This window comes from Streptomyces sp. NPDC031418 (assembly GCF_055581605.1).
On sequence record NZ_JBVIJC010000006.1, the window covers coordinates 297,462 to 386,883 of the forward strand.

General features: G+C 72.0%; 83 protein-coding genes (1 of these 83 running past the window's edge). 45 read left to right on the forward strand and 38 right to left on the reverse strand.

The features are described 5' to 3' along the window. Both ACZ5CZ_RS10530 and ACZ5CZ_RS10535 read left to right on the forward strand, forming a co-directional pair. Positions 1–426, forward strand: the end of a protein-coding gene (locus ACZ5CZ_RS10530) for a diacylglycerol kinase family protein (protein WP_468941217.1). The gene continues 489 nt to the left of window position 1, outside the view; only the last 426 of its 915 coding nucleotides appear in the window; its start codon lies beyond the left edge, outside the window; the stop codon is at positions 424–426. Positions 427–455: 29 nt separating this feature from the next. Continuing rightward, positions 456–833: an NUDIX domain-containing protein gene (locus tag ACZ5CZ_RS10535; protein ID WP_468941220.1), complete on the forward strand. Its 378-nt coding sequence runs from the start codon at positions 456–458 to the stop codon at positions 831–833. A 146-nt stretch (positions 834–979) separates the two neighbouring features. Here ACZ5CZ_RS10535 and ACZ5CZ_RS10540 read toward each other — a convergent pair whose 3' ends face one another. Next, the gene (locus tag ACZ5CZ_RS10540; RefSeq protein WP_450783495.1) at positions 980–1,339 is read right to left on the reverse strand and encodes a thioesterase family protein; all 360 of its coding nucleotides are present in this window, start codon (positions 1,337–1,339) and stop codon (positions 980–982) included. Positions 1,340–1,461: 122 nt separating this feature from the next. On the opposite strand from ACZ5CZ_RS10540, the gene ACZ5CZ_RS10545 reads away from it, so the two are divergent. Continuing rightward, the gene (locus ACZ5CZ_RS10545) at positions 1,462–3,948 is read left to right on the forward strand and encodes an ATP-dependent Clp protease ATP-binding subunit (RefSeq protein ID WP_468941223.1); all 2,487 of its coding nucleotides are present in this window, start codon (positions 1,462–1,464) and stop codon (positions 3,946–3,948) included. Positions 3,949–3,956: 8 nt separating this feature from the next. Here ACZ5CZ_RS10545 and ACZ5CZ_RS10550 read toward each other — a convergent pair whose 3' ends face one another. Further along, positions 3,957–4,697 carry a flavodoxin family protein gene (locus tag ACZ5CZ_RS10550; protein WP_385842680.1) on the reverse strand — a complete coding sequence of 247 codons (741 nt, stop codon included), beginning with the start codon at positions 4,695–4,697 and terminating at the stop codon, positions 3,957–3,959. A gap of 223 nt (positions 4,698–4,920) precedes the next feature. Between ACZ5CZ_RS10550 and ACZ5CZ_RS10555 the strand changes: the two genes are divergently transcribed. Then, positions 4,921–5,874, forward strand: a complete 954-nt coding sequence (locus ACZ5CZ_RS10555) for a tetratricopeptide repeat protein (RefSeq protein WP_385842681.1) — start codon at positions 4,921–4,923, stop codon at positions 5,872–5,874. Positions 5,875–5,880: 6 nt separating this feature from the next. On the opposite strand, the gene ACZ5CZ_RS10560 is transcribed toward ACZ5CZ_RS10555, so the two are convergent. From ACZ5CZ_RS10560 to ACZ5CZ_RS10570, 3 genes are all read right to left on the reverse strand, one after another. After that, positions 5,881–6,597, reverse strand: coding sequence for a hypothetical protein (locus tag ACZ5CZ_RS10560; protein ID WP_385842682.1), 717 nt, complete (start codon positions 6,595–6,597; stop codon positions 5,881–5,883). 169 nt (positions 6,598–6,766) lie between these two features. Continuing rightward, positions 6,767–7,567 (reverse strand): thioesterase family protein, encoded by an 801-nt coding sequence (locus ACZ5CZ_RS10565; RefSeq protein ID WP_468941228.1) that lies wholly within the window; start codon positions 7,565–7,567, stop codon positions 6,767–6,769. 301 nt (positions 7,568–7,868) lie between these two features. Continuing rightward, positions 7,869–10,715 (reverse strand): lectin, encoded by a 2,847-nt coding sequence (locus tag ACZ5CZ_RS10570; protein WP_468941231.1) that lies wholly within the window; start codon positions 10,713–10,715, stop codon positions 7,869–7,871. 586 nt (positions 10,716–11,301) lie between these two features. Here ACZ5CZ_RS10570 and ACZ5CZ_RS10575 point away from each other — a divergent pair. Together ACZ5CZ_RS10575 and ACZ5CZ_RS10580 are read left to right on the forward strand one after the other, a co-directional pair. Beyond that, positions 11,302–12,003, forward strand: coding sequence for a TNT domain-containing protein (locus ACZ5CZ_RS10575; protein WP_468941234.1), 702 nt, complete (start codon positions 11,302–11,304; stop codon positions 12,001–12,003). 30 nt (positions 12,004–12,033) lie between these two features. Further along, positions 12,034–12,213 carry a hypothetical protein gene (locus ACZ5CZ_RS10580; RefSeq protein ID WP_468941236.1) on the forward strand — a complete coding sequence of 60 codons (180 nt, stop codon included), beginning with the start codon at positions 12,034–12,036 and terminating at the stop codon, positions 12,211–12,213. Positions 12,214–12,693: 480 nt separating this feature from the next. Here ACZ5CZ_RS10580 and ACZ5CZ_RS10585 read toward each other — a convergent pair whose 3' ends face one another. After that, positions 12,694–14,340 carry an APC family permease gene (locus ACZ5CZ_RS10585; RefSeq protein WP_468941239.1) on the reverse strand — a complete coding sequence of 549 codons (1,647 nt, stop codon included), beginning with the start codon at positions 14,338–14,340 and terminating at the stop codon, positions 12,694–12,696. A gap of 91 nt (positions 14,341–14,431) precedes the next feature. Further along, positions 14,432–15,523, reverse strand: coding sequence for a hypothetical protein (locus ACZ5CZ_RS10590; protein WP_468941242.1), 1,092 nt, complete (start codon positions 15,521–15,523; stop codon positions 14,432–14,434). A 394-nt stretch (positions 15,524–15,917) separates the two neighbouring features. On the opposite strand from ACZ5CZ_RS10590, the gene ACZ5CZ_RS10595 reads away from it, so the two are divergent. Further along, positions 15,918–17,411 carry a long-chain-fatty-acid--CoA ligase gene (locus ACZ5CZ_RS10595; RefSeq protein ID WP_468941245.1) on the forward strand — a complete coding sequence of 498 codons (1,494 nt, stop codon included), beginning with the start codon at positions 15,918–15,920 and terminating at the stop codon, positions 17,409–17,411. 60 nt (positions 17,412–17,471) lie between these two features. On the opposite strand, the gene ACZ5CZ_RS10600 is transcribed toward ACZ5CZ_RS10595, so the two are convergent. Beyond that, on the reverse strand, positions 17,472–17,669 hold the full coding sequence (locus ACZ5CZ_RS10600; protein ID WP_468941247.1) for a hypothetical protein: 198 nt from the start codon (positions 17,667–17,669) through the stop codon (positions 17,472–17,474). A 335-nt stretch (positions 17,670–18,004) separates the two neighbouring features. Between ACZ5CZ_RS10600 and ACZ5CZ_RS10605 the strand changes: the two genes are divergently transcribed. The 3 genes from ACZ5CZ_RS10605 (at position 18,005) to ACZ5CZ_RS10615 (ending at position 21,215) form a co-directional block, all read left to right on the forward strand. Further along, positions 18,005–19,231 carry a PP2C family protein-serine/threonine phosphatase gene (locus tag ACZ5CZ_RS10605; protein WP_385842797.1) on the forward strand — a complete coding sequence of 409 codons (1,227 nt, stop codon included), beginning with the start codon at positions 18,005–18,007 and terminating at the stop codon, positions 19,229–19,231. 76 nt (positions 19,232–19,307) lie between these two features. Next, entirely contained in the window at positions 19,308–19,769 is a 462-nt protein-coding gene (locus ACZ5CZ_RS10610) for a CBS domain-containing protein (RefSeq protein WP_467541787.1), read from the forward strand. A gap of 147 nt (positions 19,770–19,916) precedes the next feature. Then, positions 19,917–21,215, forward strand: a complete 1,299-nt coding sequence (locus ACZ5CZ_RS10615; RefSeq protein ID WP_468941250.1) for an ArsB/NhaD family transporter — start codon at positions 19,917–19,919, stop codon at positions 21,213–21,215. On the opposite strand, the gene ACZ5CZ_RS10620 is transcribed toward ACZ5CZ_RS10615, so the two are convergent. The 4 genes from ACZ5CZ_RS10620 to ACZ5CZ_RS10635 form a co-directional block, all read right to left on the reverse strand. Next, positions 21,212–22,954 carry a TIGR03767 family metallophosphoesterase gene (locus ACZ5CZ_RS10620; RefSeq protein WP_468941254.1) on the reverse strand — a complete coding sequence of 581 codons (1,743 nt, stop codon included), beginning with the start codon at positions 22,952–22,954 and terminating at the stop codon, positions 21,212–21,214. The genes ACZ5CZ_RS10615 and ACZ5CZ_RS10620 overlap by 4 nt on opposite strands. A 153-nt stretch (positions 22,955–23,107) precedes the next feature. Then, the gene (locus ACZ5CZ_RS10625) at positions 23,108–24,694 is read right to left on the reverse strand and encodes an MFS transporter (RefSeq protein ID WP_468941258.1); all 1,587 of its coding nucleotides are present in this window, start codon (positions 24,692–24,694) and stop codon (positions 23,108–23,110) included. Between the two features lie 211 nt (positions 24,695–24,905). Then, positions 24,906–25,379: a MarR family winged helix-turn-helix transcriptional regulator gene (locus ACZ5CZ_RS10630; RefSeq protein ID WP_468941261.1), complete on the reverse strand. Its 474-nt coding sequence runs from the start codon at positions 25,377–25,379 to the stop codon at positions 24,906–24,908. Positions 25,380–25,446: 67 nt separating this feature from the next. Then, a complete protein-coding gene (locus ACZ5CZ_RS10635; RefSeq protein ID WP_468941264.1) occupies positions 25,447–26,790 on the reverse strand; it encodes a hypothetical protein in 1,344 nt (447 codons plus the stop codon). Between the two features lie 113 nt (positions 26,791–26,903). On the opposite strand from ACZ5CZ_RS10635, the gene ACZ5CZ_RS10640 reads away from it, so the two are divergent. Then, positions 26,904–28,232, forward strand: a complete 1,329-nt coding sequence (locus ACZ5CZ_RS10640; RefSeq protein WP_468941267.1) for a molybdopterin-dependent oxidoreductase — start codon at positions 26,904–26,906, stop codon at positions 28,230–28,232. A gap of 313 nt (positions 28,233–28,545) precedes the next feature. On the opposite strand, the gene ACZ5CZ_RS10645 is transcribed toward ACZ5CZ_RS10640, so the two are convergent. Genes ACZ5CZ_RS10645 through ACZ5CZ_RS10655 form a run of 3 tightly spaced genes read right to left on the reverse strand, consistent with a single transcriptional unit; the run spans position 28,546 to position 30,601 of the window. Next, positions 28,546–29,298 (reverse strand): class I SAM-dependent methyltransferase, encoded by a 753-nt coding sequence (locus tag ACZ5CZ_RS10645; protein WP_468941270.1) that lies wholly within the window; start codon positions 29,296–29,298, stop codon positions 28,546–28,548. Further along, complete coding sequence (locus tag ACZ5CZ_RS10650; RefSeq protein ID WP_468941273.1) at positions 29,295–29,912, reverse strand: TIGR04282 family arsenosugar biosynthesis glycosyltransferase; 618 nt, start codon at positions 29,910–29,912, stop codon at positions 29,295–29,297. Before ACZ5CZ_RS10650 ends, ACZ5CZ_RS10645 begins: the two co-directional genes overlap by 4 nt. Then, positions 29,909–30,601, reverse strand: coding sequence for a glycosyltransferase family 2 protein (locus ACZ5CZ_RS10655; protein WP_468941276.1), 693 nt, complete (start codon positions 30,599–30,601; stop codon positions 29,909–29,911). Before ACZ5CZ_RS10655 ends, ACZ5CZ_RS10650 begins: the two co-directional genes overlap by 4 nt. A gap of 112 nt (positions 30,602–30,713) precedes the next feature. Between ACZ5CZ_RS10655 and ACZ5CZ_RS10660 the strand changes: the two genes are divergently transcribed. Next, positions 30,714–31,448, forward strand: coding sequence for a response regulator transcription factor (locus tag ACZ5CZ_RS10660; RefSeq protein ID WP_385842706.1), 735 nt, complete (start codon positions 30,714–30,716; stop codon positions 31,446–31,448). Between the two features lie 2 nt (positions 31,449–31,450). Then, positions 31,451–32,560, forward strand: a complete 1,110-nt coding sequence (locus tag ACZ5CZ_RS10665; protein ID WP_385842707.1) for a sensor histidine kinase — start codon at positions 31,451–31,453, stop codon at positions 32,558–32,560. A 56-nt stretch (positions 32,561–32,616) separates the two neighbouring features. Here the strand turns inward: ACZ5CZ_RS10665 and ACZ5CZ_RS10670 are convergent, their stop codons facing one another. Next, positions 32,617–33,618 (reverse strand): NAD-dependent epimerase/dehydratase family protein, encoded by a 1,002-nt coding sequence (locus ACZ5CZ_RS10670; protein WP_468941281.1) that lies wholly within the window; start codon positions 33,616–33,618, stop codon positions 32,617–32,619. A gap of 218 nt (positions 33,619–33,836) precedes the next feature. Between ACZ5CZ_RS10670 and ACZ5CZ_RS10675 the strand changes: the two genes are divergently transcribed. The 5 genes from ACZ5CZ_RS10675 (at position 33,837) to ACZ5CZ_RS10695 (ending at position 40,011) form a co-directional block, all read left to right on the forward strand. After that, the gene (locus tag ACZ5CZ_RS10675) at positions 33,837–34,802 is read left to right on the forward strand and encodes a thiopeptide-type bacteriocin biosynthesis protein (protein ID WP_385842710.1); all 966 of its coding nucleotides are present in this window, start codon (positions 33,837–33,839) and stop codon (positions 34,800–34,802) included. Position 34,803: 1 nt separating this feature from the next. Continuing rightward, the gene (locus ACZ5CZ_RS10680) at positions 34,804–37,584 is read left to right on the forward strand and encodes a lantibiotic dehydratase (protein ID WP_468941285.1); all 2,781 of its coding nucleotides are present in this window, start codon (positions 34,804–34,806) and stop codon (positions 37,582–37,584) included. Positions 37,585–37,596: 12 nt separating this feature from the next. Beyond that, positions 37,597–37,767 carry a hypothetical protein gene (locus tag ACZ5CZ_RS10685; RefSeq protein WP_385842712.1) on the forward strand — a complete coding sequence of 57 codons (171 nt, stop codon included), beginning with the start codon at positions 37,597–37,599 and terminating at the stop codon, positions 37,765–37,767. A gap of 145 nt (positions 37,768–37,912) precedes the next feature. Continuing rightward, entirely contained in the window at positions 37,913–39,136 is a 1,224-nt protein-coding gene (locus tag ACZ5CZ_RS10690) for a lanthionine synthetase LanC family protein (RefSeq protein WP_468941288.1), read from the forward strand. Between the two features lie 167 nt (positions 39,137–39,303). After that, positions 39,304–40,011, forward strand: a complete 708-nt coding sequence (locus ACZ5CZ_RS10695; protein WP_468941291.1) for an LmeA family phospholipid-binding protein — start codon at positions 39,304–39,306, stop codon at positions 40,009–40,011. A gap of 39 nt (positions 40,012–40,050) precedes the next feature. On the opposite strand, the gene ACZ5CZ_RS10700 is transcribed toward ACZ5CZ_RS10695, so the two are convergent. Beyond that, a complete protein-coding gene (locus tag ACZ5CZ_RS10700) occupies positions 40,051–40,965 on the reverse strand; it encodes an SDR family oxidoreductase (RefSeq protein WP_468941294.1) in 915 nt (304 codons plus the stop codon). A gap of 87 nt (positions 40,966–41,052) precedes the next feature. Here ACZ5CZ_RS10700 and ACZ5CZ_RS10705 point away from each other — a divergent pair, with 87 nt between their 5' ends. Further along, on the forward strand, positions 41,053–41,625 hold the full coding sequence (locus ACZ5CZ_RS10705) for a TetR/AcrR family transcriptional regulator (RefSeq protein ID WP_468941297.1): 573 nt from the start codon (positions 41,053–41,055) through the stop codon (positions 41,623–41,625). A 21-nt stretch (positions 41,626–41,646) separates the two neighbouring features. Here ACZ5CZ_RS10705 and ACZ5CZ_RS10710 read toward each other — a convergent pair whose 3' ends face one another. Beyond that, positions 41,647–42,696 (reverse strand): YncE family protein, encoded by a 1,050-nt coding sequence (locus ACZ5CZ_RS10710; protein ID WP_468941300.1) that lies wholly within the window; start codon positions 42,694–42,696, stop codon positions 41,647–41,649. Positions 42,697–42,846: 150 nt separating this feature from the next. On the opposite strand from ACZ5CZ_RS10710, the gene ACZ5CZ_RS10715 reads away from it, so the two are divergent. Next, the gene (locus ACZ5CZ_RS10715; RefSeq protein WP_468941434.1) at positions 42,847–43,779 is read left to right on the forward strand and encodes a LysR family transcriptional regulator; all 933 of its coding nucleotides are present in this window, start codon (positions 42,847–42,849) and stop codon (positions 43,777–43,779) included. A 48-nt stretch (positions 43,780–43,827) separates the two neighbouring features. Here the strand turns inward: ACZ5CZ_RS10715 and ACZ5CZ_RS10720 are convergent, their stop codons facing one another. Further along, positions 43,828–44,781, reverse strand: a complete 954-nt coding sequence (locus ACZ5CZ_RS10720) for an SDR family NAD(P)-dependent oxidoreductase (RefSeq protein ID WP_468941303.1) — start codon at positions 44,779–44,781, stop codon at positions 43,828–43,830. A gap of 270 nt (positions 44,782–45,051) precedes the next feature. On the opposite strand from ACZ5CZ_RS10720, the gene ACZ5CZ_RS10725 reads away from it, so the two are divergent. Together ACZ5CZ_RS10725 and ACZ5CZ_RS10730 are read left to right on the forward strand one after the other, a co-directional pair. Next, positions 45,052–46,050, forward strand: coding sequence for an asparaginase (locus ACZ5CZ_RS10725; RefSeq protein WP_385842722.1), 999 nt, complete (start codon positions 45,052–45,054; stop codon positions 46,048–46,050). A gap of 276 nt (positions 46,051–46,326) precedes the next feature. Beyond that, entirely contained in the window at positions 46,327–46,701 is a 375-nt protein-coding gene (locus ACZ5CZ_RS10730; protein WP_385842799.1) for a VOC family protein, read from the forward strand. A gap of 66 nt (positions 46,702–46,767) precedes the next feature. On the opposite strand, the gene ACZ5CZ_RS10735 is transcribed toward ACZ5CZ_RS10730, so the two are convergent. Then, entirely contained in the window at positions 46,768–47,445 is a 678-nt protein-coding gene (locus tag ACZ5CZ_RS10735; RefSeq protein WP_468941307.1) for a TetR family transcriptional regulator, read from the reverse strand. A gap of 204 nt (positions 47,446–47,649) precedes the next feature. Here ACZ5CZ_RS10735 and ACZ5CZ_RS10740 point away from each other — a divergent pair, with 204 nt between their 5' ends. Further along, entirely contained in the window at positions 47,650–49,884 is a 2,235-nt protein-coding gene (locus ACZ5CZ_RS10740) for an MMPL family transporter (RefSeq protein ID WP_468941310.1), read from the forward strand. A gap of 141 nt (positions 49,885–50,025) precedes the next feature. Here ACZ5CZ_RS10740 and ACZ5CZ_RS10745 read toward each other — a convergent pair whose 3' ends face one another. Together ACZ5CZ_RS10745 and ctaD are read right to left on the reverse strand one after the other, a co-directional pair. Further along, entirely contained in the window at positions 50,026–50,403 is a 378-nt protein-coding gene (locus ACZ5CZ_RS10745; protein ID WP_385842727.1) for a hypothetical protein, read from the reverse strand. Further along, positions 50,400–52,136, reverse strand: a complete 1,737-nt coding sequence (gene ctaD, locus ACZ5CZ_RS10750; RefSeq protein WP_468941313.1) for an aa3-type cytochrome oxidase subunit I — start codon at positions 52,134–52,136, stop codon at positions 50,400–50,402. Before ctaD ends, ACZ5CZ_RS10745 begins: the two co-directional genes overlap by 4 nt. 295 nt (positions 52,137–52,431) lie before the next feature. Between ctaD and ACZ5CZ_RS10755 the strand changes: the two genes are divergently transcribed. Beyond that, positions 52,432–52,740, forward strand: a complete 309-nt coding sequence (locus tag ACZ5CZ_RS10755) for a hypothetical protein (RefSeq protein WP_468941316.1) — start codon at positions 52,432–52,434, stop codon at positions 52,738–52,740. 26 nt (positions 52,741–52,766) lie between these two features. Here ACZ5CZ_RS10755 and ACZ5CZ_RS10760 read toward each other — a convergent pair whose 3' ends face one another. After that, positions 52,767–54,110, reverse strand: a complete 1,344-nt coding sequence (locus ACZ5CZ_RS10760) for an alpha/beta hydrolase family protein (RefSeq protein WP_468941318.1) — start codon at positions 54,108–54,110, stop codon at positions 52,767–52,769. Between the two features lie 356 nt (positions 54,111–54,466). Next, a complete protein-coding gene (locus ACZ5CZ_RS10765; RefSeq protein WP_468941321.1) occupies positions 54,467–54,916 on the reverse strand; it encodes an HIT family protein in 450 nt (149 codons plus the stop codon). Between the two features lie 96 nt (positions 54,917–55,012). Between ACZ5CZ_RS10765 and ACZ5CZ_RS10770 the strand changes: the two genes are divergently transcribed. Together ACZ5CZ_RS10770 and ACZ5CZ_RS10775 are read left to right on the forward strand one after the other, a co-directional pair. Beyond that, positions 55,013–56,020 carry an alpha/beta hydrolase gene (locus ACZ5CZ_RS10770; protein ID WP_468941324.1) on the forward strand — a complete coding sequence of 336 codons (1,008 nt, stop codon included), beginning with the start codon at positions 55,013–55,015 and terminating at the stop codon, positions 56,018–56,020. Positions 56,021–56,474: 454 nt separating this feature from the next. Continuing rightward, positions 56,475–57,140 (forward strand): acetate uptake transporter, encoded by a 666-nt coding sequence (locus ACZ5CZ_RS10775; protein WP_385842735.1) that lies wholly within the window; start codon positions 56,475–56,477, stop codon positions 57,138–57,140. A gap of 95 nt (positions 57,141–57,235) precedes the next feature. On the opposite strand, the gene ACZ5CZ_RS10780 is transcribed toward ACZ5CZ_RS10775, so the two are convergent. Further along, a complete protein-coding gene (locus ACZ5CZ_RS10780) occupies positions 57,236–57,796 on the reverse strand; it encodes a hypothetical protein (RefSeq protein ID WP_385842736.1) in 561 nt (186 codons plus the stop codon). A 318-nt stretch (positions 57,797–58,114) separates the two neighbouring features. Here ACZ5CZ_RS10780 and ACZ5CZ_RS10785 point away from each other — a divergent pair, with 318 nt between their 5' ends. The 3 genes from ACZ5CZ_RS10785 (at position 58,115) to ACZ5CZ_RS10795 (ending at position 63,410) form a co-directional block, all read left to right on the forward strand. Then, entirely contained in the window at positions 58,115–59,164 is a 1,050-nt protein-coding gene (locus tag ACZ5CZ_RS10785; RefSeq protein ID WP_468941329.1) for an ABC transporter ATP-binding protein, read from the forward strand. 72 nt (positions 59,165–59,236) lie between these two features. Beyond that, entirely contained in the window at positions 59,237–60,604 is a 1,368-nt protein-coding gene (locus ACZ5CZ_RS10790) for an ABC transporter permease (protein WP_468941332.1), read from the forward strand. 49 nt (positions 60,605–60,653) lie between these two features. Next, complete coding sequence (locus tag ACZ5CZ_RS10795) at positions 60,654–63,410, forward strand: alkaline phosphatase family protein (RefSeq protein WP_468941335.1); 2,757 nt, start codon at positions 60,654–60,656, stop codon at positions 63,408–63,410. Positions 63,411–63,484: 74 nt separating this feature from the next. Here ACZ5CZ_RS10795 and ACZ5CZ_RS10800 read toward each other — a convergent pair whose 3' ends face one another. Further along, positions 63,485–63,874 carry a cupin domain-containing protein gene (locus ACZ5CZ_RS10800; protein WP_385842740.1) on the reverse strand — a complete coding sequence of 130 codons (390 nt, stop codon included), beginning with the start codon at positions 63,872–63,874 and terminating at the stop codon, positions 63,485–63,487. Between the two features lie 209 nt (positions 63,875–64,083). Between ACZ5CZ_RS10800 and ACZ5CZ_RS10805 the strand changes: the two genes are divergently transcribed. The 5 genes from ACZ5CZ_RS10805 (at position 64,084) to ACZ5CZ_RS10825 (ending at position 67,357) form a co-directional block, all read left to right on the forward strand. Further along, on the forward strand, positions 64,084–64,782 hold the full coding sequence (locus ACZ5CZ_RS10805) for a restriction endonuclease (RefSeq protein WP_468941337.1): 699 nt from the start codon (positions 64,084–64,086) through the stop codon (positions 64,780–64,782). Positions 64,783–65,064: 282 nt separating this feature from the next. Beyond that, on the forward strand, positions 65,065–66,348 hold the full coding sequence (locus ACZ5CZ_RS10810) for a phosphatase PAP2 family protein (RefSeq protein WP_468941437.1): 1,284 nt from the start codon (positions 65,065–65,067) through the stop codon (positions 66,346–66,348). 103 nt (positions 66,349–66,451) lie between these two features. Continuing rightward, entirely contained in the window at positions 66,452–66,619 is a 168-nt protein-coding gene (locus ACZ5CZ_RS10815) for a hypothetical protein (RefSeq protein ID WP_385842742.1), read from the forward strand. A gap of 6 nt (positions 66,620–66,625) precedes the next feature. Further along, positions 66,626–66,883, forward strand: a complete 258-nt coding sequence (locus tag ACZ5CZ_RS10820) for an aromatic prenyltransferase (protein ID WP_468941440.1) — start codon at positions 66,626–66,628, stop codon at positions 66,881–66,883. A 12-nt stretch (positions 66,884–66,895) separates the two neighbouring features. Further along, positions 66,896–67,357, forward strand: a complete 462-nt coding sequence (locus ACZ5CZ_RS10825) for a hypothetical protein (RefSeq protein ID WP_468941340.1) — start codon at positions 66,896–66,898, stop codon at positions 67,355–67,357. Here the strand turns inward: ACZ5CZ_RS10825 and ACZ5CZ_RS10830 are convergent. Beyond that, on the reverse strand, positions 67,348–68,508 hold the full coding sequence (locus tag ACZ5CZ_RS10830) for an ARPP-2 domain-containing protein (RefSeq protein ID WP_468941343.1): 1,161 nt from the start codon (positions 68,506–68,508) through the stop codon (positions 67,348–67,350). The two genes, ACZ5CZ_RS10825 and ACZ5CZ_RS10830, sit on opposite strands and share 10 nt — an antisense overlap. Then, a complete protein-coding gene (locus tag ACZ5CZ_RS10835; protein ID WP_468941346.1) occupies positions 68,505–69,944 on the reverse strand; it encodes a hypothetical protein in 1,440 nt (479 codons plus the stop codon). Before ACZ5CZ_RS10835 ends, ACZ5CZ_RS10830 begins: the two co-directional genes overlap by 4 nt. A gap of 295 nt (positions 69,945–70,239) precedes the next feature. Here ACZ5CZ_RS10835 and ACZ5CZ_RS10840 point away from each other — a divergent pair, with 295 nt between their 5' ends. Beyond that, the gene (locus tag ACZ5CZ_RS10840; RefSeq protein ID WP_468941349.1) at positions 70,240–70,809 is read left to right on the forward strand and encodes a GNAT family N-acetyltransferase; all 570 of its coding nucleotides are present in this window, start codon (positions 70,240–70,242) and stop codon (positions 70,807–70,809) included. Positions 70,810–71,098: 289 nt separating this feature from the next. Beyond that, positions 71,099–71,221: a hypothetical protein gene (locus ACZ5CZ_RS10845; RefSeq protein ID WP_385842748.1), complete on the forward strand. Its 123-nt coding sequence runs from the start codon at positions 71,099–71,101 to the stop codon at positions 71,219–71,221. Between the two features lie 593 nt (positions 71,222–71,814). On the opposite strand, the gene ACZ5CZ_RS10850 is transcribed toward ACZ5CZ_RS10845, so the two are convergent. Both ACZ5CZ_RS10850 and ACZ5CZ_RS10855 read right to left on the reverse strand, forming a co-directional pair. Continuing rightward, complete coding sequence (locus ACZ5CZ_RS10850; RefSeq protein ID WP_468941353.1) at positions 71,815–72,636, reverse strand: MerR family transcriptional regulator; 822 nt, start codon at positions 72,634–72,636, stop codon at positions 71,815–71,817. A gap of 127 nt (positions 72,637–72,763) precedes the next feature. Further along, positions 72,764–73,315, reverse strand: coding sequence for a TetR/AcrR family transcriptional regulator (locus tag ACZ5CZ_RS10855; protein WP_385842754.1), 552 nt, complete (start codon positions 73,313–73,315; stop codon positions 72,764–72,766). 155 nt (positions 73,316–73,470) lie between these two features. Between ACZ5CZ_RS10855 and ACZ5CZ_RS10860 the strand changes: the two genes are divergently transcribed. Both ACZ5CZ_RS10860 and ACZ5CZ_RS10865 read left to right on the forward strand, forming a co-directional pair. Then, a complete protein-coding gene (locus ACZ5CZ_RS10860; RefSeq protein ID WP_468941356.1) occupies positions 73,471–74,397 on the forward strand; it encodes an NmrA/HSCARG family protein in 927 nt (308 codons plus the stop codon). Then, the gene (locus ACZ5CZ_RS10865) at positions 74,394–75,275 is read left to right on the forward strand and encodes a TIGR03620 family F420-dependent LLM class oxidoreductase (RefSeq protein ID WP_468941359.1); all 882 of its coding nucleotides are present in this window, start codon (positions 74,394–74,396) and stop codon (positions 75,273–75,275) included. Before ACZ5CZ_RS10860 ends, ACZ5CZ_RS10865 begins: the two co-directional genes overlap by 4 nt. A gap of 37 nt (positions 75,276–75,312) precedes the next feature. Here ACZ5CZ_RS10865 and ACZ5CZ_RS10870 read toward each other — a convergent pair whose 3' ends face one another. From ACZ5CZ_RS10870 to ACZ5CZ_RS10880, 3 genes are all read right to left on the reverse strand, one after another. Beyond that, positions 75,313–76,122: a YncE family protein gene (locus tag ACZ5CZ_RS10870; RefSeq protein ID WP_468941362.1), complete on the reverse strand. Its 810-nt coding sequence runs from the start codon at positions 76,120–76,122 to the stop codon at positions 75,313–75,315. A gap of 225 nt (positions 76,123–76,347) precedes the next feature. Beyond that, a complete protein-coding gene (locus tag ACZ5CZ_RS10875) occupies positions 76,348–76,788 on the reverse strand; it encodes a GNAT family N-acetyltransferase (protein WP_385842758.1) in 441 nt (146 codons plus the stop codon). A 224-nt stretch (positions 76,789–77,012) separates the two neighbouring features. Continuing rightward, complete coding sequence (locus ACZ5CZ_RS10880) at positions 77,013–77,483, reverse strand: hypothetical protein (RefSeq protein WP_468941366.1); 471 nt, start codon at positions 77,481–77,483, stop codon at positions 77,013–77,015. A gap of 156 nt (positions 77,484–77,639) precedes the next feature. Between ACZ5CZ_RS10880 and ACZ5CZ_RS10885 the strand changes: the two genes are divergently transcribed. Together ACZ5CZ_RS10885 and ACZ5CZ_RS10890 are read left to right on the forward strand one after the other, a co-directional pair. Beyond that, a complete protein-coding gene (locus ACZ5CZ_RS10885) occupies positions 77,640–77,849 on the forward strand; it encodes a helix-turn-helix domain-containing protein (protein ID WP_385842761.1) in 210 nt (69 codons plus the stop codon). Beyond that, on the forward strand, positions 77,849–78,433 hold the full coding sequence (locus tag ACZ5CZ_RS10890; protein WP_468941370.1) for a Clp protease N-terminal domain-containing protein: 585 nt from the start codon (positions 77,849–77,851) through the stop codon (positions 78,431–78,433). Before ACZ5CZ_RS10885 ends, ACZ5CZ_RS10890 begins: the two co-directional genes overlap by 1 nt. Positions 78,434–79,184: 751 nt before the next feature. Here the strand turns inward: ACZ5CZ_RS10890 and ACZ5CZ_RS10895 are convergent. Further along, the gene (locus tag ACZ5CZ_RS10895) at positions 79,185–79,367 is read right to left on the reverse strand and encodes an Lrp/AsnC ligand binding domain-containing protein (protein WP_468941377.1); all 183 of its coding nucleotides are present in this window, start codon (positions 79,365–79,367) and stop codon (positions 79,185–79,187) included. A 26-nt stretch (positions 79,368–79,393) separates the two neighbouring features. On the opposite strand from ACZ5CZ_RS10895, the gene ACZ5CZ_RS10900 reads away from it, so the two are divergent. The 4 genes from ACZ5CZ_RS10900 to ACZ5CZ_RS10915 all read left to right on the forward strand — a co-directional run bounded on the left by ACZ5CZ_RS10900 (position 79,394) and on the right by ACZ5CZ_RS10915 (position 82,185). Next, on the forward strand, positions 79,394–79,801 hold the full coding sequence (locus ACZ5CZ_RS10900; protein ID WP_468941381.1) for a hypothetical protein: 408 nt from the start codon (positions 79,394–79,396) through the stop codon (positions 79,799–79,801). Positions 79,802–80,026: 225 nt separating this feature from the next. Then, positions 80,027–80,575, forward strand: coding sequence for a hypothetical protein (locus tag ACZ5CZ_RS10905; protein ID WP_468941384.1), 549 nt, complete (start codon positions 80,027–80,029; stop codon positions 80,573–80,575). A 339-nt stretch (positions 80,576–80,914) separates the two neighbouring features. Then, complete coding sequence (locus ACZ5CZ_RS10910; protein ID WP_468941387.1) at positions 80,915–81,349, forward strand: ASCH domain-containing protein; 435 nt, start codon at positions 80,915–80,917, stop codon at positions 81,347–81,349. 92 nt (positions 81,350–81,441) lie between these two features. Then, complete coding sequence (locus ACZ5CZ_RS10915) at positions 81,442–82,185, forward strand: class I SAM-dependent methyltransferase (RefSeq protein WP_468941390.1); 744 nt, start codon at positions 81,442–81,444, stop codon at positions 82,183–82,185. Positions 82,186–82,553: 368 nt separating this feature from the next. Here the strand turns inward: ACZ5CZ_RS10915 and ACZ5CZ_RS10920 are convergent, their stop codons facing one another. Continuing rightward, positions 82,554–83,675 carry a tryptophan 7-halogenase gene (locus ACZ5CZ_RS10920; protein ID WP_468941393.1) on the reverse strand — a complete coding sequence of 374 codons (1,122 nt, stop codon included), beginning with the start codon at positions 83,673–83,675 and terminating at the stop codon, positions 82,554–82,556. Then, on the reverse strand, positions 83,672–85,615 hold the full coding sequence (locus ACZ5CZ_RS10925; RefSeq protein WP_468941396.1) for a LodA/GoxA family CTQ-dependent oxidase: 1,944 nt from the start codon (positions 85,613–85,615) through the stop codon (positions 83,672–83,674). The genes ACZ5CZ_RS10920 and ACZ5CZ_RS10925 overlap by 4 nt, the downstream gene beginning before the upstream one ends. Positions 85,616–86,008: 393 nt before the next feature. On the opposite strand from ACZ5CZ_RS10925, the gene ACZ5CZ_RS10930 reads away from it, so the two are divergent. Continuing rightward, on the forward strand, positions 86,009–86,986 hold the full coding sequence (locus ACZ5CZ_RS10930) for an L-threonylcarbamoyladenylate synthase (protein WP_468941399.1): 978 nt from the start codon (positions 86,009–86,011) through the stop codon (positions 86,984–86,986). Positions 86,987–87,364: 378 nt separating this feature from the next. On the opposite strand, the gene ACZ5CZ_RS10935 is transcribed toward ACZ5CZ_RS10930, so the two are convergent. Then, positions 87,365–88,660, reverse strand: coding sequence for an MFS transporter (locus ACZ5CZ_RS10935; RefSeq protein ID WP_468941401.1), 1,296 nt, complete (start codon positions 88,658–88,660; stop codon positions 87,365–87,367). Then, the gene (locus ACZ5CZ_RS10940; RefSeq protein WP_468941404.1) at positions 88,657–89,196 is read right to left on the reverse strand and encodes an ArsR/SmtB family transcription factor; all 540 of its coding nucleotides are present in this window, start codon (positions 89,194–89,196) and stop codon (positions 88,657–88,659) included. The genes ACZ5CZ_RS10935 and ACZ5CZ_RS10940 overlap by 4 nt, the downstream gene beginning before the upstream one ends. Positions 89,197–89,422: the final 226 nt, after the last annotated feature.

Below are 89,422 nucleotides of genomic sequence, written 5' to 3' on the forward strand. Positions count from 1 at the left end.
GCGGGCGGCCTGCGCGCCGTCACTGGCTGGCGGCCCGCCGACTACCGTGTCACCGTCGACGGCGAGGAACACCCCCACCGCGGCTACACGGTCGTCGCCGCCAACTCCCCCTACTACGGCTCCGGCCGGCTGATCGCCCCCGACGCACGCCTCGACGACGGACTGCTGGACGTCGTCATGATCCGCGAGGCACCGCGCCGGCTGTTCTTCGCCCTGATGAACGAGCTGAAGACCGGCGCCCACATCGACCGTCCCGAAGTCCGCGTGCTGCGCGGCCGGGAACTGCGCATCGAGGCCACGCGTCCCGTGCCCTACGGCGCCGACGGCGAGGTGGAGGCCACCCTGCCGGTGACCGTGCGGGTACGGCCCCGGGACCTTCCGGTGCTCTACCGGCCGACGGGTGCGGCATTGCCCGTTGGTGGGTAGGTCTCCCGGCAGGAAGGGGGCGCGGTGACATGACGCTGGAGCAGGTCGAGGGTGTGGTACAGGCGGTCGTCGTCCACAACGGGCGGGTGCTGCTGGTGGAGCGCGCGGGCGGCTGGGAACTCCCCTCGGGGACACCGGAGCCGGCCGAGACGGCGACGGCGACCGCGGCCCGTGTCGTCTACGAACTCACCGGCTACCTCGTCGACGGCTCCACCACCCTGGAGCCGGCCGGGCCGGTCCCGCCGGACGGGACGACACCGGTGGTCTGCCAACTGCTGAGCGGCTCCCCGTCGGACGGCGCCCGGCTCCCCGCCGAGCGGCTGCGCTGGGTGGCCACCGAGACGGCGGCCCGCTCCGCACTGCCGCCGGCCGTGCGGGCCTACCTCCGGGGCCACTCGGCGACCTGAGCTCCGGTCAGGGCTGCGGCACCCCGATCCGAGAAGCCGTTCCCGCCCCCTGGGACACTCGGCGACCTGAGCCCCGGTCAGGGCTGCGGCACCCCGATCCGAGAAGCCGTTCCCGCCCCTGGGGACACTCGCGACCTGAGCCCCGGTCAGGGCTGCGGCGCCGACCCGAGAAACCGTTCCCGGTCGACGACCACCCGGTCGATCTCGCCCGTCGCGACCAGCTCGCCGGATCCGTCGACGGCCCGCACCGCGAAGGTGAGCCGTCGTCCCGTCACCGCGGCCGGTGGTTCGGCGGTCACCTCCACCCGGCCGCCCACCCGGGTGGCCCGGAGATGCTCGACCCGGACGGCGGTACCCACCGTCGTACGGCCCGGCCCGGTGAACGGAGCGGCGGCGTGTACGGTCGCCGCCTCCAGCCAGGCGATCAGCCGCGGGGTGGCCAGCACGGGAACATCACCGCTGCCCACCGCCGCCGCGGTGTCGGCGTCGGTCACCTCATGGCGCATACGGCCACGCTAACGCAACCCGGCGCCCCGGGAACGGCGATCCGCGACCCGCAGACTCCGCTTGCGGGGCGTCAGCCGCCGGGTTTCAGTGAGTACCGGCCCCCGCGCATCCTGGAGCACGTATGTCGATGTCGTTCGGTGCACCGCTCGGTTCGTCGGATCCGTTCAGCGAACTGCTGAATCATTTCTTCGGAATGTCACCGGCGTCCTCGCCGCCGGCGGTGCAACGCGTCCCCATCGGCCGGCTGCTCACCGAGTCCGCGCAGGAACTGCTCAACAAGGCCGCACGCAGAGCCGCCGACGACGGCACCTCCGACCTCGACACCGAGCACCTGCTCTGGGCGGCGACCCAGGTCGAACCCTCCCGCAGGCTGCTCACCCAGGTGGGCCTGGACCCCGACAACCTCGCCCGCCAGCTCGACAAGGCGCTGCCGCCCGAGTCCGGCGAGCCGTCCGCACGGCCGGGGCTCACCCCGGCGGCCAAGCGGACCCTCGGCGCCGCCTACGCCCGGTCCCAGGCGTCCGGAGTGTCGTACATCGGCCCGGAGCACATCCTCGGCGCGCTGCTGGGCGACAGCGACACCGGTGCCGCCCGGCTGCTGCGGGCCGAGGGACTGGACACCGGCAGGCTCACCGGCCTGACCGAGCAGGCAGCCCGCGCCGAGGCCGCCCCCGCCGAACGCCGGACCCCGGCCACCACCCTGGACGAGTACGGCCGCGACCTCACCGAGGAGGCCAGGGCCGGCCGGCTGGACCCGGTGGTCGGCCGCGCCGAGGAGATCGAGCAGACCGTCGAGATCCTCTCCCGGCGCTCCAAGAACAACCCGGTGCTCATCGGCGACCCCGGAGTCGGCAAGACCGCCATCGTGGAGGGACTCGCCCAGCGCATCGTCGCCGGAGAGGTCCCCGACACCCTCAAGGACAAGCGCGTCGTCGCACTGGACCTGTCGGGCATGGTGGCCGGCGCGCAGTACCGGGGCCAGTTCGAGGAACGGCTGAAGAAGGTCATCGAGGACGTGCAGGCGGCCGGTGGCCGGATCATCCTGTTCATCGACGAGCTGCACACGGTCGTCGGCGCGGGCGCCACCGGCGAGGGCGCCATGGACGCGGGCAACATGCTCAAGCCCGCGCTCGCCCGCGGAGACCTGCATGTGGTGGGCGCCACGACCATCGACGAGTACCGCAGATACGTGGAGAAGGACGCCGCGCTCGAACGCCGCTTCCAGCCCGTGATGGTGCCCGAGCCCACCGTCGAGGAGACCGTGCAGATCCTGGAGGGGCTGCGCGACGCCTACGAGGCACACCACCAGGTCCGGTTCGACGACGGGGCGCTGGCGGCCGCCGCCGAACTGTCCGACCGCTATGTCACCGACCGGTTCCTGCCAGACAAGGCCATCGACGTGATGGACCAGGCCGGCGCACGGGTACGGCTGCGCAGCGTCGGCCGCTCCACCGAGGTGGTCAGCCGCGAGGACCGCATCGCCCGGCTCCGCCGCGAACTCGAACAGGCCGTCGCCGCCGAGGACTTCGAGAACGCCTCGGAACTCAAGCGGCAGATCGCGGAGACGGAGGGCGAACTCGCCGGCATCGAGGAGCGCAGGGAAGGCGTCGTCTCCGTGACCGCCGCCGACATCGCGGACGTCGTCGCCCGGCGCACCGGCATCCCGGTCTCCCGGCTCACCGCCGGCGAGAAGGAGCAGCTGCTCCGGCTGGAAGAGGAGATGCACGCCCGGATCGTCGGCCAGGACGAGGCGGTCACCGCGGTCGCCCAGGCCGTACGCCGCAACCGCGCCGGCATGGGCGACCCGGACCGCCCGGTCGGCTCCTTCCTCTTCCTGGGCCCCACCGGCGTCGGCAAGACCGAACTCGCCAAGACCCTTGCCGCGCTGCTCTTCGGCGAGGAGGACCGCATGGTCCGCTTCGACATGAGCGAGTTCCAGGAGAAGCACACCGTCGCCCGGCTCGTCGGCGCGCCTCCCGGCTACGTCGGCTACGAGGAGGCCGGCCAGCTCACCGAGAAGGTCCGCCGGCAGCCGTACAGCGTGGTGCTGTTCGACGAGGTGGAGAAGGCACACCCCGATGTCTTCAACACCCTGCTCCAGATCCTGGACGACGGCCGGCTCACCGACGCCCAGGGCCGCACCGTCGACTTCCGGCACTGCGTCGTCATCATGACGTCCAACATCGGCGCGCACCGCATCCTCGACCACCGGGGCGATGTGTCCGGGCTCAAGGACCAGCTGATGGACGACCTGCGGGACCGGTTCCTGCCCGAGTTCCTCAACCGCATCGACGACATCATCGTCTTCCACGCCCTCACCGAGGACGACCTGAGCCGGATCCTGGACCGGCTCCTCGACCGCAGCGCCCACCGGGTGCACGCCCAGGGCCTGCGGCTGGAGGTCACCGAGGCCGCGAAGAAGCTGCTCATCGCCCACGGGCACCAGCCCGAGTTCGGCGCCCGCCCGCTGCGCCGCACGGTCCAGACGGAACTCGACAACCGCATCGCCGGCCTGCTGCTCGGCGGCGAGGCCGACCCCGGTGACACCATCGTCGCCGACGTCCAGCACGACTCCCTGCACTGCACGGTCCGCAAGACCGGGGGCTGACCCCTCGGCTAGCGGTGCTCGGGGTTCTCGTAGTCGCGGCGGCAGCCGGCGTCCCAGGCGGTGCGCTGGTTGCCGTAGGCGGGCACGCCCCCGGCGTCCTTCAGCAGGCGGGCCAGGTGGAGGAGGTTCCAGGTCATGAAGGTGGTGTTGCGGTTGGTGAAGTCGTTCTCCGGGCCGCCGGAGCCGGGGTCGAGGTAGGAGGGCCCGGGCCCCGCCTCGCCGATCCAGCCGGCGTCGGCCTGCGGCGGGACGGTGTAGCCGAGGTGCTGGAGGCTGTAGAGGACGTTCATGGCACAGTGCTTGACGCCGTCCTCGTTCCCGGTGATCAGACAGCCGCCGACCCGCCCGTAATAGGCGTACTGCCCGGCGTCGTTGAGCAGGCTGGAGCACGCGTAGAGGCGCTCGATCACCTGCTTCATCACCGAACTGTTGTCACCCAGCCAGATCGGCCCGGCCAGGACGAGCACATCCGCCGCCATGACCTTCTCGTACAGCGCCGGCCAGGCGTCCGTCTGCCAGCCGTGCTCGGTCATGTCCGGCCAGACGCCGGTGGCGATGTCGTGGTCGACCGCGCGGACGACCTCGACCAGCATGCCCTGGGCCTCCATGATGCGCACGCTGCGGTCGATGAGCCCCTGGGTGTTGCTGCGCTCCGGGGACCGCTTGAGGGTGCAGTTGAACACCAGGGCGCGCAGGTCGTCGTAGCGGGCGGGCGGTGCGTCGGGGGACGGCGACGGCGTGCTGGTCACGGACTCTCCGCAGGTCGTGCCACCGTGCCGGTCAGGGTGGCGCAGTACGACCCATCCTGCTGGCCGGCCGCGCGGCGGCACCGGAACCGGCACCACCGGACCGGCGCAATCACTCCGTCGGCCGCACGGGCGCCGCCGGGCCGGGATGGCAAAAGATGATCGATATCCATAACGATCTAGGCTCAGCCCTTGTGCGTGGTCTGATCCGTTTTAGCCTCCGCACATGGGATTTCTTTCAAGCCGCCGCAGACGGGCACGCCTCGCCCCCGAACTCGACGACCAGGAGCTGGGCAGGCTGCTGAAGTCCCTGGTGGCGACCACCAGGACCGGAACCATCGCCACCACCGATCTGTGTGTGGCACAGATATCCCGGCTGCTGGACCAGGACCCCGGCGACTGGGACCGCCGCACGCACCGCATCAGCGTCCTGGCGGAGTTCCTCACCGGGTCGAACCTGCCGAGATCCTGGGTCACCCGCGAGCCCCGCAACGCCACCGCACTCACGCTGTACGGCTGGACCCGGGTCGCGCAGATCCACACCCAGGACCAGCCGGGCGACTCCGCCGACGCCGTCGACAGCTGTCTGCGCGCCGCCGAACTCGCCCCGCAGGACCCCACCCCCTGGGTGGCCCTGCTCGGGCTGGCCCGCTGGGAACGGTGGAAGCAGCCCCAGGCCTTCGGCGTGTGGAACGAGGTGCTCGCACGGGACCGCTGGAACCGCGAGGCCTATCTGAACATGCTGGCCTACCTCAGCCCGGAAGGGGCCGGCTCCCGGCTCCAGGTGCTGGAGTTCGTGGACACCCTGGGCGCCCGCATGCCCGCCAACGCGCCCTGTGTGGCGACGGAACTCACCGCCCAGGTCCGGCAGTACCACTCCATCCTCGACCGCGGCGGGTTCGAGGCGCTGGTGGCACGCAACCACTGGTCCCAGGGCACGGCGGTGCACGCCCTCGACCGCGTGGCCCACACCTGGGGGCAGCCGGGATTCCTGCGCCACGCCCAGGCCCTCGCCGACCTGAACCTCCTCGCCTACGCGCTGACGGCCGCCGAGCGCCGCGCCGAGGCCCGGCCGGTCTTCGAGGCGATCGGCGGGGTCGTCACCGCCTGGCCCTGGCAGGCCGGCGGCGACCCCCTGGCCGAGTTCGAACAGGCGCAGCGCCGGGTCACCGGCGTCTGACCACGGTCACCCGGTGGTGTCCTTGGCGGGCGGTGCCTCCGTCGTGGGGGACGCCGTCGCCGGTGCGGCCTTGATCGTGTAGAAGACGGAGCTGCCCTGCTTGGCGCGGTGCGCCTGGTTCCTGGCCACCAGGTTCTCCAGGGCGGTGCGGATGACCTTGGTCTGGACGTGCCGCTCGGGGTGTGCCCGGTCGAGCGCCTCGGTGACCTCCGCGGCGGACCGGGGCTCGCTCTGCTCCGCCAGATGACCGCGGACGAGTTCCACCAGGGTGACCTGAGGCGCCTTGGCGGCGGCCTTGCGGGCCGGTGTCTTCCTGGCCGGTGTCCTGCGTGCCGGTGTCTTCCGGGGCGCGGCCTGCTCCGCCGCCGGCTTCCCGGCGGTCCGGGCGCCGGTCTCCGTGCCGGTCTCCGCCTGCTCCGCGCCGTCCTTCCGCGCCGAGCGCCCCGAGGCCGGCGCGGACGCGGTCGCGGACGTGGTGCGCGGAGCGGGCACGACCGGCCCCTCGGCGGTGCCGGCGCCGCCCGCCGCACCCGTGACGCCGAGCGCCTGACGCATGCTCACCAGCACGGCGTGGTCGTGCCGCAGCGCCGTCAACTGTTCCTGGAGGGCCGAGATTTCGGCCGTGACGCGGTCCTGTTCCTTGAGGTTGCGCTCAAGGTCGCTGGTGACCTGGCTGACGTACTGGGAGGTCAACTCGGTGACCGGGGTAGGGTTTTCGGGCATCTTTCCCTCCGGATGTGTCCGCGGCACGCCCCGCGCGGCCCATGACGCCGGGCAGGGAAACGGAGTTGCGGTGCGGGGCGCCCGACACCTCGATGATAGGGGCGGGCAGGCCCCGGGCCGCCGGAGGACGACACCCCGGTGCGTCACGGCCGTACGGCACACCCCGGGGTCACCCGGTGGAACCGGGCTGCGGGCGGACGGTCAGGATCTGCTGGGCCGTGCCGACCGGACCCTCGACGTCGTGCAGCACCGTGCTGGTCAGACCCTGGCCGGCCGGGCCGAAGACGACGGTGGTGTCCAGGCCGGTCCAGTCGCCCACCGGCTGCCGGTGCAGATGAACCGTCAGGTCGACGTTCGGGTACAGCCAGGCCGTCGGCGGCTGCCGTACGGCGATGCCGTTCGCGGTGTCCACCAGCGCGAGGTAGGAGGCGAGGGGACCTGCGGACTCGCCCGCCACCAGATCCAGCGGCGTGGACACCCAGGCGGTCGCACGGCCGGGCCGGGGCGGTGTCACCGGCCGGACGTCCAGCGAGGCGATGTACCCGCCGGGCCACACGTCGGCCATCCGCCACCGCGCGAGCGACTCGGGCGGCGCGAGCGGGTCGTCGCCGCCGCCCGCCACCGCGCCGGTGTCCTGCGCCGCGAGCAGCCAGGCACGGGCCCGGACCGCCGTACGGCCGGCGATGTCCACGGTGGCTTCCAGGAGTTCGATGGTGCGGCCGGGGCGGACGGTCTCCACCCGGACCTCGCACTCGTCCAGCGCGAGCCGGCCGAGGATGTCGTAACCGATCCGGGAGACGGCCAGGCCCTCGCCGCCCGGGCGGGCGGCGAGGTGACCCTCGATCGCGTGGGCCACGAGACCGCCGAGCGGGCTGAAGTGCTGCTCGCTGGTGTCCCAGGCCCCGCTCGCGTGCTCGGTGGGCTTGAAGCGGTGTTCGTCGATGCGTTCGTAATAGGCGTCGGGCTGCACAGGTCCATCGTCCCGTGAGAACCGCGACAGATGTTTGCGAAAGGAGACCGGATCCGGGGGCCGTGCGCAAACTTCTCCTCGTACAGGTGATCAGGGGGTGAAATCCTTGCCGTGGCCGGACGGGAGGGGGCTCGCCGCCCGGCGGGGCGGCGGCGTCAGCGTCCCGTCAAGAGGACCGAGGCCCCCGTCAGAGTCCCGTCAGGGCCCGCCACCGCCGGGGAGGCAGGGCATAACGTCGACGGCGAGCCCCGGTCCGCCTCCCCGCGCCCGGGGCCTTTCGCACCACCGCCGTCCGGACCGGTCAGCCGGAGCCGAAGCCGAGCGCGAAGATGTGCAGGCCGCCCGCGGTGACATCGGACGGCAGGCGCACACTGCGGACCGTCCTGCCCGGGGCCAGGGTCACCGGGGCCGTGGCGAAGACATAGGCCCTGGCCGGGTCGGGTGCCGAGCCCGCGTGGTTGCGGTGTCCGGTGGTCACCGCGACGGTGTCGCCGGGCAGCGGTGTCGCGGTGCCGGCGTTGAGGGTCCAGTCGGAGAAGGCGACGGGGACCTGCTGGGTGGTGCCGTCCGTGTAGGTGACGAGGGCCGTGCCGGAGGACGGGCCGTTGTTGGCGGCGCCCAGGAAGGACAGCGTGCCGGAGCCGGAGACCTGCACGGTCTGTCCGTTCGCCTCGTAGTTGTCCGGCGTGGCGGGCGCGACGCCGGGCCAGGTGAACGAGACACCGGCGGCGGTGATCCGGGATCCCGGGGTGAGGCCCGCGGCGGCCAGGGCCTCGGCGGAGTAGCTGTACCCGGCCCCGTCGAAGTTCGCCGTGTCCGCCGCCGCGTCGGCGGAGGTCCCGATGTCGGTGTAGGTGGGGTTCCCGGGGTAGGAGGGCGGGGCGGCCGAGCCGTCCGCCGCCCAGGCCGGGTTGGCGGTGGTGCCGAGGTCGAAGGCGAGCGTGCCGCCGCCGGTGAGCGCGCCGACCGGCAGGTACGCCTTGTTCCAGGCCTTGCCCTGCCAGGTGGCCGACTGCACATAGGGTGCGTCGTCGGCGGCGTGCGCGCCGTCGACCGTGAGGGTGCGGCCGGACGGCAGGGTGAGCACGGCGCGCGGGAAGAGCGGGCTGCCCAGCGCCAGATCGGCGGTGCCGGGTGTCTCCGGGTACATGCCGAGCGCGGACCACACGAACCAGGAACTCATCTCGCCCAGATCGTCGTTGCCGGCGAGCCCGTCCGGGCCGTCGGTCCAGATCTGGTCCTGCACCTGCCGCACGACCTGCTGGGTGCGGTAGGGGCGGCCGATGTAGTCGTACTCCCAGGGGATGTCCAGGCTCGGTTCGTTGCCCAGATTGGTGTGGCCGCCGGCCCCGGTCAGCGAGGACAGGTCGGTGTCCAGGAACGCGGCCGTCGCCTGGTCGCCGCCCAGGGCGGTGGCCAGCCCGTGCAGGTTGAAGGGCACCATCGGCGTGTACTGCCAGGAGTCGCCCTCGACGAAGTACTTGCCCGAGGTGGGGGAGAAACCCGCGGTCCACCGGCCGGAGGTGTCACGCGGCTGGACGAAGCCGCTGCCGAAGTGGAACAGGTTCTGCCAGTGCTGGGCCCGGTCGGCGAACCGGCGCTGGTCGGCGCGGTCGCCGAGGGCTCCGGCGAAGGCGGAGACGGCGAAGTCGGCGGAGTCGTACTCGAGTGTGGTGGCGGCGGCTCCGTAGAAGTTGCAGCAGCCGTATCTGCCGTTGGCGGGCAGCCAGCCGAGCTGTTCCAGGTAGTTCAGCCCGGGGCGGTTGGCGCCCGCGGTGGTGGCCTCCGTGACCATGGCCCGCAGCGCGGCGGCGGTGTCGAAGTGCCGGGCCCCGAAGGCGTGGTACTCGGCCAGGATCGCGTCCGCCGGGTCGCCGACCATCACATGGGTCTCCCCGTTGTTCTCCGACCACTTGGGCAGCAGACCGGTCTGCCGGAAGTCGTCGACCATCGACTGGGCGGTGTCCGAGGCGATGCCCGGGGCGAGCAGCGCCTCCAGCTGGGCCTGGGAGCGGTAGACGTCCCAGCCCGAGTAGTTGGCGTAGGCGGCGGCGTGGCCCGGGTCGACGGTGTGCACGGTGCCGTCGAAGCCGGGGTAGCGCCGGTTGACGTCACTGATCACGTTCGGGTGGAGCAGCGCGTGGTACAGCGCGGTGTAGAACACCGTCTGCCGGCTGCGCGTGCCGCCCGCGATCCGCACCCGGCCGAGCAGCGCGTTCCAGCTGGTGTGCGCCGCGCGCCGTACGGCGTCGAAGCGCCAGCCGGGGTTCTCCGCGGTGCGGTTGTCCACGGCGTCGGCGACGGAGACGTAGGAGAGACCGACCTTGGCCTGGACGGTCCGCCGGGCGGTGGTGTCGAAGGTGACATAGCCGTCGGTCCCGCTCGCCCGCGGCACGAAGGCGTGCGGGCCGGTGGGAGCGGCGCCGTGCGGGACCGGCTTGTTCGGCGCCTCGGGAGCGTCGGGTGGCGCCTCGGTCCGGGGGGTGGACGGTGTCGCCGCGGCCGTGGGCGTGCCGCTGTCCGCGAACGGCCGGTCGAAGAGCATGTCGAAGTAGACGGTGTAGGAGTTGTGGGTGCCGCAGAAGTTGCCGCTGGTGACCTGGCCGCTCACCTCGCTGTCGCCGACCACCGTGAACCGGGTCTCGGACACGCCGTTCTGGCTGGCCGTCAGCTTGAAGAGGAGGTTCGCCCGGTCCGTGGCGGGAAAGGTGAACCGTGCCATGCCGCTGCGGGTGGTCGCGGTCAGCTCGGTGCCGACGCCGTTGTCCAGCGTCACCGCGTACATGCCAGGGGTGGCGGTCTCCCGGGTGTGCGAGAAACCGGCGGTGGCGCCGGTGTCCACCGCGCCGGTGGTCGGCAGCACCGGGATGTCCCCGGCGGCCCGGCAGCCCGGTCCCGCGATGTGGGTCAGGCTGAACCCGCTGACGGCGGAGTCGCCGTACTCGTAACCGCCGCCGTACGGCCGGTGCGGTGCGGTGTCCGGGCTCCACTGGACCATCCCGAACGGCGTGTCGGCGCCGGGGAAGTCGTCGGCGGCGTGCGAGGTGCCGATGAACGGGTCGACGAGCGAGGCGGGGTCGGCCACCGGCGCGGGCGCGGCCAAGGCCGGCGCGGGGACGGACAGGACGGCCGCCACCAGGGCGCCCACGGCGCACACGGACGGCCATAAGCCTCTGCTGGACCTTCTCGGTCGTGCCATCGTGACCACGTCCCTTCGGCGGACCGGCGCAACGGCTCGAACGGGCCGACGGTGCATGCCCGTTCGACAACGTTGTCCGGTAACAGGCAGTACACCCGGGAACGGTGGCCCCCCACCCCCCTCCTGTCAAGGACCCCCGCCGCCCCCCGGCCCGGAACCGGCCGGGCGGGGGGTTCGTCAGGGACGGTTCACGCTGCGATGCGCAGCCAGGTGTCGCCTGCGCGCAACCACAGGACACCGTCGCGGCCCTGGCCACAGTGCCCGACGACCCGCCCGGGCACCCGCACCCTCCGCCGAAAAGGACGGCGTCAGGGGTGGCTCACGGGCGTACCTCTGTTTGATGCTCGACATGGTGTCCGGACCCCGGCGGTGATTTCCCTCGGCGACTGCCGCACACGGCACTGTTGTTCGGCTGTCCGTGCGTACTTGCACAACCATTCGAGTGGCCACCGATGCCAGCTTACGAAGCGCCCTGAGGATCAACGGGTGCACTGGACGGCGTTCCCAGAGGGGGCCACAGTCAAGGAGACATCGGATGCGCGTACCGCGCAGAATCGTAGGGAGCGCCGTTCTGTCGCTCCTGCTGGCGGGCGTCTCACCGGCCGCCGCCCAAGCCGCGTCCACCCAGAGCAAAAACGGCCTCGCCTGCCCCACCACGCATCGGGAGACCGCGAAGAACACCGCACCGTACCCGCAGCTGGAGGCCTACCACGGCAATGACTGGCGGCTCGGTCCCAAGGTGCTTCCCCGGACCGGCCCCATCGGGAGGATGTTGCGGGGTTACCGTCCGGAGGGCCCCACCTCGCGTTACTGGTTCCTCGGGTGCTACTGGCAGACCAACCCGCAGAAGGACCCGACGCAGCAGATCGGCGGCTGGTGGTACCCGGACAACAACGGGTTCGTGCTCCGCGACGGCCGCCCCGTGGAACATCCGTTGACGCTCCAGAAGGGGCAGCGCATCGACCTCTTCGGCAGGGGGGACTCGGGTCAGTACCTCGCACCACAGGGCACTCCGTATGCCAAGCGTGCGATCCCGCCGAACAACCTCGACGAGTACAACACCGCCGATCCTCCGTTCAACTACCACCTCTACGAGGTCACCGAGGCGTTCACGGTCGAGGCCGGTCCGGCCAGGCCCTGGTTCAACCAGCCCGGGCTCGGCACCCAGTACTTCACGAGCACCGTGGTCGGGGACCTGAAGGCCCAGGGGAAGCTGAAGGAGATCACCGGCACATGACGGCGGACCGGGTCGGCCGTGCGCACCGCGTTGAGCACACGGCCGACCCGGCTCGGTCCACAGGTCGCCGCCGGGGGCATCCCCCGCACCTGTGCTTACGACTCCGTCGACGACACCGCCTACTGGACGGCACTGGCCCTGCGCGTAGAGCAGCCCGTCCTGTCCCGGCCCCGCCCCTCCGCCACGGCCTCCAACCGCCCAGGCCGGTGACCTTCTGCCCCCCTGGCCACCGCCGGACAGCGCAGCGACCCCGGTACGGCCGTGCTCGAAGGCATCCGGCTCCCTCGCACCGACCGGCCGCCCCCGCGCACTGCGGGTGCGGGGCGACGAGCGCCGACGGGTCCGGGTAGAAGACGCAGAATGGCCGGAGGACGGCTTCTTCCAGCTGGACGTGGTCGACTCCCTGGCCGAGAACGCCCGGCGTTCCTCCTGGGACGAGTGGACGAGCATCATCTGCCCGACGCTGGCCGTGCTCGGCCGATCCGGACTCATCACTCCGGACGAGTGCGACAGGATGCTCCGGCAGAGACCCGAGGCGGTGGCGATGAGCATCCCCGGGGCAGGGCACGACCTCCACCTGGAGCAACCCGGCGTCCTGCTGGAGGCGCTTGAACGGTTCCTCCGGGACATCGCCGCATTGCCGCAGGGCCCGGTGTTCCCGAAGGGCGTCGGCAGGGGCACGGACCCCGGTCAGAGGATGTCCTCTTCCTCCGGTACGACGACCTGGTCGATGAGGTGCTGGATCTGTTCGCTCGGCAGTGCGACCGCCAGGGCCCAGTAGTAGATGACCAGACTGAAGACGGCCACCACACCGATGTCCCACCACAGCGGGAACCAGGGGTGCTTGAGCGGGCCGAAGTCGCTGAGGTAGACGATCAGGCCCATGCCGACCAGGTAGACCGGCAGCCACTGGGCCGCGCGCAGGTCGAGCTGGGGGGTGATCGGGTTCATCTTGAACACCCGGTTGGCGACCAGGATGACGTACCCGAGGAGGATGGCGACACCCAGCTTCCAGTCGGTGGTCCAGCCCGACCAGAGGATCAGCAGGTTGGCGACGACGAAGGCGAGCGGCGACATCCAGGCACCGCCGGGCAGCCGGTAGGGGCGGTGGGCGTCCGGCAGCCGGTTGCGGAACACCCCGAAGGACAGCGGGGCACCGGCGTACATCAGCACACTGGCGCTGGTGATCAGCCCGACCAGGGACCGCCAGCTCGGGAACGGCAGGAAGCAGATGCAGCCGATCACGAAGGCGGTGATCAGACCGACCCAGGGGACACCCCGCCGGTTGGTGCTCTCGAAGACGGACGGCACATAGCCGTTGCGGCTCAGGCCGTACGACACCCGGGACGAACCGGTGATGTAGATCAGACCGGTGCCGGCCGGGGAGATGACGGCGTCGAGGTAGAGGATCGTGGCCAGCCAGCCCAGGCTGATCAGGGTGGCGACCTGGGCGAAGGGACCGCTGAGGGCGGTGAACGCGGAGTTCGCCCAGTGGGCGCCGATCTGGGAGGCGGGCAGCGCGGCGAGGAAGATGACCTGCAACAGGATGTAGATCAGGATGCCGAGGAGGATCGAGCCGATCACCGCCCGCGGGATGTCCCGCTTGGGGTTGGCGCTCTCGCCGGCCAGCTGGTCCGCCTGCTCGAACCCCAGCAGCGCGAAGATGATGCCGCTGGTGGAGACCGCGGACAGGATGCCCTTGGCGCCGTACGGGTTGAAGCCGTCCGCCGCGGTGAAGTTGCTCGTGTGGAACTGGGCCACGGCGAACACGAAGATCGTCAGCAGCGGGACGCCGACCTTCCACCAGGTCGCGGCGCTGTTGGTGTTGGCCAGCATCCGGATGCTGAGGAAGTTGACGGCCGTGATGACCGCCATCAGCCCCACCGCCACGGCGATGCCCGGCGGGGTCAGGACGTGTTCGCCGCCCTCCACCTTCTCCCAGCCACTCGCCCACGAGTAGTGCTGGGCGTAGGTGATCATCGCCAGCACCTCGATGGGCGCCACCGTGGCTGCCTGGAGCCAGGAGAACCAGCCGAAGGACGCGCCCGCGGCGCCCCCGAAGGCATAGTGCGGGAAGCGGGCCGTGCCGCCCGACACCGGGTACATCCCGCCGAGTTCGGCGTGCACCAGCGCCAGGATGAGGATCGCGAGTCCGCCGATGGCCCAGGAGATGATGGCGGCGGGGCCCGCGGCGGCCAGGGCACCCTGCGCGCCGAACAGCCACCCCGATCCGATGATCGAGCCTTCCGAGGCCCAGATGAGTCCGATGAAGCCGATCTCGCGCCTGAGCCCTGGGCGATGACTACTGGGACCGGGCGTCTGCTCTGACACGGCCATGGTCCACACCCCCTTAGTAGGGTGATGCTCAGCACCATGGTGACATGGAGTCGTGGACTCGGCTCTCCGTGTGCCGAGCGGGCCGGGCCGGTCAGGGGGAGTGGGACGCGAAGGCCAGGAAGGTGCCGTAGGACAGGGAGACGGCGACGAGGGCCGCGCCCACCAGCCGGAACCGGGCCGGCCGGGTCCGCCGCAGCCGCACCAGTGCCCGGGCCGCCGGGACGAGCAGCGGAAACGCGGGCAGCAGAAACCGCGGCCGGGACTCGAACGGGCCGGAGACCGCCACCACCGGCAGCAGCAGCACCCCGGCATAGACGAGGAGCGCCAGCGGGGCCCGCTCCCGGCAGAGCCGCCAGAACAGGGCGATGCCCGCCACGACGATCACCAGCGCCACGTCGTGCACGACGTCGCCGCCGTGCCAGGGCAGCGACACCAGGAAGCGCAGGGTCCCGGCACCGAGGTCGAGGCGGGTGCCCCACGCGTCCTGCACATGGAAGTACCCGTGCAGCAGATCCCCGGTCCGGTGCCCCACCCACAGTACGTAGCCCGCCCAGCCGAGCGGCGCCACCAGCACCCCGGCCCACAGCTCGGCCGGCACCCGGCCGTCGCGCCGTACGACCTCACGGCCGGCCACCACGATCACCGCCGCGGCCGCCGCGATGCCGTTCGGCCGGGACAGACCCGCGAACCCGGCCAGCACCCCGGCCGCCGCCCAGTGCCGCTGGAACAGCGCGTACAGGCACCACGCGCAGAGGGCGGCGCACAGCGGCTCGGTGTAGGCGAGGCTCAGCACCACCGACTGCGGAAGGACCGCCCACAGCACGACCAGGGCGGCGGCGGTCGAGGGGCCGTACAGGCGGTGGACGAGGGAGTGGACACCGAGCGCCGCCGCCCCGGCGGCACCCCACGCGAGCAGCACGGCTGCCTGTGCCGGGGACAGCGGCAGCAGCGCCGTCACCGCGTGGACGAGCCCCGGATACAGCGGGAAGAAGGCCCAGTCGGTCTGCACCGCGCCGCTCTGCGTGATGTGGAGCCGGGTGCCGTAGCCGTGCGTGGCGATGTGCAGATACCAGACCGAGTCCCAGGAGTGGGCCAGACCCTTCAGCGGTGAGTGGCCCGAGAGCCGGCTCACCAGCGCCACCAGAGCGGCTCCTGCCAGGCGTACGGCCGCGAACACCGCCACCGCCCGAAGGGCACCGGGGGGCCACACCGGCCACCCCTGCTCACTCCCGACGGCGGGACCGGCGTCCCGGCTCCCGGACAACTCACGGCGCTGCGGGGGAAACGTACTCACCCGCCGAACCCTGATCGACCCCACGGGCGGACGCAACGGACCACGCGGTACAGCCCCCTCCGGATCCCGCTCCCGCACCCCCGCACGCCGTTCCACCGCGGGTGCCGCCCCCGACCGGCCGCCGCGACACGGCAGTTCGCGGCCGCCGGACGCACCGGGCGCTGTTCGCGTTCGGCGCACTGTGGGCTCCGCCATATGGACGCCCGTGCCCGCGCACGCCACGATGCCGTGAGCGTTCCGGCGGGGGCCGTGAGCGCCGAGAGCGCGGTAGCGAGGAGTGATCATGGCCAATCTGGCGGAGTTCCTGGTCGAGACGGCCCGACGGCTGCCCGACCGGCCGGCGCTGCTGCTGGGCACGACGGCCATCACCTACGCCGAACTCGACCGGCTGACCGCCCAGGCCGCCACCCTGCTGGAGGCGGAGGGCGTGCGCGCGGGCGACCGGGTCGCGCTGATGCTGCCGAACGTGCCCGAGTTCGTCGTCCTCTACTACGGCGTGCTGCGCGCCGGCGCCATCGTCGTCCCGATGAACCCGCTGCTCAAGGAGCGCGAGACCGAGTTCCACCTGCGGGACTCCGGCGCCGTGCTGCTCCTCGAATGGCACCAGGCGCCCGGCGAGGGCACCGCGGGCGCGGCCGCCGCCGGCGTACGGCACCTCGCGGTCGAACCCGCCGCCCTCGCCGCCGAACTGGCGGCCCGTCAGCCCCGGCCCGAGGTGGCGGACACGGCCGACGACGACATCGCCGTGCTGCTCTACACCTCGGGCACCACCGGCCGCCCCAAGGGCGCCGCGCTCACCCACGCCGGGATCCGCCACAACACCGAGGTCAATGTCACCGACGTCCAGCGGGTGACGGCCGAGGACGTGATCGTCGGCTGTCTGCCGCTGTTCCACATCTTCGGGCAGACCTGCACGATGAACGTCGCCGTCCGCAGCGGCGCGGCGCTCGTCCTCATACCCCGCTTCGACCCGCCGACCGTGCTCGACGCCATCGCCCGCCACCGGGCGACCGTCTTCGAGGGCGTGCCCACCATGTACGCCGCGCTGCTCCAGCACCCCGCCGCGGCCGAGGCCGACGTGTCCAGTCTGCGCCAGTGCATGTCGGGGGGCGCCTCGCTGCCGGTGGAGATCCTGCACGGCTTCGAACGGCGCTTCGGCTGCGTCGTGCTGGAGGGCTTCGGCATGTCCGAGACCAGCCCGGTCGTCACCTTCAACCACCTCGACCGCCCGCGCAAGCCCGGCTCCATCGGCACGCCCATCCGCGACGTCGAGGTACGGCTGCTCGACGACACCGGCCGGGACGTGGCCCCCGGAGAGGTCGGCGAACTGGCCGTACGCGGACCGAACCTGATGAAGGGGTACTGGAACCTGCCCGCGGAGACCGCCGAGGCCGTCCCCGACGGCTGGCTGCGCACCGGCGACCTGGCCCGCCAGGACGAGGACGGCTATCTGTTCATCGTCGACCGGAAGAAGGACCTCATCATCCGCGGCGGCTACAACGTCTACCCGCGCGAGATCGAGGAGGTCCTGCACGAGCACCCCGCCGTCGCCCTCGCCGCCGTCCTCGGTGTGCCGGACGCCCGGCTCGGCGAGGAGGTGGCGGCGGCGGTCGTGCTGCGCCCGGGAGCCCAGGCGGAGCCCGAGGAACTCCGGGAGTTCGTCCGGGAGCGGGTCGCCGCCTACAAGTACCCGCGGCGGATCTGGCTGACCGAGGCGCTGCCGCTGGGCCCGAGCGGCAAGATCCTCAAGCGGGAGATCACGGTCCCGTCCGCCTGACCCCGGCGGGCCGGGCGCGGTGACGGCAGCGGTCGAGAAGCCCGGTGGGTGCGCCCGCGCCTACCGGAACACGGCCCGGGCGTACGGCAGTTCGGTCACCCGCCGGTCCTTCTCGGCGTGCAGGGTGTGCCGGGCGGGCATGCCGCCCGGCGGACGAGCGGGGGTGTCCGCGCCGTCCGCCGCCGGCTTGACCGCAATCCGGCGCGGCGCTCGCCCAGGTCGGACGTCCTGCCGCAGCCGGTGCACCCCGTCCGGCATGCGCACCCGGACGCCGGCCTACTGCCCGGGCCGCGCCGCCGGAAAGGGCCCGCCGTCGGCCGGGCGCAGAAGCCTCCCAGGCATAGGGGAGGGCGCCGCCCCTCGTGCGGCGGCCGCTTCCGGGCGGTGGGCCGTACCCGGGGCCGTCCGGCCCACCGGGAAGACCCGCTGCCGCTCCCCGCGCCCTCGCCGCGCGCTGCCCCCCCCGGCCTCGACATGCGCCCGGTGCCGGAGGCGGCGTACGGTGTGGCCGTGCCCGTCCGTGGGCGCGCGGTGCCGTGCCACCGGGGCGCTGCGTCCCCGCGGCTGCCACTGCGAGGGAGCGGGCCGTGACCGTGAGCGAGGCGCGCATCGACTACCGGGCGGTGTTCGGGGCACTGCCGGGCATGGTCGCGCTGCTCACGCCGGACCTGGTCTACCTGGACGCGAACGAGGACTTCCTGCGCCACTCCGGCCGCGCCCGCGAGGACCTCATCGGCCGCTATCTGTTCGACGTGTTCCCCGACAACCCCGCCGACGCCGGGGCCAGTGGAGCCCGCAACCTGGAGGCGTCGCTGCGCCGGGTGCTGGCCACGGGCGAGCGGGACACCATGGCCCTTCAGCGCTACGACGTCGAGTCGCGGGAGCGCCCCGGCGAGTGGGAGGAGCGGTACTGGAGCCCGATCAACGCACCGGTCCTGGACACCGACGGCCGGGTGATCCTGCTGGTGCACCGGGTGGAGGAGGTCACGGAGCTGCTCCGGGCCCGCGGCCGCGCGGTGGGCGACCGGGCCCGGGTGCTGGAGGCGGAGCTGTACACCAGGTCCCGGGAGCTCCAGGAGGTCAACGAACGCCTGCGCCGGGCCCACGCCCGGGAACGCGAGATCGCCCTCGCCCTCCAGGACGCCATGCTCCCCGCCCCACCGCTGACGGACCACGAGCGGATCGCGGTGCGCTACCGGCCCGCGGTCGGCGCGCTGAACGTGTGTGGCGACTGGTACGACCTGGTCGAGCTGGCCGGTACCTGTATGCAGGCGGCGGTCGGCGACGTCGTCGGGCACGGCCTGGCCGCGGCGTGCGTCATGGGCCAGCTGCGCAGCGCCCTGAGTGCGGCCTCCCGGGTCTCGGCGGGCCCCGCCCAGGCCCTGGACGTACTCGACCTGTACGCCCGCTCGGTCGAGGGCGCCGAGTCCACCACCGTGGTGTCCGTGCACATCGACTGGGACGGCCGCACCCTCACCTACAGCAGCGCCGGTCACCCCCCGCCCGCACTGCTGTGCGCGGACGGCACCGTGGTGTTCCTGGACGAGGCCACCGACCCGCCGCTCGGCGCCCACCCCGACCACGTCCGCCGTCCGCAGGCCGAGCTGGCCTTCGCCGGGGGAGACACCCTGGTGCTGTACACGGACGGGCTGGTCGAACGCCGCGGGGAGGACCTGGAGGCCGGCTTCGCCCGGCTCGCCCGCTCCCTCGCCGCCCACCGCGCGCTCGGACCCGAGGAGCTGGCCGCGGCACTCCTGCTCGACCTGCTCCCGGCCGCCGGCGCCACGGACGACACGGCGCTGCTCGTCATCCGCCTGTAGGCGCACCCGGGACGCCGGCGGCCCGGCCGTGCTGCCGCACAATGGCCGCGGGACACACAGCGGAACGGGAGCCGACGTGCGGGCACGAGACCTGGCAGTGGAGTACGAGACCGTGGGCGTCGACACCGACGCGACCGCCGCGGCACGGCTGATGGCCGAGCACCGGCTGCCGGCCCTGTTGGTCCTGGACGAGCAGGGCGCGCCGCAGGCGGTCCTCCCGGCCTCGCAGATGATCAAGACTCTGGTGCCGGCGTATGTGCTCGACGACCCCACGCTGGCCGCCGTGGTGGACGAACGCCACGCCGACCGGCTGTGCCGGGCGCTGGAGGGCCGTACGGTCCGCGACTGCCTGTCCCGGAGCGTGCCCGCGCCGCCGGTGGCCGAGCCCGACGCGACCGCGCTGGAGGTCGCCGCGCTGATGGCGCGGGTGCGCAGCCCGCTGGTGGCGGTCGTGGACGGGGACGGGGCCGGACGCCGGCTGCTCGGCGTGATCACCGCGTCCCAGCTTCTGGAGCGGCTGCTGCTCGCCGCCTCCTGAACGGACGGCGCGTCAGGGGCTTGTCAAAGACGCATCAAGGACCGGTAAGGTTCGCTCCGGTGTGCCGGGAAGTCTGGTCGGCGAGCAGGGGACAGATGTCTGTTCCACCCCTTGCTCCCCTCAGGCACGAGCAGCAACCGGAGCACTGTGAGCGACTGGCACGGCTGGGCCGCGATCGCCGTCTTCGTCGGCGCGTACGTTCTCATCATCAGCGAGAAGATCCACCGTGTCGCCGTGGCCCTGGGCGGCGCGGGTCTGATGCTCGCGATCGGCGCCACCGACGACGTCTCGGCGTTCTACTCCCAGGAGTCGGGCATCGACTGGAACGTGATCTTCCTGCTGCTCGGCATGATGACGATCGTCGGCGTGCTCAAGAAGACCGGCATGTTCGAGTACCTGGCGATCTGGGCGGTCAAGCGGTCCCACGCCCGGCCCTTCCGGGTCCTCGCGATGCTCGTCGTCCTCACCGCGCTCGCCTCGGCCCTGCTGGACAACGTCACCACCGTGCTGCTGATCGCGCCGGTCACCCTGCTGGTGTGCGAACGCCTCGCGCTGTCCCCGGCGCCGTTCCTCATCGCCGAGGTCATGGCCGCCAACATCGGCGGAACCGCGACCCTGGTCGGCGACCCGCCCAACATCATCATCGGCAGCCGGGCCGGGCTGACCTTCAACGACTTCGTCGTCCACCTGGCCCCGCTCGCCGTCCTGCTGGTGCTCGTGCTGCTCCTGCTGTGCCGGATCATGTTCCGCGGCGCGCTCGGCTACGACGCCGAACGCGCCGCCGAGATCATGGAACTGGAGGAGCGCGAGGCCATCCGGGACCCCCGACTGCTGGTCCAGGGGCTGGCCGTCCTCGCCCTGGTCGTGGCCGGCTTCGTGCTCCACCCGGTGCTGCACTACGAGCCCAGCGTCGTCGCCCTGCTCGGCGCCGGTCTGCTCGTCGCCGTCTCCGCGGTCGACACCAACGACGTCCTCGCCGAGGTGGAGTGGCCCACGCTGGCCTTCTTCGCGGGCCTGTTCGTCATGATCGGCGGGCTGATCGGCACCGGGGTGATCGACGAGGTCTCCCACGGGCTGGCGGACCTGATCGGCGGCAGCCGACAGGGCGGCGCGCTGACCCTGCTCGGCGGCTCGGCGGTGCTGTCCGGCGTCGTGGACAACATCCCGTACGTCGCCACCATGGCGCCGATCACCTCCGGGCTGGTCCACGACATGGGCGGCAGCGGCCACCACGTCCTGTGGTGGGCCCTCACCCTCGGCGCCGACCTGGGCGGCAACGCCACCGCGATCGGCGCCTCGGCCAACGTGGTCGTGCTCGGCATCGCCGAACGCAACCGCCGGCCCATCTCCTTCTGGCAGTTCACCCGGCACGGCCTGATCGTCACCGCCGCGACGGTGACGGTCTCCCTGGCCTATGTGTGGCTGCGCTACTTCGCGCTGACCTAGGACGCCGGCCTGGTCAGCAGCAGTTCGGTGTTGTGGTCGGCGGCCGTGCCGATGCGGGTGGCGGGGGTGGCGTAGGGGTCGTTGCAGGCCAGCTCCCGGTAGAGGGCGGCCAGGCCCGGGTCGGAGGTGTCGGAGAAGTCCGTGCGGTACGGGGCCGCCGACTCGATGAGCGTGGTGAAGAGGGACAGTGTGCCGTCCCGGTTGTCGGCGATCTCGATGATCCGGGCGTGGTGCGGATAGTCCACGTGCGAGGCCGTGTTGATCTCCCAGAAGGCGCGCTCCGGGACGCTGTGGCCGTGCGGGACGATCCGGTTGGTGTGCGTGTGGCCGTTCACCCAGGCCACGACGTTCGGGAAGCGCTGGAGCAGCGCGACCAGCTGGTCGCCGCCGTGCCGGGCCTCGAACGGGCGGTACGGGTCCGGCAGCAGGTTGCCCATCGTCGTGCTGGTGTGATGGCTGAAGACCACCACGAGGCGGCTGTCGGTGCCCCCGGGCACCACCCGGCCGTCGGCGTCGTACCAGTGGCCGCTGTGCGCCTTCAGGACCGACTCCAGCCAGTTCAGCTGTGCGGTGCCGAGTGAACCGTCCGCGAAACCGGCCCGGTTGGTCGTGTCGAGGCTGATCCCGAGGATGCCGTCGGCGAGGTCGAAGGTGTAGTAGAGGCGTCCGCTGTCGGCCGAGTCCCGGGTGAAGCCGTGGCCCACCGGACCGGCACCGGTGTACGCCGGGTTCAGATGGGCCCGCGCGAACTCCGCCGGGGTGAAGGGGTGGCGCCGCTCGTCCGGGGTGACCGTGCGGACCGCGCCGCCGCCGGCCAGCAGCTTGCCCAGCAGCAGCACGGCCTCGGCCGGGTCGTGCAGCATCGCGTCCGCGAGCCGGGCCGCGGTGGCGTCGTCGCACCCCTCCAGCTTGCGGGAACCGGTGTAGAGGTCGTTCAGCAGACCGAGGTCCGGCAGGCTGCCCTCGATGCTGTCGTCGTGGTTGCCGACCGTCGTGTACCAGGGGACACCGAGACCGGGCGCGTCGAACGGCCGGATCGCGCCGTCGAGGAAGCCGGGGATCCGGGGCAGTCCCCGGGCCTTGTACGCGTCCTGGAACGCGGACTCGGGGTTCCAGTACTGTCCGCTGCCGGAGTTCTGCACGCCCTCGTAGCGCGCGGTGTCGCCGCTGTTCGGGACGATCCGGCCGCCGCTCATGACCGTGAGGTACCAGTCGAGTTCGAGCCGCTCGTGGTTGTCGGTGTTGTCCCCGGTCGCCATGACCAGACCGAACGGCAGCCCGGTGTACGGCCCCCGGCGGACCTGGTTGACCCGCTCCACGAGCGAGGACGCGCCGCGCACGGTCAGCGTCTCCTGCGGGCGGTGCGCGCTGTCGTTGAACCGCGCCAGATACTCGAACCGCACCGGTGACTCGGTGTCCGTCAGATGCAGGTCGGTGAACTGCACGAAGGAGGCCAGGCCGGTGCGCCGGTCGTCCCGGCCCGACCCGGCGCCGGCCAGCTCGCCGCGCACCACCAGCGGCCAGCCGGGCCCCGCCGCGAGGCGCCGGTACGCCCCGTCGCCGACCGGCGTCGCGACCTGTTCCAGCGTGGTCCCGGCGACGCTCACCGCACGGGCGGCGGTGGCCGCCAGGGCGCGCTCCCGGGCCAGCGCGCGCCCCGGTGTCAGCACCGGCCACAGCGCGGCACCGGCGGCCGCGGCCGCCCCCAGCACGAAGCCGCGCCGGCTCGTCCCGCTCATGAATCCCCCTCATCCTGGCGCCACTTGACCGCCGGGCCGACTGCTCGGGCGGCCATGCCGGAGCAACCTTACTGACGGGTAGAAGCCTGTCCAGACCCCGCGGCGAAACACGGGGCAAACAGGAGTGCGGGGGAGGGGGCCGAGCCGCCGCGCTCAGTGGCCGGCCGGCTCGGGGGCGCGCCGCACGCCGGTCACCGCGAGCAGGGCACCGGCGACGCACAGCACACCGGCGGCCAGCACGGAGGTGTGCACGCCGTTCATGAACGCCTGGTGGCTGCCCTCGGCGACGGCCGCCCCGAGCCGGTCCGGCAGCTCGCCGGAGACCGGGGCGACCCCCATGGCGACGGCGTCCCGCGCCCCGGTCAGGCCCTGGGTCGCACCGGCGGGGACACCGGCGGAGACCAGTTCGCCGGCGAGGGTGGAGCCCACCCGGCTGCCGATGAGCGAGACCAGCACGGAAGTGCCGAGCGCGCCGCCGATCTGAAGGGCCGTCGCCTGGAGACCGCCCGCCACACCGGCGTCCCGGACGGGGGCGTTGCCGACGATCGCGTCGGAGGAGGACGACATCACCATGCCCACACCGAGGCCGAGCGCGACGAACGGCGGCCACAGCGTGGTGTAGGAGGAGTGCGCGCTCCAGCCGAGCATGGTGAAGCAGGCGGCGGCCTGGAGGGCCATGCCGAGGGGCATGGTGAGCCGGGGCCCGAACCGGTCGGTCAGCGCCGCGCCGAGCGGGGAGGCCACCACCGAGGCCAGGCTCAGCGGCAGGGTGCGCACCCCGGCCTCGACGGGGGAGAAGCCGCGTACGTTCTGGAGATACAGCATGACGAAGAAGATCACGCCGAGCAGGACGAAGAAGTTCAGCGCGGTGATGAGCGTGCCGATGGCCAGCGCCGGGCTGCGGAACAGACGCATCGGCAGCAGCGGTGCCGCGACACGGGTCTCGTGGACGGCGAAGACCGCCAGGATCACCAGGCCGGCCGCGACGGCGCCCAGGGTGCCGCCCGAGGTCCAGCCCCACGCCTCGCCCTTGACGACGCCGAACACGAGAGCGAGCAGCCCGAGGGCCAGCAGCACGACGCCGGTGATGTCGAACTTCTCGTGTGCGGCTGCGGTGTTCCTGCTCTGCGGCAGCACGGCGCCGCTGAAGACGAGCGCGACGACGCCGATGGGGGCGTTGACGAAGAAGACGGACTCCCAGTCGACGTGCTGCACGAGCAGACCGCCGACGATGGGGCCGAGGGCGGTGGAGACGGAGGAGACCATGGCCCAGATGCCGACCGCCATGCCGAACTTCTTCGGCGGGAACACCGCCCGCAGCATGCCGAGGGTGTTCGGCATCAGCAGGGCGCCGAAGAAGCCCTGGACGGCGCGGAAGACGATGACGCCCGTGATGGATCCGGACAGCCCGATGGCCACGGACGCCACGGTGAACCCGGCGACGCCGGTCAGGTACAAGGTGCGGCGCCCGAACCGGTCGCCGAGCTTGCCGCCGAGGATCAGGGCGGCGGCGAGGGCCAGCAGATAGGCGTTGGTCACCCATTGCAGATCGGCGGTGGACGCGTGCAGGTCCCGGCCGATCTCGGGGTTCGCGATCGAGACGACCGAGCCGTCGAGGCCGACCATGAACAGGCCGAAGGCGACGGCGACGAGGGTCAGCCAGGGGTTGGCCCGCCGACCGCGGGGCTGGTTCGCGGTCGCCGCGGGGGTCGGCGAGGCGGAGGAGGTGACGGAGTGCATGTCTGTCTTTCGTGGGTCGGGCGAGAACGACGGACGGGCGGGGCCCGCCCGGGGAACGCCGAGGCGTGGAGAGGCGGCCGGCCGAGGAATGGCCGGGCAACGCCGAGGCGGCCGGCCGAGGAGCGGCCGGGCCGGGGCGCGGGAAACGGCGCCGTGGGGAGGCAGCGCGCGGACGAGCGCACGACGCCCCGGCGGGGCCCCGTGTGCCGGCTCAGACGGCGCGGCTGTGCAGATTCCGCTCGAGCGAGGCGAGTGCGCCCAGGGCGGAGCCGAGGGCGTCCTGTTCGCCGTCGGTCAGAGCGTGCAGCGCTCGTACGACATGGGCGCCCATGAGGTCCTTGACCTCGGCGATGCGGTGCCGGGCCAGCGGCGTGAGGTGCAGATGGGCGACGCGCTTGTCGGCGGGGTCCGGCCGCCGCTCCAGCAGCCCCTGCTCGGTCAGCTGCGTGACCAGGGCGCTGACGTTGTTCGGCTTCATCAGCAGGGCCTCGGCCGCGACGCGCACGGTGACCCCTTCGTGGGTCTCCACGTGCCGTAGCAGCGCGAGCTGCGCCTCCGAGGGCTTGGGGTGCGGATGGTCCAGGTCGACCTGGCGCTCGATGGCCCGGGCCAGCGCGGGCAGGCACGCCACCAGGCTCGACGCCATGGCGGCGAGGTCCTGGGCGGACGCGCTGGGCTGGGACATGCGCCGACCATAAGTACGCCGATATACCTATGTCAACATAGGTAAAGAGGCCGGGGTCGGCCTGGCCTCACCAGCCCGTCAGCAGCAGATGGTTGATCAGCAGCGCGAGCACGGCCTGGGCGGTGAGCCAGCCGCGCCGGTGGGTCAGGAGCGCGCACGCCGGGAGCAGCCACAGTGCGAAGGGCAGCCAGATCCGTTCCGTCTCCGCCTTGCTCATGCCCGACAGGTCGGCGATCAGCAGGGCGAGCAGACCGGCGCAGACCAGGAGCGCGAGGCGGGTCTGCGCCCCGTCCGGGCCGGCCCCGGTGCCCTCGCGCCGGAGCAGGACGGCACCGGTGCGCCGTAGCCCCGCCGCCGTGGCCGGGCCGGTGAGGATCGCCGTGCAGGCGAGGTTGGCCCACACCCAGTAGCCGTACGGGCGCGTGCCGCCGACGCCCTGGTAGTAGCGGGTGATCAGCAGGTGGTAGCCGTCCCACCAGGCGAAGCCCGCGAGCGTGAACACCAGCGGGAACACCGCCAGTCCGGCGAGCAGCGCCGGCAGCAGCACCCGACGGCGGCGCAGCCCGTGCCGGGCCAGTACCAGCACCGCCGCGCCGAGCAGCGCGAACAGCGTCAGGCCGTACGAGAGATAGCAGGTCAGCCCGAACAGCAGCCCCGACCCCACCGCCGCCCCGAGCGACCCCCGGGTCAGTGCGAGCGCGAGCAGTGCCACGGCCCAGGCGGCGACGGCCGCGAAGTACCCGTCGGCCGAGACGCCCTGCCACACCGCGGCCGGCGCCAGCACCAGGAAGGGCGCGGCCCGCCGGGCGAGGCTCTCGCCGGTCAGCGCGCGCAGCGCGACCAGCACCGCCACACAGCCCGTCGCGCCGGCCAGCACACACCAGGTGCCGGCCCAGCCGCCGCCGTGCAGCCCGGCCCGGTCCAGCAGGACGAAGGTGAGCGTGGCGGCCGGGGGATGGCCGGCGACATGGGCGGGCCAGGGGGCGGGGCTGCCGCTGACGATGTGCCGGGTGAAGTCCCGCAGGGCGGCCGGGATGTCGTGGAAGCGGCCGATGACCCGCAGGTACTCCTCACGGGTGGTCAGCCGGCCGGCCACGCCCCGCTGCCAGCCGTCGACCAGTGCCAGGGACAGGATCCAGGCGGTGGCGCTCGCCCAGGCGGCGGCGAGCAGCGTCCGCCAGGGCAGCCGGTCGGCGAGGGCGGGGCCGTACACGACGACGGCCGCGGCCACGGCGAGCGCCGCGGGGGTGCCGGGGCCGGCATGCGGGTCCCAGTCGGCGAACAGCGGCGGCCAGTGCACGAACAGGGTGTGCCGGGTGAACTGGATGCGGCGGCCGGCCAGCACGGCGGCCGTCACCAGCGCGACGGCGGCAGCGGCGGCGTACAGGTCGCGGCGCAGGGAGCGAGTCACAGCGGCACGCTAGGCCGAGCGGGCGGCCCGGGGCGCCCGGCCGGGCCGGACGTCAGCGTTTCGTCATCGGTCGCAGCCGCCGGAAGCGGGGTCCCCCGGCCTACGGTCGGCCTATGCGCGACCATCCCCGGCTTCCCACCTCTCCCGGTTTCTGGCGCAGTCCGCTGCGCGGCACCTGGTTCACCTCCGTGCTCGGCCTCGTCCTGCTGGCCGGCATCACGGTGCTGTTCCTGACCGGCCTGGTGTCCTACGCCGCCTACAACCCGGGCCTGTCCCCGGTCAACGACACCACCCCGGACAAGGGGCTCCTCGGCTTCTACCTCTTCCCCTGGCCGACCGGCCCGGTGTGGCTGTACCGCTTCACCCAGGGCCTCCATGTCACGCTCGGCATCACCCTGGTCCCCGTGCTGCTGGCCAAGCTGTGGTCGGTCGTGCCGAGGCTGTTCGCCCTGCCGCCGGCCCGCTCGGTCACCCACGCCCTGGAGCGGCTCTCGCTGGTGCTGCTGGTCGGCGGCGGGCTGTTCGAGTTCACCACCGGGGTGCTCAACGTCCAGCTGGACTACGTCTTCCCGGGCTCCTTCTATCCGCTGCACTTCTACGGCGCCTGGGTCTTCTTCGCCGCGTTCGTGGCCCACGTCGTGCTGAAGGCACCGGCCGCCGTGCGAGCCGTACGGCGGCGGTCGCCCGAGCCCGAGGACGCCGCCCCGGTCTCCCCGCAGCCCGGGGAGACCGCCCCGGCTTCTGCGTCGCCAGGGGAGACCGAGCCGGCCTCCTGGCCGCCCCCGGAGACCGACCTCGCCTCCCCGCGTCCCGCCCCGCCCACCGTCTCCCGGCGCGGCGCCCTGGGCCTGGTCGGCGGCGGCTCGCTGCTGCTGTTCCTGACCACGGTCGGGCAGAGCCTGGGCGGCCCCTTCCGCCGTACGGCCCTGCTCGCGCCGCACGGCACGGCCGACCCCGGCGGCGGCCCGAACGGCTTCCAGATCAACAAGACGGCCGCGTACGCCGGGATCACCCCGGCCGACACCCACCAGGACGCCTGGCGGCTCGTGGTCACCGGCCGCACCGGCACCGTCCGGCTCAGCCGCGCCGACCTGCTCCGAATGCCCCAACACAGCTCCTCGTTGCCCATCGCCTGCGTGGAGGGCTGGTCCACCGCCGACCAGTGGTGGCGCGGGGTGCGGCTGCGGGACCTCGCGGCGCTCGTCGGCTACCAGGACGCGGCGCCGGACGTGCTCGTCACGTCCCTGCAACGGCACGGCGCCTTCCGCCGGGCGGCGCTGCGCGCCAACCAGGTGGCCGACGGACGCTCCCTGCTCGCCCTTCAGGTCAACGGCGAGGATCTGTCCCCCGACCACGGCTACCCGGCGCGGATCATCGTCCCCGCCGCACCCGGTGTGCTCAACACCAAGTGGGTGGCCCGACTGACCTTCGGAGACCTGTGATGCCGCGTCGCCTCCCGCTCGGCAGCCCCTTCCAACTGCTGCTGCTCCTCTGCTCGTTCGCGCTGGCCGGATATGCGGGGGTACGGCTGCTGTCCGGTGACTGGTTCGGCGTCGCGCTGTGGATCGTGGGCGCGGCCCTGCTGCACGATCTGGTGCTGCTGCCGCTGTACGCGCTGGCGGACCGGACGGCCGTGGGCGCGCTCGAAGCGGCCGGACGGCGCGACTGGACCCCCTATGTGCGGGTGCCGGCCGCGCTGTCCGGCCTGCTGCTCCTCGTCTGGTTCCCGCTGATCGCGGGGATGGTGGACCGCCGCTACCGGCTGGCCACCGGACTCTCCCCGGACGGCTTCCTGGCGCGCTGGCTGCTGATCACCGCCGTACTCTTCGCCGGTTCGGCGCTGCTGCTCGTCCTGCGGGTGCGCAGGGCGGCGAAGCAGCGGCCGCCGGCGTCCCACTGAGCCACCGGCCGCCAGCCGGCCCTGCGCGCGTACCGCAGCAGGGCCGGGGTGCCGACGCGGGCCCAGGGAAAGGGCGTACCGGTGCCTCGCGCGCCGCCGACGGCGTCGACCACCTGCACCTGGGTGCGCTCGTCGACGTCCACCGGCACCGTCTCGGCGATCAGCAGCCCGCCCGGCCGCAGCAGCCCGGCCACCCGCTCGAGGAGGGCGGCCGGGCTGCCGCCGATACCGATGTTGCCGTCCATGAGCAGCACGGTGTCCCAGCGGCCCGTGCCGGGCAGCGGCTCGAAGACCGACCGGCACAGTGCCGGCCCGCCGAGCCGCACGGTGTGCTCCACGGCGGCGTCGCTGACGTCGATGCCGAGCACGGTACGGCCCCGGGCGGCGAGTTCCGCCACCAGCCGGCCCGGACCGCAGCCGACGTCGAGGACCGCGCCCTCGCAGCGGTCCAGCACCCCCAGGTCCACCGCATCCGCCCGGGCGCACCAGCGCTCCACCTCCAGCGGCAGCAGCCAGCCGTCGGCGCGGCGCAGGAACAACGGCCCCCGGCCGGTGCGCAGCGCGGCGGCGTACGGATCGGCGGCCGCCCAGGCGGCAGGGGCGCTCATCGCGGCGTGACCGGGGTGCAGCGGGCCAGCCGCGCGGCGAACCGGCCGTGCGGGGCGAGCGCGGCGACCGCACGCGCGTCGGCGGCGGTGTCGACGTCCCGCAGCCGGGGCAGATCCCGCACCCGCAGCCCGGCCCCGACCAGCCGCTCCCGCTGTACGGCCCCGGTCACCGGCGAGGACATGGGCACCCCCCGCAGCAGCGCCGGGTCCGGTACGGCCAGGCCCAGCGCCCAGAAGCCGCCGTCCTCCGCCGGACCGAAATACGCGTCGCAGCCGGCGAAGTCCACGCTGAGCAGCTCCGGCGTGACCTGCGGGGTGTCCATCCCGATCAGCAGCGCCGGGCCGGTGCAGTGGGCGAAGGCGTCCGCCAGCCGCGCGTCCAGCCCGCCCGGGCACTGCGGCAGCACCTCGAAGCCCGGCGGCAGCCACGGCCCCGGGGTGCCGTCCAGGACCAGCACCCGCCGGGTCGCGGGTGCCGAGGCCACGGCGTGCAGGGTGTCCAGGAGCGCCGCCCGGGCGAGCTGTGCCGCCTCCTCGGGGCTGAACGGCGGGGTGAGCCGGGTCTTGACCCGTCCGGGGCGCGGCTCCTTGGCGATGACGAGCAGCGTGGTCACCGTACGGCCCTCCCGTCGGCCGGGGTCTCGGCCAGCACCCGGCGCATGTCCCGCACCGCCTGCCAGGTGCCGCGCCAGGTCCCCGTCACCTTGGAGGCGCCGGTGCGCGGCAGATAGGGCACGTCGTGTTCGGTGACCCGCCAGCCGGCGTCGGCCGCGCGCACGACCATTTGCAGCGGGTAGCCGCTGCGCCGGTCCGTCAGGCCGAGGGCGAGCAGCGGCTCGCGGCGGGCGGCGCGCAGCGGCCCGAGGTCGTGCAGCCGCAGCCCCGTGCGGTGGCGCAGCATCCGGGCCAGCGCCAGATTGCCGGCCCGGGCGTGCGCCGGCCAGGCGCCCCGGCCGCTCGGCCGCCGCCTGCCGAGCACCAGGTCGGCCCCGCCCTCCCGCACCTCCCGCACGAAGGGCTCCAGCAGCGCCGGGTCGAGCGAGGCGTCACAGTCGCAGAAGCACACGAAGTCGCCGGTGGCCGCGGTGAGGCCGGCATGGCACGCGGCGCCGAAGCCGCGCCGGGGCTCGTGCACCACCGTCGCGCCGAGCGCCCGGGCGATGCCGGCCGAACCGTCGGTGGAACCGTTGTCGACGACGATGGCGCGCCAGCCGGCCGGGATCCGGGCGAGCACCCAGGGCAGGGCCTCCGCCTCGTCCAGGCAGGGCAGCACCACGTCGACGTCGGAAGAAGTCGTCGTCACGGTGTCACCCTACGAACGGGAACCGGACATACCGGACGCGAGCACCTTACGAAACGCGGACGCCGCCCCCACCGCCCCCGCACCCCGGCACGCCCGGTGCGAGGCTGGAGACATGCAACAGCCGTACGCCCCCGACGGGGCCGACACCGCCGACGGCGCGGCCCGGATCCTGGTCGTCGACGACGACCCGACCGTCTCCGAGATCGTCACCGGATACCTGCACCGCGCCGGGTACGCCGTCGACCGCGCCGACGACGGCCCGACGGCCCTGACCCGCGCCGCCGCACACCGGCCCGACCTCGTGGTGCTGGACCTGATGCTGCCCGGCATGGACGGCCTGGAGGTGTGCCGACGGATGCGCGACCGCGGACCCGTGCCGGTCATCATGCTCACCGCCCGGGGCGACGAGGACGACCGCATCCTGGGCCTGGAGGTCGGCGCCGACGACTACGTCACCAAGCCCTTCAGCCCCCGCGAACTCGTCCTGCGCGTGGAGTCCGTGCTGCGCCGCAGCCGCCCCGCGCCCGCCGGCCGGACGCTCGCGGCGGCCGGACTCTCGGTCGACCCCGGCGCCCGCAGGGCCACCAAGAACGGCACCGAACTCGCCCTCACCCTCCGCGAGTTCGACCTACTCGCCTTCTTCCTGCGGCACCCGGGGCAGGCCTACAGCCGGGAGGACCTGATGCGCGAGGTCTGGGGCTGGGACTTCGGCGACCTGTCCACCGTCACGGTGCATGTCCGCAGGCTGCGCGGCAAGATCGAGGACGACCCGGCCCGGCCCCGGCTCATCCAGACCGTCTGGGGCGTGGGCTACCGCTTCGAGCCCGGCCCGGCGGCGGAGGCCTGACCATGCGGGACACACTCCTCATCGCCCTGTACGCCTTCGCCGGCGCCGCCGCCGCGGGACTGACCGGGGCGGCCGTGCTGCGGCTGATCCGGCGCCGCTCGCTCACCGCCTCCGTCACCGTCGTCGCGGCGGTCGGCATCGTCGCGATGCTCGCCGGCACGCTCGCCGTCGCGTGGGCGATGTTCCTCTCCCCGCACGACCTGACCGTCGTCACCACCGTCGTCGCCATGGCGGCCGTGGTCTCCCTGGCCACCGCGCTGCTGCTGGGCCGCTGGGTGGTGGCCCGCAGCCGCGAACTCGCCGATGCCGCCCGCTCGTTCGGCGACGGCGGGGCCTTCGCCGCGCCCGACGGCCCGGCCACCGCCGAACTCGAGGCGCTCAGCCGCCAGTTGGCCGCCACCAGCGCCCGGCTCGCCGAGTCCCGGGAGCGGGAACGGGCCCTGGAGACCTCCCGGCGCGAGCTGGTCGCCTGGATCTCCCACGACCTGCGCACCCCGCTCGCCGGGCTGCGCGCCATGTCGGAGGCGCTGGAGGACGGGGTGGCCGCCGACCCCGACCGCTACCTCAGGCAGATGCGCACCGAGGTGGAGCGGCTCAACGACATGGTCGGCGATCTCTTCGAACTCTCCCGCATCCACGCCGGCACCCTCCCGCTCAGCCCCACCCGGATCTCCCTGTACGACCTGGTCGGCGACGCGCTGGCGGGCGCCGACCCGCTGGCCCGGGAGCACGGGGTACGGCTGGTGGGCGACCGTGTCGCCCAGGTGCCGGTGGAGGTGGACGGCAAGGAGATGAGCCGCGTCCTCGGCAACCTGCTGGTCAACGCCATCCGCCGCACCCCGCCCGACGGCACCGTCGCGGTCGCCGCCGAGCGCACCGGCGAGGGCGTGGTGCTGTCCGTCACCGACGGCTGCGGCGGCATCCCCGAGGAGGACCTGCCCCGCGTCTTCGACACCGGCTGGCGCGGCACCGACGCCCGCACCCCGCCGGCCGGCGCGGGGCTGGGCCTGGCCATCGTGCGCGGCATCGTCGAGGCCCACCAGGGACGGGCCAGCGTCCGCAACATCCCCGGCGGCTGCCGCTTCGAGGTGACCCTGCCGGCCGCGCCCTGAGCGTCCACGCCGCCAGGTCCTCTCTTTTGGATCTTGCAGGCGGCGAAGGAAGGGCCCTACCCCTCCCGCAGCGCGGCCCGCGCGAACTCCCGCATGCCCTCGGCGAATCCGACCTGTGGCCGCCAGCCCAGTTCGGTGCGCAGCCGGGAGGAGTCCGCGGTGATGTGCCGGACGTCCCCGAGCCGGTACTCACCGGTCACCACCGGCCGCGGACCGCCGTACGCGACGGCCAGCGCCCGGGCCATCTCGCCGACGGTGTGCGGCTCACCGCTGCCGGTGTTGTACACGGCGAGGGCACCCGGCGCTGCCTGCGCCTCCAGGGCCGCCACATTGGCCGCGGCCACGTCCCGCACATGCACGAAGTCGCGCCGCTGCCGCCCGTCCTCGAACACCCGCGGCGCCTCCCCCCGGGCGAGCGCCGAGCGGAAGAACGAGGCCACCCCCGCGTACGGGGTGTCCCGCGGCATCCGCGGCCCGTACACGTTGTGGTAGCGCAGCGACACCGCCGAACCGCCCGTGCAGCGGGCCCAGGTGGCGGCCAGGTGCTCCTGGGCGAGCTTGGTCGCCGCGTACACGTTCCGCGGATCGGCCGGGGTGTCCTCCCCGACCAGGCCGGGGGAGAGGCCCGCGCCGCAGCTCGGGCACCCGGGCTCGAACCGCCCCGCGGCCAGGTCGGCGGCCTCGCGCGGGCCGGGCCGTACGACCCCGTGCCGGGGGCAGGTGTACCGCCCCTCCCCGTAGACGACCATCGAACCGGCCAGCACCAGACGCCGTACCCCGGCCTCCGCCATGGCGGCGACCAGCACGGCCGTCCCCAGGTCGTTGCGCGAGACGTACTCGGCCGCGTCGGCGACCCCGTTGCCGAGCCCGACCATCGCCGCCTGGTGGCAGACCGCGTCCACCCCGGCCAGCGCCCGGGCGACGGAGACCGGGTTGCGGACATCGGCCGACGGATCCGCGGCGCTGTCGTACACGACCGGATCGTGCCCGCCGTCCCGCAGCGCCTCGACGACATGGGACCCGATGAACCCGGCACCGCCGGTGACCAGTACACGCATACGGCCACGCTAGACGGGCACGGCGGCCCGGCCGGTGGACCCGGCTCGCACGTCATGACTCCGTAAGACGGGGTGCGCCACGAGCGCACGGCACGGCACGGATGCACCGGGCGTAACCCTGTTCAAAATATGAAGATTTCTCTTCCGTTTTTCGGGTGGGAGTAAGTGCGGAATTCCGATGGTGAGGAGAAACAGCGGACTTCGTGAGGAGGCAGAAAATGCTGGAGGTCGAACGCTTATTGGCCGACTGTCTCCGGGACGCCCGCGACCTCCCCCTGGGCACGGTGCCGGTCGACGCCTCGGACCCCGCCTACCAGGCAGCCCGCCACACCTTTCTGACCGCCGGTCTGACCGCGCTGCGCCACGACCTGCCCGAGACCGGCTGGACACAGCTCAACCTCACCCCCGGCCCGGCCGCCTGGCACCGCACCTACCGCGCCATCGCCGACACGGCCCACGAGCTGATCGCCCGCGGCACCGCCCGCTCCTTCTTCTTCATGCACAAACCCCCGGGACTACGGCTCCGCTTCGAGGCGGCCGGCCCCGACGACGAGGAACTGCACAAGGAACTGACCCGCCGCTTCCAGGACCTGGACGGGCAGCTGCGCCCCCCGCTGCGCGTCCGGTACGAGCCGGAGACCTATCTCTTCGGCGGCCCGGCGTCGATGCGCCATGTGCACGAGCTGTTCACGGCCGACTCCTTCGCCTGGCTCGACCACCACACCGCCACGGGCGACGCCGACGGCCACCCGCAGCCCCTCGCGGACTGGCGGCTCTCCCTGCTGCTCCTCGGCGAACTCCTGGCCGGACTGGGCATCGTCGGCTGGGAGCACCGCGGGGTCTGGGAGGCGGTGCGTGACGACACCGGGCGCAGACTCGGCCCCCACCAGGACGCCGACACCCGCCGGGCCGCCGCCGGCATCCGCGCCGCCTGGCAGGCCGGGCCCCGGGGCCTGCTCGCCGCCGCGCCGCCCGAGCGGCGGGCCGCGCTCGAAGCGCACGCGGCCGCCGTGCGCCGGGCCGCCGAACGGTGGCGCACCGGCTACTTCGAGTCCGGTGACGCGCTGATCGGCCCGCGCCGCGCCGCCGCGCACCACGTCGTCTTCCACTGGAACCGGGGGCGGCTGTCCCTGGCCCGGCAGAGCCTGCTCACCCACGCCCTCGCCGACGACGGGAGGTGCTGACGTGCACACCGACCCGGTACTGGGCGGCACCGCACTGCTGCGCGTGGCCGGCATGCCCCTGGACGCATGGGCCGCCGCGGGCAACCCGGAGCTGTTCGCGCAGGCCGCCGAGCACGCCCGGCGCGAGGAACAGCGGGCCGCCGACGCCCGCGCCCTGGCCGACCGGCTGGGCCGCACCGTCGTACCGCACCCCGGGCTGGCACCCGCCGACCGCCGCGCCGTGCTGGCCCTGCGGCGCCGGCTGCACTCCGGCGCCGCGCCGGGCCCGGCCGACTGCCGGCTGCTGCACCGGCTGCCCGCCGCCCGGGACCTCGCCGGGGAGGCCGTACGGCTGTCCCGCGCGGCGGAGACCGCGGCCGCCGGCCTGCGCGAGCTGGAACGCACGGTCGCGGCCGAACGCACGCGCGTGGCGGCACTGGGCTGGTTCCTGGTCTGCTCGTCCCCGGTGATGCGCGCCTTCCTCGACCAGGCCGACCCCGGGGCCGCCGCGGACGTGGCCCGGCGGCTGGCCGAGGGCGAGTCCTGGAGCGGGAAACGGCTGCGCAAACGCGGGGCGTACCTGTGGCGGGCCGTCGGCCGGGCCGCGGCGAAGACCACCCCGCGCGGCTGGGCGGGCCAGGTCGGCCAACTGCCGGTCACCGCGCCGGACGACACCGAACCGCCCGGCGCGCCCCGCCTTCTGCCGCCCGGCACCGCCCTCGGCGCGGTGGCCGCCGAAGCCGTGGAGAACGTCCATCTGACCCGCGCCCGGCTCGCCGCCCTCGACCTGCGGGCCGCCGACCCGGCCACCCTGCTCGCCCCGGCACCGCTGCACGTCCTCGAGCCGGCCGGCACCGGAACCGGCAGCGGCGTGCTGCGCTGCTGGGTCATCGACCCGCGCGAACGCGGCCGGATGCGGGAGGTCGTCCTGCGCCGCACCCGCCCCCTGGAGGGCGTCCTGGCCCTGCTGGCGGACGGGCCAAGGCCGTTGGGCGACATCGAGGCCGCCCTGCTGGGCACGGCCGCGATCCGGGCGACGGCCTCCGGCCCCGCGGTGCTCCGCGGCTTCCTCGCCCACCTGCTCGAACTCGGCGTCCTCCAGGTCTGCGCGGCCCCGCGCCGCCGCGCCACGGACTGGCTCGGCGCCGAGCAGGCCCGCACCCTGGGCATCCTGCCCCGCCCCCTCCCGGACCCGGCCACAGCCCCCCGCCACACGCCCCGTGCCGTCCCACCGCCGGAGCCGAGCGCCGGCAAGCCTGCCGCAGCCACCCCGGCACCGGCACCGGCCCCTGTCCCGGAACGCTCTGCCGAACCGGCCGTGTCCGCGCCCGAGCCACCGCAGGCACAACAGCCGCCCGCACCCGCGGCCTGGTTCACCGACTCCTACCGCGCCCTCGCCGCCGCCGTCCCCGGAGCAGCCGCCCGCGAGGTGCAGCGCTGCCTCGGGACCGCCGCGCGGGTGGCCTGGCTGCGCGAAGCCGACCGGCTCGCCGCGCCGGACGCGGCACGGCTGCCCGCGGACCTGGTCCACCTCGGCGACCGGCCGTGTCCGCTCGGCGAGATCCTCGCCCGCCACCTGACCGACGGCCCCGGCCCGCCGCCCCCGCCGCAGACCCCGCGCCGGTACACCGGCTGGCACCCCGCCGAGACCTCCGGCTCCGGATACGCCAGGCTGCTCGCCCACCTGTCCGCCCGGGCCGGCGCCGAACAGGTGGACCTGGACGACGCCCTGCTGGACGCGCTCGGGGCACCGCCGGCGGCCACCGCACTGCCGGCCTGGCCGCTGGACTGCCTGCTGCGCCCGCTGCCGGACCCCGGACCGCTCGCGGTGCTGGAGACCGCCTCGCCGGCGGGCGTACTGGACGCCCGGTTCGCCGGCGCGCTCCAGACCCTGTACGGCGGCTACGCCAACCTGCACGGCTACCGGGCCTTCCTCGCGGCCGTGGAACGCCTCTCCGGGGCGCGCTTCGTCGAGCTGCTGGTGCCCCCGCTGGCCGAGCGCGCCGCCAACGCCGTGCGCCGGCCGGTCCTCACCCGGTGGTGGACGGGCGACCCGGACCCCGCGCCCTACCAGGGACCGGCCGGGCTGACGGCCCGCTATCTCCCGCTGGACCGCATCACCCTGCGCCGGGAGGGCCGGACGGTCGTCGCCGAGGCCGACGGGTGCCGCCTCCTCCCGGTCCACCACGCCACCCGCACCCCGCTGCCCCCGTACGACGTCCTGGCCAGACTGCTGCTGTCCGCCGGCCATCCCGCGGGCTCGCGCGTGATCCGCCTGGACGGCCTGGCCGAGGCGTTCCCCGGCGCGGAGCGGCTGCCCCGGCTCACCGTCGGCGGAAGCCTGGTCGTCAGCCCCGCCGCCTGGCGCGTGCCCCGGACCCGGCTGACGCGGCCCGGCGACAGCGACCTGGCGAAGGTGCGCGCCCTCGCCCTGCTGCGCTGCTCCGCCGGGCTGCCCCGGTACGCGTTCGTACGGGCCCTGCCCCAGGCGAAGCCGGTGCCCGTCGACCTGGCGGCGCTGACCGCCGTACCCCTGCTGGAGCGGATCTGCGCGCAACAGCCCGGCGCGGACCTGCTGTTCGAGGAGATGCTCCCCGCGCCCGGCGGCCTGTCGCTGCGCGACCCGCTGCACGGCGGCGCCGCCGTCGCCGCCCAGCTCCAGCTCCGACTCCCGTACGACCAGGGCGCCGAGGAGCTCGCCGCCCTCGCCGCCGCCGCACTGCGCGGCACCCCCGACGTCCCCGGCGCGCTCGCCCCCAGTGGGCGGGCCGGCGGGGCGGACCCCACCCAGCACCGCATCTGAAGGAGGACAACCATGCCCGACACCATGGCACTCACCGACCTCGACGCCCTGATCGGCGACCTGGACGCGCGCATCACCGAGAGCACCCTGCCGGCCGCCGAGGCGAACAGCTCGGGATGCAGCGGTGTCTGCACCGTCATCGTCTGCGACACGGTCGTCATCTGTAGCGGCGTCATCTGCTGACCACCCGCCGGGTGAACTGAGAGAACCCCTCAGGCCGTCGTGTCACCACCCCCGGCGGCCTGAGGCACCACCACCGGCGCCCCGCCCGGCCCTGTCCATCCCCCCCCGGGCGGGGCGCCGGCCCGTCCGCCCCCGAGGAGACACCGTGCCGCAGCACACCGACCCCGCCAAGCGCGCCGAAGCCACCGGCACGGCCGTCACCGCCCTCGCGGCCCGGCTCCTCGACCGGTGGTCCGCCCGTTCGCGCGAGGGCACCACGGCCGCCGAACACCCCAGTGACCCCGGCGTTCCCGTCCTTGCCGCGCTCGCGCACGCGACCGGCGCGCCGGAAGCCGAACGGGCCGCGGCACGCGCCGTCGCGGTATGGGCCCGCACCGCCGGCCGCGGGCCCGGACACCCCGGCCTGTACGACGGCGGCCTCGCCGGAACCCTGGTCGGCCTGCGCCACGGCGCCCGAGTGCACCCGGGCCTGCGCCCGGTCGCCGACCGGCTCCGCGACCACCTGGTGCGCACCGAGACGGAACGCGGCCGACGGCGCGAGCGGGTCATGTTCCCGGACTACGACCTGATCGTCGGACCCTCCGGCACCCTGCTCGCGCTGTGTGCGGACACCTGCCCGGCACCGGCCGAACTCGCCGCCTTCACCGATCACTTGACCGCCCTCTGCGACGCCGACGACCTGCCGCGGCTGCGCACGGCGGGCTATGCCGGCCACCCGTACCTGGACTGGCTGGACGGACGGGTCAACACCGGCATGGGGCACGGCGCCGCCGGAGTGACCGCGGCGCTCACCGCCGCGGTCCGCCGCATCGGCCCGCGTCCCACCCTGACCCGGGCCCTGCACCGCGCCACCCGATGGCTGGTCCGGCAGTCCTTCGACGACTCCCGCGCGATCCGCAGCTGGGACGGCGCCGGCCTCGACGGACCGCCACCCGCCGGACCACGCGCCCGCCAGGCCTGGTGCTACGGCACCCCCGGCGTGTCCTGGGCGCTGTGGGACGCGGCGGACGCGACGGGTGACGGACAGACCGCCGGCTGGGCCGCCGAGGCCTTCACCACGCTCGCCGAACGGTACGACGAGGACTTCCACCTCTTCGGTGACCGCCCGGCCGACGTCCTGGCCCTGTGCCACGGAGCCGCGGGCGTGCTGATGGTGGCCGACGCCTTCGACCGCCACGCCGGCCTGCCCGCCGCGGCCGTACTGAAGGCGCGGCTGCTCGACCGGCTGACGGACCGCCTGCCCGAGGTGGAGGCGCTCGGCGCGGAGACGATGGGCCTGCTCGGAGGGGCGCCCGGCCCCGTCTGCGCCCTGCTCACCGCAGCCCACGGTGCCCGACGCAGCTGGCTGCCCTGCCTCGGCCTGCGCTGAGGCAGGGCAGCCAGCAGGTTGTCGGCCCCGCCCCCTACGGCCTTGCCGGCTGCCCCGGGTGTGACTGGAACACGTCAGCCCGGCTATTGTCCGAGTCGCCGGTCGTGAATGATCGGTAGCCCCCCACGCGCGCGGGAGGGATCGTCGAGGCACCGTGGGGGACGGGTATGAAACGCCGTTGGGTCAAGGTTCTGGTGATCACGCTCGTCGTGCTGGCCGTCCTCTTCACGATCGCCGACCGGGTCTCCTTGCACTATGCGAACAAGGAGGTCGCCCGGCTGGCCGAGCAGAAGTACGGCTATGCCAACAGCACCGACGGCCACATGGACGTCTCCATCGAGGGCTTCCCCTTCCTGACCCAGGCCTTCAGCCAGGACTTCGATCATGTCAAGCTGACGGCCGGGCAGTTCCTCATCGACACCACGACCAATGCGCAGGGCGGCTACCTGCACGTCAAGGAGCTGGTTCTCGACCTGCGCCATGTGCGGGTGACCTCGTTGACCGCGCGCAGCGCCGAGGCGGACCTCGCCACCGGTTCGCTGACACTGTCGTACGAGGAGCTGTCCGGCGTCCTGACCCGGCTGGCCGGCGGACCGCTGCATGTGTCGCAGGCCCCGGGTTCGGCCGGCCAGGCCGCCCGGCTCAAGGTCACGGGCACCATCAACGGACAGCAGGTGAACGGCACGGGCACCCTGCTCGCCCAGGGCAACGAGCTGTCCCTGACCGCGCCCGGCGCCGAGCGGCCCGCCGCCGGCTGGCGGGTCCTGCTCCCGGAGAACACGGGCTTCACCGAGGCCCGCTCCACTGCCGAGGGCGTCCGGATCACCATGGTCGGACACCTGGTGAACCTCGGCTCCTCGCGCTTCGAGCGCTGACGACGGCCGGCCGGCGGTGACCGGCCGGCCGCGCGCCGCTCAGGCGGACGTGTGGAAGTAGTGCCCCTTGTCCAGGTCGGCGAACAGGCCGGGCTGCACCGGTTCCCAGCCGAGGAGTTCGCGGGTCAGCGTGCTCGACGCCTGGATGTCGAGACCCACGAACCCCGCCAGCCAGCCGAAGTGCTCGGCCGCGGCCTCGGGGGCCACGGAGGCGACCGGCACGCCGAGGTGCCGGCCGATCACCTCGGCCACGTCCCGCAGGGCGACGCCCTCCTCCGCCACGCCGTGCAGCACGGAGCCGGCGGGCGCCTTCTCGACGGCCAGGCGGAACAGCCGCCCGGCGTCCAGGCGATGGACGGCAGGCCAGTGGTTGGAGCCGTCGCCGACATAGCCTGAGAGGCCCTTGGCGCGGGCGATGCCGACCAGGGTCGCCATGAAGCCGTTGTCCCCGTCGCCGTGGCAGGTCGCCGAGAGCCGCACCACCGACGAGCGGACGCCCTCCCCGGCGAGCCGGAGCACCTCCTGGGCGGTCGTCGCCCGGATCGAGAGCGGGGACCCGTCGACCGCGGGCATGTCCCGCTCGGTGGCCGGCCGGCCGGGCGGGAAGCCGGCCAGCCCGGATGCGAGAACGAAGGGCCGGCCGGTGCCGGCGAGCACCTCACCGAAGACGTCGACGGCACGCCGATCGGCCTCGGCAGCACTCCGGAAGTCGCCGGAGAAGGCGATGTCGTGCTGGAAGGCGAGGTGGATCACCCCGTCCGAGGCGGCCGCGGCGTCCCGCAGCACCTCGAGGTCGTCGAGGGTGCCACGGACCACCTCCGCCCCTGCCCCGACGAGTGCCGCGGCGGAGGAGTCGGAGCGGGCGAGCCCGACGACCTGGTGCCCCGCCTCGAGGAGTTCCGGTACGACGGCGGATCCGATCCAGCCGGAGGCGCCGGTCACGAAGATGCGCATGGGAAGGTCCCCAAACTGTCGATGTCAGTCACTGTCATCGAGACTACACCCGGATGTCAGTGACTGTCATCGCGTAGGATCATGTGCATGGGACGATGGGAGCCGAACGCGCGCGAGCGTCTGGGGAACGCGGCGCTGGAGCTGTACGCCGAGCGCGGGTTCGAGCAGACCACCGTGGCGGAGATCGCCAAACGGGCCGGACTCACGGAACGGACCTTCTTCCGGCACTACGCCGACAAACGCGAGGTGCTGTTCTCCGGCGCCGGTGAGCTGGAGGCGCTGATCGTCGGCGCGGTCGAGGGCGCGCCGGAGTCCGCGGCGCCGGTCGACGCCCTGGCGGCCGGCCTCGACGCGGTCGCCGAGGTGTTCACCGACCGGCGGGAGGTCTCGCGCCGCCGGCAGGCAGTGATCGTGGCGAACGCGGAACTCCAGGAGCGCGAGCTGATCAAGCTCGCCTCGCTGTCGGCCGCGCTCACCGAGACCCTGCGCAAACGGGGTGTCGCCGCACCGACCGCGAGCCTGCTCGCCGAGGCGGGCGTGGGCGTCTTCAAGGTCGGCTTCCAGCGCTGGGTCGCCGTGGGGGAGAAGCGGGGCCTCGCCGAGCTGTTCCGGGAATCGCTGACCGAGCTGAGGGCTGCACTGGCCGACGGCCGCCCCTGAGCCGGCCCGGAGCCCTGGAGGTCAGCTGTGGGGGATGTACGCCAGACCGTGCGCACCCGGCTCGCCGCGCTTGGCGAGGTCCAGCCGGGACACCGTCCGAAGCGTGTCCAGATCGACGATGTCCACGGTGGACGAGGCGACACAGGCGACGTAGGCGAGCCGGCCGTCCGGTGAGGAGCCGATGGTCAGCGGGCCCTGCCCGACCTCGACCTCGCCCAGCCGCTCGTGCGTATCGGCCGCGAACACGGTGAGCCGGCCCGGCAGGTGCTGACCCAGCCGGTACATCGGGTCGGGTGTCATGCACAGTTCGCCCGCGAGCAGCCGTCCCGTCATCGTCAGATGCACCGGCAGGCACACCGACCGGGTGGGCAGAACGCCGACCACGGATGCCGTCCGGGTGTCGATGACCCGGATGCCCGGCGCCGGCCGCTCCTCGTCCGTGCCGGAGAACCCGGCGTACGGCGCGGCGACGAACACCTGCGTGCCGTCGGCCGAGACGGCCAGCCCCTCACTGCCCGGCACCTCGACCTTCGCGATCATGGCTCCCTGCTCGAGATCGACCACCGACACGAACGGCGCCTCCTTGTTGGTGGCGTACCCCCTCCGGCCCGCCGGATCGATGGCGAACCAGTGCGGCCCGGGCGCGCCGGTGTCGATCCGCCCCACCGGCCGGCGGGTCCGGGTGTCGATCACCACGACTCCGCCGGGCCGCTCGGCCGAGCCCTCCACGCTGACGTAGAGGCGGTGCCGGGCCGGGTCCAGTGCCAGACCGTGCGGACCGTGTTCCGGGGCGAGATCGATCACCTCGACGATCCGGCGCGCATCCGGGTCGATGACCGTCACCTCCGTCCGGCGTCCGCTGTTGGCGTGGTAGTAGCCGGAGCGGTAGGCCGAGGTGCACCACAGCAGGCGCTGCTGCGGGTCGAAGCACAACTCGTGCGGCTCGGCGAGGACCTCGACCGAGCCGAGGTGCCGGTCGTCGGCGGCGTCGAAGAACGAGACCGTGGGCCCGCTCTGGCTGACCACGGCCAGCACGTCGCCTTCCCGGCCGGCGCGCGGAGACTGCTGCATGAAGGGCTCCTCATGGAGTTCGTCGGAACGTCACGCGCGATGGCCGCACGGACGGTTCCACCCTCACGGCGACACCCGTGCCGCGACAATGCAAAGATAGGCAGCCAATCCTTGCCGTACACGTAAAAACGCAGCTCAGGAGGGGATTTGCTGGATCTGAACCTGCTGCGCGTCCTGGACGCGCTGCTCCAGGAGAACAGCGTGACCCGCGCCGCCGAGCGGCTCGGCACCTCGCCGGCCGCGGTCAGCCGGACACTGGCCCGGCTCCGCCGAGCCGTCGGCGACCCGCTGCTGGTGCGTGCCGGACAGCGACTGGTCCCGACCCCGCGAGCCGCCGAACTCCGCGACGAGGTGAGCGCGTTGCTGCGCGGTTGCGACAACGTCCTGCGGCCCGGCGCCGGTTTCGACGCCGCGCACCTCCAGCGCACCTTCACCGTGCAGGCGTCCGAGCTGCTGCTGGTGGGACTGGCTGCGACCCTGACGGAACGGATCCAGACCGAGGCCCCGCAGGTCGACGTCGTGTTCCTGCCGGAAGCGGTGGAGGGCGGACCGGCCCTGCGGCAGGGCCTGGTCGACGTCGAACTGGGCGTCCTCGACCACCTGGACCCGGAGATCCGGACCCGGCAGCTCATCCGGGCACCGCTGGTCGGAGTGGCCCGCGTCGGGCACCCCCTCTTCACCGGTCGGATCGACGCCCGCCGGTTCGCCGCCGCCGACCACATCGGCATCTCCCGCCTCGGCAAGCGGCTCGGGCCCATCGACAGCGCCCTCGCGAACCTCGGCCTGCGCCGCCGCACCGCCGTCGTCGTCCCCAGCCACACCAGCGCGATGCTGCTCGCCCGGGACACCGACCTCGTCGCCCTCACCCTGGCCGACTGGCTCCCCGGCACCCTCACCGCCCTCGGCCTGCGCACCTTCCCGATCCCGCTCGACCTGGCCCCGCTCGACCTCGGCATGGCCTGGCACCCCCGCAACGCGGCCGATCCGGGCCACCGCTGGTTCCGCGCGCATCTGGCGGCCGCGGTCCTGGAGCTGTCCGAAACGCCCACGCCGCCCGACACCCGGCAGAGCACGATGCCGTAGCGGGGCGGCACTCTGGGAACCAGGCGAGCGTCGGCTCGCCGGCCTGCTCTATCGGTGCAGGACATCGGGGGCGACGCCGGTCAGCTCGCGGCTGGCGTCCCACAGCCGTGCTGCGACGGCGGTGTCGGTGAGATGACTCCACACCGCTTCTCGGCGAGGTGCGCCGCGCAGGCCGAATCGGCGTGGTCCCCACAACTGCCCGCCGAGGACGGCCGGGTCGAGCACCGCCCGGACCGCGGGCCAGGCGCCGGCGTCCTTGCCCTGCACCAGGAGGGCGGCGGGTGCCGCGCGCAACCGTGCCCCCGAACTCCGTACATGGACCGGTGGCCGCGACGGTGTGAGGGAGTCCAGGGCGCCGCCGGGATGGACCACGACGCTGGCCACCGTGCTGCCGAGGGCACGCAGGCGACGGTCGAGTTCGAGCCCGAAGTACATCTGCGCCAGCTTGGACCGCCCGTAGGCGCGCTTGGGCCGGTAGCCCCACAGGGACTGGAGGTCGTCCAGGTCCAGCCGCTCGGACTTCGCGGCGAAACTGCCCACGGTCACGACGCGTGCCGCCGGCGCGGCCGACAGCAGCGGCATCAGCCGGCCGGTCAGCGCGAAGTGCCCGAGATGGTTCGTGCCGAACATGAGCTCATGACCGTCTCCGGTCTCGCGGCGCGGCGGGTCGTCGAGCGCGACGCCGGCGTTGTGGACCACCGCGTCCAGGCGATCCGCCTCCAGGGCTCCCACCGTCGCGCGGAGCGACGAAAGGTCGGCGAGGTCCAGCCGTACGGCCCGTACCCGCGCGCCCGGCACACGCGCGCGGATCGAGGAGACGGCGGCAGCGGCTCTTTCCCGGTCCCGGCTGCCCAGCACGACGGTGGCGCCGGTCGCGGACAGCTGTTCCGCGATGAAGTACCCGATGCCCGCGTTGCCGCCGGTGACCAGAAAGACGCGGCCCTCGGCACGCGGTAGCCGGTGGACATCCCAGGGCGGGGTGGAGAAGGCGGACGACGGCATGGCGGAAGGCTCCCTTGTCCGGAAGGACGAGACGGTCACGGCCGCTCCCGAGGGAACGAGCCGTCGCCCACCGTGCCCGCCGGGGCCGACACATCACCGACAGCCGCGTGCCGAGACCGATATGGCGCCGACACCCGGCGCCGACCCACCCGTCACCGTGTCCCGACCGCCCGCCGGTCTCGTCCGCGGGTGTGACCGGTTGCGGAGCAGACGTCGCGCGCCGCTCCCGGTACCGTGACCGGCCCGACCCCCTTCCGGAAGGTCACGCCGATGCCCCAGTCCGCCGGAGCTTCAGCCACCCATGGGACCGACGCCGGCGACGGCGCGGCCGCGCCTCCGGTCCTCGCCGAAGTCGTCCGGTCCGGGTTCGTGGAGGGCCGGCACCGGGGGAGCCTGGTGCTGCTCGCCGTCGACGGCTCGGTGGAGCTGGCACTCGGCGATGTGACGTCGCCCGTCTTTCCGCGCTCCGCCAACAAGCCGATGCAGGCCGCGGGCGTGCTGCGGGCCGGGCTCGAACTCGCCGGCCCGCGACTGGCCCTGGCCGCCGCCAGCCACTCCGGCGAGCCCTTCCACCGCGACCTGGTCCGCACGATGCTCCAGGAGCACGGGCTGAGCCCGCAGCAACTTCGGTGCCCGCCCGCCCTCCCGCTCGACCAGGAGGAACAGGAGGCCTATCTGGCGGCGGGCGGCCGCCGGGACCCGGTGGCGATGAACTGCTCCGGCAAGCACACCGCCATGCTGGCGGCCGCCGCGCTGCGGAACTGGCCGCTGGACTCCTACCTCGACCCGGACCACCCCGTGCAGCGGCTGATCCGCACGGTGTTGGAGGCGGCGGCCGGCGAGACGGCGGCCGCGGTCGGCACCGACGGCTGCGGAGCGCCGCTGTGGGCGATCAGCCTGACCGGCCTCGCCCGTGCCTACCGTGCCTTCGCGCTGGCCGACCCCGGCACGCCCGAGCGGCGGGTCGCCGACGCGATGCGCGCCCACCCCGAGTACGTGGCCGGCACCCGGCGCCACGACACCTGGCTGATGCGGGAGATACCGGGCGTGCTGTCGAAGGTGGGCGCGGAGGCGGTCCAGGCCCTCGCCCTGCCCGAGGGCCGGGCACTGGCCCTGAAGATCGAGGACGGCGGCGCCCGGGCCCTCGGCCCGGTCGTGTCCCACGCGCTGCGCCGGATCGGCGTCACAGCACCGGTACTGGACCGCGTCGGCCGACTGCCGCTGCTGGGCGGCGGCCGCGAGGTGGGGGAGATCCGGCCGGTGTTCTAGTGCCTCGCAGGCCCTGGTTGCGGGAGCGGGTTCAAGGCCGCGGCCATGAGCCAACGGGCAGCGACCATAGGCCAGTTGCCGGAGTCGTCAAGAACACGTAGGGTCCTCGACGTGAACACCGGACCGGCGCTACGCCACACACGGATCGGCTACCCGGTGGAGGGCTGATCGCACAGTGGGTGCGGAGAAGGCACCCCAGTTCGGCACGCGGACCTCCCAGTGCTTGTGCACCACGAGTCCGTTCTTTTCGTGTCGAACACCAGCGAGGCCATCCTCATGACAGTCACGTTCAACCACACCATCATCGCCGCCAAGGACCGCAACGCTTCGGCTCGCTTCTTCCGCGAGTTGCTGGAGCTCCCTGAAGCGCCGTCCTGGGGCCCGTTCACCAACATCCAGCTCTCCGACGGCGTGCTGCTCCAGTTCGCCGAGCCGCCGGTGGAGATCCAGATGCAGCACTACGCCTTCCTGATCGACGACGAGCTGTTCGACCGGGCCTACCGGCGACTGTGTGACGGCGGCATCGAGCACTGGGCCGACCCGCAGATGCGTCGCCCGGGCGAGACCAACACCGAGCACGGCGGTCGCGGGGTGTACTTCAAGGACCCCGCCGGCCACGCGATCGAGCTGATCACCCGCCCGTACCTGTAACCCGTACCTGGCCGGGCACCTGCACTGCTGTGCCCGGCCAGGTGCCGACCCAGCTCCTGGCGTCACTCATGGCCGCACTCTCGCCGGCCGGTCCGCCGTATCCCCCTGCGCCAGCAGTACCCCGAAGGCTTCTTCCAGCAGCGCGGTGAACTCCTCGAGCGTGCGCGAGCCGGGGCCGCCGCCCTCGGCGTCGCGGGTGTAAAGGATCAGCGCGCTGCGTACGGCGGCGACGCAGGCCCGGGCCACCACCGACGCGCGCAGTGCGCGCGAGCGAGCCGGCTCCTGCGGGTCGTGCGCGGTGAAACGCTCGGCGAGCGCCGTGGCGATGCCGTCCTCGAAGTCCGTCAGGACCCGAGTGGGCCGGCCGTGGCCCCCGAGTGTGCGGGGCGGTGCGCCGACGAAGAGGATGGCGAGACCGCCGTCGAGTCCGGCCGCGGCCGCGAGCAGGCTGTGGTGGACGGCGGTGATCGGCGGCTCGCCGTCCGGCCGGTGGAGGATCTCCCGTTGCACGAGGGGTACGAAGTCCAGGATCTCGGCGAAGACGAGGTCCTCTTTCGAGGGGAAGTAGCGGAAGAACGTGCGCTCGGTGACCCCGGCGGCCGCGGCGATGTCCTTGACCGTCGTCTCGTGGTAGCCGCGCTCGGCGAACATGCGGGTCGCCGTCTGGAGCAGCGTCCTGCGCGTGGCGGCCTTCTTGCGGTCCCGCCGTCCCAGCTCCTTCTCCTGTGTCCCGTGTTCGCTCACGCGCTCATCCTGCCACGGACCGTCTGACCCAAGATCGACGCGACCCGGCAAAGTGTCATCCCTGACAGTTTAGGTATCGTGTCAGTCGTGACACTTTTTCCCGCCGGTCCCTCACCACCCCCGGGCCCGCCTGCTCTGCCCGTCCCCCTCACCCCCGACGTGCCGCTCGCCCGTATCCGCAAGATCCCCAAGGAGCACCCTTCAATGGCATCCCTGCTCTACCGCCTGGGCCGCGGCGCCTTCCGGCACCGCCGGGCAGTGCTGGCCGGCTGGCTTCTGGTGCTGACGGCGGTGGTCACCTGCGTGATCACGTTCGGCGGCCAGACCAACGACGAGTTCACCGTGCCCGGCTCCCCGGCCCAGACCGCGATGGACACCCTCAAACGCGAGCTGCCCTCGGCGGCCGGCACCAGCGCCCAGATCGTGTTCGTCGCCCCGAAGGGCCACCAGATCACCGAGCCCCGGTACGCCGGGGCCGTCAGCGCCACCATGGCGGCGGCGGAGAAGGCCCCGCAGGTCGTCGCCGTCACCGACCCGGTGCAGAACAAGCTGATATCCCCGGACCGTACGACCGCGCTCGGCCAAGTCCGCTACCAGGTCGGCAAGGCCGACCTGCACGACGACAGCCTCAGCGCGCTGGAACAGAGCACCAAGGCGGCGAAGGACGCCGGGCTCACCGTCGAGGTCGGCGGATCCGCCTACGGCAGCAGCAAGAGCACCGGCCACACCAAGGAACTGATCGGCCTGGCCATCGCCGTGGTGGTGCTCACGATCACCTTCGGCTCGCTGTTCGCCGCGGGCATGCCCCTGCTGACCGCGGTCACCGGCGTCGCGATCACCCTGCTGGGCCTGTCCGCACTGACCGGCATCCTCACCATCTCCGCCACCGCACCCTCCCTGGCGTCGATGCTCGGGCTGGCCGTCGGCATCGACTACGCCCTGTTCATCCTGTCCCGCCACCGCTCCCAGCTCGCCACGGGCATGGACACCGAGGAGTCGGCGGCCCGGGCCACCGCCACCGCGGGCAGCGCCGTCGTCTTCGCCGGCCTCACCGTGATCATCGCGCTCTGCGGGCTCGCCGTCGTCCGCATCCCCTTCCTGACCGTGATGGGCCTGGCCGGAGCCGGCGCCGTACTGATCGCGGTGGCCGTGTCGGCCACGCTCCTGCCCGCCCTCATGGGCTTCGCCGGGGAACGGCTGCGGCCGAAGCCCGGCTCTCGCGCCGCCCGCCGCGAACAGGCGGCCCACGCCACCGGGCACAGTGCGCGCCGGTCGATGGGCGAACGCTGGGGCAGGATCGCCGTCCGTCGGCCGCTGCTCACCCTCGCGGGCGTACTGATCGCCCTGCTGACCATCGCCCTGCCCGCCCGTGACCTCCGACTGGCCCTGCCCGACAACGGCTCCGCCCCGGCCGGCAGCGGCCAGCGGCAGGCCTACGACACCGTCTCCGCCGCGTTCGGCCCCGGCTTCAACGGCGCGCTCCTGGTCCTCGCCGACACCTCCCACGCCGACAGCCCGCAGCAGGCCACGGCCACCCTCGTGCGCGACCTCAGGTCCACCGACGGCGTCGCCACGGTGGGCGCCGCGCAGCCCGTCCAGCACGGGGATGCGGCCGTCATCCAGGTGGTGCCGAAGACCGGCCCCGCGGACGACCGGACGAAGCACCTGGTCGAACGCATCCGGGACGAGGCACCGGGCTGGCGGCACCGGACGGGGGCCGAGGTCTCCGTCACCGGTACGACCGCCGTGAACATCGACGTCTCCGACCGGCTCGCGAACTCGCTCCTGCCCTTCACACTGGTGGTCGTAGGCCTGTCCCTGCTGCTGTTGCTGATCGTGTTCCGCTCGGTGATCGTGCCGCTGAAGGCCAGCCTCGGGTTCCTGCTCTCGGTGGCCGCCACCTTCGGCGCCGTCGTCGCCGTCTTCCAGTGGGGCTGGCTCTCCGGCCTCCTCGGCGTCGCCGAGACCGGACCGGTGGTCAGCATCCTGCCCATCCTCGTGATGGCCGTCCTGTTCGGACTCGCCATGGACTACGAGGTGTTCATGGTCAGCCGCATGCGGGAGGCGTACGTCCACGGCGCCGAGCCCCGTGAAGCCGTCCTGGCCGGCTCGCGGCACGCCTCCCGGGTGGTCACCGCCGCCGCGCTGATCATGTTCGCGGTGTTCGCGAGCTTCATCCCCGGCGGCAGCAGCATGCTCAAGCCGATCGCCTTCGCCCTCGCCGTCGGCGTCTTCCTCGATGCCTTCCTGGTCCGCATGACCCTCGTCCCGGCCGTCCTCGCGCTCGTCGGCCGGGCCGGCTGGTGGCTGCCGAAGTGGCTGGACCGGCTGCTGCCCGACCTCGACATCGAGGGCGAGCGACTCGCGACGGTCCCCGCACTCGCGGATACCGTCGTGCCCGTCCCGACGACCGCGGCAAGCGGTGCCGACAGCGCCTGACGAGACAGCAGCGACGCGGCCGGAAACCCGCCCGACCGACCGGCAGGCGCCCTCGGCCGCGTCGCATTCCCCGGAACCACCGATCACCGACCACGGAGCACCGGCCGCACCGACCCGATCCGGCACCGACCCGATCCGAGGTCACCGGCCCAGCAGGCAGGCCCCCGTACCGACCGCGGCCGAGCAGGTGAACAGGAGGCAGGCGCAGGCGGCATGCCGTCTGAACAGGGCGCGCCGCAGCGCGGCATAACGCGCCTCGTACTCGCCCCGCAGCCGCTTCGCCCGGTCGGCCGTGGCCTGGAGTGCCTGCCGGGTCAGGCCCAGGCGCTGCTCGGTGTAGTGCCGGGCGAGGTCCTCGGCCTGCCCGCTCGTGAGCCACGGCAGACGCGCGCACAGCATCTCGGCCTCCCGCAGCGCCTGCTCCCGCTCCGCCTGCAAGAGGAGGTAACCCTCGACCTCATTGGCGAGTGCCCCGCCCTGCCGGTCCAGCGGGGCACCGCGACCACTCGACCGGGTCAAGGCCGACCGCTTTCGCGCCCCGGCTCCACGCCGCCCTGCGCACCTGCACCGCCCGCGTACTCCAACTCGGCGAACTCCGGGTGATGGAGATCGAACGCCGGGGACTCACTGCGGATCCGCGGCAGGGTGACGAAGTTGTGCCGCGGCGGCGGGCACGAGGTCGCCCACTCGAGCGAACGGCCGTAGCCCCACGGGTCGTCCACCCCGACCGGCGTGCCGTACTTGGCCGTCTTCCACACGTTGTAGAGGAACGGCAGCATCGACAAACCGAGCAGGAAAGCGCTGATCGTGGAGATGGTGTTCAGCGTGGTGAAGCCGTCGGAGGCGAGATAGTCGGCGTACCGGCGCGGCATGCCCTCGGCGCCCAGCCAGTGCTGGACCAGGAAGGTGCCGTGGAAGCCGACGAACAGCGTCCAGAAGGTGATCTTGCCGAGGCGCTCGTCCAGCATCTTGCCGGTGAACTTCGGCCACCAGAAGTGGAAGCCGGAGAACATCGCGAAGACGACCGTACCGAACACCACGTAGTGGAAGTGGGCCACCACGAAGTACGAGTCGGACACGTGGAAGTCCATCGGCGGCGAGGCCAGGATGACACCCGTCAGCCCGCCGAAGAGGAAGGTGACGAGGAAGCCGGCGGCCCAGAGCATCGGCGTCTCGAAGGACAGCGAGCCCTTCCACATCGTGCCGATCCAGTTGAAGAACTTCACACCGGTGGGCACGGCGATGAGGAACGTCATGAAAGCGAAGAACGGAAGAAGTACGCCGCCGGTGACGTACATGTGGTGGGCCCACACCGTCACGGACAGACCGGAGATGGCGATCGTCGCGGCGATCAGACCCATGTACCCGAACATCGGCTTACGGGAGAAGACCGGGATGACCTCGGAGACGATGCCGAAGAACGGCAGCGCGATGATGTACACCTCCGGATGGCCGAAGAACCAGAAGAGGTGTTGCCACAGCAGGGAACCTCCATTGACCGGGTCGAAGACGTGCGCGCCGAACTTCCGGTCGGCTTCCAGGGCGAAGAGCGCGGCCGCGAGGACCGGGAAGGCGAGCAGGACCAGCACACCGGTCAGCAGCACGTTCCAGCAGAAGATCGGCATCCGGAACATGGTCATGCCCGGGGCACGCATGCAGATGATCGTGGTGATGAAGTTGACCGAGCCGAGGATGGTGCCGAAACCCGAGAACGCCAGCCCCATGATGGCCATGTCGGCCCCGCTGCCCGGCGTGCGCACCACGCTCGACAGGGGCGTGTACATGAACCAGCCGAAGTCCGGAGCACCGTCCGGGGTGAGGAGGCTGGCCACGGCAATGAGTGAGCCGAACAGGTACAGCCAGTAGGCGAACATGTTCAGCCGCGGGAACGCCACGTCCGGCGCGCCGATCTGAAGCGGCATGATCCAGTTCGTGAAGCCGGCGAACAGCGGCGTCGCGAACATCAGCAGCATGATCAGGCCGTGCAGCGTGAACGCCTGGTTGAACTGCTCGTTCGACACGATTTGCAGGCCCGGCCGGGCCAGCTCGGAGCGCATGATCAGCGCCAGCACGCCACCGATCAGGAAGAACGCGAACGACGTCACCAGATACAGGGTGCCGATCGTCTTGTGGTCCGTGGTCGTCAGCCACTTCACCAGGACATTGCCCGGCTGCTTGCGCCGGACCGGCACCTCGTTCTCGTACGAGTCCTCGGCCGCCGCGGCACCGTCGGGTTCGTTGAGGATGCTCACAAGTGGGGTCTCCCGATGCTCACGGTTCGTATCGCTGTCGGCCGCCATCCTTGCGGCTGGCCCTCCTGCGCCGCTGCCAGGAACGCCCTGCATACGGCCGATCGCCTGACGGGGCGCCCCGAACGGAGCAACCCCGGCATGTCGCCTGGCCAGGTCCGACGACCGCGCAGGAGTACGGCGCGTTTCCTCGGGTAGGCGCCCGTACCCGTTGCTCCGGACGCTCGGGCTGTGACAGGACCACCCGCCGGCATCCGTCACGGAGCGTTACGGAGTGAAGGAAAGGAAGGAGAAGGCCATGAGGAAACTGACACGCATCACAGGCGCGGCCGGCGCTTCCGTTGCCCTGCTCGGAGGTACTCTCCTCGCCACCGGTCCCGCGGCGGCGGCCCAGCCGCTGTCCGCCGCCCACGGCCCCGCTCGCGCCACGACCGACCTCAGCAGCCACGCCTGCGGCCCGAACCGTGGCCTTCCCCGGCGGATGGATCCGTGGGTCGCGGGGCAGCTCGCGCAGTTCGACCCGGCGGCCAGGCGGCGGCTGGCGATCTACGACCCTTGGGTGAAGGACCAGCTGGAGCAGGCACGCTGCGGGTTTTCCGCCCGGTAGGACAGCCGGCCCTCACGCTGTGGCGATCAGTCCACGAACAGCATGGCCGGGTACCTCGCCGACGGTCTCTCCAGCAACCGCCCGCTGTGGCCGCGCAACCAGTGGTCGAAGTAGGCCGCCACATAGGCTTCATCGGTGCGCAGCGCGGTGGCCGGAGCGATGGTGCCGAGGTCGGCGGTCCGCACCTTCGGCGGTAGGTGGAGCTGCGGCAGAAGCGCTTCCGCGTCGGTGAAGGAGGCATGCTCGGAGCCGCGCAGGGTCAGCTGGCGGGTCCAGCCCCGGGCGTGGGCGCGGAAGGCCTGCCAGCCAGGACCCGTGTCGGTTGCGCCATCCTTGCCCAGGAGCAGGAACGGTCTGTCGAGGCCGTGCTCGGCGACCGGCATGAGCGAGCCGTCCACGTACGTCAGATTGCCGTCCATGTCGATCCCGGCGGTGATCCTTCTGTCGGCGTCCATCGCCAGCGCGGCGGTGGTGCCGCCCATCGAGTGGCCGAACATACCCACCTCGGAAAGGTCCAGGGCTCCGGTCAGGCCGTCCGGCAGGCGCTGTCCGTCCGCGTCGGGGTTCCGGCCGCTGTTCAGCAGCCGGAGCTGGTCCAGGACGAAGCTGGTGTCGCTGACCCGGACGGCCAGCGATGCGCGGACGTACGAGTCGGGATCGGAGGGCTGCACCATGGTGGCGAGCGAGCCGTCCGGGAACTGGACCTCGGGCGACTCGTAGGTGTTGTCGACGGTCACGACCGCGTAGCCGCGGCTGGCCAGATCAGTCACCAGGGCGGTGCCCCAGGTACGCGGTTCGCCGAGCCCCGGCGAATAGATCACCACCGGCAGCCGCCCCCGGAGCCCGGCGGCCACCGGAGCACCCAGAACGGCGTGGGTGACGGCGCCGGCCCAGTCGATCCGGCCGGCCGGAATCTGCAATCCGAGGTAGTCGTTCATGGTGACGCGGTCGAAATGCGCTGCCGCGGCAGGCAGCATGTACGGCGCCGGCGGCCGACCGGCAGTGCGGGTCGCCGGGTAGTACACGCTGGCCATGAGTTCTCGGTGGGGCTTCCCCTGCCCCCATGGATCGGGACGCGAAGTGTCCACCAGGTGCAGGGACACCTCCCCGACACGGTAGGGGCCGGTCGGCGTCGGAAGCGCGAGAGGGTCGGCGGATGACGGGGCTGTGGCGGGACGGTCCGCGGATGGCGGGGCGGCGGAGGGCGCGCGGGGCGCGTCGGCCGCAGCCGCCGGGAGCGCGGTGGTGAGCGCGCAGAGCGCGGCGACGGCGGAGGCGGCGAGCGCGCGTACAGCGGCGAACCTACGCCGCCCGCATGGTCGTACATCGGTCATGCACCAAGCGTGACGGCCCGCTGCCTCTCCGTACATCAGGGACGGCCCCGATCTTGCCGTCCGGGACCCCTAAGGGCTGCACAGCGGGGCGGCGCTACGCGGCATGGCAGACCGCGGTGCTCGTAGCAGTCCCGGGTCGTGGCGCTGCTCCTCGGGCCGGGCACGGGCGTGGTCCTGTCCGACTGCGCGGCCGGAGCCATCGACGTGGTGGGACTCGCCGAAGGCCGGCGCAGGACACGGTTGAGAGCGATGGCGTCCCTGGTCGTCGCCACGGCGTGCACCATGCCGATCGGCACAGTTCTGCGGAGTGATGGTCAATAGGTTCTCCATCGCCGCCAACGGTGTTCCACGGACCTGAGCGGACGGGAAACTCCGAAGACCGCGGCGAAGCCTCAGGAGTGCGCCGCCAGTGCGCGGCGCAGTGCGGCGGCACGCGCCACCCGTACATCACGGGGCGTCTCCCGCAAGGCGGGATCGGGCAGCCGGAACGCGTCGTCAGCGAACCGGGGAACCACATGGACATGCACGTGGTGGAACACCTGCCCTGGAATATGGTTGTTCTGCATGACGGTGCTTCCGACAGCCCCGAAGGCGTCCTTCACCGCGCGGGTCACCCGTGCCGCGACGTCGAAGACCTCGTGCAGCAGAGCAGCAGGCAGTCCGTGCAGGTCCGTCGCGTGAGACACCGGCAGGACAAGAGCGTGCCCGGGGTTGTTGCGCCGCTGCTTCAGCGCGGGGACGACGAAGACGCTTTCCGAGCGGTACGCGACCAGGTCCTCGTCGGCCTCGCCGCCCCCGATCCGGCAGAACACACAGTCCGTCACGGCGACTTCCTCCGGCATCAGGTCAGGCTTCCGCGCCCCGCTGGAGCCGAGCTTGTCAGGACGGCGCCCTGGACGCATCCCGGTTTCCCGGTCGGCCGTGATTGGCTGCCTCGCATGAGAACCGGACGAGCGTTGCCCGCAGGAGAGGCGCCCGCACCACCCTTCGATCCCGAACTGAGCCGCGCCCTGCGCGTGTTGCCCGCCGCCGCGAGTGAGCCGGTCACTCCGGAGAACCTCGCGGCCCGGCAGGAGCAGGACGCCGCGGCGCGGCCGAGGCCGACGGTCGGGGAACTGCGGGCCGGTGGCCGCTTCGAGGTGGAGGAGGTGTGTGTGCCGGGTGTCGCCGATGGGCCGGAGGTCACCCTGGTGAGCGCGCGGCCTGCGGGGATCGCAGGTCCCCTGCCGGTGCTGTACTACATGCACGGCGGCGGCATGATCACGGGCAACGCCTGGTCCGTGCTCCCGCGACTGCTGCGCGAGTGGTCTCTCCCCCTGCACCTCGCCGTCGTCTCGGTCGAGTACGCGCTTGCACCGCGGGCCCGCTACCCGCGTCCCGTGGAGGAGTGCCACGCCGGACTGCTCTGGGTGGCCGAGCACGCCCCCGCACTCGGTATCGACCCCGACCGCGTCATCCTCGGAGGGAAGAGCGCCGGTGGCGGGCTGGCCGCCGCCCTCGCCCTGCTCACCCGTGACCGGGGCGGACCCGCGCCGATCGGGCAACTGCTGATGTGCCCGATGCTCGACGACCGCAACGACACGTTCTCCAGCCACCAGATGGCAGGCCTCGACCTCTGGGACCGCACCTCCAACGCCACGGCGTGGCAGGCACACCTGGGCGACCGCTACGGCGCCGCGGACCTGCCGGCCTATGCGGCCCCCGCCCGTGCCACGGACCTCTCCGGACTGCCGCCGGCCTACATCGACGTCGGGTCCGCCGAGACGTTCCGGGACGAGGGCGTGGCCTACGCGCAGGCGCTCTGGCGGGCCGGGGGAGACGCCGAACTGCACGTATGGCCCGGGGCCTGCCACGGCTTCGACACCTTCGCCCCCGAGGCGGCACTCAGCCAGGACGCCCGCGAGGCCCGGTCCCGCTGGCTCCGGCGCATCCTCGCACGCCGGTGACGGGGGCAACCAGCAGGCAGACAGGGCGAGTTGACGACGCCCGCCCACCTTACGGCCGTGGCCGAAACCAAGACCGAACCACTCGGAGTCCGGAGACATCACAGGGCCGTGGCGGCAGCGCCGGCCCTGGTCCCGGGCGGCAGCGGCCACGGCGTGCTGTTCCACACCTGCGACGGCGATGAGCTGCGGGTCGTCCGCCAGCGCACCGATCCCGACGGCGTGAGCGCCGGTGCCCCGCCAGTGGGCCGAGGCTTCGCGGGCACGCTGATTCCCCGCCGCGGGCCAGGGCGTCCCGGACAGGGCTAATGAATGCGACAAATGGGTACATTCCGTAAAGACAAGAGCGGGCGGCCCTCCCGTGTCGCCGGCCCGCCCGAGCAGCCCGGCCAGGGCATATGCGCGGGCTCGGCGAGCGTCGCCGTCCGGTCGTGCTCTGCTGAAAGGGATGCCGGTCATGAACGAAGACACCAGGAGCTTCGAGCCGGACCAGCCGGCCGGGCAGATGCCGCATCCGGCGAGCTGGGCCGATCCGGCCCCGCTGGGCCTGGCCGGCTTCGCGCTGACCACGCTGCTGCTGTCGATCATCAACACCGACCTGCTGAAGGAGGCCGGCGCCATCGTGCCCGTACTGGGCCTGGCGGTGTTCTACGGCGGCCTCGCCCAGTTCATCGCCGGACTGTTCGAGTTCCGGCGCGGCAACACCTTCGGGGCGACGGCCTTCGTCTCCTACGGGGCCTTCTGGCTGTCGTACTGGTGGATCGCCCCCCGCCTGCCGTTCGCCGGTGACACGCACAACGCCCTCGGACTGTTCCTCCTCGGCTGGGCCATCTTCACCGCCTTCATGGCCGTCGCCGCGCTCCGCGTGAGCACCGCCGTGCTCGCGGTGCTCGTCCTGCTGGCCCTCACCTTCCTCTTCCTCGCCATCGGGGCCTTCGAGACCGGCCGCCAGCCACACGCCATGACGCAGGTCGGCGGCTGGTTCGGTATCGCCACCGGACTCGTCGCCTGGTACACGGCGGCGGCGACCGTCATCAACGAGACCCACGGCCGGTCGCTGCTGCCGGTGGGCACCCGCCGCCCCGTCGCCAACCCGCCGGTACGAGGCGAGCGCCCCGCCTGACCCACCACCGCCCGTACGGAGCCGAGGCCCGCGCCTGAACCTAGGGGGCTGACAACTTCGTAGCCGAGGAACCCGTCCGGGCCGCACCAGTCCCCTTACGGGGCCGGGGGTGGCGGATCCTGCTCGGTGCGGGGGACCGGGTGGTAGGCGCCGAAGAGGGGGAGCCGGTGCACCGGAGGCGGCTCCCCGGGCAGCCCCAGCCGCTCCCACGCCAGATGGACGGTCGCCCGGAGCACCCGATGCGCCCGTACGAGCAGCAGAACGGCGAGCGGAATCTCGAACAGCACGGCCGAGGCGACCGCTCCCCACACATCGGGGCTGCCCCAGGACAGTGAGATGTCGAACCAGGCATCGCACACCAGCAGCGTGGCCGCGACCACGGCGCACGGGATCAGCAGCTGGCGCCCCAGCCAGACAGCGACACCCGCCGCGACGAGCGAGAGCAGCAGGAGCACGTCGAAGCCCACCCACGCCGCCGGCCAGTACCGGGCCCGGTACTGGCCGGGCAGGGAGAACCCGAGGTAGACCGTCCACGGCACCAGGACGATCACACACAGGGCGATGAAGCGCAGCGCCCGCCGGCGGCGGAGCCACAGCTCCGCGGCGCTGGGTACGGCCCGCAGCCGGCGCCGGGGTATGTCCGCTCTCTTCTCCATGGCCACTCCCGTCCCGCACCCCCTCGATCAGCATATGCGGGCCACCCCTCATCACCGCAGGCCGGAGGCCTGACCCCGGCTTGATCGGAGAGATGCCCCGACCGACGCCGGCCGGCACGCCCAACACGCCCGGCGTAGGCCGGACGGCACCCCGACGTCTCCCCGCAGTCACCCTGAAATCCCCCTGAAACAACGGCATTTCGGCTAACGACAGGGCGGGTTCCGGTCGCCTTCCGTTCCGTCAGCGTTCAATCACTTGCCCCTGCCTGTGTTGTGTGTTGTCCCTAGGGTCCTTGAGGTTTCCGAAAGAAGGAGCTCATGGACCCACTCCTCGCAATCCGGGCCCGCGGGATCACCAAGTGTTTCGGCGATGTCGTCGCGCTCGACGCGGTCGATCTGGATGTGGCGCAGGGGCAGATCCACGGCCTGGCCGGCCCGAACGGCGCGGGCAAGACGACACTGCTGGGCCTGCTGCTCGGCCTGGCCGTCGCCGACAGCGGCCGCATGGAGATCCTGGGCACCCCGGTCGGAAGGGCCTTCGCCGCGCCCGCCGGCGTCGCCGGGTTCGTGGACGGGCCGGGCCTGTACCCGTCGCTCACCGCCCGGCAGAACCTCGCCGCGCTCGCCGCACTCCGCGGTCAGGACGCACGGACGGCGGGCATCGACGACGTACTCGACCAGGTCGGGCTCACCGATGTCGCCGACGACCGGACGCGGGGCTTCTCCCTGGGCATGCGCCAGCGGCTCGGCCTGGCCGCCGCCCTGCTCACCAGGCCCCGGCTGCTGATCCTCGACGAACCCTCCAACGGGCTGGACCCGGCCGGCAAGAAACACGTCCACGGCGTCCTGACCCGGCTCGCGGCGCAGGGCACGAGCGTCGTCCTGTCGAGCCATCGCATGGACGACCTCGAGGCTCTGTGCTCGGAGGTCACCATCCTCGCCACCGGACAGGTCGTGTTCTCCGGACCGCTCGGCAAACTGGCCGCGGAGAACCGAGCACTCGACTACCGGCTGGTCACCTCCGACCCGCACGCCGCGCGGCAAGTGGCCGCAGACACACCGGGGATCAGGACCGTCACGGAGGCCGGGGCACACCGCGACACCGGGGCGCTCGTCGTCCGTGCGCTGGTACCCGCCCTGGACGAACTGGTCGTACGACTCGTCAACGCGGGCATCGCACTGCGCGAGCTCGCCCCTCTCGTGTCCCCGCTCGAAGCCGCCTTCCTGGCCCTCACCGAGCAGCGGGACACCGGCGCCGGGCAGCCACAGAGCCCGACGACCGGCAGCGAGCCGCACCAGGGAACGCGTGGAGCCGACAAGCACCGGCAGCCGGCGGCCGGCAACGAGCAGCGGGGGAGCACCCGATGACCGCGACCGGCAACGAGCAGCGGGGGAGCACCCGATGACCGCGACCGGCGACGAGCAGCAGGAGACCGCCCGATGACCGCGACCGCAGTCGCCGGCTCCCAGGCCGCCCTCACACACCGCGTCTCCATCGCCCGCGCCTACCGCTTCGAACTGGTCAAACTCGTCTCGCACTGGCGGATCCGGCTGCTCGTCCTCGCCTGCTGGATCGCCCCCGCCGTGTTCGTCGCCGCGGTGAGCCGGCAGAGCACGCTGCCCACGGACACCCTCTTCGGCCGCTGGATGCACGCCACAGGATGGGCCGGCCCCCTGGTGACGCTCGGCTTCGCCGGCACCTGGGCGCTGCCCCTCCTCACCTCCGTCGTCGCCGGCGACGTCTTCGCCGCCGAGGACCGGCTCGGCACCTGGCGCCATCTGCTCGTCGCCGTCCGCTCGCCGCGCCGGATCTTCGTGGCCAAGGCACTCGCCAGCTTCACCGTCATCCTGCTGCTCGTGGCAGGCCTGGCCGCTTCCAGCACGGCAGGCGGGCTGCTCGCGGTCGGCAACCAGCCACTGGTCGGCCTCGACGGCCACCTCGTCGCCCCCGCGGACGCCGCCGTCGGCGTCCTGCTCGCCTGGACCGGCGCGCTCGCCCCGACCCTGGCCCTCGCCGCGATCGGCCTGCTCGGATCCGTCGTCCTCGGCCGGTCCCCGATGGGACTGCTGCTGCCCGCCCTGCTCGCGCTGGCCATGCAGCTCGCCCAGATGCTGCCCCTCCCCGTAGCCGTACGGCTCGCCCTGCCCGGGTACGCCTTCATCGCCTGGAACGGCCTGTTCACCAGCCCGGCACAGCTCGGGCCGCTCCTGGTCGGCGTGGCGGTCGCTCTGGTGTGGGCCGTGACCGCGACCGCGCTGGCGTATCTGCTGTTCCTGCGGCGCGACTTCACCAACCTCACCGACGACGGCTCGGCGCGCCGCGCGGTCACCGCGGCGGCCCTGCCGCTCGTCGCCCTGGTCGCCGTGACGGTCGCGGCCGTCGCGGCACTCACCCCCGCGACGACCACGGGCACCGGCATCGGTCAGAACACGGTCCAGCGCTCGCTCGCCACGGAGTTCGGCCATCTCTACCGGATGCAGACCAGGCAGCTCAACCGCCCCGACGTGCCGGAAGCGCAGCTGAAGGCCGCGGCGGCCTGCACCAAGGGCGGAGTCGCCGACGCCGTGCAGGGGCCGGGCAACGACTGGCGCTGTGTCGTCTCCTGGCATCTGCCCGGCGTCCAGGCCACCGGAACGGCCGTCTACCAGCTCGACATCACCGCGGACGGGCGATACGTCGCCGACGGCGACGGACCGAAGGAAGTCAACGGCTACTTCCTGGTGCGCACCCCGACCGGAGACGCACCCAACCCGCTCTGGCAGTTCGACGGCAACGTCGACCTCCTTCCCGGCACGCCCAACGGATGACGAAGGGATGAGATGGGATGAGCACGAGGGATGACGAAAGGATGACCCCATGCAGGTGACACGCCGCCGCAGACGTGTCGAGAGAACCGGTGCGCGCCTCCTCGGCAGACGCGCGGGCCGCCGCATACCCCTCACCACGGCAGCCGTCACCGCGGTGGCCGTCCTCGCCGCCGGCACCGCTTTCGCCCAGACCCGCCAGTTCGGCACCGACCAGGTAGGCCAGGACACCGACCGGGGCCAGGTCATCTCCAGCGACCAGTACATCGACCCGTACGGCGACCGCCTCGTCGTGAACAACGGCAAGATCATGTCCTCGGCGGTCAGCCCGGACGGCACCCACCTCGCGGCCTCGGTCGCCGACGGCGGCATGGCGCTGGCCGTCGTGAACCTGGACGACTGGAAGGTGCAGCAGCTCGTCGGCACCTCCGCCACCGCGGACCTGCGCATCGGCAGCAACAGCGTCGGCCAGGAAGGCCCCACGTACTCACCCGACGGCACCCAGCTCTGGCTCGGCCAGACCGACGGCTACACCAAGTTCACCGTCAACCCCGACGGCAGCGTCGGCAACCCGGTGTCCGTCCGCATCCCCGCCGACGGCCCCCGGCACGCGCTCGTGGGCGCCGCCGTGTTCTCCTCCGACGGCTCCACCGTCTACTCCGCGGTCAACGGGCAGAACCGGGTGGTCGCCATCGACGCGGCGACCGGCGCGATCAAGCAGAGCTGGTCCGTGGGCAACGCCCCGCGCGACCTGGTCCAGGCCGGCTCCAAGCTCTACGTCAGCAACGAGGGCGGCCGCCCCGCCCAGCCCGGCGACACCACGATCAACTCCTACAACACCCCGGTGCCCGCCGACCCGGTGACCGCCGCCACCACCACCGGCACGGTCAGCGTCATCGACCTGGCCCACCCCGACGCCGCCGCCACCAGCATCGACGTCGGCCTGCACCCCACCGCCCTGTACGCCAAGGGCAGGTCGCTGTTCGTCACCGACACGGCGAGCAACGACGTCTCGGTCATCGACACCGCCCGCGACAAGGTCGTACAGACCATCGCCACCCAGCCGTGGCCGGAGGCGTCGGTCGGCTACGAACCCGACGCGGTGACCCTCACCGACGACGGCCGTCTGCTGGTGACACTCGGACGCGCCAACGCTGTCGCCGTCTACCGGTACACCAGCCCGCAGGAACCGGTCAGCTACGTCGGCCTGCTCCCCACGGACTACTTCCCCGCCGAGATCGCCACCGTCGGCGACCAGGTGGTGGTCTCCAACACCCGCGGTATCGACGCCCGCCGCCCCACCACCAGCGCCGGCCACAACACGCACGACACGACGTCCAGCGTGCAGCGGTTCACCCTGCCGAGCGACCGCACGATCCGCTCGGAGACGGCCAAGGTCTTCCGGCAGAACGGCTGGAGCCCGGGCTCGGTCACCCACACCGACAACAGCAGCCACGCGCGAGCGGTGCCCGTCCCGACCCGCCTCGGCGACCCCTCGACCATCAAGCACGTGTTCCTGATCGTCAAGGAGAACCGCACCTACGACCAGGTCTTCGGCGACATCCCCGAGGGCGACGGCGACCCGTCGCTGGCCGAGTTCGGTGAGAACGTCACCCCCAACCAGCACGCGCTGGCCCGGCAGTTCGGCCTGTACGACAACACGTACGACATCGGCACCAACTCCGCCGAGGGCCACAACTGGCTGATGCAGGCCGACAACCCGGAGTACACCGAGTCCTCGGCCGGCGAGTACCAGCGCAGCTACGACACCGAGGACGACGCCCTCGGCCACCAGCGCACCGGGTTCCTGTGGACCGGGGCACAGGCGGCGGGCAGGTCCGTACGGGACTTCGGCGAGTTCCAGCAGTTCCTGACCAAGCCGGCCGGTTCCAGCTGGCAGAACCTGTACTGCGACAGCAAGAACATGGAGGCGACCGGGCAGGACACCGCCTACCCCCTGGTCTCCTCCTCGCCGATCCCGTCCCTCAACGACGTCTCCGTGCACGGCTTCGCGAAGTTCGACACCAGCGTCCCGGACGTGTACCGCTACCAGATCTGGAAGCGCGACTTCGAGCAGAACGGCCCGGCGGACCTCAACATGTTCTGGCTGTCCAGCGACCACACCGGTGGACCGGCCGGCCCCGCCGCCCAGGTCGCCGACAACGACCTCGCCACCGGCAGGATCGTGGACGAGATCTCGCACAGCCCCTACTGGAAGGACTCGGCGATCTTCGTCGTCGAGGACGACGCCCAGGCCGGGCTCGACCACGTCGACGGCCACCGCGCCCCCATCCAGATCATCAGCCCCTGGGCCCGGCACGGCACCGTCGACAGCCACTACTACACCCAGATCACCCTGATCCGGACCATCGAGCAGATCCTCGGGATCGACCCGATGAACCAGAAGGACAGCGCGGCCACCCCGATGCGCGCGGCCTTCACCCGGCACCCGGACTACACGCCGTTCACCGCGCTGCCCAACCGGACCTCGCTGACCGACGGCCTGAAGACCCCGCCGCCCTGCGGCGTGGACACCCCCGCCCCCCAGGACCCCAAGGCGGCCGTCGTACCGCCGTCGAAGGTGCCGGCCGGCAAGCGGCAACTCGCCGCCCAGTGGGACACCTGGAAGTCCAAGCAACGCCTGACCGGACCCAACGCCGTCCCCGACTACGCCAACCCCGCCCAGATGAACCACTACACCTGGTACGAGACGCACAACTGGACCAAGCCGTACCCCGGTGAGAACAAGATCTACGCCCCGGACGACGTCCCGGGCGCCTACCTCCCCTCCCCGGAGTCCGACGGCTGACCCCGACGGGTCCCGCCCCGAGGGCCTCCTGTCCGGCGACCACCGCCGCCAGGGGGCCCTGCGGCGTTTTCCGGTCAGACGGAGCGTCGCGCCCGGTCCACCCCGGACACCGCGTAGCCGGGCACGGAGGGCCAGCGGACGGTCAGTACGACCGACTCCTCCTCGGCGAACCAGGAGTGATCGACACCGCGGCCCCATACGACGTAGTCGCCCTGGCGGCGCAGGAGGACACTGCGGTCGGGCAGCTCGACCCGGAAGCGCCCGCTGATCAGGACCAGCAGCGCCGTGCGCTCTTCCCCCTTGACCCACTGGGCCCGTTCGTCGCCGCGCGGATGGACACCCCACTTGATCTCCACGGCCTCACTGTGCCGGGGATCGCCGGTGTCCTTGAAGTGCCCCAGAATCCATCCCCGGTCCGCGGCCCCGTCCGCACCCGCGTTGCCCGTGTACACACTGTCCTTCACACGACGGGACGCTAACAGCCCGCGCAGCCCCCGCCGTCGCCTCCGCCCCGCCGCACGGTATTCGGCCAGCTCCGAACACTTCATGCCATTCGCCTGCATTTCACCTCCGGCTGCGTGGGGCCCCGGCTAGACATGAACCCCCTCCTGGGCCGGCTCACGACCGGCATCAGTCCAGGCGGGACGAGGAAACCCGGCGCGAAGGAGCAGCGATGACCAGGCGTCCGCCGGCCCGGCGGCGTACCCGGAGGCCGAGCAAACGACAGCAGCGGAAGAACGACCAGCTGACCGGCCTCCTCCTGGCCGCCGCGCTGGCCATCGCTCTGACGGTGACGGTGATCACCTGGCTGCTCGCCCACTGGTGGCTCCTGCTCCTCGCCGGCACGCTCGCAGCGCTGGCCGGCGTCGGGCGCCTCTACCGCAAGCAGCAGAACGCCCGCTGGGAAGCCGTCCGCGCGCAGGGTCTGCGGTACGCGCTGTCCCAGCTGGATGCCCTGCACCACACCCGGTTCGAGGACGCGGTCCGGGACCTCATGCGCCGCGACGGCTGCCAGGATGCGATCAGGGTCGGCGGCCGCGGGGACCTGGGCGCGGACGTGAAGGCCACCGACCCTTACGGGCGGCGCTGGGTGATCCAGTGCAAGCACCGCCGCAACGGCCTGTCCGGCTCCCCGGTGGGGACACCGGACCTCCAGGTCCTCAACGGCACGGCCCGACAGGTCCACGGCGCCGACGTCGCCGTCATCGTGACGAACGGCCGGGTGACCGCACCGGCCGTGGCCTTCGCCGGCCAGCAGTGCCTCCATGTGGTCGACCGCCACACCCTCGGAGCGTGGGCGTCCGGCTCGCGCCCCCTGTGGGAGCACCTGCGCGCCGTCCCGCCCCCGCGCCGGCCGACCGCTCTCTCCTGAGCAGGCCCTCCGGCCGGAAGCCGGAAGCCGGAGCCGGAGCCCGCACGGCTTGTGCCGGTATCCGCCTGTCTCTGCCGACGGCGCCGGGGCTAGCATGATCGGGCTCATGGCGGGCGTCCTTGCCGTCGGTCTTCCACCGGGAAACCGGTCGGCCCGGTATCGGCAGGGATATCTCGTCCAGTGTCTGACGTATCGGCCGGGTCATTGATTTCTAGGGTGTTGTGAGTGTCTTCGCGAATAGGCCGCGGGGTTGAGGCCGAGGGTTGGCGTCGGCCGCAGGCGGTGTTGTGGGCTGCGGCGGGCGTGCTGGTCCTCGGATTCCTCGTGGTGCTGGAGGTCGCCGCGGATCGATATGGAATCCCCGGGCCGCTCTCGAACCAGGCGCGGGAGGTGATATTTCCGCCTAAATCCGGCTTTCTTCTGTACGCGAGTCTGGCACTGACCATGGTCGTGCTCACCTGGCGGCAACGGCTCGTCTCGCTGGGTGCGGCGGTCGGCATCGACGTGCTGATCGCGCTGGTACGGCTGGCGCTGGGCATCAAGGTGACCGACGGTCATCCGTTCGGCAACGGCGCACTGTGGGTGGTGCTGGCCTGGGCGGTGATCGCGATCACCCGCCGCTCCGGCCCGGAACGCGTCCTGCTCCTGAAAGGCGTCGGACTGGGCCTGCTGCTGGTGGCCGGCCGAAAGACCGGCGACACCTGGCTGCTGATCACCTCGAAAACCCGCCCGGAAGTCCTGGACCCTTATGTGGCGATGGCCGACCACGCGCTCGGCAACCCCTCATGGGTGATGGGCCGGATCGTGGCGGCGACCGGCCCGATCGGCACCCATCTCCTGAACTACGTCTACATCCAGCTCGCGGTGGCCGCGGTCGCGGTAGCGGCCTACCAACTGCGCGATGTGGCCGTCGAGCGCCGCTTCCCACGCCACCATCTGGTCCGTACGTTCCTCGCCATCGGCCTGATCGGACCGGCCGTCTACATGGTCTTCCCGGTGGTGGGTCCGGTGTTCGCGTACGGTCCGAGCGGCGGGCACTGGGCAGCGGCGGACGTGTGGCCGAATGTGCCGCCACCGGTCGGGGCCCCGCACGCCATCCTTTTCGACGGGATCACACCGCGCAACTGCATGCCCAGCCTGCACACGGCATGGGCCACCACCATCTTCATCCACTCCCGGAAAGGCCCGCGATTCCTCCGGTACGCGGGCACCTTCTGGCTGGTCGCCACCCTCGCCGCGACGCTCGGCTTCGGTTACCACTACGGCGCGGACCTGCTGGCCGGCGCGGTGTTCGCCCTCACGGTCGAGACAGCGCTGCGGTCGTCCGCGCAAGGGTGGGACCGGTCGGGAATCCAGCTGGTCGTCCACGGCGTGACGGTCTTCGCCGTGCTCCTGCTGTCGTACCGCTACCTGCCTCTCCACATGGCCCAGCAGCCCTGGCTGTTCGGCCCCCTGCTGCTCCTCGCCACGGCCTCGGTCATCTACGCCTACGTGCGCACTACGGGCCACTGGGAGACGAAGGTCCTCCCGGTACCCCGCCCCGAACCGCAGCCCGAACCCGTCTGAAGCCATGGCCTTCTCCGCACTTCATGTCCGCCCGGCACCTGATGAAGGAGATGCAGCATGTCCCAGACCGTCCCCTTACCTGTGTGAGGGCGCATGGCTCGGTATGCGCACCACGACCCAGCCGGCGGAGAAGCGGGACGTCAACCTCCGGGTGTGCTACCGCCGGCCCGTCCATCCGGTGCCCCGGCTGCGCGAAGCCGGCCTGCTGCGCTTCGACGGCCATCCCATGGAGAGCCTCCTCGACGAACTCGTCGACCGGTTCCCCCTGTGATGGGGCATCGACGCCTCCCTCAGCGGCTCGGTCGACAAGCTCTGGCTCCTGTTCGACCACGGCATCCCGCTCGCCGACGCCCTGGCCCTGCCCCATATGCCGGAGGCGGCCCGCGCCGCCCAGGGCCACTTCGACCGGGTCGGCATGGACCGGATCGGATTGATCGCCCTGAACTTCGCGCACCGCGCCCTCAACATCGGCGTGGCGAGGTTTCACTTCTCGGCTGTTCGGGCTCCCCGCGAAGGCCGACGGCAGCGGGCGTGAAAACCTGGCGCGATGGATACGTTCGCGGCCCGGCTGGAGGGCGCATGGCAGTGGTGGTCCGCCGCCATCGAGGAAGCACAGGAGGGCAGCTGGCTCCGTGACGCCGTGGAACGGCAGGTGATGGCGGACATCAGGGCTGCCACCAACGCCCTGCACGGCGGCAGGCCTGCGCCGTTCACCGCGGACTCGTGGCACGTACGCATCGGGCGGATCTCCAACTGGGCCGGAGTGCTCCGGCTGGCCGCCCGGGCGGGCGGATGGGAACTGCACTCCGTCGTCGGGCGCAGCCCGGCACAGCCCGCCGGAATGGCCGAACTGCTCTCCGGAATCTACGCGATCGGCGAGCAGGGCGAGATATGGATGAGACAGCTCCTGAAAGGACGGTTCCCGGCGGAGAACGAGATCGCCCTGGCCGAGGGATTCCTGACCGGGCCGGGATCCGTGGAGGACCTTGAGCTGTTCTTCTACGACTGAGGGGCCCGGGTTCGTTTCTGCTGCCTGCGGTATCCGTCCAGGACGTCCTGGCGCAGCAGGAAACCGAACCCGGCGGACTCCAGCCGCAGCCCCAGCTGCGCCTCACCGATACCGAGATCGGCTGCGGTGTCGGCCAGGTGCCAGTCGTGGGCGGCAAGCCTGCTCAGAAGGTGACCGCGACGAACCTGGTTCTCGGACAGGCGAAACGTCTTGAGGTAGGCGATCCGGCCGCTGTCGTCGGTGATGGCCTCACCGATGTGGTTCTCCTGCTTGGGGCGGAAGGCCGGCAGGAAGCGGGAGAGGGTGAAGCGTCCCATCCGGTAGACCGACTGCCAGGTGTAGGTGTGTTCCAGCAGGCCGGTCGCCATGGTGGTGTCGTGGAAACGCGTCCAGGCATGTTCCTGCTCGGCAACCGCCGTGCGCAGGTCGGCCAGGGAGCGGATCTGCTGGTCGGGTATGCGGGCCCGGAAGTCCGGCACCGGCGGCATCAGCGTGGCGTAGTGGTGGATCAGTTCGCCGTACAGGTCCTTCAGGAGCGTCGGGTGAAGGGCACGGTAGTCGTCGGGATGCGGAACCACGAACGCGGCAGCGAGCGCGTCGGCGACGTAGACCATCACGCCACACTGGCCGGGGTGGATCTCGAAGATGCGCAGTGCGTCGGCGAGCCCCCGCACCTCGGCGCCCGTATAAGCCTCCTCGACGCGAGGAGAGAGCCCTTGGCGGACCGCACGCTGCGACCACTCCTCCCACGCGATGGTGGGTCCGCCGAAGTGCAGCGCCAGGTAGCCTTCCAGCGCCAGGTGCATGGGCAGGAACCGCAGCCGGTCCTTGGCCTGACGGCGGGCCATTCTGCGGTGGTGGCGCAGACCCATCGTGGCCGGGGGAGGCGTGTTCTCGTCGGCGGAGAGCTGGGTGCCGTAGGCGGCCGCCGGTGTGCCGTCATCGGTCCAGGTGGCGACGAAACCGTGCGGGACATAGGAGAGGTAGGCACGGCGCGGGCCGACCTCGACCAGCCCGGCCGCATCGTCGTAGAGCTGCGAGTGCAGACGCAGGTCGTCCATGGGTTCGTCACGCACGAGCGGCACCAGTCTGACGGCGTTCCAGACCTGGGACGGGCGGGTGGCCAGGCCGGTCAGGTCCAGTGTCGTCATCGCGCCCGCTCCCGCTCATGCTCGCTGATCATCCGGTCCACCCGGGTGTCCATGTAGGTTTTCAGTTCGGCCAGGCCAGTGCGGCCTTCCGCGAACTGGGCGAGTTCGACCAACGCGGGAAGATCCTCGGCGTCACGGATACCCGCGGTGGGCACCGTCGCGGACAGCCGGCGCACATCGAAGTCGGCCGCGTCATACACCGGGTTGAGATGGACGATGCTGGTGCGGCGCTCAGGGTCCAGCCGGGTCCGCCAGATGCGCAGCACCTCGGCGGCCAGGCCGGGAGGCGCGTTGTCCCATCCGTCGGAGACGATCACCAGCCTCGACGGGGCGGTGTCCAGCGCGTCGAGAATCCGCCGGCCGACCGGCGTCGGCCCGTACGGACGGGTCAGCAGCGCGTCGGTCCGCCCGGAGGTCCACAGCCCGGTGTAGTCGTCGGCCAGGGCCGCGAGCAGATAGTGGCAGGCCAGGGCCACGGCCAGCGGCCGACGCCGTTTGTGGGCCGACCCGAAGGAGGAAAAACTGTCATCCAGTACGGCGGTGACCTTGCCCCACCTCGCGCGGTGAACGCCGGCCACCCGGTCGGCCGCCGATTCCAGGGCGTGGGTCAACTCGGCACGCCGAAGCCGGCGTTCCTCGACCGGCAGAGACAGCACATAGGTCGCCAGTCGGGTCAACGGCATCCCCGCCAGGTCCGCCTGCACCCCGGTAGCCCCACGTTTCTGCGCGGACTCCTGGAGCCGCAAGGTCTCCAGCCGGGTCAGCCGCGGAGCTATTCGTTCCAGGAAGACATCGCGGGCAATGCCGTACTTGGCGGCGAAGCCCTCGGCGACCGTATAGGGCAGTTCGTACAGGGCTGCCTGCTCATAATGCGCGCGGCGCCATGTCTCCAGGAGGGGTGTCGCATAGTGCGGGCGGGCCAGCGGCGCGAACAGGAATGTCCCCAGCTCTTCGGTGGCGGGGGCCAGGTGTGCATGGCGAAGGGCTCGCTTGAGGCCACTGCGGTACTTCACGGCGTCGAACGCCAGATCCGGGCGGGCGGACAGCCAGTCACGCATGATCGCGCGGCAGCGACGGTGGTTCACCCTGGCCCGGCGCAGGTCGTCGAACAGTCCGTAGACGCGTTGGGGCGGCAGCGTCGCAAGACGGGACGCGATCAGACGGCCCTCGCTGCGACGCTGCTCGGCAGTGGCCTCGCCGCTGGTCTCCAGCAGCCGTCGGATGATCAGGACCGCGTTGTGGTCGTTGATGTCGAGCGCGAGGACCCCGGCGTACAGGTCGCGGTAGTTCCCCAGCATGTACGCATGGAGAAAGTCCAGGGACAGCTGCTGCTCGCCCGCGTCGCTGTGGAACTCACGCTGGCCGGTGGAGGTGATCGCCGCGTTGACGAAGAGCAGTACATCGTCGGCTGCCAGGAGGTCCCCGTACGAATCCATCCAGATCTTTCCCCCAGGAGTGCTGACGCCGGCCGGGGAATGGGGGCACGAACTGCGAATCATTGCTTTATAGGCAGGTTCCGGAAGTCGCACCGGAGTCCCGCGGCCGGCCCCAGGACCGTAACAGAGCAGGCCACAGGCCCTCCACTGACTTACGACGTGGGGAGCGACAGACGCGGGTCCTTGGCCGTGGTGTGCAGGCGGCAGTGCCATGCTGCTACTCCTCCAGCCCCGGTGACAGACGCAGCCCGAAAAAGCCTTGGACCGTCAGACCCGTCTCGGCCATGATCCTCACGTGACCACCTACCTCGAGTCGGAGCGCCTGACCCTGCGCCCCTTCACCGCCGCCGACGCGGACCTGCTGATCGAGCTGGACAGCGACCCGGCGGTGATGCGCTACCTGACCGGCGGCGCTCCGACCCCGCCGGAGGAGGTCCGTGACCTTGTCATCCCCGGCATCCTCGCCGGCTACGAGCGCTGGGATCACGACCTCGGCCTGTTCGCGGCGTACGAGAAGGACGGCGGCGCGTTCGTCGGCTGGTTCTGCCTGCGTCCGCTGCGCAGCGGCCCGCGTGAGGAGGCCGAACTCGGCTACCGCCTGCGCCAGGCGGCCTGGGGCCGGGGCTACGCCACCGAGGTCTCGCAGGCGCTGCTGACGAAGGGGTTCGCCGAGCTCGGCATCCGCATGGTCTGGGCCGAGACGATGACCGTGAACCGCCCTTCGCGCAACGTCATGGAGAAGCTCGGGATGACACTCGCGGAGAGCATCCCCACGCCGGACGACATGATGGCGGTCGAGGGTTCCGAGCACGGGGGCGTGCGGTACGAGATCACGAAGGAGCAGTGGGAGCGGCGGCAGGCGTAGGCGGCGCGAGGCGCGGTGCCCGTGGATGTGAAGTCATCAGCCCGCACGGCCTTGTCTCATCCTGCCCCATCGGGCATGTCCCGACAGCATCTCGCCGAACTCGTCGCTGAACTCGCCCGGCATGGCAGGCGCAGCAGGAGTCTGCGGTGCGGGAGCGGCGCGGCGGCGATCGCGCCGCGAGGCTGGTGCTGACCCGAAGCATCGTCTGGTGTTCGTCGACCGGGTGCTGGCCACGCTGGCACACCTACGACACGATCTTCCGCACTCGGCCCTGGCTGTGCTGTGAGGAGTGGACCGCTCCACGGTGTCCGTCGCGATCCGGCAGGTCCGGCCGCTGCCGGCGGCGCGCGGGTTCGCCGTGCCCGACCAGCCCGGCATCCGGCTGCGCACCATCGAGGACGTGTTCGCCTAGGCCGGGGCCGAGGACGCCGAGCTGCGCATCGACGGCACCGACGTGCAGGCCCGAAGTCCGGACGTCCGGGCCGCAAGGCGTTCGTGTCCGGCAAGCGCAAGCAGAACACCATCACGACCACTACGCTCAGCGACGGCCAGGGGCGCACCCTGTTCCGCGGGGTCGTGCGGCCAGGACGGATGCACGACCGGACCGCGGTGTGCACCGAGGGCATCGCCGAGCAGCTGCGCTGCCACCCCGCCGGCAAGGTGCATGTCGACGAGGGCGATCGAGGCCTGGCCAACCAGTTCCCGCAACAGGTCACCCCCCCGCAAGCCGAAGAGGGACGCGCCCCTCGGCGAACAGCACGCCTGGCGGCACGAACGCCGAGCACAGTCCGCCGATCGGATCTGCGTGGAGCACGCCAACGCCGAGTACAAGCAATGGCGGTCCCCGCAGCGCTACACCGGCCGCCGCGAAGTTTTCGCCGAGACCCAAGCTTCCTATCGCTCCCCAAGCCGTTAGGGGCTGGCGCAGTATCGAGGTTGGGCAGCGGGGGCCGTAGCGGTCTCCCGCCGCCCGAACGTGGTCCGGTGAGGCTGGGGCGCGATGGATCAGGCCCGGGTCACCGGTGCCTGGAGTTCCGTCACCCAGCCGTCGCGGTCTTCCGGGCACTCCAGGTTGATCTCGCGGGGGTATCCGGTCGACTGGTAGCCGTTGGCGTCGATCCAGCGGGCCAGCGCCTGGGCGGTCGGGAGTACGGCGTCCATCGAACCGCGGTGCACGATGGTGGCTGCCTGGTCGAGGGACGGCAGGTCGAGGATCCGGAAGGTGCCGCCCTGGAGAGGGGCGGAGGCCTGGACGGCGGCGTGGACGCTGATCCTGCCTCCGCCCTCCGGGGCGTCCTCGTAGTACGCGATGCCGGGGCCGGTGGGGGTGACACCCGCTGAGTCCAGGCACCGGAACAGCTCGTCGTAGAGCGGCCCGATGACCGGGCCGATGTCTTCGGGCTCGAAACTCGCGGCGGTTGCGGTCAGCTCCGCCACTCGGACGGAAGGGACGCTCTTGATGACGACGTCGTTCGTGGGCATGTGCCCCTCACTCTCGATCGCTCGGAGCCTCGCCTCGACCTGGACCAGCCGTGCTTCCGCGGCAGCCATCGCGGTCTCCAGTTCGGCCCGCCGCAGCCGCAGCATGCCGCGCAGTTCCTCGAGGGTGACCTTCTCGTCCACGATGTCGTGGACTTGCTGGAGGGTGAACCCGAGGTCCTTGAGCGCGATGATCCTGTTGAGGCGGGCGAGCTGGGCAGCGGTGTAGTAGCGATAGCCGCTGAAGGGGTCGACGTGAGCCGGGCGCAGCAGTCCGGTCGCGTCGTAGTGACGCAGCATCCGGACCGAGACGCGGCCATGCCGGGCGAAGTCTCCGATGGTGAACATGATGTCTCCGAGCTGACCGCCTGACACGGTGTGAGGGTCAACGCATTGAGCATGAAGGCGCTCTCCGCAGCAGAAACGGCTCGATCCGCGCCCACAGCTCATCAGGCACTGACCGGGGGAGGGAGCTTCAGCGTGCGCGTACTCCGTCGATGGCCAGGGTGAGGAGCCGGTCGGCCTCGCCTGGGCCGTCGGGATCACCCTCGGTGGCCAAAGCGATGGCGCCGACGAGTTTGAGTAGCTGGGCGATGGTGACGTCGGGGCGCACGGCATTCATGCGGCGGGCGCGGTCGAGCAGTTCGCCGCCGGCGCTGGTGATCATGGCGTGGCAGGTGCTTCCCAGCGTGGGGTCGCCGTCGTGGGCACCGTGCATGAGGGATGCTCCCAGACCCCGGTTGGCGACGGCGTGTGCGCCGACGGCGCGGAGCCAGGTGACGAGTGCGGCTCCGGGATCGGGCGCGGGCAGCAGGTCGTGGGCCTTGGCGCAGAGGGTCTCGACCCGGCCCTTGAAGACGGCTTCGAGGAGCAGCTGCCGGGAGGGAAAGTGACGGTGGAGTGTGGCTGAGCCGACGCCGGCGTGCCGGGCGATCTCCTCCAGCGAGGCGTCGGCGCCGTGCTCGGCGACCAGGCTCTCGGCGGCGGCCACGATCCGCTCGTAGTTGCGGCGTGCGTCGGCACGCATCGGCCTCGGAGCGGGGCCGGCTGCACTTTGGGGCACGGAAACTCCTGACGGCTTGCTAACTGGGGTGGCCCTCCATATCGTAGCGACCGATAAACGGAGGTCCACCCCAGTTATGGGGGCGTGGCCCCTCGTCGGCGTGCGATACGGGGAGATCCGTGGAACCGACAGGAAAGACCGTCGTCGTGGTGGGGGCGACCGGCCTTCAGGGCAGGGCCGTGACACATCACCTGCTCCGGGACGGCTGGCAGGTACGCGCACTGACGCGGGACCCGTACGGGGCCCGGGCGACCGCGCTGGCGCAGGCGGGAGCGGAGGTGGTGCGGGCGCAGATGGAGGACGTCGACTCCCTGGCCGTCGCGGCCGAGGGCGCCTGGGGTCTGTTCAGCGTCCAGCCCACCGTCGGCTCGCCGGGCACCGCGCCGGACTTCACCGCCGAGGACGAGGTGCGCTGGGGTGTGAACGTCGCCGAGGCCGCGCACGCCGCAGGCATCGGGCACTTCGTCTTCACGTCGGTCGCCGAAGCGGACCGGCACCTTGAGGAGAAGCTCCCGGTGAACCTGGTCAGCAAGTGGCGGATCGAGCAGCACATCGCCGCGCTCGGCCTGCCCGCGACGATCCTCAGGCCCGTGTCCTTCATGGAGAACTTCACCGGCGGATATGCGCTGCGGAACGGAAGCCTCTCCACCGGGCTCGCTCCGGAGGTCCCGCAGCAGTTCATGGCCGTCGACGATGTCGGCGCCGTCGCCGCGCTGGCGTTCGCCCGGCCGAAGGAGTGGATCGGCCGCGATGTCTCCCTGGCCGGGGACGAACTGACGCCGGTTCAGATCGCTGCGGCCATCGGAAGGGCGCTCGGCATGTCGCTGCCCTATGTTCAGGTCCCGATCGACGCGATCCGGGCCCTGAGCGAAGACTTCGCCTACGCCAACGAGTGGCTCAACACACTCGGCTACCGCGCCGACATTCCCGCCACCCGGAAGATCCACCCCGCCACGATGGACTTCGGCACCTGGCTGGAGCGCACCGGTGCGTCCCGGATCGTCGCGTTCCTGGACTCCACGCGCACCGCAGGGCAGGACGCGTGAGCGCCGGCCCCCACGGCCTCGGACGCATCGGGATCTGGGCAGGGAACTTCGACCACCTTCCCGCATCCCCGCTCTGTAAGGCTGCCGCCGCGATCGAAGACCTCGGCTACGGCACCCTGTGGTTCCCCGAGACCACGGGACGGGAGGCGATGGCACAGGCCGCGATCCTCTTGTCTGCCACCCGGCACATGATCGTGGCCGCCGGCATGACCGACATCTACGCCCGTGACCCGGTCACGGCCGCCGCCGCGCAGCGCACCCTGGACGAGGCATTCCCCGGACGGTTCCTGCTCGGCCTGTGGGACAGCCACCCCAGCCTCGCCGAGGACATCCGCGGCCACCGCTTCGGGCCGCCCCTGGCCACCATGCGCTCCTACCTCGACGCGCTGGACACCGCCCCGTTCGGGCCACCCGGCACGACCGCATCACCCCACCGCGTACTCGCGGCCCTGCGGTCCGACATGCTGGCCCTTGCCGCCGAACGCATTCGGGGCGCAACGGTGCTGGGCATGCCCGTCGAGTACACGCGCACCGCCAGGACCGTCCTGGGCGACGATGCCCTGTTGGCCGTCACCCTGATGTGCGTGCTCGGCAAGGACCATGCAGACACCTCAGAACTGGCCCGCACCGCGGCCGCGGCCGCCCTGCCGAACCGCCGCGGACTGCTGCGAGGACTTGGATACGCGGACCCGGACGCGTTCGACGACCGGCTGGTCGACGCACTGGTGGCCCACGGCAGTGCCGAGGACATCGCCCATCGCGTCCAACAGCACTTCGACGCCGGAGCCGACCACGTCAGCCTCCACCTCCTGACCCCGACACCGGGCATCGCCCCCATCCGCCAGCGGGAACACTTGGCCACCCACCTGCTGCCCTGACCGGATCCGTCCCACCGCGGCACCACTCATCTGGGTATCAGTGCGGAGCCGCCGACTTAAGGATGTCCGCCGTCAAAACAACGAGTACTGAGCCGGAGTCAGGAGCGGTGATATAGGTGGTCCTCATATCCGGGGCGACAGCAACCCCAAAGGACGAGTTTCCTACGATGACGGGGTGGCCGACCTTTTTCGTCGCGACGTCAATGACGTACAACTCGGCTGCCTCGTCCAGGGTGTCGCTCAATGAAAAGGCATAGCGTCCGTCCGGAGTGAACGTCACATCCGTCGCCGCGCAACCCACCACGATGGGCGGGTCGGAACTGACTGTGTCGGTCTCCGTTTCGATGATTTCGATGAGACACGATCCGTCTGTTGGCGCGTAGGCGCGACGCCCGTTCCTGGTGATCGCCACCGCTATCGGAGCGCCCTCCATTGACTCGGTGTGTCCGGTAAGCGTATTGCTGGCAATGTCAATAATGGACAAGCTTTCACCCAAGCTGAGAGCGGCATAGGCACGCTCTCCATTCGGAGTCAGGGCCACGCCTGCGGGAAATCCCGGCACGCTGATGCTGGTGATGACGTCGTGGTTGAGGAGATCGAGCACGCCCACTCTGTCCGGGGTCAGGGATACGTAGGCGTGCCGGCCGTCCGGCGTGATCGCTATCCCCCAGGGATTGTGGTCCAACGGGATAACCGTTTCCACCGCCCCGGCCATCGTGTCGACCACACTTATGGAGCGCGAATCGTGGTTGGCTACGTACAGGTGGAGTCCATCAGGTGAAACAGCCACGCCCTTCGGTCCTTGCCCCACAGGTATCGTGGCCAGGGCCGAATCGGACAGCACCATGACCACCACTCTGCCTCTCGTTGCTGTGCCCCGACTGCTTTCCGCATTGTGATCCATCTCGAAGGGTGGATCTCGGCGGAGCGTCTCGCAAGCGGTACGGCTGGAAAGGGTGAAAGCCGTCAGCAGAACCCGGTCATCGCATCGACGCCGTCCTTCGCCCTGCGGTCGGGCCGGGAGGGCCGGCACCACACCCTCGGACAGCTTCCAGCAGCGGCCAGGCCCGTGTCAGGAGAGGCGCAAGTCGATCCAGGGGATGGTGTCGCCCGGCAACAGGTATCGCTCGGTCTCTACGAACCCGTGTTTCAGTGCGAAGCGCAGTCCATCCTCGTTGGAAGAGAGGACGACCGTCTCGATCACCTCGGCGCCCAGCTTCCGGGCCCGGTCGAGCCCTCGCGCATAGAGTTCCTCGCCGATGCCCCGCCCACGGTGAGCAGGAAGCACGCGGGCGATCACGGTGGCCGTCAGGGTGTCACCTACCGGCGGGCGGACCGTGGTGCAGCCCACCAGCGCGTCGCCCAGGTAGGCGACCTCGAGGTGATTGCGCCCAGCGCGTTCCCGTGCCTCGTCGAGAGACAGAACGTGGGTAGGAATGATCACGTTGTGGACGTACAGCCAGTCTCTGAGCACGTCCTCGTCGATCGGCTGCTGGAAACGAAGGTCAGACATCGGAACAGCAAACCCGAGTGCACCGCAAAGATCAACACAAGGCGAACCTGCGCAAGGGCAAGAACCTTCCCGCGCCTGCAAGGCAGTACTGAGCGCTCCAGCAACGGGAGTTCACAAACCGGCTCGTCGTGAGCAACTCGCGAGAGCCGGCGGTGAGCTCAACTGGTCCAGATGCGTTGACAATTACTGTTGATCAGGGTCGCCGAGAGCCTGGCGCGCTTGGACTACTTCGCCCAGCGTTCCATGGCCGGAGCGGCGCCGATCAGGCACTCGACGTCGGTCGGGAAGCCGACGAGGGCGTAGGCGGTCAGGCGCACATGACCCTCAAGGCAGACCAGGTCGTCCTGCCTCTCGCCGACGAGGATGAGCGGGGGAAACCGCTCGCCTCTGATGAACGCGCGGGCCGCGTCGACGAACGGCTCGTTGGGCACGTCGAACGCCCGTTGTCCTGCCCGGATGCGTGCGGCCGCGTCGGCCGGCCGGCGGCTGCCACCCGATAGTTCGACCCAGTAGGAGTAGTCGAGGTAGCGAACGCTGGCCGCCTCGTCCGCGGACAGGAGTGCCCTGGTCCACGCGACGTGAGGGGGGAAGTTCTCGAACAGGTCGCGGTTCTCGCCGTAGCCGCGTGTCGCAGCGAGGAGGGCCCGTCGTGCGAGGTTCGCTCCAGCGTCGGAGAGGTTCGGATGCGTCAGCAACTCCTCGGCCTGCCCGGCTGCCGCCAACCGGGGCCGGAGGTCCTGGCCGAACCTCCGGCTGGTCAGCTCGCTACTCCGGGCGCAGGCGACCATTCCCGCGTGCCCTGGTCGTCAACCACCGTTGACGCAAGCTCGATGTCAACCTAAATTGACATCATGAGTGAGGCAACCGAGCTCGCCGAGCGTGCCGGTGACCCTGATCCGCGGGTCGGACTGCGGGCCGTGGCCGCGCTGCGCCGACTGCTGGAGCAGCTGGAGGCGGTACAGGTGCGCAGTGCGCGAAACCAGGGCTGGTCGTGGCAGGAGATCGCCGCGGAGTTGAGTGTCAGCAGGCAGGCCGTGCACAAGAAGTACGGGAGGCGTTGATGTTCGAGCGGTTCACCAAGGATGCCCGGGCGGTGGTCGAGGGCGCGATCGACTACGCGAGGGAGGGCCGGGCGGGCACCGTCGGCGCCGAGCACCTGCTGCTCGCGCTCCTCGACCGCGAGGGGAGCCGGGCCTCCTTCGCGCTGTCCGCACTGGGGCCGGCCGGGTGCCGGGACGGGGTTCGCCGGGCCCTGCGGGAGGCGGAGCGGCGCGCCGGTCTCACCCGGGCCGAGGCCGACGCGCTGGCGGGGCTGGGCATCGACGTGGGGGAGGTCGTGGCGCGGGTGGAGGAGGCGCACGGTGCCGGAGCGATGTCCGGGGGCGCCGACGGTCACCGGGCGGGCGGACGCCGGCGGTCCGGGCGGCGGCCGGGTTTCGGCCGGGACGCGAAGGGCGTGCTGAAGAGCGCCCTGCGGGTAGCGGTCGCCCGGCGTGAGCGGCACCTCGGGGACGAGCACCTGCTGCTGGCGCTCACCGCGCTGCCGGGCACGGCAGGGGAAGCGCTGGCGGACAGCGGGGTGACGTTCGAGGGAGTCACGAGGGTGTGCCCACCGGGGCACTCCGCCGGGCTGCCCGGGAGGTAGGGATCACCACGACGGACACCTCGTTCTTGATGCGCAGTGTCAGGGCTCGTCCAGGACTGCGGCAAACGCCGCAGTCCGAAGGCCCACGCCGCAGTCCGAAGGCCCACGCCGCAGTCCGAAGGCCCACGCCGCAGTCCGAAGGACCCGGCAGGTGTCAGAACGCGCCGCCGTCGAAGTGACCGCCGTCGTGGCCGCCGCTGTGGTGGCTCCCGCCTCCGTCGTGGTGCGTGCTGTGGTGTCCGCCCCCGTCGTGGTGCGGGGAGTGATGCCCGGCACCGTGGCTGCTTCCACCGCCGGGGTGGTGAGTGTGATGGTGGGTCGGCTGCGACGCCCCGCCGATGTCCTGGTCGGGGATTTGGCTGGGGATTGGGTGGGCGGCGCTGGATCCCGTGGACGCCGCCGTTGCCGCACCGTTCTCGTTCAACTTCCCCTTCCCCTTCCCCTTCCCATTCCCCTTCTCCTTCGGCGCCGGGCTGGGCGGGCGCGGAGCGGGGGGCGAGGACGGCTTCTGCCGGGCGACCGGGGCGGGAGACTTCGCAGGAGGCTTGTCCTGGAGCCATCCCTTGATCCCCTGCCAGGCCAAGCAACCCACGGATACCCAGAAGATGAGGGCGAACAGGCCTGCCATCAGGTGCACCTCCGATGCGTAGGCCGCCACTGTGAGGGTACGTCACATCACTTTCGCCGGACCAGGTGCCCGAACGCTCAGGGGCCTCGCCCGGACCACTCATTGATCGGCTCGATACGCGCCCTAGTCGGGCGCGGGAAGGCGTTCTGGCGCGGTGTTGCTCACCTGCTCAAAGACGACCGAGGTACGAAAGCCGGTGATTTCGCTGCGCTTGCTGAGCCGGTCGGTCAGGAAGGCGTGCAGGTGGTCGAGGTTCTGCACCGCCACGTGAAGGAGGAAGTCATCGCCTCCGGAGAGGACGAACACGTGGCTCCACACAGGTCGAGGGGGCGATGCCGAGCTGCCGGGCGATCACACCTGCCCACCTCCCGGCCACGGCGGACGTCCCCGCGCTGCTCGGACACATCGCCGGTGCCCTCGCCTCGGGCGGCCACCTCGTCGTCACCTACCGCGACCTCACCGCGGAGCTGCGCGGCACCGACCGCTTCATCCCGGTACGCAGCAGCGACGACCGGCTGCTCACCTGCTTCCTGGAATACCGCGACGAGGACACGGTCGTCGTCCACGACCTGCTCCACAACCAGACGGACGGCTCCTGGCAGCAACGGGCCAGCAGCTGCCCCAAGCTGCGGATCCCGCCCGACTGGCCGGCCGAGCAGTGCCGGGCGGCGGGACTGGACGTCCACCGCGACACCGCCGACTCCAGGGGTATGCGGATGGTGCACGCCGTAAAGCCCTGACTGCTCGGCGACGCGGGGGCGCTTCAGCGGCGGCGGGCCGGCCCGCGACGGGCGGAAGCGCTCGTGGAAGTATGCCGCCGGCGGGGTGGTGCTGAGCCCCTCGGACGAATCACAGGAAAGGTTGTTCATATGGGGGACATATCGGCCGAGTGGCGCCGTATCCAGCAGTCACCTCCTCCCGAGCTCGTGGCGGAGGCGGCTGCGAACCCGGGCGGGTCGGTTGCGGTGATCGACTCTGACCTTGTCGGCGACCCCAACGGCTACGTTCCGGCGGAAGCCGTCCGGGGCGTCTGGGTGGTCGGCGAGGACGGGAAGCTGACCGGTGAGTTCGTGGAGAATCCGAACTTCGGCCCGCCCAAGGACGACTTCGCCAAACTCGTCGATTCCCAGCACTGGCTGGGCTGGCTCGGCGAACAGCCTGCTGTTGCCGTGCGCGACTCCATCGCGGGGATCCTGGCCGACCAGGTCGCCGGAGCGGATCTGGAGTGGATCAAGATCCTCGACGTGCCGCGCTACCTCACCGCCGGCCGCCCCCGACCGGACGACGCGAGCCGCCTGGTCGTCACCCGGGCCGGCATCGCCCTGTCCTTCGCGCTCGGCGTGACCAGCCCCGGACGCGAACGGGAGATCCTTCAGGGCGTGTTCTCCTGGGTCGCCGTCGGCCTCGACCGGCCCGGGGAACGCAAGGACCGGGTCTGGTTCGACCTACGAGCCGACCTGGACTGGGCCGAGACGCAACTCCGCGAACGGATCTACCGCGTCGGCCAGGACTGAGCTTCCGGCACCGCTTGAAGCCGCCCAGTCTGCCGCACCCTCGGGGGAGACCGAGGCCGTCGAGAGGTTGGGGGCTCGTGGGCATCGCCGGCGTCAATGTTCTGGCTGGGTTGCGTACAGCCGCCCTCCGTCGCCGCCTCAGCCGGTGGCTCGACCGTCACCTGGCCACCGGCGATCCGCAGGGCCCTGCTCGCAGCCCGGGCGGAACGCCTGACCGCGGCCGTGGCGGACCGTGCTCGAACTCGGCCAGCGGACACGGCGGTTGGATCCGAAGGCCGTGACCGAACCGGTGGTCGCGCCGGCCGGGCCGTCCGCCACAGGCTCGGTAGTCTGCCTGGCATGGACATTCATGATCTTCCGGTGGCGGAGTTCGCTTTCCCCGGACCATTGCGGGACCAGTTGGTCGCCGCGATCCTGTCCGGTGCCAAGACCACCACCTCGGCGCTGGTGCTGGAATACGAGCGAGAGAACGAGCCGTTGCCCACGGTCGGCCAGCGGCTGGCCGTGGTCGACTCCGAAGGGCTGCGGGTCGCGGTGATCGAAATGACCGAGGTGCGGGTGGTCCGACTCGCCGACATCGACCTACAGCATGCTCTCGACGAGGGCGAAGGCGACACATCGGTGGCCGAGTGGCGGGCCGGGCACGAAGCGTTCTGGCACAGCGCGGAGGCGCGAGAGGAACTGGGCGACCCCGGATTCACCGTCGACGACGACACCCAGGTGCTGGCCCAGCGCTTCCGGCTGGTGCACACGGTCCAGGGCTCGTCCGGCTGATCACGGGCCGAGCCGGGGCCGGACCGAGGTGGGGGCCGTCCGGTGCCCATATCGTGTTGACCACCGTCGGCAGGCACTGCTGGAGTCGGCACGTGAACAGCATCCCCGCCAACCGGCGGTTCTGGAACCGGATCAGCAGCGCCTACCAGCGCAAGCACGACCCGCACATCGGCGCCGCACCTCGGCTGTGGGGTATGTACTCCATACCTGACGCGCACCTGCACGCCCTGGGCGACGTCACCGGCAAGCGCGTCCTCGAACTCGGCTGCGGCGCCGGCCAGTGGTCCAGGGTCCTCGCCGCCGAGGGCGCCACCGTGGTCGGGCTCGACCTGTCCGAAACGCAACTCGCCGCCGCGGTCCGCGCGATGGGCGCGGCCCGCTACCCGCTCGTGCAAGGCGCAGCCGAACAAATCCCGTTCGCCGCCGACAGCTTCGACCTGGTGTTCTGCGACTTCGGTGGGCTCAGCTGGGCGCCCCCGCACCTGGCCGTCCCGCAGGCCGCACGCGTTTTGCGTCGAGGCGGGCGCCTGGTGTTCAACGTCGCCAGCCCATGGTTCGAAGCTTGCTACGACGAAGCCGCCGGCCGCGTGAGCACGACGCTGCAGAAGGACTACTTCGGACTGAACACCATCGCCGAAGAAGACGACGGCGCGACCAGCTATCAGCTCACCTACGGCGACTGGGTCAGGGTTCTTCGCGGCGCGGGTCTCGTCATCGACGACCTCATCGAGCCGCGGCCCGAACCCGGAACACCCAACGGCTACAACGAAACCGACCCACCTGACTGGGCACACCGCTGGCCGGCGGAACTGCTCTGGGTAACCCACAAACCGTAGGTTCCGCCGCGCCGAGACATGAAGGAGCCGCCCGCCGGGCAGGCGCGGGTGACGGTCTCGTGGAAGACGTAGGCGCGTTTGCCGAAGCGTGCGGCCACGGCCCGGAAGATCTTCAACGCGTTGATCGTCCGCCCCACTTCGTTCCTCGAGCTGCTCGGTCAGTTCGCGGGCGCCCGCGGCGTACAGGACACGGCGGATCGTCTCCGAGGGCGACCCGGTGGCGGCGGACGCGGCCTTGGCGGCGGCGCCTTCGCCGTATGAACTGCGGAATCAGGCTCATTCAGAGGACGCGAGTGCCCGTGGCCCCCAGATGGACGAGGTAGGCGGCGCCGCCTGTGCGAAGCATGTCGTACGCCAGGCCCGCCCGGTCAGGCGGGAGGCACGAGGACCTGTCTGCGTCGCCAGAAGGGACTGGTGGGCCAGCGTCGCTCCCAGGAGTGGACGGCGCGGTGGCCGAGCAGATAGGTGTCGAAGGTCTCCTGGAGCTGCGCGGTGTAGCGGGCCAGGGCGTGCGGTTCGCCGTCGAGGTGGGCGTGCACCGTCCGGCCGGCGCAGATTCCGGTGTAGAGCGCGGTGAGGACGCCCTGGGAGGAGACCGGGTCGTACGCGGCCGCCGCGTCGCCGACGGCAATCCACCCGTCGCCGACCACCGGGTCCAGCCGAGCGGTGTGGGCGGCGCAGCGCAGCGGCAGGTGGCCGGGACGGGGCGGGCGGTCGAGGGCGCGCGCGGCGGTGTGGACGGTGGCGGCGAGCCGGCTGAGGAAGACCTCGGGGGTGGTGAGGCCGGCCGGGGTGAGATCGGTGTCGGTGAAGAAGGTGACAAGGCGGCCGGTGGGGTGGCACGGGGCGGTGTACCACCATCCGTCGGCTGCGGACTCGACCAGGGAAAGGTGCTCGGTGTCCCGCGGGTCGTCGGCGAGTTGGAGGTGGACGGCGAGGAGCCGGTCGTAGCGGTGGCGCAGGGCTCCGCAGCGCACGGCGACGCGGGCGCGCCGGCCGGTGGCGTCGACCAGCCACCGGCAGCGCAGCGTCCGGTGTACGCCGGCGGCCGTCAGTGTCACCCGCCAGCCGCCGTCGGGATCGCGTGCGGGGCGTCCCACGGTGGTGTGCTCGGCGACCTGGGCGCCGTGGGCCAGGGCACGGGAACGCAGCAGGCGGTCGAAGGCGGGCCGGTCAAGGTGCCAGCCGTGTCCGTGGGGGTCGTCGATGAAGTGGACCTGCCGCGGATCGGACGAACCCCAGGCGGAGACGGTGCCCTGGCACACACGGTGGTCGCGGTCCAGTGTGCCGGGGTCGACACCGAGGTCGCGCAGCAGCATCCGGGCGGCGGGCACGAGGGACTCACCCGTTTTCGGCGGCCCGGTGCCCGCATCGGCGAGCAGGACGCTGCGCCCTGCGGCGGCCAGTGTGATGGCCGCGGCGGCACCGGAGGGACCGCCGCCGGCGATCACTGCTTCGTAGTACCTGCCGTCGGCGGGTACGGCGGTCACCCGCTCTCCCGGAACGGGTCGACCTTGTCGACGTAGCCGGCCGAGATCTCCTCCTCCTCGAAGCGCGTCCGGCGAACGACCTCACGCGTGGCCCGCTGGGCCGCGGTGGGCGCCGCGGGTGCGACGGGGCCGGCTTCGGGGACGTGGACGTTGACCAGGTTCCTGCGGTCGCTGACCGGGGGGAAGGCGGGGGTGGACTCCACCAGGATGCTGACCGGGAACTTGTTGTCCTTGGCGGCGTATGTGTGTGTCTCGACGATGCCGAACCCGGCCCACCCCTTGACCATGTCGTGGTACGCCTGGGGCTTTGCCGGATGGAGGAAGCGCAGCCAGACCGCGCGACGGGCGAAGGCCTGCTCCCGCTCGTCGTCGCTGTTGCCGGGGTCGTTGACGGTGTCGAAGTCCTCCTGCTTCAGCACATGGTTGGGCACCCGGGCGGGCCAGAAGGTCGGCAGGTACGGGCTGTAGCGGGGGCCGATATTGGCCGCGAGTTCGTAGCCCGAGCGGCAGCTCGCGGTGTCGGTCTGCCAGGGCAGCCCCATCCAGCGGGTCAGGTCGCCCGGTCCCTGGGCGTACAGCGGGCCGTTGGAAGCCAGCGCCTTGTCGGGCGTGAGCAGGGCGCCGTAGTCCGGGTCCTGTCCGTCGGTGCGGTGCAGGATGCGGAAGGGCTCCTGGTACAACGTGCGGTGGCGGATGGGCCAGGTGACCTCGCAGCCCGGGTGGAAGGCGTCGGCGAGGCAGGATTCCAGCATCGCCCGGTCGAGGAGCCCGGGCTGTAGGGCGACGGGCGCTCGGTCGAGGTCGGGGTGCGGAGTGGAGGGCGTGGTGTCGAAGTCCCCGTTCACCCACATCTGTAGCAGCGCGTCCTGGGTGGGGGTGATCACGTTGTGCTGGCGCACCGAGCTGGGGTGGGTGGACATGGCGTCGCCGTACAACCAGGGCCAGGGCAGGGGTGACATACCGTCGCGGTCGTAGTTGCGCAGGTGGTAGTAGACGCGCTGGCGGAGGTCCTGGTACTGGGGTTTGTTGCTGCCGAGCGTGGCCAGGGCCTGGGGGGAGGAGAAGTCGTTGGCGGCGCCCCAGCCGTACTCGGCCGCGAAGCCCTCGTTGACCCACTGGAGTCCGGTGAACCGCAGCAGCAGAGGTTTGATGTGCTCGTCGAAGGTCACCGGGTCGGGCAGGGGGATCTCCTGGTTCCTGACGAACAGGTCGTACAGCAGGTCGTAGAGCGTCACGATGCCTCTGACGTCCGGCGCATAGTTCGGCGGTGAGACCACGACCCAGGCCGGTGCCGCCGTGTAGACCTGGTCCCCGATCGTGACCTCGGCGGTGACCGGGCCGTCAGAAGTGTCGTCGTACCAGCCGTCGTTGTTGCCGAACGAGGTCAACTCGGTCGGGGGATCGGTGAAGGAGGCGGAGGTCCCTCGGCCACCCAGCACCTTGAGCCTGCCCGCCTCGTCGGTCCGCAACTCGCCCAGGTACACACCGACACCGTTGACGGCCCCCTCGAAGGGCTTGCCGATCTGACCGAGGCCGGAGATCGACTGCGCGGGCGGGGTGTTCTTCAGGCGGCTTCGATCGGCTGTGGCGGCGTTGCGGCGCCCGAACTGGGCGACCGGCAGGTTCCGGGCCTCGGGGATGTCCAGTGCGAGGGAGAAGGCGTACCAGGCCGCCTTCTTGTTCGCGAGCGAGACGGTCCACGTCACGCCGGCGCCGTCGTCCCCGTGCTTGATCTCCCGCAGGACATTGCCGTCGGAGTCGTACCCGTACACGCGGAACCGGGCCGCCTGCCTCTTGATCGCGGAGACGCTGTCCTTCGAGAAGCCCGGCTCCCTCGGCGGCTCGTCCGGGCTCTCGGGGCCGAGGAACACCCCCTCGCCGTTGCCGACCCGCGCGATACCGATCGCGGGATGGATCTTCACATACGCGATGTCCGACATGGGTGCGCTCCAGCTGATCTTGCCGAACCACCGGCAAACCGCGGCACCGGGCACCACGCCTCACGGGCAACCGGGCCCGGCCCGGAACCGCCGGTGGCTTGGATGGGAAAGGCGACCCGGGCACAAGGGCGGACGGCATCTGCACACAGGGGCCGCGAGAACGGACACAAGGCCTCGGAGGCGCTCGCCCACACCGAAAGAGTGTGAGGAAGACCACTCACCACGATAGGCAGGTCTGCGGCCCGGCCGCACATCGAGGATCACCCCCTGACCCGGCGGCTTGTGGGTGCGCGCGCCCGCGTCGGACGCGTGGTTGCTGCATGGCCGGGTGCGGTGGGTGACCGGCCGGGTGCAGGTTCAGGGCTGCCCGGTGACGCACCTAGGATTGCAAGGGTGACGGCAAGAAGCAGTGACATCGAGAAGGCAGCCGGCGTGCTGCGCGCAGGCGGCCTGGTGGCTCTCCCGACCGAGACCGTGTACGGACTGGGCGCCAACGCCGAGGACCCCGCCGCTGTCTCGCGCATCTTCCAGGTCAAGGGGCGGCCGCCTTCCCACCCGCTGATCGTGCACATCGGCGGGGCGGAGCACCTGGACGACTGGGTCGAGGGCGTACCTGCCACGGCCCGCCTGCTGGCCGAACACTTCTGGCCGGGCCCCCTCACGCTGGTCCTGCGGCGTGGTCGCCGGGTGCCCCTCGAAGCGACCGGTGGCCTGGAGACGGTGGCCGTGCGCGTGCCCGACCACCCCGTGGCGCTCGAGCTGCTGTCGGCCTTCGGCGGTGGTGTCACGGCCCCGTCCGCCAACCGCTTCGGTTCGGTGAGCCCCACGACCGCGGACCATGTCCGTGCGGAGCTGGGTGACGCCGTCGACTTCGTGCTGGACGGCGGCCCCTGCGAGGTCGGTGTCGAGTCGACCATCGTGGACGCCACGGGCGAGGTCCCGGCCATCCTGCGGCCCGGCGGGGTGACGCGCGAGGACCTCGAAGCGGTGCTGGGGCGCCCGCTCGCGGTCCCTGCGACCAGCCGGGTCCGGGTGCCGGGCCAGCATCCGTCGCACTACGCACCGGACGCGCGGGTCGTCCTGGTCGAGCCGGAGAAGGTCGTCGCCGAGGCGGCGCTGGCGCAGGAGCTGGGGCACCGGGTGGGCGTCTTTCTTCCCGCGTCCTTCGCCGACGCTGAGGTGAAGGCGCACGCGGTGGTGCACGTCCCCCGTTCGATGGCCGCCTATGCGCGGGGGCTGTACGGGTATCTGCGTGAACTCGACCAGCAGGGGTGCGACCTCATCGTTGCGTCACTGCCGGAGGAGGAAGGGCTGGGACTGGCGATCGCCAACCGGCTCCGCCGCGCCGCAGGCCCCCGGCCCACCGTCTGACCAGCGCCGAAGCCGCTCCTTAGTGCTCCCGGATGCGGAGGCCTGGCGGTTCCGTGGCGGATTCCGCTGAGCTTCCGCCCGTCCGGCAGGCCGGGAACAGCTGCGCCCGCCCTACCCCGCGCCGGCGTCGCCGAGCCCGGATGGCGGCCGCCACCCAGCAGGCATACGCCACCGAGCAGGCATACGCCGTCCAGCCGGCGGAGCTGCGGGCGATGGTCCGACGGCGCCGGGGCGCCTTCGAGGACCTACTCCGGCGGAGCCTGAGCGGAGACCTCGCAGCCACCACCGGATGGGCTGCAATGACGAAGGGGCGCACGCATCTTCCCCGTTCCCGGGTGACCCTGGGGCCGCCTGGGTTCAGCACTGGCTCGACGACTTCTACGGGCCCTGCACGGCACGCTCCTGAGCAGGACCCCGGGATTCCGGTTGGTCCTGATCACCGGCCGGAGCGGCGGCGCGCAGCGCCGCCTCGACCCGGCGGTTGCTGGTCATGGTCGCGGTGACGATGGTCATGGTGAGGAGGAGGCCGGCGGCGGTGTAGAGCGGGGTACGCACGTCGTAGGTGGTGGCCAGCCAGCCGCTGAGGAAAGCGCCGAACGGGGCGGCGCACATGGCGAGCATCCGGGAGGTGGAGGCGACCCGGCCCATCAGATGGGCGGGAACGATCGCCTGCCGGAGGGAGGGGCCGAGCACCATCGTGGCGCCCATGCCCGCGCCGCAGACGGCGAGCGCGAGGCCGGCGACGTACGGGTCCGGGGCGGCGGCAAGGCCCAGGACGGCGAGTCCCTCGACTGCGGCCGTGCAGGTCAGCGCGGTGCCGGTGCCGAGTCGCCGGCCGAGGAAGGAGGCGATGCCTGCGCCGAGCAGGCCGCCGGTGGCCTCCGCCGTCAGGAGCAGGCCGAAGCCGAAGGTGTGGATGCCGAGACGCTCGTGCGCGAAGAGGGCGAGTACGGTTTCCACGGCGAGGAAGGCGATGTTCCCGACCGCCGGACGCAGCGCGAGCCCGAGCAGCAACTGGTCCCGGAAGACGTACGAGGCTCCGGCCCGCGCCTGCCGCAGCAGCGACTCACGGGCCTGCGGTACGGGCCGGGGTGCGGCGGGCAGCGATCGTACGAGCAGTGCGGAGAGCGCGAACGAGACCGCGTCGGCGAGCAGCGGAACGGCCCGCCCGATCGCGAGCAGGGCACTGCCGGCGGGCGGCCCGGCGAACCCGGACGCGGCGGTCTGGGAGCCGCGCAGGCGGGAGTTGGCGCGTTCCAGGAGCGCGGGGTCGCGGCCGAGCAGATCCGGCAGGTAGGCCGTGGCGGCGGTGTCGAAGAAGAGTCCGCCGAGGCCGAGGAGGAAGGCGACGGCCGCGAGCAGGGGAATGCTCAGCACGTCCAGCCCGGCCGCTGCCGCGGGTATCGCGAGCAGCACCGCACGCGCCGCATCCGTGACCCACATCGTGCGCCGACGGTCCCAGCGGTCCACCAGCGCACCACCGAGCACCCCGAAGAGCAGCCACGGCAGCGTTCCGGCGGCCGTGACGACGGCGAGCGCCATCGGGTCCCGCGTCAACGTCAAGGCGAGCAGCGGCAGCGCGGCATGGGACACCCCGTCACCGAGGGAGGACACCGTCTGCGCAGTCCACAGCCGTCCGAACCCGGTCGGCAGCTTCCGAAGGGCTGAAGTCACTGGTCGTCCCCTTCGGTCTGGCCGCCAGATGCCGGGTGGAACAGTGCGAAGACGAGCGACGCGTCCGGCAGCGACGGATCGGACAGCTCCCGGTACTCGTCCGCCAGTGCCTCCAGTCGTGCCCCCAGCTCCGCGAACTGCTCGTCGGTGAGCCGCAGATGCGCCATCCGCACATACCGCTCGCCGTCCACCGGGGCTGCTTCCAGGTCGGCCACCGCATGCCGCATCAGCACATCCGGGCCTCCCTCGCCCGGATCCGGCAGCACGATCGCCCGTGCGGCAATGGCGTAGTACCGCTCGGTGACACCCCGGACCTTCCGCGTCCGTACGACCTTCACCAGGCCGGCCCGTTCGAGTAGCCGTACGTGGTAGCTGGAACTGCCCTTCGCAAGGCCCACGCGCTCGGCGATCTGCGTGATCGTCGCGGGCTCGAAGCGGAGCACGGCCATGATCCGGTGGCGCGTGAGATTGGAAACGGCGCGTAGCTGCTCGTCAGTGGTGACGTGGAACGTCTCGGGGAGGTCATCGGTAGGCATGGACCCCAATGGTCAACACTTCTTGACCATTGCGCAAGGGAGTTTCGTTTCCGGCTTCCCGGATCGGCTGTCGAGCCCGTGCGAGCCCTCCGACAGCACCCTGGGGGGGGGGGGGGGGGGGGGGGGGGGGGGGGGGCACCCCCCCCCCCCCCCGTGTTGCCCTCCCGGCGGGTTGGGTTTTCGTGTCTTCTCTGTTTATGTCCAAGCCGGGGAGGAGGAAGGGGAG

What these genes read in the sequence shown, in the direction of transcription:
- ACZ5CZ_RS10535 (WP_468941220.1), top strand. Translation starts at nt 456, where the DNA reads ATGACGCTGGAGCAGGTCGAGGGTGTGGTACAGGCGGTCGTCGTCCAC.
- ACZ5CZ_RS10540 (WP_450783495.1), bottom strand. Translation starts at nt 1,339, where the DNA reads ATGCGCCATGAGGTGACCGACGCCGACACCGCGGCGGCGGTGGGCAGC.
- ACZ5CZ_RS10545 (WP_468941223.1), top strand. Translation starts at nt 1,462, where the DNA reads ATGTCGATGTCGTTCGGTGCACCGCTCGGTTCGTCGGATCCGTTCAGC.
- ACZ5CZ_RS10555 (WP_385842681.1), top strand. Translation starts at nt 4,921, where the DNA reads ATGGGATTTCTTTCAAGCCGCCGCAGACGGGCACGCCTCGCCCCCGAA.
- ACZ5CZ_RS10560 (WP_385842682.1), bottom strand. Translation starts at nt 6,597, where the DNA reads ATGCCCGAAAACCCTACCCCGGTCACCGAGTTGACCTCCCAGTACGTC.
- ACZ5CZ_RS10575 (WP_468941234.1), top strand. Translation starts at nt 11,302, where the DNA reads ATGCGCGTACCGCGCAGAATCGTAGGGAGCGCCGTTCTGTCGCTCCTG.
- ACZ5CZ_RS10585 (WP_468941239.1), bottom strand. Translation starts at nt 14,340, where the DNA reads ATGGCCGTGTCAGAGCAGACGCCCGGTCCCAGTAGTCATCGCCCAGGG.
- ACZ5CZ_RS10595 (WP_468941245.1), top strand. Translation starts at nt 15,918, where the DNA reads ATGGCCAATCTGGCGGAGTTCCTGGTCGAGACGGCCCGACGGCTGCCC.
- ACZ5CZ_RS10600 (WP_468941247.1), bottom strand. Translation starts at nt 17,669, where the DNA reads ATGCCGGACGGGGTGCACCGGCTGCGGCAGGACGTCCGACCTGGGCGA.
- ACZ5CZ_RS10620 (WP_468941254.1), bottom strand. Translation starts at nt 22,954, where the DNA reads ATGAGCGGGACGAGCCGGCGCGGCTTCGTGCTGGGGGCGGCCGCGGCC.
- ACZ5CZ_RS10625 (WP_468941258.1), bottom strand. Translation starts at nt 24,694, where the DNA reads ATGCACTCCGTCACCTCCTCCGCCTCGCCGACCCCCGCGGCGACCGCG.
- ACZ5CZ_RS10630 (WP_468941261.1), bottom strand. Translation starts at nt 25,379, where the DNA reads ATGTCCCAGCCCAGCGCGTCCGCCCAGGACCTCGCCGCCATGGCGTCG.
- ACZ5CZ_RS10640 (WP_468941267.1), top strand. Translation starts at nt 26,904, where the DNA reads ATGCGCGACCATCCCCGGCTTCCCACCTCTCCCGGTTTCTGGCGCAGT.
- ACZ5CZ_RS10645 (WP_468941270.1), bottom strand. Translation starts at nt 29,298, where the DNA reads ATGAGCGCCCCTGCCGCCTGGGCGGCCGCCGATCCGTACGCCGCCGCG.
- ACZ5CZ_RS10660 (WP_385842706.1), top strand. Translation starts at nt 30,714, where the DNA reads ATGCAACAGCCGTACGCCCCCGACGGGGCCGACACCGCCGACGGCGCG.
- ACZ5CZ_RS10665 (WP_385842707.1), top strand. Translation starts at nt 31,451, where the DNA reads ATGCGGGACACACTCCTCATCGCCCTGTACGCCTTCGCCGGCGCCGCC.
- ACZ5CZ_RS10670 (WP_468941281.1), bottom strand. Translation starts at nt 33,618, where the DNA reads ATGCGTGTACTGGTCACCGGCGGTGCCGGGTTCATCGGGTCCCATGTC.
- ACZ5CZ_RS10675 (WP_385842710.1), top strand. Translation starts at nt 33,837, where the DNA reads ATGCTGGAGGTCGAACGCTTATTGGCCGACTGTCTCCGGGACGCCCGC.
- ACZ5CZ_RS10685 (WP_385842712.1), top strand. Translation starts at nt 37,597, where the DNA reads ATGCCCGACACCATGGCACTCACCGACCTCGACGCCCTGATCGGCGAC.
- ACZ5CZ_RS10695 (WP_468941291.1), top strand. Translation starts at nt 39,304, where the DNA reads ATGAAACGCCGTTGGGTCAAGGTTCTGGTGATCACGCTCGTCGTGCTG.
- ACZ5CZ_RS10700 (WP_468941294.1), bottom strand. Translation starts at nt 40,965, where the DNA reads ATGCGCATCTTCGTGACCGGCGCCTCCGGCTGGATCGGATCCGCCGTC.
- ACZ5CZ_RS10705 (WP_468941297.1), top strand. Translation starts at nt 41,053, where the DNA reads ATGGGACGATGGGAGCCGAACGCGCGCGAGCGTCTGGGGAACGCGGCG.
- ACZ5CZ_RS10710 (WP_468941300.1), bottom strand. Translation starts at nt 42,696, where the DNA reads ATGCAGCAGTCTCCGCGCGCCGGCCGGGAAGGCGACGTGCTGGCCGTG.
- ACZ5CZ_RS10720 (WP_468941303.1), bottom strand. Translation starts at nt 44,781, where the DNA reads ATGCCGTCGTCCGCCTTCTCCACCCCGCCCTGGGATGTCCACCGGCTA.
- ACZ5CZ_RS10725 (WP_385842722.1), top strand. Translation starts at nt 45,052, where the DNA reads ATGCCCCAGTCCGCCGGAGCTTCAGCCACCCATGGGACCGACGCCGGC.
- ACZ5CZ_RS10730 (WP_385842799.1), top strand. Translation starts at nt 46,327, where the DNA reads ATGACAGTCACGTTCAACCACACCATCATCGCCGCCAAGGACCGCAAC.
- ACZ5CZ_RS10740 (WP_468941310.1), top strand. Translation starts at nt 47,650, where the DNA reads ATGGCATCCCTGCTCTACCGCCTGGGCCGCGGCGCCTTCCGGCACCGC.
- ACZ5CZ_RS10755 (WP_468941316.1), top strand. Translation starts at nt 52,432, where the DNA reads ATGAGGAAACTGACACGCATCACAGGCGCGGCCGGCGCTTCCGTTGCC.
- ACZ5CZ_RS10760 (WP_468941318.1), bottom strand. Translation starts at nt 54,110, where the DNA reads ATGTACGGAGAGGCAGCGGGCCGTCACGCTTGGTGCATGACCGATGTA.
- ACZ5CZ_RS10765 (WP_468941321.1), bottom strand. Translation starts at nt 54,916, where the DNA reads ATGCCGGAGGAAGTCGCCGTGACGGACTGTGTGTTCTGCCGGATCGGG.
- ACZ5CZ_RS10770 (WP_468941324.1), top strand. Translation starts at nt 55,013, where the DNA reads ATGAGAACCGGACGAGCGTTGCCCGCAGGAGAGGCGCCCGCACCACCC.
- ACZ5CZ_RS10775 (WP_385842735.1), top strand. Translation starts at nt 56,475, where the DNA reads ATGAACGAAGACACCAGGAGCTTCGAGCCGGACCAGCCGGCCGGGCAG.
- ACZ5CZ_RS10780 (WP_385842736.1), bottom strand. Translation starts at nt 57,796, where the DNA reads ATGGAGAAGAGAGCGGACATACCCCGGCGCCGGCTGCGGGCCGTACCC.
- ACZ5CZ_RS10785 (WP_468941329.1), top strand. Translation starts at nt 58,115, where the DNA reads ATGGACCCACTCCTCGCAATCCGGGCCCGCGGGATCACCAAGTGTTTC.
- ACZ5CZ_RS10790 (WP_468941332.1), top strand. Translation starts at nt 59,237, where the DNA reads ATGACCGCGACCGCAGTCGCCGGCTCCCAGGCCGCCCTCACACACCGC.
- ACZ5CZ_RS10795 (WP_468941335.1), top strand. Translation starts at nt 60,654, where the DNA reads ATGCAGGTGACACGCCGCCGCAGACGTGTCGAGAGAACCGGTGCGCGC.
- ACZ5CZ_RS10805 (WP_468941337.1), top strand. Translation starts at nt 64,084, where the DNA reads ATGACCAGGCGTCCGCCGGCCCGGCGGCGTACCCGGAGGCCGAGCAAA.
- ACZ5CZ_RS10815 (WP_385842742.1), top strand. Translation starts at nt 66,452, where the DNA reads ATGCGCACCACGACCCAGCCGGCGGAGAAGCGGGACGTCAACCTCCGG.
- ACZ5CZ_RS10825 (WP_468941340.1), top strand. Translation starts at nt 66,896, where the DNA reads ATGGATACGTTCGCGGCCCGGCTGGAGGGCGCATGGCAGTGGTGGTCC.
- ACZ5CZ_RS10830 (WP_468941343.1), bottom strand. Translation starts at nt 68,508, where the DNA reads ATGACGACACTGGACCTGACCGGCCTGGCCACCCGCCCGTCCCAGGTC.
- ACZ5CZ_RS10835 (WP_468941346.1), bottom strand. Translation starts at nt 69,944, where the DNA reads ATGGATTCGTACGGGGACCTCCTGGCAGCCGACGATGTACTGCTCTTC.
- ACZ5CZ_RS10850 (WP_468941353.1), bottom strand. Translation starts at nt 72,636, where the DNA reads ATGTTCACCATCGGAGACTTCGCCCGGCATGGCCGCGTCTCGGTCCGG.
- ACZ5CZ_RS10855 (WP_385842754.1), bottom strand. Translation starts at nt 73,315, where the DNA reads ATGCGTGCCGACGCACGCCGCAACTACGAGCGGATCGTGGCCGCCGCC.
- ACZ5CZ_RS10870 (WP_468941362.1), bottom strand. Translation starts at nt 76,122, where the DNA reads ATGGTGCTGTCCGATTCGGCCCTGGCCACGATACCTGTGGGGCAAGGA.
- ACZ5CZ_RS10875 (WP_385842758.1), bottom strand. Translation starts at nt 76,788, where the DNA reads ATGTCTGACCTTCGTTTCCAGCAGCCGATCGACGAGGACGTGCTCAGA.
- ACZ5CZ_RS10885 (WP_385842761.1), top strand. Translation starts at nt 77,640, where the DNA reads ATGAGTGAGGCAACCGAGCTCGCCGAGCGTGCCGGTGACCCTGATCCG.
- ACZ5CZ_RS10890 (WP_468941370.1), top strand. Translation starts at nt 77,849, where the DNA reads ATGTTCGAGCGGTTCACCAAGGATGCCCGGGCGGTGGTCGAGGGCGCG.
- ACZ5CZ_RS10900 (WP_468941381.1), top strand. Translation starts at nt 79,394, where the DNA reads ATGCCGAGCTGCCGGGCGATCACACCTGCCCACCTCCCGGCCACGGCG.
- ACZ5CZ_RS10910 (WP_468941387.1), top strand. Translation starts at nt 80,915, where the DNA reads ATGGACATTCATGATCTTCCGGTGGCGGAGTTCGCTTTCCCCGGACCA.
- ACZ5CZ_RS10925 (WP_468941396.1), bottom strand. Translation starts at nt 85,615, where the DNA reads ATGTCGGACATCGCGTATGTGAAGATCCATCCCGCGATCGGTATCGCG.
- ACZ5CZ_RS10940 (WP_468941404.1), bottom strand. Translation starts at nt 89,196, where the DNA reads ATGCCTACCGATGACCTCCCCGAGACGTTCCACGTCACCACTGACGAG.